Here is a 111,180-nt window from a genome sequence, read left to right as displayed (position 1 = left end):
CCCAGCTCCTCGGTCGCGCCCGATTCGAACGGCAGGTACGGCGCCCGCTTGAAGACCACCGCGATCTCGGTCACCCGGCGGCCCAGGCGCTTGCCCGTGCGCAGGTAGAACGGGACGCCCGCCCAGCGGCGGTTGTTGATCTCCAGGCGGATGGCGGCGTAGGTGTCGGTCTTGGAGTTCGGGTTGATCCCGTCCTCCTCCAGGTACCCCTTGACCTTCTCGCCGCCCTGCCAGGCCGCCGAGTACTGGCCGCGCACGGTGTGCTTGCCCAGGTCGTCGGGGATCTGGACGGCGCTGAGCACCTTCAGCTTCTCCGCCACCAGGGCCTTGGGGTGGAAGGAGCCGGGCTCCTCCATCGCCGTGAGCGCCAGCAGCTGGAGCAGGTGGTTCTGGATGACGTCACGGGCGGCGCCGATGCCGTCGTAGTAGCCGGCCCGGCCGCCGATGCCGATGTCCTCCGCCATGGTGATCTGCACGTGGTCGACGTACGACCGGTTCCAGATCGGCTCGAACATGGTGTTGGCGAAGCGGAGCGCCAGGATGTTCTGGACGGTCTCCTTGCCGAGGTAGTGGTCGATCCGGAAGACCTCGTCCCGGGGGAAGACCTCGTGGACGACCTGGTTGAGCTCTTCCGCGCTCTTCAGGTCGTGTCCGAAGGGCTTCTCGATGACGGCACGCCGCCAGGAGCCCTCCTTCTGGGCCAGCCCGTGGTTCTTGAGCTGCTGGACCACCTTGGGGAAGAACTTCGGCGGCACCGAGAGGTAGAAGGCGAAGTTGCCGCCCGTGCCCTGGGCCTTGTCGAGTTCGTCGATCGTCTGCTTGAGGGTCTCGAAGGCCGCGTCGTCGTCGAACTCGCCCTGGACGAACCGGCAGCCCTGCACGAGCTGCTGCCAGACCTCCTCACGGAAGGGGGTGCGCGAGTGCTGCTTGACGGCCTCGTACACCTCCTGGGCGAAGTCCTCGTCCTGCCACTCGCGGCGGGCGAAACCGATCAGCGAGAAACCCGGGGGCAGCAGGCCGCGGTTGGCGAGGTCGTAGACGGCGGGCATGAGCTTCTTGCGCGACAGGTCACCCGTAACGCCGAAAATCACCAGGCCGGACGGTCCCGCGATGCGCGGGAGCCGCCGGTCCTGTGCGTCACGAAGCGGGTTCGCTCCGTTCACCGACAAAATACTCAGTCCTCCGCGGGGGCGAGGCGCTTGAGCTCCGCCTCGGTCGACTTCAGCAGGTCGTTCCAGGACGCCTCGAACTTCTCGACGCCTTCGTCTTCGAGCAGCTGCACCACATCGTCGTACGAGATGCCCAGCTTCGCGACCGCGTCCAGCTCGGCGCGCGCCTGCTCGTAGGTGCCGCGGATGGTGTCGCCGGTGACCTCGCCGTGGTCGGCGGTGGCCTCCAGGGTCGCCTCGGGCATGGTGTTGACGGTGCCGGGGGCGACCAGGTCCACCACGTACAGGGTGTCCTTGTACGCGGGGTCCTTGACGCCGGTGGAGGCCCACAGCGGGCGCTGCTTGTTGGCGTGCGCCCTGTCCAGGGCCGCCCAGCGCTCGGAGGAGAAGACCTCCTCGTACGCCTCGTAGGCCAGACGGGCGTTGGCGAGGGCCGCCTTGCCCTTCAGGGCCTTGGCCTCGTCGGTGCCGATGCCGTCCAGGCGCTTGTCGATCTCGGTGTCCACGCGGGACACGAAGAAGGAGGCCACCGAGTGGATCTGGGACAGGTCCAGGCCCGCGGCCTTCGCCTTCTCCAGGCCCGCCAGGTAGGCGTCCATGACCTGGCGGTAACGCTCCAGCGAGAAGATCAGCGTGACGTTGACGCTGATGCCCCGGCCGATGACCTCGGTGATCGCGGGCAGGCCACCCATGGTCGCCGGGATCTTGATGAGCGTGTTCGGGCGGTCCACCAGCCAGGCCAGCTGCTTGGCCTCGGCGACGGTGGCCTTGGTGTTGTGGGCCAGGCGCGGGTCGACCTCGATCGAGACCCGGCCGTCCTGGCCGTCGGTGGCGTCGAAGACCGGCCGCAGGATGTCGGCGGCGTCGCGGACGTCCGCCGTGGTGATCATGCGGATGGCTTCCTCGACGGTCACCTTGCGGGCGGCGAGGTCCGACAGCTGCTTGTCGTAACCGTCGCCCTGGCTGATGGCCTTCTGGAAGATCGACGGGTTGGTGGTGACACCGACCACGTGCTGCTGGTCGATGAGCTCGGCCAGGTTGCCGGACGTGATGCGCTTGCGGGACAGGTCGTCCAGCCAGATCGCCACGCCCTCGTCGGAGAGGCGCTTGAGTGCGTCTGTCATCGGGATTGCATCTCCTACTGGTTCTCGTACCGGGTCAGCGCGCAGCGGCGGACAGAGAGTCCTTGGCGGCTGCGGTCACGGCTTCGGCGGTCAGGCCGAACTCGCGGAACAGCACGGCGCCGTCCGCCGATGCACCGAAGTGCTCCAGCGAGACGATCCGTCCCGCGTCCCCGACGTAACGGTGCCAGGTCAGGCCGATGCCCGCCTCGACCGCGACTCGGGCCTTGACGGACGGCGGCAGCACGCTGTCCTTGTACTCCTGGGACTGCTCCTCGAACCACTCGACGCACGGCATCGAGACGACCCGGGCGGGCACGCCCTCGGCCTGGAGCGCCTCGCGCGCGGCGACGGCGAGCTGGACCTCGGAGCCGGTGCCGATCAGGACGACCTCGGCGGGACCGCCCTCGGCCTCCAGCAGCACGTAGCCGCCCTTGACCGTGTCCTCGTTGCGCTCGTACGTCGGCACGCCCTGGCGGGTGAGGGCCAGGCCGTGCGGGGCGCCCTTGCCGAACACCTTGGTGTGGCGGCGCAGGATCTCGCGCCAGGCGATGGCCGTCTCGTTGGCGTCGGCCGGGCGGACCACGTTCAGGCCCGGGATGGCGCGCAGCGCGGCGACGTGCTCGACGGGCTGGTGGGTGGGGCCGTCCTCGCCCAGGCCGATGGAGTCGTGCGTCCACACGTACGTCACCGGCAGGTGCATCAGGGCGGACAGGCGGACGGCGTTGCGCATGTAGTCGGAGAACACCAGGAAGGTGCCGCCGTAGATGCGGGTGTGGCCGTGCAGCGCGATGCCGTTCATGGCCGCGGCCATCGCGTGCTCGCGGATGCCGAAGTGGATGGTGCGGCCGTACGGGTCGGCCTCCGGCAGCGGGTTGCCCACCGGCAGGAACGACGAGGTCTTGTCGATGGTGGTGTTGTTGGAGCCGGCCAGGTCGGCCGAGCCGCCCCACAGCTCCGGGATGACCGCGCCGAGCGCCTCCAGGACCTTGCCGGAGGCCGCGCGGGTGGCGACGCCCTTGCCGGGCTCGAAGACGGGGATCTCCTCCTCCCAGCCCTCGGGCAGCTCGTTGGCCTCGATGCGGTCGAAGGCGGCGGCGCGCTCGGGGTTGGCGGTGCGCCAGGCGGAGAAGTCCTTCTCCCAGGCGGTGCGGGCCTCGCGGCCCCGGTCCGCCAGACCGCGGGTGTGGGCCAGGACCTCGTCGGCGACCTCGAAAGTCTGCTCCGGGTCGAAGCCGAGCACGCGCTTGGTCGCGGCGACCTCGTCGTCGCCCAGGGCCGAGCCGTGGGCGGCCTCGGTGTTCTGGGCGTGCGGCGCGGGCCAGGCGATGATCGAGCGGGCCGCGATGAAGGACGGGCGCCCGGTCTCGGCCTTGGCGGCCTGGAGGGCGGCGTACAGGGCCTTCGGGTCGAGGTCGCCGTTGGGCTGCTGCTCGACGCGCTGGACGTGCCAGCCGTACGCCTCGTAGCGCTTCATGGTGTCCTCGGAGACGGCCGTCTCCGTGTCGCCCTCGATGGAGATGTGGTTGTCGTCCCACAGCAGCACCAGATTGCCGAGCTTCTGGTGGCCGGCCAGGGCCGACGCCTCGTGGGAGATGCCCTCCTGGAGGCAGCCGTCGCCCGCGATCGCGTAGATCATGTGGTCGAACGGGGAGGTGCCCGGGGCGGCCTCGGGGTCGAACAGGCCGCGCTCGTAGCGGGAGGCCATGGCCATGCCCACCGCGTTCGCGACGCCCTGGCCCAGCGGGCCGGTGGTGGTCTCCACGCCGGTGGTGTGACCGTACTCCGGGTGGCCGGGGGTCTTGGAGCCCCAGGTGCGGAACGCCTTGAGGTCGTCCAGCTCCAGGCCGAACCCCCCGAGGTAGAGCTGGGTGTAGAGGGTCAGGGACGAGTGCCCCGCGGAGAGCACGAAACGGTCACGGCCGACCCACTGTGGGTCCGAGGGGTCGTGGCGCATGACCTTCTGGAAAAGCGTGTACGCGGCGGGGGCCAGGCTCATCGCCGTACCGGGGTGTCCGTTCCCGACCTTCTGGACCGCGTCGGCGGCCAGGATGCGGGCGGTGTCGACGGCCCGCTGGTCCAGTTCGGTCCACTCGAGCTCTGGGGTGGTCGGCTTGGTGCTCACCGTTGGTCAGGGCTCCTCTCCACATGTTGTTTTCCCGGTGACGAACGGTGACACCGGGGCGATTCCGAGCCTACCCCCGCGAGGGCGTGCGGCTATTCGAGTGCTCGCAGTGCGTCGTCTTCCCGGTGTCCGCCGTTCACACGGCATCCGCCCTGGATGATCTTGCCGTCGGTCCGATCGGCCCAACACGAGGCGACCCCCGCGCAGGGCGGGGCAATGGCTACGTCTACAGTGGCGTGGTACGCGCAAGCCTTTACCGAGCCTTCATTTTCTGGAGGCATCGCTTCGGAAGCTTGCTGGATTCTCTCTCAGGGGTGTGCGTGACGGCCGTCGAATCCCGTCCAGCGGGGGTACTCGGGACGAGCCCCGGTCACCGGCCGTTCGGGGCCCGGGTCATGGCTTTCGTGGCTTTGACCAAGCCGCGGATCATCGAACTTCTGCTGATCACCACAGTGCCGGTGATGTTCCTCGCCGAGCAGGGCGTGCCGTCGCTGTGGCTGGTGCTCGCCACCTGCTTCGGCGGCTACCTGTCGGCGGGCGGCGCCAACGCGCTCAACATGTACATCGACCGGGACATCGACGCGCTGATGGACCGGACGGCGCAGCGGCCGCTGGTGACCGGCATGGTGAGCCCGCGCGAGTGCCTGGTCTTCGGCATCACGCTCGGGGTCGTCTCGACCCTGTTCTTCGGCCTGCTCGTCAACTGGCTGTCGGCCGCCCTCGCCCTGGGCGCGCTCCTCTTCTACGTGGTCGTCTACACGATGCTGCTGAAGCGGCGGACCGCGCAGAACATCGTCTGGGGCGGGATCGCCGGCTGCATGCCGGTGCTCATCGGCTGGTCGGCCGTGCGCGACGAGGTCTCCTGGGCCGCCGTCATCCTCTTCCTCGTCATCTTCTTCTGGACGCCCCCGCACTACTGGCCGCTGTCCATGAAGGTCAAGGACGACTACGCGCGGGTCGGCGTGCCGATGCTGCCGGTCGTGGCGGGCAACAAGGCCGTGGCCCGGCAGATCGTCCTGTACAGCTGGGTGATGGTCGCCGTCTCGCTGCTGCTCACCCCGCTGGGGTACACCGGCTGGTTCTACACCTCCGTCGCGCTGCTGGCGGGCGGCTGGTGGCTGTGGGAGGCGCACGCGCTGAACGCGCGGGCCAAGGCCGGGGTGACGGGCGCGAAGCTCAAGGAGATGCGCCTGTTCCACTGGTCGATCACCTACGTCTCGCTGCTCTTCGTGGCCGTGGCCGTGGATCCCTTCCTGCGGTGATACTTCCTCCCTTGATTACCCGCCGGTAGCATGCCGTCCATGGCAGAGACCGCAGACACCGCACAGACCGCAGAGGCCGCGGACAGGAAGCACAGCCGCACGGCGGCGAAGCTGGCCCGGCAGATCGGCGCGTTCGCCAAGCAGCACGGCGGCGCCGAGGGCCAGCTCGCCCATATCGGCCAGGCCGGCACCCGGATCGTCCTCGTCGGCACCGACGGCGGCTGGGGCGACCTGGTGGCCCCGACGTACGTCGTGGCGCAGCTGGCCGCGGAGAAGGCCGGCCTGACCCTCCACGAGGACTTCGACGGGGAGCTGGCCGCCCGCGTGCGGACCGGCCCGTACGAGTGGACCCGCATGGCCGGGATCCAGGTGGGCGGCCCGGCCAACCCGCCGGCCTGAACCGCCGGTCCGGACCGTCCGTTCAACGGCCGGGACCATCCGGTCAACGGCCGGGGCACTACTTCACACCCCGCTCATCCGTTAGGACGTGAGGAAGCCGCTTCCCCACGTCCGCAACGGGGTGACCGGATGATCGAAACGCCGCCCCTGGTGGACCAGTACTGCCAGGGAGTGCTCCGTACGGAGCTGGGGCTCGCCACCTTCGAGGCCCAGCTGGTCCACTCGGCCGGCCCGCCCGCCGCCGGGACCACCTTCTTCGACACCCAGACCGGTTTCGCCGTGCGCCGGTGGTGCCCGCCCCTGCTCGGCCTGGAGCCGCACTGCACGCCGGCCCGCTACCTGGCCCGGCGGCGCGAGCTCGGGGCCGCCGAGAGCACGCGGCGACTGCTGCGGGGCTCCGGAGTGGGCACCTACCTCGTCGACACGGGAGCCCCCGGGGACCTCACCGGGCCCAAGGAGCTGGCCCTCGCCGGGGACGCCCGGGCCTTCGAGGTGGTCCGGCTGGAGCCGCTCGCCACGCGGGCCGCCGACGCCTCGGACAGCGTCGCCGCCTTCCTCGCCGGCCTCGCCGGAGCCGTCCACGCCGCCGCCGCCGCGGCGGTCGCCTTCGCCTGCGGCCCCCACGCCGGGTACGCCGCCGCCCTCGCCGACGCCCCGCACCCGCCCGGCCCCGGCGAGGTCCGCGGGGCGGCCGGGCGGTGGCTGGCCGCGCGGGCGCGGGGAGGGGCGGCGGGGGACCCCGTCCTCCTGCGGCACCTGCTGTGGAGTGCGGTGGCCGCCGGGCTGCCGGTCCAGCTGCACACGGGCGGGGCGGGGCCCGGGGCGCTGGCCGGCTTCGTGCGGGCCACGGCCGGGCCCGGGGCGCGGCTCGTCCTGCTCGGGGGGTACCCGCACCACCGGGACGCCGCGCTGCTGGCGGCGGCGTACCCGCACGTCCACGCCGATCTCGGGCCGGCCCTGGGGCGGAGCGGGGCCCGGGCCGCGGCCCTCCTGGCCGAGCTGCTGGAGCTCGCGCCCTTCGGGAAGCTGCTGTTCTCCAGCGGCGGCCGGAACCTGCCCGAGCTGCACGCCGTCGGCGCCCTGGTGTTCCGCGAGGCGCTGGGCCGGGTGCTGGGCGGCTGGGCCGCCGACGGGGCCTGGTCCCGTCGGGACGCGGACCGGGTCGCGGGGATGCTCGCGGCGGGCAACGCCCGCCGCGTCTACCGGCTGGAGGAACGCGGCTGAGGACCGGGCGGTCAGACCGCCGAGAGCTGCGCTTCCTCGTGCGCCGGGCTCTGCTCCCCGGCGGAGCGCTCGCGCAGACTCAGGGCCAGGCGGAGCACGCAGATCCACACCAGGCAGGAGCCGAGCATGTGGGCGGCGACCAGGGCCCCGGGCAGCGAGGTGAAGTACTGCACGTAGCCGATGGCGCCCTGGGCGAGCAGGACGAGCAGCAGGTCACGGGCGCGCGCCCGGGTGTCGGCGGGGGCGTCGGCCACCCGCAGCACCAGCCACATCGCCACGGCGAGCGCGCACACCAGCCAGGCGGCGATCGCGTGCACATGGGCGGTGACCGCCCAGTCGAACGGCATCCGCTCGATCTCGCTCTTGTCGCCCGCGTGCGGACCCGAGCCGGTCACCACGGTGCCCGCGGCGATCAGCACCAGGGCGGCGGCGGTCAGCGCCCAGGACAGCTTGCGCACCGGACCGGGCACGCGCGGCCTGGGGGCGCCGTCGCCCTCGCGGGTGCGCTGCCAGGTGACCACGGTCACCGTGAGGAGGCTGGTGGCCAGCAGGAAGTGCCCGGCCACGCTGTACGGGTTCAGGCCGGTCAGCACGGTGATGCCGCCGAGGACGGCGTTGCCCATGACCAGGCCGAACTGGGTCCAGCCGAGCCGGGTCAGCGAGCGCCGCCAGGGCTTGGCGGCGCGGGCTGTGAGGATCACGCCGCCGACCGCCGCGCAGAGCACGTACGTGAGCATCCGGTTGCCGAACTCGACGGCGCCGTGGAAGCCCTGGGCCTGGGTCACGATCAGGCTGTCGCCCGTGCACTTGGGCCAGGTGTCGCAGCCGAGGCCGGAACCGGTCAGCCGCACCGCGCCGCCGGTGACGACGATGACCACGCTCATCAGGAGCGCCACTGACGCGGCGCGCCGGACGGTCCGGGGTGACGGGGTCCAGCGGCCGGCGAGGTATGCGAATGGGTTCAACACGGCCCCTATCGTAGGCGCCGCCTTGTGCAAACTTTCACGAGGGGGTGGCTGCGGGTGCGTCGGGCCCGACCACCAGCCGGAACCGCGCCCCGGCCGGGTCGCCCTCCTCGTGCCACCACACGCGCACCCGCCACAGGGCGGCGTCGCCCGGGTACTGCGGGGAGGCCATGAACCCCCGCACCACCTCCGCCCCCACCTCCTCGGCGGTCCGCCGGCGCACCTCGGCGGCGCCCTGCCACGGGGCGGGCTGCCGGGCCCACAGCCCGTCGGCGGCGCGCACCTCGACCCGCCACACCGCACGCCAGGCGGTGACCTCCAGCATGGTCGCGACCTGCTCGGGCTCCAGCCCCAGCCCGGCGGCGACCGCCTCCTCGGGCTCGCCCTGGATCCGCGCGGCCACCACGGCCTGCGGCAGCAGCCGCTCGGGCAGCAGCCCGTCCGCCCGCAGGCCGGCCAGGGAGGCGGGCGTGAGGTAGCGCAGCCGCAGCTCCAGCTGGCGGCCGATGTGGTCCAGGGCCTCCTCAGCCTCCAGGGCCTCCTCGGGCCCGGGGGAGGCCAGCAGCAGCCGGCGGAAGCCCTCCTCGGCGTCCACCGCCCAGGCGAAGGCGTCGGCGGCCGAGCCCAGCTCCGCGAGGCGGTCCCCGAGGAACACCTTGGCCTGGGCGAGCCCGCGCCGGTTGACGGGGTCGTCCTGGTCGAGCCCGGCCCACACCTCGACGGCGGCCCGGGTCAGGTCCCGGGCGCGCTCACCGGCCGCCCGCTCCATGGCGCTCGGGCCCTCCTCCGCGGCCTCGCCGAGCGGGTACCGGGGCAGCCGCGCCCCGTCGCTCAGCGGCCAGGCCAGCCAGACGCCCTGGTTGATCAGGCCCCGGGCGTACCAGCGGGCGTACTCGGGGGCGTGTGCGGCGGCCTGCTGCGCATGGCGCAGGCCCTCCTCGACGGCGGCCAGCGCGCCCGCCCGGTCCCCGGCGGCGAACCGGCGCGCGGCGAGGTCGCCCAGGCGCAGCCCCAGCCGGGCCGCGCACTCCGGGTCGGTGCGGGCGGGCTCGCGCAGCGCCCCGATCAGCTCGCCCAGCAGCCGCTCGGCCTCACCGGGGGCGGCCTGCGCCGCCCCCGACCGGATCCGCTCCCACTGCCCGTCCAGCCGCAGTACGGCCTCTCGCTGCCCCATGTCCGTCGCCCCCGGCGTCGCCGATCCGCTGTCGTGGAGGTGGTCGGCCTCCAGCCCGCCCAACGTGCGGGGGCGGTGATTCACTCCCGCGGTGCGCGCAGCCGCGTCACTCCCAGCGGAACCACTTCGCCGCCGCGCCCAGCCCCAGCGCCGCCCAGGCGGCCAGCACCGCCGCGTCCCCCCAGGGCAGGGCGGCCCCGTGCTGGAGCACTTCCCGCAGCCCGTCGGAGAGCGCCGAGACGGGCAGCAGCGCGAGGACGTCCCGCACCGCGCCGGGGAACTTCTCCAGCGGCACGATCACCCCGCCGCCGACCAGCAGCAGCAGGAACACCAGGTTGGCGGCGGCCAGCGTCACCTCGGCCTTCAGGGTGCCCGCCATCAGCAGGCCGAGCCCGGAGAAGGCGGCGGTGCCCAGCAGCACTAGCGCGGCGACCGAGAGCGGGTTCCCGTGCGGGGACCAGCCCAGCGCCAGCGCGATCCCCGTCAGCAGGGCGATCTGGAGCACCTCGGTGACCAGCACCGACAGGGTCTTGGAGGCCATCAGCGCCCAGCGCGGCAGCGGTGAGGCCCCGAGCCGCTTGAGCACCCCGTAGCGGCGGTCGAAGCCGGTGGCGATGGCCTGGCCGGTGAAGGCGGTGGACATCACGGCGAGCGCCAGGACGCCCGGGGCGAGGAAGTCCACGGAGTTCCCGGCGCCGGTGTCGATGATGTCCACGGAAGAGAACAGGGTCAGCAGCAGCGCCGGGATGATCACGGTCAGCAGCAGCTGCTCGCCGTTGCGCAGCAGCATCCGGGTCTCCAGCGCGGTCTGCGCCCGGATCATCCGGGAGACGGGCGCGGCGCCGGGCCGGGGGGTGAACGTACCGGCGCTCATGCGCGCAGCTCCTTACCGGTCAGTTCGAGGAAGACGTCTTCGAGGGTGTGCCGCTCCACCGTCAGGCTGCTGGGCATCACCCCGTTCTGGGCGCACCAGGAGGTGACGGTGGCCAGCATCTGGGGGTCCACGTCGCCGGTGACCCGGTAGGAGCCCGGGGTGAGCTCGGCGGCCTGGGTGCCGTCGGGCAGGGCCTTGAGCAGGGAGGCCAGGTCCAGGGAGGGGCGGCCGGAGAAGCGCAGGGTGTTCTCGGCGCCGCCGCGGCACAGCTGCTCGGGGCTGCCGTGGGCGATGACCCGGCCGGAGTCGATCACGGCCACCTCGTCGGCGAGCTGCTCGGCCTCGTCCATGTGGTGGGTGGTGAGGACGACGGCGACCCCGTCGGCGCGCAGTTCCCGTACGAGTTCCCAGGTCGCGCGGCGGGCCTGGGGGTCGAGGCCGGCGGTGGGCTCGTCCAGGAAGACCAGTTCGGGGCGGCCGACGACGGCCATGGCCAGGGAGAGGCGCTGCTGCTGGCCGCCGGAGAGCCGGCGGTAGGGGGTGCGGCCGCAGCCGCCGAGGCCGAGGCGTTCGACCAGGGTGTCCACGTCCAGCGGGTCCGCGTACAGCCGGGCCATGTGGCGCAGCATCTCGACGGCGCGGGCGCCGGAGTAGATGCCGCCGGACTGGAGCATCACGCCGATCCGGGGGCGCAGGGCGTCCGCGTCGGCGACCGGGTCCAGGCCCAGGACGCGGACGGTGCCGGCGTCGGGGCGGCGGTAGCCCTCGCAGGTCTCGATGGTGGTGGTCTTGCCCGCGCCGTTGGGGCCGAGGACGGCGGTGACGGCCGCCCCGGGGACGGTGAGGTCCAGGCCGTCGACGGCCGTCTTCGCTCCGTACCGTTTCACCAGTCCGCGGATCTCCACGGCGGGGTCGTTGCTCATGCGGGTGAGTCTACGGAGCGGCGGGGGCGCCCAGGGGCGGCGGGGGAAGGTTCCCCCGGGCGTGCATCGCCGCTGGCCAGGGCGGTCGGGCCGGGGCCCCGCCCTTACTCTCCGTGGAGAGATTAGGTAACCCTTAGTGATGGAGGACACCAGGAGTGGCGTCCGTCACGGCTTGTCGGGGCTCCGGTAATTACGCAACAATGGCGTTGTGAAATACGGCGAACGGATCAGTGAGACCCCCCAGGGGGAGCTCGCGACCGGTGAGCGGTCAACCCGCAACCGGGTCGCGAGGTCCATCCTGGACCACGGTCCCTCCACCGTCGCCGACCTCGCGCAGCGTCTCGGCCTCACCCAGGCCGCCGTCCGCCGCCACCTCGACACGCTCGTCGCCGACGACGTGGTCGCACCCCGTGAGCAGCGTGTGTACGGCGCACGCACCCGGGGCCGGCCCGCGAAGGTCTTCGCGCTCACCGACTGCGGACGCGACGCCTTCGACCAGTCCTACGACAAGCTCGCCGCGGACGCCCTGCGCTGGATCGCGCAGTCCGTGGGCGGCGGCGAGAAGGGCGAGGCGGCCGTCGCCGCCTTCGCCCGGGCGAGGATGGCGACGCAGGCGGAGACCTACCGGGAAGCCGTCGAGGCGGCCGCACCGGCGGACCGCACCGAGGCCCTCGCGAAGGCGTTGACCGCGGACGGGTACGCTGCTACGGCGAAGAGCGCTCCCGGTCCGCACAGCGGTGAACAGCTCTGTCAGCACCACTGCCCGGTCGCACACGTCGCCGAGCAGTTCCCGCAGCTGTGCGAGGCGGAGACCGAGGTCTTCTCCCGCCTGCTCGGGACGCATGTGCAGCGCCTCGCCACCATCGCCCACGGCGACGGGGTGTGCACCACGTTCATCCCGCGAAGCGCGGCACAGCACGACACACCAGCATCTGCAAGTACGGCCGGGAGGAACCCCGCATGACCACGGAGACTGCTCACCCTGAGCTCGATGGCCTGGGCACCTACGAATACGGCTGGGCCGACTCCGACGCGGCCGGCGCCGCTGCCAAGCGGGGTCTGTCCGAGGACGTCGTCCGCGACATCTCGGCGAAGAAGTCCGAGCCGGAGTGGATGCTGAACCTCCGTCTCAAGGGCCTCAAGCTGTTCGACAAGAAGCCCATGCCGAACTGGGGCTCCGACCTCTCGGGCATCGACTTCGACAACATCAAGTACTTCGTGCGCTCCACCGAGAAGCAGGCCGCTTCCTGGGAGGACCTGCCGGAGGACATCAAGAACACGTACGACAAGCTCGGCATCCCCGAGGCGGAGAAGCAGCGCCTCGTCGCCGGTGTCGCGGCCCAGTACGAGTCCGAGGTCGTCTACCACCAGATCCGCGAGGACCTGGAGGAGCAGGGCGTCATCTTCCTCGACACGGACACCGCGCTCAAGGAGCACCCGGAGCTCTTCCAGGAGTACTTCGGCACGGTCATCCCGGTCGGTGACAACAAGTTCGCCTCGCTGAACACCGCGGTGTGGTCGGGCGGCTCGTTCATCTACGTCCCCAAGGGTGTCCACGTGGACATCCCGCTCCAGGCTTACTTCCGTATCAACACGGAGAACATGGGCCAGTTCGAGCGGACGCTGATCATCGTCGACGAGGACGCCTACGTCCACTACGTCGAGGGCTGCACCGCCCCGATCTACTCCTCGGACTCGCTGCACAGCGCCGTGGTCGAGATCATCGTCAAGAAGGGCGGCCGCTGCCGCTACACGACCATCCAGAACTGGTCGAACAACGTCTACAACCTGGTCACCAAGCGCGCCGTGGCGTACGAGGGCGCGACCATGGAGTGGATCGACGGCAACATCGGCTCCAAGGTCACCATGAAGTACCCGGCCGTCTACCTGATGGGCGAGCACGCCAAGGGCGAGACCCTGTCCATCGCCTTCGCGGGCGAGGGCCAGCACCAGGACGCCGGCTCCAAGATGGTCCACATGGCGCCGAACACCTCCTCGAACATCGTCTCCAAGTCGGTGGCGCGTGGCGGCGGCCGCACCTCCTACCGCGGCCTGGTCGAGATCGGCGAGGGCGCCTCGGGCTCCAAGTCCAACGTGCTCTGCGACGCGCTCCTGGTCGACACCATCTCCCGCTCGGACACCTACCCCTACGTCGACGTCCGCGAGGACGACGTGACGATGGGCCATGAGGCCACCGTCTCCAAGGTCTCCGACGACCAGCTCTTCTACCTGATGCAGCGCGGCCTGACCGAGTTCGAGGCCATGGCCATGATCGTGCGCGGCTTCGTCGAGCCGATCGCCAAGGAGCTGCCGATGGAGTACGCGCTGGAGCTGAACCGGCTGATCGAGCTGCAGATGGAGGGCTCGGTCGGCTAGTACCGGCCTCCCCGCCCCCCGCAGCACATTCTTTGACGACGTAGGAAGAGAGCAGAACGACAGCCATGGCTGAGGCTCAGAACATTCCGGCGGGCTCCACCACCGCCGGCGCGATCGCGGTGGCCGCCGAGTCCACCGTCGCCACCCGGATGAGCGCGCCCCCGTCCTTCGACGTGGCCGACTTCCCGGTCCCGCACGGCCGCGAGGAGGAGTGGCGGTTCACCCCGCTCGCCCGCCTCAAGGGCCTGCACGACGGCACCGCGGTCGCCGACGGAAGCATGAAGGCCCAGATCGACGCCCCCGAGGGCGTGACGGTCGAGTCGGTCGAGCGTGACGACGAGCGGATCGGCAAGGCCGGCACCCCCGTCGACCGCGTCGCCGCCCAGGCTTTCTCCTCCTTCGCCAAGGCCACGGTCGTCACCGTGCCGAAGGAGACGGTGCTCGCCGAGCCCATCCGGGTCGCCCTGCACGGTGAGGGCGGTACGACCTTCGGGCACACCGTCTTCGACATCAAGCCGTTCGCCGAGGCGATCATCGTGATCGACCACACCGGCGACGGCGTGCGCGCCGCCAACGTGGACGTCCTCGTCGGCGACGGCGCCAAGGTGACCTTCGTCTCCGTCCAGGACTGGGACGACACCGCGGTGCACACCTCGCAGCACAACGCCCTCATCGGCCGCGACGCCAGCTTCAAGTCCGTCGTCGTGACCTTCGGCGGCGACCTGGTGCGCCTGCACCCGCGCGTCACCTACGCGGGTCCCGGCGGCGAGGCCGAGCTGATCGGCCTGTACCTCACGGACGCCGGCCAGCACCAGGAGCACCGCCTCCTCGTCACGCACGACGCCCCGCACTGCAAGTCCCACGTCGTCTACAAGGGCGCGCTCCAGGGCCAGGACGCCCACGCGGTCTGGATCGGTGACGTCCTCATCGAGAAGTCCGCCGAGGGCACCGACACCTACGAGATGAACCGCAACCTCGTCCTGACGGACGGCGCGCGCGTCGACTCGGTGCCGAACCTGGAGATCGAGACGGGCGAGATCGTCGGCGCCGGCCACGCTTCCGCCACCGGCCGCTTCGACGACGAGCAGCTGTTCTACCTCCAGGCCCGCGGCATCCCGGCCGACGAGGCCCGCCGCCTGGTCGTGCGCGGCTTCTTCGCGGAGCTCATCCAGCAGATCGGCGTCGAGGACATCGAGGAGCGCCTGATCGCGAAGATCGAGGCCGAGCTGGCGGCGGCCGTCTGATGACCTACGTCAAGGCATGCGCGCTGAGCGAGCTGGAGGAGAACACCCCGAAGCGGGTGGAACTCGACGGCACGCCGGTGTCCATCGTCTCCACCGAGGGGGAGGTGTTCGCGATCAACGACATCTGCTCGCACGCGAACGTCTCGCTCTCGGAGGGTGAGGTCGAGGACTGCATGATCGAGTGCTGGCTGCACGGGTCGGCCTTCGACCTGCGCACCGGCAAGCCCTCCGGTCTGCCCGCGACGCGCCCCGTCCCCGTTTACCCCGTAAAGATCGAAGGGGACGACGTGCTCGTCTCCCTCACCCAGGAGTCCTGAGGTACCCATGGCAACGCTTGAAATCCACGACCTGCACGTCTCCGTCGAGGCCGAGAACGGCGCCCGCGAGATCCTCAAGGGTGTCGACCTGACGGTCAAGCAGGGTGAGACGCACGCCATCATGGGCCCCAACGGCTCCGGCAAGTCCACCCTGGCGTACTCCCTCGCCGGTCACCCGAAGTACACCATCACCGGTGGCACCGTGACCCTCGACGGCGAGGACGTCCTGGAGATGTCCGTCGACGAGCGCGCCCGCGCCGGTGTCTTCCTCGCCATGCAGTACCCGGTCGAGGTCCCCGGCGTCTCGGTCTCCAACTTCCTGCGCACCTCCGCCACCGCCATCCGCGGCGAGGCCCCCAAGCTGCGTACCTGGGTGAAGGAGGTCAAGGCCGCCATGGAGCAGCTCCAGATGGACCCGGCCTTCGCCGAGCGCAACGTCAACGAGGGCTTCTCCGGCGGTGAGAAGAAGCGCCACGAGATCCTCCAGCTGGAGCTCCTCAAGCCGAAGATCGCGATCCTCGACGAGACGGACTCCGGTCTGGACGTCGACGCCCTGCGCATCGTCTCCGAGGGCGTCAACCGCGTCCGCGAGTCCGGTGAGGTCGGCACCCTGCTGATCACCCACTACACGCGCATCCTGCGCTACATCAAGCCCGACTTCGTGCACGTGTTCGCGAACGGCCGCATCGCCGAGTCCGGCGGCGCCGAGCTCGCCGACCAGCTGGAGAACGAGGGCTACGACAAGTACGTGAAGGGTGGCGCGACCGCGTGACACAGCTGCCTGGCCTCCTCGACACCGAGGCGATCCGCAAGGACTTCCCCCTGCTGGATCGTGTGGTCCACGACGGGAAGAAGATCGTTTATCTGGACAACGCGGCGACCTCGCAGAAGCCGCGCCAGGTGCTCGACGCGCTGAACGAGTACTACGAGCAGCACAACGCCAACGTCCACCGCGGCGTGCACGTGCTCGCCGAGGAGGCCACGGCGCTGTACGAGGGCGCCCGCGACAAGGTCGCCGCCTTCATCAACGCGCCGAGCCGCGACGAGGTGATCTTCACCAAGAACGCCTCGGAGTCGCTCAACCTGGTCGCGAACATGCTCGGCTGGGCCGATGAGCCCTACCGGGTGGACCGCGAGACCGAGATCGCCATCACGGAGATGGAGCACCACTCCAACATCGTCCCGTGGCAGCTGCTCGCGCAGCGCACGGGCGCGAAGCTGAAGTGGTTCGGCCTCACCGACGACGGCCGGCTCGACCTGTCCAACATCGAAGAGGTCATCACGGAGAAGACGAAGATCGTCTCCTTCACGCTGGTCTCCAACATCATGGGCACGGTCAACCCGGTCGAGGCGATCGTCCGGCGCGCCCAGGACGTCGGCGCCCTGGTGCTGATCGACGCCTCCCAGGCCGCCCCGCACATGCCGCTGGACGTGCAGGCGCTCGGCGCCGACTTCGTGGCCTTCACCGGCCACAAGATGTGCGGCCCGACCGGCATCGGCGTCCTGTGGGGCCGCCAGGAGCTCCTGGAGGACCTGCCCCCGTTCCTCGGCGGCGGCGAGATGATCGAGACCGTGTCGATGCACGCCTCGACCTACGCCCCGGCGCCGCACAAGTTCGAGGCGGGTACGCCCCCGATCGCCCAGGCCGTCGGCCTCGGCGCGGCCGTGGACTACCTGACCGCGATCGGCATGGACAAGATCGCGGCGCATGAGCACGCGATCACCGAGTACGCGGTCAAGCGCCTCCAGGAGGTGCCCGACCTGCGGATCATCGGCCCCACCACGGCCGAGGACCGCGGCGCGGCGATCTCCTTCGTGCTCGGCGACATCCACCCGCACGACGTGGGCCAGGTCCTGGACGAGCAGGGCATCGCGGTCCGCGTGGGACACCACTGCGCGCGCCCGGTCTGCCTGCGCTACGGAATTCCGGCGACCACGCGAGCGTCTTTCTACCTGTACTCCTCTCCCGCCGAGGTCGACGCGCTGGTCGCCGGGCTGGAGCACGTACGGAACTTCTTCGGCTGACCGAGGGCCACGAGGACGAGGACGCTGTGAAGCTGGATTCGATGTACCAGGAACTGATCCTGGACCACTACAAGCACCCGCACGGGCGTGGCCTGCGCGACGGTGACGCCGAGGTGCACCACGTCAACCCGACGTGCGGCGACGAGATCACGCTCCGCGTGAAGTACGACGGCGAGACGCTCACCGACGTCTCCTACGAGGGCCAGGGCTGCTCCATCAGCCAGGCCAGCGCGTCCGTGCTGAACGAGCTGCTGGTCGGCAAGGAACTGTCCGAGGCGCAGAAGATCCAGGGCGTGTTCCTGGAGCTGATGCAGTCCAAGGGCAAGATCGAGCCGGACGAGGAGATGGAGGAGGTGCTGGAGGACGCGGTCGCGTTCGCCGGTGTCTCCAAGTATCCCGCGCGCGTGAAGTGTGCTCTGCTGAGCTGGATGGCGTGGAAGGACGCGACCGCCCAGGCACTGGGTGACGCGGAGAGGAAGACGGCATGACCGAGAACGCGACGCCCGAGGCGTCGATCAAGCCGGCCACCGAGGAGGAGGTCCGCGAGGCCCTCTACGACGTGGTCGACCCCGAGCTGGGCATCGACGTCGTCAACCTGGGCCTGATCTACGGGATCCACATCGACGACGCGAACATCGCCACCCTCGACATGACCCTGACCTCGGCGGCCTGCCCGCTGACGGACGTCATCGAGGACCAGGCGAAGTCGGCGACGGAGGGCATCGTCAACGAACTGCGCATCAACTGGGTCTGGATGCCGCCGTGGGGCCCGGACAAGATCACGGACGACGGCCGTGAGCAGCTGCGCGCACTCGGCTTCAACGTCTGACCCACACGGTCGAGGCAGGGCCCCCGGCACGGTCGTGCCGGGGGCCCTCGCCGTTCTCCGCCCTCTGCGCGCACTGTTCTCCGTCCTCCCGGGTTCTTCCGGTGGACGGCCGGTGTGTACCGGAAGTTGGCCTCGGTGGCCGAATCTTTTCGACGGTCGTCACGGCGAGCGCCGTGAGGGAGAGGACGCCACCGTGAAGAAACAGCTCGGCATCGCGGGTACCGCCGCAGCCGCCGCACTGATCGTCGCCGCGACGGTCGTGCCCGCGCACGCGGTCACCTACGGGACCCCCACCATCGCGCTGTCCGCCGCCTACCTGTCCGGATCCGTCGGCGGCGTCGGGGACGCGAGCGTCGGCGTCACCGTCGCGCAGAGCGGTGCCGACGCCTCCGCCCTGACCGTCAGCGCCTCCGCCTCCACCAAGGCGTCCGTCGCCGGCACCGGCGATGTCACCGTGACCGGTACCGGGGCGGTGCGCCGGCTGGCCGTCACCGCGCACAGCCGGGGCTACACCAGCCTGACGATCAAGGTCACCGGGCTCGGCGGCAAGACCGCCACCAGGACCCTCTCCTACGCGGCCTCCGCCGCCGTGCAGAACCCGGCGGACGCCCGCTACTTCAGCGGCGCCTCGGACTCCTCGGCCGCCGTGGACGTCGGCGGCGGCTTCACCGTGGTCGCCGACGACGAGAACAACGTGCTGCGCCTGTACGACCGTTCCCGCTCGGACGCCCCCGTGCGCACCTGGGACTTCAGTTCCCAGCTCGGTGTCACCAAGGAGGTGGACATCGAGGGCGCGACGCGGATCGGCGACACCGTCTACTGGACCGGCTCGCTCGGCAACAACAAGGACGGCGAGTACAAGGCCCCGCGCAACACGGTGTTCACCACCACCGTCAGCGGCTCCGGTTCCGCCACGCAGCTCGCGTACGGGCGCTCGTACCAGCACCTGCGCGAGGACCTGGTGGCCTGGGACGCGGCGCACGGCGACCGGTACGGCTTCGCGGCGGGCACGGCGAGCGGCCAGGCGCCCAAGCAGATCGACGGGTTCAACGTGGAGGGCCTGGAGTTCGCCCCCGGCTCGGCCACCACCGCCTACGTGGGCTTCCGGGCGCCGCTGGCCCCGGCCGTCCCGGGCGGCAAGGCGCTGCTGGTGCCGGTCACCAACTTCGACAAGGTCCTCGCCAACGGGGCCTCGGCCGCCTTCGGTTCCCCGGTCGAGCTGGACCTGGGCGGGCTCTCGGTCCGCGACATCCGCAAGAACGCCCAGGACCAGTACCTGATCCTGGCCGGGTCCTGGGCCGCCGACGACAACTCCGACCCCTACGCCCTCTACCAGTGGGACGGCGTCGCCGGCCATGCCCCCGTCAAGCGGGCGGACCTGCCGACCAGCGACCCGGGCGGCTGGGAGGCCATCGTGGAGGTCCCCGACCTGTCGGCGCCGGGCGCGCGGGTGCAGCTGATCACCGACAGCGGCTCGGCCGACCTCTACGGGGACGGCGTCGCGGCCAAGGACCTCACGCACCCGGAGTTCAAGAAGTCCCGCGCGGCCTGGTTCACGCTCAACTGACCCCGGCTCAGGCCGGGCCGGCCGGCCGTGGATCCGTCGCGAGGGCCTCGGCCAGGTGCTCGTGGCGGATCCGCCGGTCCACGTAGAGCAGGCCGGCCGGCAGCTGGGGGAAGGCCGGCAGCAGGACCAGCGCCGCCAGGGCCCCCGGCAGCCCGAACCACTGCAGGAGCGCCCACCCGGCCGCCCCGGTGAACACCACCGCCGGGGCGGTCACGGCTAGGGTCCGCCACCAGGCGCCGCGCACGAGGCGGGCCGAGCGCCGCAGCGCCGTCACCGGCCCGAGCCCCTCGTACCCGGCGGCGGTCGGCGCCAGGGCGTAGCGCACCCCGAGCCACAGGGCGACGGGGAGCAGCGGGAGCACCGCCGGGGCGGGCGCTCCCAGCGCGAGCAGGGCGGCGGGCGGCCCGGCCCCGGTCAGGAGGGCCAGCAGCTGGACGCCGAGCACCGCCGGGGTGCGGGGGAGGGCGGCGCGCAGCAGCCCGGGCGCGGTCACCGGGCGGCCGAGCACCGCCGGGCGCAGCAGGACCGCGATCAGGGCGGTGGCCAGGGCGCAGGTGAACAGCAGGAACAGCGCCGCCGCCGGGAAGAGGGTCCACACGAAGACCCGGCTGCCCGAGGCGGGGCTGAGCGAGGCCAGGGTGGCCGCGCCGGCCGCCGCGGTGACCAGCAGCCCGGCCATCAGCTGCCCCAGCAGCAGCGCACCGCACAGCGGGCCGCCGTAGCGGGGCAGGGCGGCGAGGGCGCCGCCGAGGATGTCGGAGGTGCCGAGCGGGCGCAGGGGCACCACGCCGGGCCCGGGCCCCCGCCGCACTCCGTGCTGCATCGCCATGAGCGGCCCCCTGTCCTGAGTGGGGACACCGTAGCTCCGCCGCGCGCCGGTGTCCCGGGGTCTGCGGGTGTACATGTGTACGCATCGGCGGGTTCCGATGCGTACAGTTGTCCACATGCCGTACGTACTGCTTGCCATGGCCATAGCCGCCGAGGTCGCCGGGACCACCGCGATGAAGTACAGCGACGGCTTCACCCGGCTCTGGCCCTCGCTGGGCACCCTGCTCGGCTACGTCATCGCCTTCACGCTGCTCGCGCAGACCCTGAAGTCGATGTCCGTGGGCACGGCGTACGCGATCTGGGCCGGGGTCGGCACCGCCGCCATCGCCGCGATCGGCATGGTGTTCCTGGGCGAGGCCGCCACCGCCGCGAAGATCGCCGGGATCGTGCTGGTCATCGGCGGGGTCGTCCTGCTCAACCTGGGCGGAGCGACCCACTGATGGGCGCCCCCGTACGCCGCTACGACCCCGGGCGCCGGCAGCGGATCATCGACGCCGCGATCCGGGTGGTCGGGGCCAAGGGGATCGCGGGGCTGAGTCACCGCAGCGTGGCGGCGGAGGCGGACGTACCGCTCGGCTCGACGACGTACCACTTCAAAACTCTGGACGACCTGCTGGTGGCGGCCCTGCGGCAGGCGAACGAGGCGTACGCGCCCGCGCTGGTGCTGCGCGCGGGCGAGGACCTCGCGGGGGCGCTGGCCCGCCTGCTGGGGGACCTGCTGACCGCCGACCGGGCCCGGGCGGAGCTGGAGTACGAGCTCTACCTGGCGGCCCTGCGCCGCCCGGCGCTGCGCCCGGTCGCGGCCGAGTGGTGCGCGTCGGTGGTCACCGCCCTGTCCGCCCACACCGACCCGGTGACGGCCCGCGCCCTGGTGGCCGTGATGGACGGCCTCGCCCTCCAGGCCCTCCTGACGGACACGGCGTACGACGAGCGCTACGCCCGTGACCTCCTGAGCCGCGTCCTGAGGGCCTAGCCGGATCGGCCCCGGCCCCCGCCCGGCGTTCGAGGCCCCGGGCGGGGGCTCAGGCCCGCGCGGCGGAACGGACGGCCGTCAGCGCCGCAGCCACCGACGCCTCGATGTCCCGTACCGGGTAGAACACCTCCCGCACCACCCGCTCCCGGTCCACCACCAGAGTCAGCCGCTTGATCCGGCTCACCCCCGCCGCGCGGAAGGTCGGCAGCCGCAGCACCGTGACCAGGTCGAGGTCCGCGTCGGACAGCAGCGGGAACCGCAGCCGCTCCCGCTCCGCGAACTCCCGCTGCTCGTCCGGCCGCTGCGTGGACACCCCGTGCACGGTGGCTCCGGCGGCGCTGAACTCCGCGAGCTGGTCGCGGAAGGTGCAGGACTCCAGCGTGCAGCCCCGCGCACCGGGGATCCCGCCCCAGCCGGGCGGATAGGACTCGGAGCGGGCGTAGGCGGCGGGGAAGCAGTACAGGACCGTGAACGGGGTTTGCGCCACCGGGTCGCGCCGCTCGCCGAAACGGTCCGGCAGCAGCAGCTCCGGCAGCCGGGTGCCCCGCAGTCCGTGGACCCGTGCGGCCTCCTTCGAGGACTCCTCGGCCGTCGCTGTCATCTCTCCCTCTCCCAGGACCCAGGTGTCACCCCAGTCCTGGAGGGCCACCAGGACCGGCAGCAGCCCCCGTCCGCGCGGGGTCAGCCGGTACTCGTGCCGCACCGGACGCTCCTGGTACGGCTCGCGCGTCAGCACCCCGGCCTCGACCAGCAGCTTCAGCCGCTCGGCGAGCACCTTCCGGGACACCCCCAGCTCCCGCTGGAGCTCCTCGAAGCGGTGCAGCCCGCGCGCGGTGTCGCGCACGATCAGCAGCGTCCACCAGTCGCCCACGACGTCGAGGGCCTGGGCGATGGAGCAGTCCGCGTCACCGAGGTGCGTGCGCTGGGCCATGGGAACTCCTTAGTCCGTTGACCCCAGGCTGTCATGCTGACATAGTCCGTTCCCAAAGGGAACTGACTGCTGGCCGGGCGAGGGGGACGGGTGTGCTGAAGGGGTTCAAGGACGTACCGCGGGTGGTGTGGCTGCTGGCCGCGGGGGTGTTCGTCAACGCCGTCGTCAGCTTCACCTTCGTCTTCGTCTTCCTCTACCTGACCGGCCCGCGCGGCCTCGGCGCCGCGCAGGCCGGCGTGGTGACCGGCATCGGCGGCGTCGGCCTCGTCGCCGGCAACTTCACCGGCGGCTGGTACGGCGACCGCTTCGGCCACCGCCGGGTGCTGCTCGCCGCCTCCGCCCTGGGCGGCCTGGTCCTGCTGGCCGTCCCCGTGCTGGCGACCCCGCTGCTGTACGCGGCCCTGCCGGTGGCCCAGTACGCCTCGGGCGTGGTGCGGGCGGCCAATTCCGCCCTGGTGGCCGTCGTCGTCCCCGAGGGGGCGCGGCGGCAGGCGTTCGCGGTCGTGCGGTGCGTGTCCAACGGCGGTTTCACCCTGGGCCCGCCGCTGGGGGCGCTGGTCGCGGCGGAGCTCTCCTACGACTGGCTCTTCGCCGGCGACGCCGTCGGCACCCTGTTCTTCGCCCTCTGGACCGCCCGCGTCGTCCCGGCGCGCGTCGCCTCCCGCACCCCCTCCCCCGTAGCCCTTCGGGCACGGGAGGTGCCCCCAGCGGCCCCGGACGGGGGTCTGGGCGGCGGGGTGTGGGCCGCACTGCGGGCGCGGCCCGCGGTCCTGGTGCTGCTCGGCGCGATCCTCGTCGCGGACGTCGTCTACCGGCAGCAGTACTCCACCTTCCCGGTCTTCCTCGCCGACCACGGCCTCGACGTCCGTGCTTTCGGCCTGGTCATCGCCCTCAACGGGGCCGTCATCCTGCTGCTGGAGCTCCCCGCCGCCGTCGCGCTGCGCCGCAGGCCGCCGCTGGCGGTCACCGGCACCGGGCTGGTGCTGCTCGGCGCCGGGTACGCGGCGCTGCTGCTCGGCGCGGGGGCGGCCACCGCCGTCGCCATGATGGTGCTGCTCAGCCTGGGCGAGATCCTCTACAAGACCACCGCCACCGCCTATGTCGCCGACCAGGCCCCCGCGCACGCCGTCGGACGGTTCCAGAGCCTGTACGCCGGGGTCTCCGTCAGCGGCACCATCCTCTCCCCGGTGGCCGGCGGGGCCCTGTACGCGGCGGCCCCCTGGCTGCTGTGGCCGCTGTGCGCGGCGCTGGCCGCCGGGGCGGGGGCGGTCCTGATCCGGCTCTCCGCGCGGCAGGGGCGCGCGGCCCGGGGTTCCGCGGCCGGGGAGGAGCGGCGCGGCGCGCGCTCGGCACATGAGACCGGTTCGCGGCGGCGGCCCGTCGCCGGTTAGGTTTCGGGCATGACTGCTACGCGTACCACCGGCGCCGTCGCCGCCGGACTTGCCACCCTCGCCGCCGACGGCACCGTCCTCGACACCTGGTTCCCCGCCCCCGAGCTCTCCGCCGAGCCCGGCCCGGCCGGCACCGAGCGCCTCACCGCCGAGCAGGCCGTGGAGCTCCTCGGCGCCGCCGCGGCCAAGGCCGTCCGCTCGGACGCGGTGCGCGGGGTCGAGGTCGTAGCCGTCCGTACCGTGATCGCCTCCCTGGAGGACAAGCCGCTGGACGCGCACGACGCGTACCTGCGCCTGCACCTGCTCAGCCACCGCCTGGTCAAGCCGCACGGCCAGAACCTGGACGGTCTCTTCGGCCTCCTCGCCAACGTCGCCTGGACCTCCCTCGGCCCGGTCCCCGTCGACCAGGTCGAGACCGTCCGGCTGAACGCCCGCGCCGAGGGCCTGCACCTCCAGGTCACCTCGATCGACAAGTTCCCCCGGATGACGGACTACGTCGCCCCCAAGGGCGTGCGCATCGCCGACGCGGACCGCGTCCGCCTCGGCGCGCACCTCGCCGAGGGCACCACCGTGATGCACGAGGGCTTCGTCAACTTCAACGCCGGCACCCTGGGCACCTCGATGGTCGAAGGCCGCATCTCGGCGGGCGTCGTCGTCGGCGACGGCTCCGACATCGGCGGCGGCGCGTCCACGATGGGCACCCTCTCGGGGGGCGGCAAGCAGATCATCTCGATCGGCGAGCGCACCCTGGTCGGCGCCGAGGCGGGCATCGGCATCGCGCTGGGCGACGAGTGCGTCGTCGAGGCCGGCCTCTACGTCACCGCCGGCACCCGGGTGACCCTGCCGGACGGCCAGATCGTCAAGGCCCTGGAGCTCTCCGGCGCCGACAACATCCTCTTCCGCCGCAACTCGGTCACCGGCGCCGTGGAGGCCCGCCCGTACAAGGCGAACTGGGGCGGCCTCAACGAGGTCCTCCACAGCCACAACTGACCCGCGCGGGCCGGACGGCCGAAGCGCCCCCCACCCCGGCGAGGGGTGGGGGGCGCTTCGCCGTGTCCTGCGGGTGCCGCGTGCGGTCAGTGCAGGGGGAGGGTGCGGATGAGGCCCGCGAAGGCATCCTTCTCCGCCTGGGTCAGCTCCACCGACTCCATCGGGTGCGCCGACGCCGTGCGCTGGGACGGGATGACCGGCAGGCCCTCGCGGGCGTCCGGCTCCGGGGGGTGGAAGCGGCTGTCCCACAGCATGTGGCCCAGACCGAACACCCAGACGAGGGCGGCCACGAGCAGGACGGCGACGCCGATTTCCTGGACGAGGGAGATGGAGGGGAACACGCGGCCTCCAGAATGCGGGCGGTACAAGACGGACAAGATCGGACGTGGGGGACACTCAACACCACAACCGGTCCATGTGGGCACCGGTGTGTCCAGCGTCACGCCGGAGCGTGAAGGTCTTCCGCTGCCGCGCCAGGGGTCCGCTCAGGGCTCGAGCCGCAGCTTGAAACCCTCGTGGCTACGGACGTAGCCGAGCCGCTCGTAGAAGCGGTGCGCGGCCGAGCGCCGCTTGCCGCTGGTCAGCTGGACCAGCCCGCAGCCCCGCGCGCGGGCCCGCTCCGCGGCCAGCCGCATCAGCTCCGCGCCCAGCCCGCCGCCGCGCCGGTCGGCGCGGATCCGTACGGCCTCCACCAGCGCCCGCTCCCGCCCGCCCTGGCCCAGGCCCGGGATGTACGTCAGCTGGAGGCAGCCCAGGACCGCCTCCCCGTCCACGAGGACCAGCATCTCGTTGCGCGGGTCCGCCTCGATGGCGGCGAAGGCCCGTTCGTGCGCCTCGCCGACGAGGACCGACGCCGGGTCGACGACCCGCTCCTCGTCGGCCAGCAGGGCCAGGACGGCGGGCAGGTCCTGGCGGGTGGCGGTGCGGAAGATCATGGCCGGAGTGTGGCAGGGGACCCGGCCGTGGCGGCGGGCCGGGTCCCTGTCGCGGGGGTTACGGGCGGAAGCGCAGGACCTGCGGGTCGTGGTCGCTGTTCTGGACCGAGAACTCGGCGTTGATGTGCACGCTGTCGTAGGCGTAGTTCCTGATCGCCGGGCTGACCAGGATCTGGTCCAGCACCTGGGCGTTGCCCTGGTACACGTAGGAGTAACGTTCCGCCTTCGGCAGCGACTTGATGGCCGAGAACAGCGCCCCGCCGTCCTCCAGCGCCTTGGCCGTGTTCGAGAACTCGAAGTCGTTGATGTCGCCGAGGGCGAGCACGTCCGCGTTCTTGTCGGCCGCGAGGATGTCCTTGACGAAGGTGTTCACCGCCTGCGCCTGGAGCAGCCGCTTCTCCTCCGACTTGCGCACCGGGGGCTGGTGCTGCGAGGCCAGGCCCTCGTCGCCGCCCTTGGAGCTGAAGTGGTTGGCGATCACGAACACCGTGCGGCCGCGGAAGACGAACTCGCCGGCCAGCGGCTTGCGGCTGTCGGTCCACGCCGGGTTCGCCGGGTCGATCCGGCCGGGGGAGTGGGTCAGGGCGGCCTTGCCGTTCTCCCGGGCCACGCCGGTGGCGGTCAGCGCGTCGCCCGCCGCGCGGTCGGTGAAGGAGACACGGGCGGGGTTGAAGAGGAAGACCTGGCGGATGTTGCCGCCGGGCTCGCCGCCGTCCTTGCCGTTCTCGGGGCTGATGGAGCGCCACTCGTAGGCGGGGCCGCCCGCCGCGACGACGGCCGCGGTGAACTTCTTGATGGTCTCCTCCGCCGAGACGGTGCCGTCGTTCTTGGCGCCGTTGTCGTCCTGGATCTCCTCCAGGGCCACGATGTCGGGCGAGGCGAGGTTCTGGACGACCGCCTTGGCCAGGTTGTCGAACTTCTCCTGCGGGTCGGTGGGGTCGAGGTTCTCCACGTTGTACGTGGCCACCGCGAGCTCGCCGGGCGACTGGGCCTTGGTCTTCTCGGGGGCGAGGGTGCCCGCCTTGACCGTGCCGAGCGTGCGCGCCACCAGGGTGTAGCCGCCGAACTGGTTGAAGTCGAGGGGGCCCTCGGTGGTGCCGGTCAGCCGGTCCCCGACGTTGGCCACCGGGAACGGCTGCTGCGCGAGGGGCGCGAGCTGCTGGATCTGGAGGCGGCCGGTGTTCTGGGACTCGTACGAGCCGTAGAGCGTGCCGCCGCGCTTGACGGTGTTCTCCCAGCCCTTCACCGTCACCCACAGCTCCGCGTACGGGTCGGTGGCGCCGACCACGCGGGAGGTGCCGATGCGGATGTTCATGCCCTCCAGGGACTCGTAGTAGTCCAGCGCGTACCGCGAGGGGTCCAGGGTCAGGCCGTTGATGCTGCCGCCGGCGGCCGGGTCGCCCGCCGGGGCGTACTCCGCCGGGACGGAGTACTCGTTGACGACGGTGGCCTCGGGCAGCGCGTTGCCCGAGGAGAGCACCGTCACGGTGGGCTTGGCGATCTGGGTGACCGACTGGTTGCCGGAGGCGGCGCCGCCCGGGACGTACTCGCCGACCGTGCCGGAGACCTTGACGGCGTCACCGACGGCCACGGTCGGGGCGGAGCTGGTGAAGACGAAGATGCCCTCGCTGGTGGCGGGGTTGTCGTCGGCGTCGGGGTCCTGGATCCAGAAACCGCGCGAGCCGTAGGTGCGTACGCCCGTGACGATGCCCTGGACCCCGGTGACGGCCTTGCCGTTGAGCGGGGATATCCGGGTGGTGCCCTGGATGTCGTGGATGCGTACCGAATCGGCGGACACGGCGCCTTCGGCCGCGTCGGCGGTGCCCGCGAGCAGGCCGGAGGCCAGCGCGGTGGCGACGAGCGCGGCGACGGCGGCGGAACGGGGATGCGATGAGCGCATGGAGGGGACTCCGGTGTGTGGAGGAGGGGGGTGGGATTTGACGGTCCCTTAACGTCTACGCGCGTCAATGTCCTGTGCGACCAGCAAAGTTGTCAAGGTCTCCAGGCCATCCGACAGCTGACTGTGGGATGAACTGACGATTCCGCTCCGCCGGGGCGCTCCCGGATGCGTCTACGCTGGGTGGCCACACCAGGTCTGACGGTCCCTCCGCGACCGGACCCGACACTGTTCTGCTCGTCTCCGCACGTCCCGTTCCGTCCCGATTCACCGGCCCGCCCGCCTCCGCTCGTTCCGTCCGTCCCGATTCACCCGGCCGTCCCGCGCGTGCCCGTCCGAGGAGAACCACCCCATGTCCGCAGAGCCGCACTCCACGCTGCCGCCGGTACGGCTGCACTCCGATGCGGAGCTGGCCCGCGACGCCCTCGTCGCCCCGCTGTTCGCCCGCGCCGTACGCCTCGCCCGCTGGGCCGGACCCGGTACCCGTGTCGACGTCGGCGGGGAACTCGTCCCCGACCAGCTGGCGGAGGCCGCCGCGGTCCTGGGCCTCGACCCCGCCGACGAGGACGCGCCGGCGCACGCGAGCCAGGCGTGGCGGGTCGCCGTGGACACCGGCCTGGTCGATGTGACGGAGCCGGAGGAGGACGCCGGAGACGGCGCGGACGGCGGCGAGCCCGAGTACGGTACGGCCGCCCCCGGCGAGGACCTCCCGCTGCTGACCGGCGGCGCGCCCGCCGATGTGCTCGACCTGTGGCTGGCGGCCCTGGACACCGTCCTCGCGGATGCCGCCGTACCCGACCTGGACGACCTGGTCGACGCCCTGGACGCGGGCGGTGAGATCGATTTCGACCGGCTCGGCTGGAACCCGCAGCGCGAGGCGGACTTCCTCGACGGGGTGCTCGCCAGCCTCTACCTGCTCAGCGTCTCCGAGGGCGCCCCGGGCGACGGGCGGGTGCCGCTGCCCGTGCTCGCCGCGTCGATGATCATGCCGGACGACATGGGCGACCCGTCCGACGCGGTGCTGGAGCAGGTCTCGGACGCGATGATGCGGCTCGACGACCAGTTCCGGCAGCTGGAACCGATCGGCCTGGTCGACTACCACCCCCTCGACGAGGCCCTGATGGCGGAGGCCGAGGACCTCGCCGAGGCGGACGACCCGGCCGGCGGCCCCGGGCAGGCGGAGGACGAGGAGGACATCACCCGCTACGGGATGGTCCGGCTCACCCCGCTCGGCCTCTACGGCGTCCGCGCGCGCATGCTGGAGGCCGGGGTCGAGGCCCCCGCCGTCGGGGAGCTGGCCGGCAAGGGCGCCGACGCGCTGCTCGACGCCGTCGCCTCCTACCCCGAGGGCGCCGCGCAGGCCGAGATCGAGCAGTGGATGGCCGGGCGCGAGCTGCCCGTCGCCGTCGCCGAGCTGCTGGCCGCCGCCCGCGGGGACGACGAGGGCGCGCCGCTGCGCCGGCTGCGCTGCCAGCAGGCCCTCGCCCCCGCCGGACCGGAGGCCGAGCCGGCGGTACGGGCCGTACTGGACGACGGCCAGCTGGGCGGGCTGGCCCGGGTCTGGCTCGCGGAGCGCGGGGCGACGGACGTACCGGCGCCGGACCAGGAGATGGTGTTCTGGCTGACGGTGGACACCATCGCGGCGCAGCTCGCCGCGGACGGGGAGACCGAGGAGCTGCCGCTGCTCATGCGGAGCCTGACGGAGCACCACACCGGCTTCTTCGACCGCGTATGGCGGTCCGAACACCCGGCGACGGCCTCGGTACTGGAGGCCATGGGCCGCTTGCACCCGGACAAGAAGGCGGCGAAGGAGGCCCGCAAGGCCGCCTTCAAGGCCCGCTCCCGGAAGGCTTGACCGGGAGGGGGGCAACTGGCCGTTCTTCGGGCGGAGTCCGCCATTCCGGCCGGGGGCAAGGGGCCTGGCGCCATTCGGGGGTAGTTCAGCCGCCGTTCACGTACGGCCGGGAGCGTGTGCGCCGACGACCGTACGTTCAGGCGCGCACCACCTCCCAACCCCAGGAGCTCCGATGCCCCTCAGCCGCAGAGACTTCACCGCCCGCACCGCCCTCGCCGGTGCGGGCGTCGCCCTCACCGGAACGGTCGGCGCCCTCGCCACCGCCCCCGGCGCCCTGGCCGCCGACGACCCCGCACCCGGCGCCGCCGGCTCCGGCGAGGGCCACGGCCGCCCGTCCGCCCCCGGCTACGGGCCGCTCCTGCCCGACCCGGCCGGACTGCTCGCCCTGCCCGCCGGGTTCAGCTACCGGGTGATCACCCACAGCGGTGTCACCACCCTCGACTCCGGCGAGAGCACCCCCTCCAACCACGACGGCACGGCCGCCTTCGAGGGGCCCCGCGGCGTGACCCTCCTCGTCAACAACCACGAGCTGAAGGGGCCGCGGGCGAACTGGCCGCACCCCGTACCGCTGGCCGAGGGCCTGGTGTACGACCCCGCCGCGTCCGGCGGCTGCACGGTGGTCGAGGTCCGGCGCGGCGGCGAGGTCGCCGAATGGGTGGGCATCGCCGGCACCTCGACCAACTGCGCGGGCGGCGCCACCCCCTGGGGCACCTGGCTGACCTGCGAGGAGACCGAGGACCTGGCCGGCAAGAACGGCATGACCAAGGACCACGGGTACGTCTTCGAGGTCGACCCCCACGACCGCCGGGCCAACCGCGACCCCCAGCCCGTCAAGGCGTTCGGCCGCTACGCCCACGAGGCGGTCGTCATCGACCCGCACCAGGGCCACGCCTACCTCACCGAGGACGCCTCGGGCCCCAACGGGCTGCTCTACCGCTGGACCCCGCCGCAGGGCTTCCGGCACGGGCGCGGCCGTCTGCGCACCCTCGCCCCCGACGCCGGGGTGCTGGCGGCGGCCAAGTGCTTCGACAAGGCGGGGCAGTTCGTCGACGACCTCTCGCGCGCCACCAAGGCCGGGACCGTCTACGGCGTCGACTGGGTGGAGGTCGCCGACCGCGACGCGCGCACCCTGTCGGTGCGCAAGCAGTTCGCGGCGGGCGCCGTGACGCGGGCGCGCAAGCTGGAGGGCATGTGGTGGGCCGACGGCGGCGCCTACTTCGTCTCCTCGTACGCGCGTGAGGAGAGCCCGGGCGCGGCGCACGACGGGCAGGTGTGGTTCTACGACCCCAAGCGGCGCACGATCCGCCTCGTGGTCCTCATCGGGGTGAACGCCGACCCCGATGCCGAGGGCGGCTTCGACGGCCCCGACAACATCACCGTCTCCCCGTACGGGGGCCTGGTCATCGCCGAGGACGGCAACGGGCTCCAGCACCTGCTCGGAGCCACCGAGTCCGGCCGTGTCTACCCGCTGGCACGCAACGAACTGAACATCGGCACGGCCGAGAAGCCGGACTACTCCGAGTTCACCGGGGTCTGCTTCTCCCCGGACGGGCGCACCCTGTACGCCAACATCCAGGAGCCGGGCATCATGCTGGCGATCACCGGCCCGTGGCGGCGCTCCCCGCGCTGACGGGGGGCTCCCTGTAGAAGGCCGGCTTTACGCGGCCAGCTCCGAGCGGGAGGCCGAGGCCCACTCCTCCAGGAGGAACTCGTACGCCTCGGCCGGCCACTCCCCGTCAGCCCGGGTCTCGACGAGCAGCCGTATCGCCTCGTTCGCCTCGGCGGCGGACGGGCGCGCGGGACCCGCGGGCTGGAGTGAAGTCTGCATACCTCCAAGGCTACGGGCGAGCACTGACAGCCACCTCCGGATTACGCGTGGCTTCGGTCACCCGGGCTGCTCCGGCCCGGGTGACCGCCTGCCGCATATGCCCGCCGACCTGCTCAGAGTGCCTGACCGGCCGGCTGCACCATCCCGCGCACTGTGCGGGACTTCACAAAGTCGCCCATGGCCGTCATCTCCCACTCCCCGGAGAACTGCTTGATGAGCTTGGCCATCATCACGCCGGTCTGCGGCTCGGCACCGGTCAGGTCGAAGCGGACCAGTTCCTCGTCGGTCGCCGCGTCGAGGAGCCGGCAGTACGCCTTGGCGACCTCGGTGAACTTCTGGCCGGAGAAGGAGTTGACGGTGAAGACCAGGCCGGTGACCTCGGCGGGCAGCCGGCCGAGGTCCACCACGATCACCTCGTCGTCGCCCGCGCCCTCTCCGGTCAGGTTGTCACCGGAGTGCTTGACCGAGCCGCCCAGGATGGACAGCTTGCCGAAGTAGCAGGCGTCGACGAAGTTGCGCTGCGGGCCGTAGGCGATGACGGACGCGTCGAGGTCGATGTCACGGCCGCCGAACGCGGGCTCCCAGCCGAGGCCCATCTTGACCTGGGACAGCAGCGGGCGGCCGCCCTTGACGAGGGAGACCGTCTGGTTCTTGCGCAGGCTGACCCGGCCCTTGTCCAGGTTGATCTTCCCGGAGGAGGCGGCGGCCGGGGCGGAGGCGGGGGCCGGGGGAGCGGAGGGGACGGCCGGGGGCGCCGGGGGCATGGGCGGGGCGGTGACCGGCGCCGGCACCGGCGGTGCGACCGGCGCGGGGGCGGCCGGAGCGGCCGGTTCCTCGTCGACGGAGACACCGAAGTCGGTGGCGATGCCCGCGAGCCCGTTCGCGTACCCCTGGCCGACCGCGCGCACCTTCCACACGCCGCCGCGCTGGTAGACCTCGACCACCACCAGGGCCGTCTCCGCCCCGAGCCGGGGCGGGGTGAAGGTGGCGATCACCGCGCCGCCGGCCGCGTCCCGCACGGTGGCGGTGGGCTCGATGCCCTGGAAGGTCTGCCCCGCGGCATCGGGGCTGGCGGTGACCACGATCCGCTCGATGCCGGGCGGCAGCGCGCCGGTGTCCACGGTGATCGAGTCCGGCGCCGCTCCGCCACCGGACCGGTAGCTGACACCGGGCCCGGAGGGCTGGTTGTAGAAGATGAAGTCGGCGTCGGAGCGCACCTTGCCGTCCGCCCCGAGCAGCAGGCCCGACACGTCGAGCCGGACCGGGGCAGCCACGTCCACCGTCACGCGGGTGGTCGGGAGCGGCAGGTTGGAACCAGGGGTCATAGCGGTCATGCCGGGAGAACGACCGGCACCGCTTTGCCGTTCCCTTACCCTCGGCGGATTTTCGGCGCCGGCCGGATGTGCCGCCCTGCCCCCGGGCGGGTTCCGTTCAGGCGCCCGTGACGCGACGCGGGAGCCCCAGCGGGTTGGCCTCGCGCAGCTCCGGCGGGAGCAGGGCGTCCGGCACCGACTGGTAGGCCACCGGGCGCAGCCACCGCTCGATCGCCGTGCCGCCGACGGAGGTGGAGTGCGAGGTCGCCGCCGGGTAGGGGCCGCCGTGGTGCTGGGCCGGGGCCACCGCGACCCCGGTCGGCCAGCCGTTCACCACGATCCTCCCCGCCAGCCCCGTGACCTGCGCGATCAGGGCGGAGGCGGGCCCGGGAGCGCCCTCGGTCTCGGCCCGCGACAGCTGGAGGGTGGCGCTCAGGTTCCCGCCGAGCCGGGCCAGTACCGCGGCGGCCTCGTCCGCACCCCCGTAGCGGACGACGACCGTCACCGGGCCGAAGCACTCCTCCAGGAGCAGCTCGTACGGGCCGCCCTCCAGCAGGCGCGCCGCCGCGACGGCCAGATACCCGGCCCGGACGCCGTGCTCGCCGTCCGGGCCGGGGGTGACGGGAGCGCCGACCCAGGGCAGGGCGGCCCGTTCGCGCACCCCGGCGGTGAAGGCGTCCCGCATCCGGTGGTCGAGCAGCACCCCCGGGCCGGTCTGGCCGAGCTGCTTGGCGAGCGCGGCGGTGAGCAGGTCCCCGTCCGCCCCTTCCGGTACCAGCACCAGGCCGGGCTTCACGCAGAACTGGCCCACGCCCAGGGTGACGGAGGCGGCCAGTCCGGAGCCGATCTCCTCGGCGCGCTCGGCGGCGGCCGCCGGGGTGACCACGACGGGGTTGAGGGAGCCGAGCTCGCCGTGGAAGGGGATCGGCACGGGACGGGCGGCGGCCGCGTCGAACAGGGCCCGGCCGCCCCGGATGGAACCGGTGAACCCGGCGGCGGAGACGAGCGGGTGGCGGATCAGCTCCAGGCCGGCATCGAAGCCGTGGACCACCGTCACCACGTCCGCCGGCAGCCCGCTCTCGACGGCCGCCCGGCGCAGCAGCGCACCGCACAGCTCGGAGGTGGCCGGATGGTCCGGGTGGGCCTTGACCACCACCGGGCAGCCGGCGGCGAGGGCGCTCGCGGTGTCCCCTCCGGGCACGGAGAAGGCCAGCGGGAAGTTGGAGGCGGCGTACACGGCGACCACGCCCAGCGGCACCTTGTAGCGGCGCAGTTCGGGGCGCGGCGGGGTGAGGGAGGGGTCGGCCCGGTCGACGCGGATGTCGAGGTACGCGCCCTCCTCGATCACCTCGGCGAAGGCCCGCAGCTGGCCGGTGGTACGGGCGAGCTCGCCGGTGAGGCGGGCGCCGCCCAGCGCCGTCTCGGCGTCGGCGCTCTCCACGACCTGTGCGGCGGCCCCGTCCAGCAGGCCGGCGGCGGCGCGCAGGAAGGCGGCGCGGGCGGCCCGGTCGGCCAGGGCGCCGCGCGCGGCGTGGGCCGCCCGGACGGCCGCGTCCACGTCAGCGGCTGTGGCTTCCACCGCAACCCGCTCGCGCTGCTTCCCGGTGCGGGGGTCCACACTCCAGACTGGATTCGCCGTCATGGCCCGCTCCTCCTCGGATCGTTCAGTATTCTGAACGCCGTTCCGGTGACTGAATGATCACTTCTCTGCGGACTCTAGGTCCGCGTCCACCGGGTGACAAGGGGCGACAGACCCGACCAGAGGGGAAGCAGGCGCATGACGACAGCCGAGCCGGCCGGAACCACCGGCCCTCCCGCACCGGGAATCCCCGCACCGGGACCTGCGGTGACGTCCGGACCCGGACTCCCCGCGACAGCCCCTCCGGTGAAGTCGGCCGTGCGGACGGTGCTGCTGCTGGAGCACTTCGCCGCCCATCCGGGACTGCACAGCCTCGCCGACATCCAGAACGACCTCTCCCTGCCCAAGTCCAGCCTCTACATGCTGCTGCGCACCCTGGTGAACCTGGGCTGGGTGGAGACGGACGCCACCGGCACCCGCTACGGCATCGGCGTACGGGCCCTGCTGGTCGGCAGCTCGTACATCGACGGGGACGAGGTGGTCGCGGCGGCCCGGCCCAGCCTGGACCGGCTCTCCGACGACACCACCGAGACCATCCACCTGGCCCGGCTGGACGGGGCCAGCGTCGTCTACCTCGCCACCCGGCCGTCCCGGCACTACCTGCGCCCCTTCACCCGGGTCGGCCGGCGGCTGCCCGTCCACTCCACCGCCCTGGGCAAGGCGCTGCTGGCCACGCATACCGACGACGAGGTGCGCAGGATGCTGCCGAAGCGGCTTGAGGCCGTCACCGAGCACACCATCACGGACCGGGAGCGGCTGGTGGAGGAGCTGGCACGGGTACGGGAACAGGGGTACGCGGTCGACCGGGAGGAGAACACGCTCGGGCTGCGCTGCTTCGGCGTGGCCGTCCCGTACCGCACGCCCGCCCGGGACGCGGTGAGCTGCTCGGTTCCGGTGGCGCGGTTGACGGAGGACCACGAGAGGACGATCAAAGCCGCGCTGTTCGAGGCGCGGGACCGGCTGACGGTGGTGACGCGGCGCATGTGAGCTGCCGGGCGCGGGAGTTCCTCCCCCGCACGGGGGAGGCGGTTCCCCCTCGCGGGGGAGGTGGTGGAGCGCCGCGCACGGGACCGTGGGGGCATGAGCACACGAACCGTCCACGGGACGCACCCGCTGAGCACGACGCGGCCGCCGGCTCCCCGCCTGGGGGGCCGGCGGCGGATCCTGCGGGCCGTCGCCATGTCCGCCACGCTGCCGTACCTGGCCCTCAAGGTCACCTGGCTGGCCGGGAGCCGGGTGGGCATACCGGAGAACAGCATCCTGCTGAAGGGCGGGACGGTTCTGGCGGTGGCCAACGCGCTCACGCTCACCATGGACGCCTGCGTGGTCCTGCTGGCACTGCTGCTCACCCGTCCGTGGGGGCGGCGGGTTCCCGGGTGGCTGCTGACGCCGCCGGTCTTCGTCGCCACCGGGCTGCTCACCCCGATCGTCCTGGCCTTCCCGGCCCAGCTCCTGGTCAGGGCCGTGGGTCTGGGCGCCGGTGAGGCGGTTCGGGCCGCCCGGGAGCCCTTCCTCGACCCCTGGGTGTACTCCGTCGTCTACGGCGGCTTCATCCTCCAGGCGCTCGCCCTGGCCGGACTGTTCGTGCCCTACGCCCGGGAGCGCTGGGGCGGGCGCTGGCAGGAGGCGCTCGGGCGGAAACTCCCGCCTCCCACGGGGGTGGTGGCGGGAGTGGCCGCGCTGACGGGTGCCGCGGTGGGCGTGGTCCAGGCGTACTGGGCCTTCGGCGGATCCGCCGGGCTGTCCGCCGGGCGTGCGGCGGTGTACTCGGCGGAGAGCGGCGTGGTATCGGCGGCGCACCTGACATGCGCCCTCGCCGCCGCGGCCGGGGCGGTGACGCTGGCCCGGGGCGGGTCCCGCCCGGCGAGGGGGCCGCTGGTCCTCACGTGGATCGGCTCGTCGGCGACGCTGTGCTGGGGGGCGTGGATCCTGGCGGCCGGCCTGGGGGTGAACCTGGGTGAGGAGGAGGACTCCGGCGCCTTGTTCCTCCTCACCTACGCCGGCCAGGTGATCACCGGGCTGCTGGCCGGGGCCGTGCTCACGCACTACCTCCGGGCCCGGGGGCGGAGCCGGTCGGGGGCCGACGCGGGAAACTGAGCGGGGCCGGGGATGCCGGCGGGGGAGAAGAACGGACGGAGGGGGCGGCAGTGAGCGGGGGTGGCTTCGGTGCGGGGCGGCGGGCCGGGGGTCCCGGGGTGGTGCGGCGGTGGGCCGGGGGGCTGTGGGGGGCGCGGGCCCGGCTGCGGTGGGTGCATCTGGTACTCGGCGGTGCCCTCCTCATGCCGTACTTCCTGCTCACCGAGGTCGTGGTGGGTGTGGCGGCCGGCGGGGTCAACGCCCTGGCTTCCCCTCCGCTGACCCTGGTCTCCTACGTGGCGTGCCTGCCGCTGATCGCGGTGACGGGGCTGTTCGGGCTGGTCCGGCCGCTGTCGGCGACGGCGGTCCGGGTGATGACGGGGGTGCCCGGGGAGCGGCTGGCGGACGGCCCGGCCCGGTCCTGGGGGGCCCGCTGGCGGGCCGCCGCCTGGTGGACCCTGCACCTGGGGACCGGGGCGGTGGTCAGCGGGCTGAGCCTGGCGGTGCCCCCGCTGGGGGTGGCGCTGATCGTCATGCCGTTCTCCGGGGCGGTGCGGGCCGCGATGGGCGAGGCGGCCTGGCTCAGCGCGGAGGCGCCAGGGTACGTCTCCCCGTTCGTCGGGGCCGGAGTGCTGGCGGCGCTCGCCGCCCTCTGCGCCGCCGCGGGGGCGCTGCTGGCCCGGCTCGCGCCCGTACTCCTCGGGCCGACCGCGGCGGACCGGCTGGCCGCCGCCGAGGAACGCGCCGCCGACCTCGCCGTGCGCAACCGGCTGGCCCGGGAGCTGCACGACGCCGTGGGACACGCGCTGAGCGCCGTCACCCTCCAGGCGGGCGCGGCCCGGCGGGTCCTCGACCGCGACCCGGAGTTCGTGCGCGAGGCGCTCGCCGCGATCGAGGAGACCACCCGGCGCACCGTGGGCGAGCTCGACGCGGTCCTCGGCCTGCTGCGCGACGGGGACCCGGCCCGCGCCGACGCCATGCCCGCCCCCACCCTGGCCGGCGACCTCGACGGGCTGCTGGCCCGCACCCGGGCCGGCGGCACCGCCCTCACCGCCGAGGAGGACCCCGGCCCCGCCGGGGACTGGTCGCAGCTCCCGGCGATCACCTCCCGAGAGGCGTACCGGATCGTCCAGGAGGGCCTGAGCAACGCCCTGCGCCATGGCACCGGCCCCGTCGCCCTGCTGATCCGCGCCCACCCGTCCGACGGACACCGCGAACTGGAGATCACCATGACCAACCCGTCCGCCGCCCCGGGGCCGCCCGCCTGGGAGGACGGCCCCCGGCGCACCACCGGCGGCCGCGGGCTGCGCGGCGCCGCCGAGCGGGCCGCCCTCCTCGGCGGCCGCGTCGAAGCCGGACCGCACGGGGACGGCTGGCGGCTGCGGGCGGTCCTGCCGCTCGGCGGAGCCCTCGCGGGGCCGCCCGCCGACGCCGGGAACCCGTCGCCCGTGCCCCCGCCCGGCCGGCCCCCGGCACCCCTGCCTTCGCCGGCACGCCGCGGCCTTCCGGGAGCCGGGCGGTGAGCCGGCCGCCGCTGCGCGTGGTCATCGCCGATGACGAGCGGATGGTCCGTACCGCCCTGCGGGTCATCCTCGACGCCGAGGACGACCTGGAGGTGGTCGGTGAGGCGGCCACCGGAGCCGAGGCCGTCTCCCTGGTCCGCTCCCTCACCCCCGACATCGTCCTCATGGACGTGCGCATGCCCGAGATCGACGGCATCCGCGCCACCGAGCAGATCCTCGCCACCCTGGCCGACCCGCCCAGGATCGTGGTCGTCACCACCTTCGAGAACGACGCCTACGTCTACGACGCGCTGCGCGCGGGCGCGGCCGGGTTCCTCCTCAAGCGCGCCGAGCCGGACGAGCTGATCGGCGCGGTCCGGCTCGTCGCCCGCGGGGACTCCCTGCTCTTCCCGGCGGCCGTCCGCACCCTGGCCGCCGCCCACACCTCGGCCGCCCCGCCCGCGCCCCCCGCCTGGGCGGCCCGGCTCACGGACCGGGAGGCCGACGTCCTGCGCCTGATGGCCGCCGGACTGTCCAACCAGGAGATCAGCGGGCACCTCGGCGTCGGCACGCAGACCGTCAAGACGCATGTGGCCGCCGTCCTCGCCAAGACCGGCTCCCGCGACCGCACCCAGGCGGTCATCGCCGCCTACGAAGGGGGCTTCCTCATGAAGAAAACCTGAGAACCCCGCCACAATCGGGGCAGAGCGGAACGCGCGGGGGCCGCGGGACGTCCTTCTGGGGGATGAACAAGACGATCAGGCGTGCGTCGGTCTTCTGTCTGCTTCTGGTGCTGGCCCTCTTGGTGCGGGTCACCTGGGTGCAGGCGTACCAAGGCCAGGCCCTCGCAGACAACAAGAACAACCGCCGCAACCTCATCGGGCAGTACGAGAACCCGCTGGGCAACATCATCGTGGGCGGGACGGCGATCACCGGATCCGAGAAGACGGGAGGCAAGGACTTCGGCTACAAGCGGACCTACACCGACGGCCCCCTCTACGCCCCGATCACCGGCTACAGCTCCCAGGCGTTCGGCACCAGCATGCTGGAAGGGGTCTACAAGAACATCCTCAACGGCTCGGACAGCCGGCTGAAGACGGTGATGGACGTCCTCACCAACAAGCGGGCCGCCCCCGGCAACGTCCTGACCACCATCGACAAGGACGTGCAGAAGGCCGCCTACGACGCCCTCGACGGCAAGCAGGGCGCCGCCGTGGCCATCGACCCGGCGACCGGGGAGATCCTCGCCGTGGTCAACAACCCCTCCTACGACCCGGGCCGGATCTCGGGGGCCGGTGACCAGGCCGCCTGGGACGAGCTCTCCGCCGACAAGGGCAAGGCCATGGAGAACGTGGCCCTGCGCAAGCCCCAGGCCCCCGGCTCCACCTTCAAGCTGGTCACCCTGGCCGCGGCGATCGAGAACGGGCTGGTCTCCAGCATCGACCAGCCGACCGGGATCCCCGGCGCCTACACGATCCCCGGCACCCGCACCAAGCTGCCCAGCGAGGCGGGCGACCAGGCGTGCGACAACGTCTCCACCCGCACCGCCCTCAAGCTGTCCTGCAACAACGTCTTCGCGGAGCTGGCCTCCAGGCTCGGCCAGGACAAGATGCGGGCCATGGCCGAGAAGCTCGGCTTCAACACGCAGATCGACACCCCGGTCCGCACCAACCCGCCGAGCAAGTACCCGACGGGGAAGCTGTCCGTCGACCAGGTCGCGCAGACCGGTATCGGCCAGTTCGACGTCCAGGCCACCCCGCTCCAGATGGCCATGGTGACCGCCGCCATCGAGAACGGCGGCAAGCTCGTCGCCCCGCACATGGTCTCGGAGGTGACCGACTCCGGCGGCACCGTGCTGGAGAGCTTCAAGGAGCCGAAGGTCCAGCAGGTCCTGAGCTCCCGGACCGCCTCGATGCTCCAGGACGCCATGCGCACCGTCGCCACCGAGGGCGGCGGCAAGCCCGCGCAGGTGGCGGGCGCCGAGGTCGGCGGCAAGACCGGTACCGCCCAGCGCGGCGTCAACAACAACATCCCGCCCCTCGCCTGGTTCACCTCGTACGGCAAGGCCGGGGACAAGCAGATCGCGGTGGCCGTGATGATCGAGAACTCGGACACCGACCGCTCCGAGATCGGCGGCGGCAGGCTGGCCGCGCCCATCGCCCAGAAGATGATGGCGGCCTGGCTGAAGAAGTAGCCGCCGCCTGGAGGACCATGGCGCGCCGGGAACCTGCCGGGTTCCCGGCGCGTTCCCCTTCCCATGATCAGGACCGCACTCCTCGAAGACCTGGACGCCATCGCCGCCCTGCACACCCGGGCGCGCGTCACCTACTACCGGGGCCGCATCCCCGAGCAGGCATACGCGGGCGAGGCGGAGCTGGCCCGCTCCCGCGAGGGCTGGTCCCGTGCCGTGAGACGGCCGGAGGCCGAGGGCCGGGTCTTCTGCGCCGAGCGGGACGGGCAGATCACCGGGGTGGCCGCCTTCCTCACCGCCGACGGCACGACCACCCTCACCCAGCTCCATGTGGACCCCGACCACTGGCGCCGGGGTACCGGCGCCGCCCTGCACGCCGCCTGCCTCGCCGCCTGGCGCCGGGCCGGGGTGGAACGCGTCCGGCTGGAGGTCTACGGGCACAACCTCCGCGCCCAGGCGTTCTACGCCTCCCACGGCTGGCGGCCCGACCCCGCGGCCGTCCCCTCCGGCTCCCACCGCACCCTGTGGCTGGAGGTGCGGGAGGCGTCCGGGGAATGAGACGGGACGGCGATTGGTTGAACCTCAAACCGTTTCGCCCCCGCGAAGCCCCCGCCCGACCCCCACCGGAATCCGGAGAGTAGAAGGATCATGCGCGTCGAGATCTGGAGCGATATCGCTTGTCCCTGGTGCTACATCGGGAAGGCCCGGTTCACCAAGGGACTGGCCGAGTTCGCGCACCGCGACGAGGTGGAGGTGGTCTACCGCTCCTTCGAGCTCGACCCCCACAGCGCCAAGGGCGTCACCGCTCCCGTCCTGGAGATGCTCGCCCGCAAGTACGGCCGCACCCTGGACGAGGCGCGCGGCATGGAGGAGCACGTCGCCGCCAGCGCCCGCGCCGAGGGGCTGGAGTACCTGACCGACGGCCGCGACCACGGCAACACCTTCGACATCCACCGCCTCCTGCACCTGGCCGCCGCCCGCGGCCGTCAGGTGGAGCTCCTCGACCTCGCCTTCCGGGCCCACTTCGCCGAGGAGCGGTCGGTCTTCGACGCGGAGGTGCTGCTCGCCCTCGCCGTGGAGGCCGGTCTGGACGAGGCGGAGGCCCGCGCCGTCCTCGCCGACGACTCCGCGTACGCCGCCGAGGTCCGGGCCGACGAGCGCGAGGCCGCCGAACTGGGCGCCAACGCCGTCCCGTTCTTCGTCCTCGACCGCCGCTACGGCATCTCCGGAGGCCAGCCCGCCGAGGTGTTCACCCGGGCCCTGGAGCAGGCATGGGCCGGCCGCGAACTGCCCGAGCCCGCCGCCGGCGCGGAAGCCTGCGAGCCGGACGGCTCCTGCGCCGCCCCGCAGAGCTGACCCCGGGAACCCGGGACTTGCCCCACCCCGCCGGGGCGCGCCGCACGCTTCCGCGGCGGCCGCCCCGCCGGGCGGACCGGACGGCCGGCCGCTACCAGGCCGCCGCGGCCGCCTCCAGCGCGGCCCGAGGATCCGCCGACAGGGCCGCGGCCAGGGCGCGCAGCGAGGCCGCGACCGCCTCCCGCGAGGCCGCCGGGCCGTAGTGGTTGACCCGTACCATCTCCCGCGCGAGCGCCCCGCCGCCCGCCGCCAGCGGGGCCGACGCGTCCGCCGCCAGGGCCCCGGCCACCACCCGCGCGGCGTCCGGCACCCGCAGCGTGGTCGCCACCGGGGCCGCCTGCGCCGGGTCGCCCACCCACGGGGCCAGGCCCAGCGCCGCCGCGCCCGCCCTGGTGGCGCGGGCCGCCGACGCGTGCCGGCCGAGCACACCCTCCAGCCCCTCCCGCCCGATCCGCTCCAGGCACGCCTCCAGCGCCAGCATCTCCAACTGCGCCGGCGCGTGCGGCAGGGTCGTCCGGCCGCCGTCGATCCAGCGTTCCTTCCAGTCCAGCAGGGACAGGTACGAGCGCCGGGGCGCGGCCGGGTTGGCCGCGAACCGCTCCCACGCCCGCTCGCTCACCGACACCGCCGAGACCCCCGCCGGGCCGCCCATGGCCTTCTGTCCGCCGATCACGCACAGGTCCACGCCCCACGCGTCCGGCAGCAGCGGCTCGGCGCCCACCGAGGCGACCGCGTCCAGCATGAACAGCGCCCCGTGGGCCCGTACGGCCTCACCGATCTCCGCGACCGGGTTGGTGTTGCCGGTGGCCGCCTCGGCGTGCACCAGCGAGACGAAGTCGATCTCCGGGTGCTCCGCCAGCGCGCGGGCCACCTGCTCCCCGCTGACCGCCGTGTCGAAGGGCACCGCCAGGTCCACGACCTTCGCCCCGGCGTCGCGCAGCCAGTTGCCGAACGTGGTCCCGTACGGGCCGGTGACCACGTTCAGCGCGGTCGAGCCCGGCCGCGCCCCGGAGCGGATGCAGCCCTCCAGCGGCAGCAGCGCCTCGCCCTGGGTGATCACCACGTCGTGCCGGGTGTCCAGCAGCCGCGCGACGCCCCGCTCGATGGCGGCGAAACGCTCGGCGGTCAGCGGCGGAAGGTCCAGGAGGGGGTGGGTCACGGCGGTGGTCACGGTGCTGCTCTCTTCGTCCGGGGTCACCCGCCGAGCCTATCCAGCGCGCACGTACAGTGCGGACATGAGTGATCACAACGGTGTGCTCCATGTGAAGGGACGCGTGCTCGCCGGGCCCGACGAGGTCCACGACGAGCTCTGGGTGGTGGGCGGACGGATCACCTACGAGCGGCCGGCCGCCGCCCGCGAGGTCACCACCGTCACCGGCTGGGCGCTGCCCGGCCTGGTCGACGCGCACTGCCACGTCGGTCTCGACGCCCACGGCCCGGTGGACGCGGCGACCGCCGAGGCGCAGGCCCTCACCGACCGGGACGCCGGCACCCTCCTCATCCGCGACGCGGGCTCCCCCTCCGACACCCGCTGGATCGACGGCCGCGAGGACCTCCCGAAGATCATCCGGGCCGGCCGGCACATCGCCCGCACCCGCCGCTACATCCGCAACTATGCGCACGAGATCGAGCCGCCGCAGCTGGTCGAGTACGTCGGCCGGGAGGCCCGGCGCGGTGACGGCTGGGTCAAGCTGGTGGGGGACTGGATCGACCGCGAGGCCGGCGACCTGACGGCCTGCTGGCCACGGGCCGAGGTCGAGGCGGCCATCGCCGAGGCGCACCGGCTCGGCGCCCGGGTCACCGCGCACTGCTTCGCCGAGGACTCGCTGCGGGACCTCGTCGAGGCGGGCATCGACTGTATCGAGCACGCCACAGGGCTGACCGAGGAGACCATCCCGCTGTTCGCGGAGCGCGGCGTCGCGATCGTGCCCACGCTCGTCAACATCGCGACGTTCCCCAAGCTGGCGGCGGGCGGCGAGGCCAAGTTCCCCCGCTGGTCGGCCCATATGCGCCGGCTCCACGAGCGCCGCTACGACACCGTCCGCGCGGCCTGGGACGCGGGCATCGGGGTGTACGTCGGTACGGACGCGGGCGGTTCCCTGCCGCACGGGCTGGTCGCCGCCGAGGTGCAGGAGCTGGTGAAGGCCGGGATCCCGCCGCTCGACGCCCTCTCGGCGACGGCCTGGGCGGCCCGTGCCTGGCTCGGCCGGCCCGGGCTGACCGAGGGCGCACCCGCCGACCTGGTGGTCTACGGCTCCGATCCGCGCGAGGACGTACGGGTGCTGGCGCAGCCGGAACGGGTGGTCGTGAACGGGGCGGTCCGCGCCTGAGCCGGAACGGCGGCCGACGGGTGCGGGGTTGACGGGGCGTGACGCGTCGGCCCCGCCCGTCGTTAAGTGTGGCCGAAAAGTGGTGATGCCGGCGGCAGGCAGGGGATAACAGGGAACTCGTGTGCCGTGTGGGGCGCGACAAATCGAATACGCGCATGGAAACCACCCGTTGGAGTGAACTCACGCCAGGTGGCTGTCCATTCACCCACAGTGCGTAAAGATTTCGAGCGTCGAAGCCGTCGGCGCGCGCGATGTCCCCCATGGGCGCCGCGACGGCACCCAACTCCCGGGGAGTCCCGCTACCTTGAACAGCAACACCTTCCGCCTGCCCGCGGCCGTCCTGCTCGCCACGGGGGCGGTCGCCCTGCTCGCCGCACCCCCCGCCCTCGCCGCCGACGGCAGCGGCGGTGGCAACGCCCAGGGCACCTCCGGAGCCGTCGTCCTGCGGACCGGACTGGACGTGAGCCTGCTCAACAACGCCGTGCACGTACCGCTGGAGGCCACCCTCAACCAGGTCAGCGCCCCCGCCACCGCAGAGAAGACGGCCCTCACCGTGACCCTCGACGGAGTCGAGCGGGGGCAGCCGGTGAGCGTCCTCAAGGCGGACGTCGCCACCGCCAAGGCGACCGCCGACGCGGACGGCGCCCGGGCCGAGGCGAACCTCGCCCACGCCCGGGTACACGTGCCCGGCCTGCCGGCGCTGTCCCTCATCGAGGTGGAGAAGGTCACCTCCAAGGCCGACTGCCGGACGGGGAAGAAGCCGGCCGCCGCCTCCAACGTCCTCGGTACGGTCACCGCCCTCGGCAAGAAGGTCACCCTGACGGCCGGCGGCCCCACCCAGGTGGAGGTCCCGGGTGTCGGCCGGCTCTCCCTGGAGCTGTCCGGTACGCAGACCACCTCCACCACCGCGGCGGCGGCCGCGCTCCGCCTCAAGGTGACGGTGAACCCGCTCAACCTCAACGTCGCGAAGGTGGAGGGCGAGGTGGTCCTGGCGGAGGCGCACTGCGAGTCCCCGAAGCCGGATGCGAAGCCCGCGCCCGAGCCCGTGGCGGCCAAGCCGGACGTCAAGCCGCAGACCGTGCCGGCCGGCTCCACCCAGGGCAACCTCGCCGAGACGGGGGCCGGTCCGGCCACCCCGTGGGTCGCGGGCGGCGCGCTGCTCCTGCTCGGCGCCGGCGCGGGCGCGCTCGTCCTGACCCGGCGCCGTCGCAGCTCGTAGCCACGGGAGCGGGCTGCCGTCAGCGGGTCGCGCGCGTCAGGCCCTGGGCGGTCGCGCCGCGTGAGGTCACGGCCGAGGTGACCTCCTTGTCCACCCGGGCGTACTCGTCCGTGCAGGAGGCGCAGACGACGCGGAACGGCGGGCCCATGTCCGAGTACTGGGTGAGGTACTCGGCCTTGACCACCTCCCAGCGGCCGGGATGCGCGGCCGCCGGGGCGAAGGTGAAACGGGGGATCGAGGACATGTTGCCGCGGGCCTTCTCGGCCTCGTAGAAGCTGGCGATCTGGTCGCCCATGCCGTAGACGACCCAGGTGCCGTTGATCTTCTCGTAGGGCTGCGGGACGTGGTTGTGCGTGCCGATGATCAGGTCGATGTCGGGCAGACCGTCCGCCCCGCGCGAGGCGGTGAGGGCCTGGGCCAGGTCCTTCTGCTGCTGGTCGGGGGCGGTCTGCCACTCGGTGCCCCAGTGGACGCTGAGCACGACCACGTGCGCGCCGGCCGCCCGGGCCGCGCGGGCGTCGGCGATGATGCGGCTCTGGTCGATGAGGTTGACCGACCAGGGCTTGCCGGCCGGGAGCGGTATCCCGTTCGTCCCGTACGTGTAGTCCAGCTGGGCGACCCGCGCACCGCCGGCGGAGAGCAGCGCCGGAGCCCTGGCCTCCTCGGCGCCGCGGGCCGAGCCGACGTGCTTGAGTCCGACGCGGTCGAGGTGGTCGAGGGTGCGGGAGAGGCCGTCGAAACCGTCGTCGAGGGTGTGGTTCGAGGCGGTGGAGCAACTGTCGTACCCGGCGTCCTTGAGGGCGTCGGCCAGCTGGTGGGGGGCCTTGAAGGCGGGGTAGCCGGTGTAGGGGCCGCCGGGCTTCGCGTACGGTATCTCGTGGTGGCATATCGCCAGGTCGGCGGCGGAGACGATGGGCTTGACGCCGGCGAGTATCTTGCGGAAGTCGTAGGCGGTGCCGGTGCCTGCGGCGTCGTCCGCGGCCCGCTGGATGATGGACGGGTACGGGATGATGTCGCCGGTCGCGACGAGGGTGAACGGTCTGCCGTCCGGGGCGGTGGCCTTGCCGGAGCCGTTCGGCTTGGCCTGGAGGCGTTGCTCGGCGGTGGCCGCCGTTCCGTTTTCCAGGAGGCGGGGTATCGCGTACACCCCGCCGCCGGCCACCCCCACGGCCACCAGCCCTATGGCTATGCGCCTCGCCACCCTCATGTTCCGCCCCCCGTCGCTGGTTTGCTCCGGCCCATGCTAGGCGGGCTCCTGCCCACACGCCTGCCGTCCCCGGCCCCCGGGAGGCGGGTGGGCCCCCGTCGCCGGCGCGCCTCCCCACACGTCGCTACCGCGCCCGTGCCTCAAGCGCCGGCGAGGCTGGAGGTGTCCCGTCGGCGGCGGAGAGGGGCACCCAGCGGTAGCTGCGGGCCCGGTGAGGCAGCGGCAGCTGCGCGAGGGCGCGGGGCAGCGCCCGGATGCCCCCTCAGCGCGCAACCAGCGCAAGGGCGTGGTCCAGGGACTGGAGGAGGCGGCCCGTGGTGGTGCGGTCGCGGACTGCCAGGCGGAGCCAGGTGGGGTCCAGGCCCGGGAAGGTGTCGCCCCGGCGGACCGCGAAGCCCAGGGCGCGCAGGCGGGTGCGGACCTCCGCCGCGCCGGGGATCCGGATCAGGACGAACGGGCCCTCGGCCACCCCCGCGACCGTGATCTCCTCGAACTCCGCCAGCCCCGCCAGCAGGTGTGCCCGGTCCACCGCGATCCGCCGGGCCGCCGCCTCCGCCTCCGCGAGCGCCTCCGGCGTCACACACGCCTCCGCCGCCACCAGCGCCGGGGTGGACACCGGCCACAGCGGCTGCGCCGCCGCCAGCTTCGCGATGACCTCCGGCTCGGCCAGCACGTAGCCGATCCGCAGCCCCGCGAGCCCCCACGTCTTCGTCAGGCTCCGCAGCACCACCAGCCCCGGCACGTCCATCCGCCCCGCCAGGGCCTCCCGCTCGCCCGGGACGGCGTCCATGAACGCCTCGTCCACCACCAGGATCCGCCCCGGCCGGGCCAGCGCGGCCAGCGTCGCCGCCGGGTGCAGGACCGACGTCGGGTTGGTGGGGTTGCCCACCACCACCAGGTCCGCCTCCTCCGGCACCGCCGCCGGGTCCAGCCGGAAGCCGTCCTCGGGCTTCAGCAGCAGCCGCTCCACCCGGTGCCCGGCGTCCCTCAGGGCCGCTTCCGGCTCGGTGAACTGCGGGTGCACCACCACCGGCCGCTCGGCCTCCAGCGCCCGGGCGATCAGCACGAACGCCTCCGCCGCCCCCGCCGTCAGCAGCACCCGCTCGGCCGGCAGCCCGTGCCGCGCGGCCACGGCCGCCCGCGCCGCCCGGCCGTCCGGGTACGCCGCGAGGTCCCCCAGGCTGGCCGCGATCCGCTGCTTGAGCCACTCCGGCGGGGTGTCCGACCGTACGTTCACCGCGAGGTCCACGAGCGCGCCGCCCGCGTCGGCCACCTCCGCGTCCCCGTGGTGGCGCAGGTCGTGCTCCTCGACGGTGGCCACCGCACAGGTCGCCGCCACCGAACGGCGCTTGGGCACGAGGAGTTCCCCGCCTCCCGCCAGCGCCGCCGCCTCCGCCACCGAGGCGGTCCCGGCGGCCTCGTGCACGGCCGGAGAGGGATGCGGTACCGGTATCCGCGCCAGCTCTTCGGCGGGATAGCCCACCAACGGCACGCCGAAACGTTTCGCCGCACCCGCGATCCCCGGCTCGCGGGTCTTGGACTCCACCGTGGCCAGCGCCGTCACCGCAGCGGCCGTCAGCCCGGCCCCGCGCAGGGTCTCCTCGACCAGCGCGCAGACCTCCGCCACGGAAACCCCCGCGCGTCCGCCGACCCCGACCACCAGCCGCGTCACGTACTCACCCACCGGGGCCCTCCCTCCGTACTGGTGTCCGTCGTCTGTCGTCTGTCGTCAACACGGTGACGCCCGCCACCCGCGCGGCGGAAGTGCGCGCGGCGCCGCCAGTAGGTATCCAGGGGCACATGGCGCTGATCGTGGCTCTGGGCGCGTTCCTGATGACGCTGGCGGGCGGCTGGACGGCGCAGCGCGTCACCGACCGCCGCCACCTCGTACTGGGTCTGGCCGGCGGGCTGATGCTCGGCGTCGTGGGCCTGGACCTGCTCCCGGAGGCCCTGCGCGCCGCCGGCCGGGAGGTCTTCGGGGTCCCGCTCGCCCTGCTGCTCTTCGTGGCGGGCTTTCTCGTCGCCCACCTCGGCGAGCGCCTGCTCGCCGTACGGCAGGCCGCGCACGGCGGCACCAACGGGGACGGCAACGGGCACGGACACGGGCATGAGCACGGCGGCCGTGTCCCCCAGATGGGGCTCGCCGCCGCCGCGGCCATGGTCGGCCACAGCCTCGCCGACGGGGTCGCCCTCGGCGTCGCCTTCCAGGTCGGCGGCGGGATGGGCGTGGCCGTCGCGCTGGCCGTCGTCACCCACGACTTCGCCGACGGGTTCAACACCTACACCCTGACCCGGCTGTACGGGAACGCCCACCGCAAGGCCCGGATGATGCTCTTCGCGGACGCCGTGGCCCCCGTCGTGGGCGCCGCGTCCACCGCGCTGTTCACCCTTCCGGAGGAACCCCTCGGCGCGTATCTCGGATTCTTCGGCGGAGCCCTGCTCTACCTGGCGGCCGCCGAGATCCTGCCCGAGGCGCACCACCGCCACCCCGCCCTGTCCACGCTGCTGTGCACGGTGGGCGGGGTGGCCGGGATCTGGCTCGTGGTCGGTCTCGCCGACTGAACGCACCGAGTCGGCCGAGCAGACGTCGCCGGCCGAGCGCACCGAGCCGGCCGAGCAGACGTCGCCGGCTGAGCGCACCGAGCCGGCCGAGCGCACGCGGCCGGATGGGCCCACACGGCCCTCCGGGGTCACGGGCGGGCCGCTGGAGCCGCCGCGAAGTCCGCCGCGGCCGCCGCGAACCGGGCGGCCACGGACGGCTGCGCCGCCCAGTGCGTGTGCAGGTAGCTGGCGTGCACGCTGCCCCGGACGAAGCCCTCGACGCGGCGTTCGGGGTGCGTGAACCCCCACGCAGGCGCCGCCCCGGCGCCCGGCTCGACCACCGTCCGGTGGAACTCGTGTCCCCGCAGCCGGGTGCCGGCCGCCGCGAGCGGGCTGTCCGAGATCGCCACCGCCTCCCGGTAGCCGAGCGTGAGCCGCTCCGACATCCGGGCGTCGGCGTCGAGCACCCCGCACATGGGCTTTCCGTCCAGGGAACGCGCCAGGTAGAGCAGGCCCGCGCACTCCGCCGCGACCGGGCCGCCGGCTTCGGCGAAGGCGGCCACCGCCGTGCGCAGCGGCTCGTTCGCCGAGAGCTCCGGGGCGTACACCTCGGGGAAGCCGCCGCCGATCACGAGCCCGCTCGTGCCCTCGGGGAGCGCCGCGTCGTGGAGGGGGTCGAAGGTGACCACCTCCGCCCCGGCGGCACGCAGCAGCTCGGCGTGCTCGGCGTAGGAGAACGTGAACGCGGGGCCGCCCGCGACGGCGATGAGCGGCGCCGTCCCACCGGCCCGCCCCCGGCCCGGCTCCGCGGCGGTCGCCGCGGTCGCCACCGCCCCCGCGGCGGACGCGAGCGCCGCCTCCGGGGACCAGGGCAGGGCCTCCAGCGGCGGAGCCGTACGGGCCAGCGCCAGCAGGGCGTCCAGGTCGCAGCCCGAGCGGACCTGGTCCGCCAGCGCGGCCACCGCCGCCAGCGCGTCGGAACGCCGTTCCGCCACCGGGACCAGGCCCAGGTGCCGGGACGGGGTCGCCACCTGAGGGGCCCGCCGGAGCACGCCGAGGACGGGGGTCCCCGCCTCCTCCAGGGCCTCCCGCAGCATGGCCTCGTGCCGGTCGGAACCGACCTTGTTCAGGATCACCCCGCCGAGCCGCACCTGGGGGTCGAAGGAGGCGAAGCCGTGCACCAGCGCCGCCACCGACCGGGACTGCGAGGAGGCGTCGACCACCAGCACCACCGGCGCCCGCAGCACCTTCGCCACCTGCGCCGTCGAGGCCAGCTCGCCCCGCCCCGCGGCCCCGTCGTAGAGCCCCATCACGCCCTCGACCACCGCCAGGTCGCAGCCGGCGGCCCCGTGCGCGAACAGCGGGGCCACCAGCTCCGGCCCGCACATGAAGGCGTCGAGGTTGCGCCCCGGCCGGCCGGTGGCCAGCGCGTGGTAGCCGGGGTCGATGTAGTCGGGCCCGGCCTTGTGCGGGGACACGGCCAGGCCGCGCTCCGCGAAGGCCGCCATCAGGCCCGTCGCCACGGTGGTCTTGCCGCTGCCGGAGGACGGCGCGGCGATGACCAGCCGCGGCACTCGGGACGAGGTCACCACTCGATGCCCTTCTGGCCCTTCTGGCCGGCGTCCATCGGGTGCTTCACCTTGGTCATCTCGGTGACCAGGTCCGCGAACTCCAGCAGCTTCTCCGGGGCGTTGCGGCCGGTGATCACCACGTGCTGGGTGCCGGGACGGTCCCGCAGCACCTCGATCACCTCGTCCACGTCGATCCACCCCCAGTGCATCGGGTAGGCGAACTCGTCGAGCACGTACAGCTTGTGCGTCTCGGCGGCCAGGTCGCGCTTGACCTGCTCCCAGCCCTCCTTCGCCGCCTGCTCGTTGTCGAGCTGCGCGTCGCGCTGCACCCAGGACCAGCCCTCGCCCATCTTGTGCCAGACGACGGACCCGCCCTCGCCGGAGGCGCCCAGCACCTTCAGCGCGTTCTCCTCGCCGACCTTCCACTTGGCCGACTTGACGAACTGGAACACCCCGATCGGCCAGCCCTGGTTCCAGGCACGCAGCGCCAGCCCGAAGGCGGCCGTCGACTTGCCCTTGCCCGGCCCGGTGTGGACGAAGACGAGCGGGCGGTTGCGGCGCTGGCGCGTCGTGAGCCCGTCGTCGGGAACGACGGTCGGCTGTCCCTGCGGCATTACGCGGCCCTCCTGGAGACGCTGTTGGATGACGCAGTGTGGGTCACTGCGGTACGTACGTTCTTGACGAGCCCGGCCAGCGAGTCGGCCCGCAGCCCGTCCAGGGTCACGGCGGGCGCTGCCAGATCGGCGGCCAGCGCGGCGGCGAGCCCCAGCCGCACCGGCCCGGACTCGCAGTCCACGACCACCGAGGTGACGCCCTCGGCGGCCAGCAGCCGGGCGCTGCGCCCCGACAGCTCGCGCGGGTCGCCGCCGGCGGACCCGGCCGAGGTGGCCCGCCCGTCGGTGACGACCACGAGCAGCGGTCGGCGGGAGGGGTCCCGCAGCCGCTCGACGCGCAGCACCTCGCGGGCCTTGAGCAGCCCCGCCCCGAGGGGGGTCCGGCCGCCGGTCGGCAGCTTCTCCAGCCGGGCGGCGGCCGCCTCCACCGAGGAGGTGGGCGGCAGCGCCAGTTCGGCGTCCGCGCCGCGGAAGGTGATCAGGCCGACCTTGTCGCGGCGCTGGTAGGCGTCGAGCAGCAGGGAGAGCACCGCGCCCTTGACGGCGCTCATCCGCCGGCGGGCGGCCATCGAGCCGGAGGCGTCGACGCAGAACAGCACGAGGTTGCCCTCGCGGCCCTCGCGGGTCGCCTGCCGCAGGTCGTCCTTGCGGACGAGGAGCCCGCGCCCGGAGCGGCCGCGCGCCTTCTGGTGCGGGGCGGCGGCGTGCACGGTGGCCGCCAGGTGCAGCTTCGTCAGCTGTCCCCGGGGGCGCTGCGCGCCGGTGGTGCGGCCGTGCGCGGTACGGGCCCGCGAGCGCCGGCCGGCCGCGCCCTCGCCCAGCCCGGGCACGCTCAGCATCCGGGTGCGGAACGGCTCGGTGGCGGCCACGGCCGCCTGCTCGGCCGCGCCGGCCCCGCCCCGGGGGGCGGAGGGCTGCGCCTCGGGGGCCTCCTGCGGGGTGTCGGGGGCGTGCCCGGTCTCGGGGCCGCCGCCCTGCGGGGGCACCCCGCCGCCGTCCCCGCCGCCGTTGCCGCCGTCCCCGCCGCCGTTGCCGTCGGGGCCGCTCCCGCCGTCGTCCGGGCCGTGCGGCTCCGGGTCCGGCTCGGGCTCCGGGTCCTCGTCGGGGAAGCCGTCGAGGATCTCGTCGAGCTTGTCCTCGTCCAGTCCGGGCGCGTCGAAGGGGTTGCGCCGGCGGCGGTGGGGGAGGGCCAGCAGGGCGGCCTGCCGGACGTCCTCCTTCAGGACCGAGGTCCGCCCGGCCCAGGCCGCCAGGGCCGTGGCCGTGCGGGCCATGACGATGTCGGCGCGCATCCCGTCCACCTCGAACCCGGCGCAGGTCGCGGCGATCTGGAGCAGCGCGGTGTCCCCGAGGGCCACCTGCGGCAGCAGCGCCCGCGCGGCCACGATCCGGGCGCGGACCTCCCGCTCGTCGGCGGCCCAGCGGCCGGCGAAGCCCGCGGGATCGTCCTCGTACGCCAGCCGGCGGCGCACCACCTCCACGCGCTGCGCCGGCTCCCGCGAGGCGGCGACCTCCACGGTCAGCCCGAACCGGTCGAGCAGCTGCGGCCGCAGCTCGCCCTCCTCGGGGTTCATCGTGCCCACGAGCAGGAAGCGGGCCGCGTGGCGCACCGACACGCCCTCGCGCTCCACGTACGAGGCGCCCATCGCGGCCGCGTCGAGGAGGACGTCCACCAAGTGGTCGTGCAGCAGGTTCACTTCGTCGACGTACAGGATCCCGCGGTGCGCGTCGGCCAGCAGGCCGGGCTCGAACGCCTTCACGCCCTCCGCGAGGGCCCGTTCGATGTCGAGGGCGCCCACGAGGCGGTCCTCGGAGGCGCCGACGGGCAGCTCCACCATCCGGGCGGGGCGCTCCGCGGCCGGACCGGCCTCGTGCGGCCCGTCGGGGCAGGCCGGGTCCGGCGCGGCCGGCGCGCAGGAGAACCGGCAGCCGGGGACGACGTCCACGTGCGGGAGCAGGGCGGTGAGCGCGCGCACGGCGGTGGACTTGGCGGTCCCCTTCTCACCGCGCACGAGCACACCGCCGACCGCCGGGCTCACGGCGTTGAGCAGAAGCGCCAGCCGCAGGTCGGCCTGGCCGACCACTGCGGTGAACGGGTAGGGGGTGCTCATGCGGGGCTCACTCCTTCTGTACGGGGATGCGTGCGGGCGGAGGCGGGGGCGGGAACGGCCGCCCGCGCGGCCGGTGCGGCCCTCACGGGGCGCCCGGGGGGAGGAACGGGAGCCCCGACGGGGCGCCGTCCTCGATCAGGCGCAGCAGCGCGGCGGTGTCGGCGTGTTCCTCGATCAGGTCCCCGAGGAGGTCCAGCTGTTCCTCCCGCAGCGCGGCGAACGAGGTGTCCGGGGCCGGGACGAATCGGCGCCCGGCGGCCGCGGCGACCTCCCGCAGGAACGCCCGGCGGAAGCCGTCGGACTCCAGCGAGCCGTGCCAGTGGGTACCCCACACCGACCCGACCCGGCACCCGTCCAGGAAGGGCTCGCCGCCCAGGACTTCGGCCACCCCGTGGTGGATCTCGTACCCCGAGACCTCCTCGCCCAGCGCCGTGCCGGCCGGCCGCTCCAGGGTCTTCTCGGCGGCGAAGCGCACGCGCACCGGCAGCAGCCCCAGGCCCGCCACCGAGCCCGCCTTCGACTCGACCTCGTCCTCGATGTGCTCGCCCAGCGCCTGGAAGCCGCCGCAGACCCCCAGCACCGGACGCCCCTCGGCGGCCCGCCGGGCCAGCGCCTCGGCCAGCCCGCGCTCGCGCAGCCACTCCAGCGCCTTCACCGTGCCCCGCGTCCCCGGGACGACGACCAGGTCCGCGTCGGCCAGCTCCTCGGCCCGGTCCACGAACCGCACCACCACGCCCGGTTCGGCCGCGAGCGCGTCCACGTCGGTGAAGTTCGACATCAGCGGCACCGCGCACACCGCGACCCGCAGCACGTCCTCACCGACCGGCGGGGCCACCACGGACTCGCGGACCGCGCCCCGCAGCGACACCCTCAGGCCGTCCTCCTCGTCGATGCCCAGCCCGTGCCGGAAGGGCAGCACCCCGTACGTGGCCCGGCCCGTCAGACCGCGCAGCATCTCCATCCCGGGTTCCAGCAGGGACACGTCACCGCGGAACTTGTTGACCAGGTACCCGGCGATCAGCGACTGGTCCTCGGGCGACAGCAGGGCCGTCGTCCCGAAGAAGGAGGCGAAGACCCCGCCCCGGTCGATGTCGCCGACCACCACCACCGGCAGCCGCGCGGCCCGCGCGATGCCCATGTTCACGATGTCGGTCCGGCGCAGGTTGATCTCGGCCGGACTGCCCGCCCCCTCGCAGATCACGGCGTCATACGTGCCCCGCAGCTGCTCCAGGCAGTCCGTGACGATGCCGAGCAACTGCTCCTGGCGGCCCCCGTGGTAGCCGCGGGCGCTCATCTCGCCCACCGGCTTGCCCAGCAGCACCACCTGGCTGCTGCGGTCGCTGCCGGGCTTGAGCAGGACCGGGTTCATCAGCGCGGTCGGCTCCACCCGGGCGGCCTGGGCCTGCATCGCCTGTGCCCGGCCGATCTCCGCCCCCTCACGGGTCACGAAGGAGTTCAGCGACATGTTCTGCGCCTTGAACGGGGCCACCTTCACCCCCTGGCGGACCAGCCAGCGGCAGATGCCCGCCGTGACCACGCTCTTGCCCGCGTCGGACGTCGTCCCCGCGACCAGCAGACCCCCGCCGCGCCTCGTACCGCCGCTCATGCCCGTCCCCTCTTCGTCCTCGCCGCAGCCACGGCGCAGCGGACGGCCACGCAGGCGCCCAGCGCCAGCCAGGTCACCCGGCGCGACAGCCGCACCGCCCGGTCGATGTCCGCGACCTCGACCGGCCGCCCCCGCTCGCCGTTCAGCACGGCCCGGTGCTCGGCCCGTCCCGCGTAGGAGAGGGTCCCGCCCAGCCGGACGCCGAGCGCCCCGGCGAAGGACGCCTCGACCGGGCCGGCGTTGGGGCTGGGGTGGGCCGCGGCGTCGGCGCGCCAGGCCCGTACGGCCCCCCGTCGGTCGGGACCTGCGGCCACGGCGGCGAGCGCCGTCAGCCGGGCCCCGGGCCAGCCGGCGAGGTCGTCCAGCCGGGCGGAGGCCCAGCCGTAGCGCAGGTAGCGGGGCGACTTGTGGCCCACCATCGCGTCCAGGGTGTTCACGGCGCGGAAGGCGAGCAGCCCGGGCACCCCGGCGACGGCGCCCCACACCAGGGCGCCGACGACCGCGTCCGAGGTGTTCTCCGCGACCGACTCCACGACGGCCCGGGCCATCTGCTGCCCGTCCAGGGCCTGCGGGTCGCGCCCGCACAGGTGGGGGAGGCGCTCGCGGGCCACCTCGGTGTCCCCGGCGGCGAGCGCCCCGCCGATGGCGCGGGCCTCACGGCCGAGGGAGGTACCGCCGACGACGGCCCAGGTGGCCGCGGCGGTCAGGGCGATGCGGGCGGCGGCGGGCCGGGAGCGCACGGCGCGCGCGCCCAGCGCTCCGACGGCGGCCGCGCCTCCGGCGCATACGAGGGTGTGCAGGACGCCCCGGGCGCGGTCGTCGCGCCACAGGGCGCGCTCCACGGCGGCGGCGGCTCGTCCGAAGGCGGCCACGGGGTGCCCACGGCGCGGATCCCCGAGGATCCGGTCGCCGATCAGGCCCGCCGTGACGCCGTACGCGAAGACGCGGTCGGCACGCATGGTGGCAGGTATGTCCTCACTCAGGGTCCGCGCCCTGGTTCGACGTGTCCGGCGGCGAGAGTTCCTGGCTCCCGGGGCGCACGCGCCGCGTGCGCTGCCCGGTGACAGTGGCGGGACCGCGCCGGATTCGCACCGGACTTCCTCTCCATGCCGCCGTGATGGCTCGGGCAGTCCACCACGCCCCGCGAACGCCCGTCAACTTACCGTTGACCTGCGGTGGGACGGGGGGCGACCGGCGGGATGCCGGGGACCGCCGGTACGCGAAAGCTCCCCCCGGATTCCCGGGGGGAGCTTCGTACGCGGTGCCGCCGCGCCGGGACCGGTGGTCTCAGGCGACGATCAGGTAGATCCCGTAGGCCACGGCCGCCGCGCAGAGCGCGAAGCAGGCGTAGGCGCCGCTGCGGGCGAGGGCTGCGGCGCCGCCCTGCTCGGTGGCGGCCTCGTGCTTGGACAGGCCCACCAGGCCCAGGCTGAAGAGGGCCACGAGGGCGACGGTCGCGGTGAGGCTGACCCCGAAGACGGAGCCCAGTGCTGCCCAGTCGATCTTCATACTGCCGATTCCCCTGTCGTTCTCGGGATCAGACCGCGGCGGCCGGAGCCGCCGGGGTCGCCGCGGTCGCCGTGGCGGCCGGGATGGTGGCCTTGAGGTCCTCGTCGGTCACCGCGGCGGTGGTGCCGGCGGCCGGGGGGACGGTCACGGCGGCGATGGCGGTGGTGACCACGCCCGGCTCGTCGGCGCCGGCCTCGGTGACGTTGGTGTGGTCGACGACCTGGCGGCGCGAGATCAGCCAGATGGCCACGCAGGAGGCGACCAGGAAGAGCGCGACGGCGACGACGCCGATGTCACCCGTACGCATGACCAGCTCGGCTCCCGCGGAGACCAGGGCGGCGGCCGGCAGGGTCAGGCCCCACGCGACGAACATGCGGGTGGCGGTGGACCAGCGGACCACACCGCCCTTGCGGCCCAGGCCCGCACCCATCACCGCGCCGGAGCAGGCGTGGGTGGTGGAGAGGGAGAAGCCGAGGTGGGAGGAGGCCAGGATGACGCTCGCGGCCGAGGTCTGGGCGGCGAAGCCCTGCTGCGGGTGCAGGTCCGTCAGACCGCTGCCCAGGGTGCGGATGATGCGCCAGCCGCCCAGGTAGGTGCCCAGCGCGATCGCCGTGCCGGCGGAGACGATGACCCAGACCGGGGGGTTCGAGCCCGGGGCGAGGGCGCCGCCGGCGACCAGGGCCAGGGTGATGATGCCCATCGTCTTCTGCGCGTCGTTGGTGCCGTGCGCCAGGGAGACCAGACCGGCGGAAGCGATCTGGCCCGCCTTGTAGCCCTTGGCGGAGGTCTTCGCGCCCACCTTGCCGTTCAGCCGGTACGTCAGCTTGGCGGCCAGCATCGCGGCCACACCGGCCACGATCGGCGCGGCGACGGCCGGGATGAGCACCTTGGTGACGACCACGCTGCCGTTGACCGCGCCGAGGCCGGCCGAGGCGACCGCGGCACCGATCAGGCCGCCCATCAGGGCGTGGGAGGAGCTGGAGGGCAGCCCGACCAGCCAGGTGACCAGGTTCCAGAGGATCGCGCCGACCAGCGCGGCGAAGATCACTTCGGGCTGGATGCCCTCTTCGTTGATCAGGCCCTTGGAGATCGTCTTGGCGACCTCCACGGACATGAACGCGCCGACGAGGTTGAGCACGGCGGACATGGCCACCGCGGTCTTGGGCTTGAGAGCGCCGGTCGAGATGGTGGTCGCCATCGCGTTGGCTGTGTCGTGGAAACCGTTCGTGAAGTCGAACACGAGAGCGGTGATGATCACGATCCCGAGGAGAAGCGTTATGTGCTCCATTTACCCAGGCTTCTGTTTGGCGTCAGTGGTTCGGCGACCGTAGGCAACCTGGGTGAACGGAAGATGAACTGGCCGGGGCGGGCCGGTGTCCCCGGAGCGCCTCCCATCAGGCCCTTCGTCCCGATTCTTTCGTAGTTATCGCCATTCATGCACGTCAGCACCGGGCAAACGGAACCTTCCGAGCACGGTCGCGGGCTCGTTGCGGCCCCCCTCGGCGACGGTAAAGAGAGGTAGATCACTGCACGGCCGGGAGCGCCCTCCGGTGGCCGCCCCGGCCTCACGCACCGACACTGGAGCGGTGCGTACCGCCACTGCGACGGCCGCGGCCGTCACGACGACCCTGATCGGTGCCGGAGCGGCCGCCGTCCTGGCGGGCCGGTACGCCGCCGACGCCGCCCTCAGGCCCGAGCCCGGCCACCCCCTGCCCGGCAGCCCCCGCCTCAGCGTCCACTCCGCCGAGGGCGACCAGGTGGTGCTCACCCGCTCGCTGGGCTCCCTGCGCCCCGGCGTCCACGGGCTGATCGCGCCCGGGGTGCACGCCGCCGTCGGACCGGTCCTCGACGGCGTCCCGCACGACCCCGCCACCGTCGTGCGCCGCCTCCTGCGCGTCACCCACGGCGCCCTCGAACCCGGCACCCGCGTCACCCTCACCCCGCAGGTCCACTGCGGCAACCCGCGCACCGCCCTCGGCCTGGAGCACGCCGACGTGGACGTCCCCGGCGAGCTCGGCCCCCTCCCCGCCTGGTTCGTGCCGGGGGCCCGGGAGACCTGGGTGATCACCGTCCACGGGCTCGGCGCCGGCCGGGAGCACCCGATGGTGGTCATGCCCTTCCTGCACGCCCTCCGCATCCCGGTGCTCTCCCTCGCCTACCGCGGCGACCTCGGCGCCCCCGCCTCCCCGGACGGCCTGGGCCACCTCGGCGAATCGGAATGGCGGGACCTTGACGCCGCCATCCGCTACGCCGTGCGCTACGGGGCCCGGCGCGTGGTCCTGCACGGCTGGTCCACCGGCGCCGCCATGGCCGTACGCGCCGCCGAGCGCTCCGCCCTGGCCGGCCGGATCGCCGGGATGGTGCTCGACTCACCCGTCCTGGACTGGCACACCACCCTCCGCAACCTCCTCGCCGCCCGCCACACCCCGGCCCCGCTGGTGCCGTTCGCCGTCCGGGCCGCCGAGAGCCGCGCCGGGCTGCGCGCCGACCACCGGGCGCCCTTCGCGGACCCCGGCGCGCTGCGCGTCCCCGTCCTGCTCTTCCACGGGCCCGACGACACCCTCGCCCCCTGGGAGCCCTCCCGCCGGATCGCCGCCGCCCGCCCCGACCTCGCCACCCTGCACACCGTCCGCGACGCCGCCCACGGGGCGATGTGGAACGCCGACCCGGGCCGCTACGAGGAGGCGCTGCGGCGGTTCCTGACCCCGCTCATGTGACCCTCCAGCGGGAAATGACCCGTTCCGTTTGGGCTTTCGGCCAATGACGGGCGAGACTGCTTCCGTGACGTCCCGAAAGCCTGATGAGCAGTTGGCTCGCGACTCCAGACTCCGACTCGTCTCCCCGCGCTCCGTGGCCACGGCGCGCAAGGCGGTGACCGACCGGCGAACCCGGCCGGCCACCCGGCCGCCGGCGGGCACCCCCGCCACGGCAGACCTGGCGAACCGGGCCCGCGCCTCCCTGACCGACGCGGTACGGCTGGCCCGCTGGGCCGAGGTCAACCTCGGCACGGGGGAGGGCGGACGCCCCGCCCCCGCCGGCGCCCTCCCCGCCGCCGACGTCGAACGGGCGGCGGCGGAGCTGTGCCTGACGCACGGCCAGATCCGCGTCGGCTGGGACCGCGCCCGGCTCTCCGGACTGGTCGAGGTGCACGGCGGCCACGCCCGGCCCGGCTGGCGGCTGCGGGCCTGGGACCGGGACGACACCGCCGTACTGCGCGGCTGGGTCGCCCTCTTCGACGCCTGGTCCCTCGTCCATCCGGCCCCCGCCGACATCACCCCCTCGGCCGTCGCCGAGGTGGTCGAGGCGATGCCCCAGCTGCTCTCCCTGCTCCAGCTGTCCGCCGGCCCGGTGACCGTCCCGGACCTGTTGGACCTCCTCGGGCAGCGGGTCACCGAACTGCGCGACGAGCGCTGCGAGGTCCCCTACGACGCCGAACCCGCCGCGGACACCGCCGAGCCGCGCCCCCTCCCGCTCGCCCGCCTGCTGCGCTGGGCGCTGGGCGGGCTCGCCGCCGTGGACGCCGTCACCCTCGGCCCCGCCCAGGCCGCCCTCACCCCGCTCGGCAGCTGGGCCGTCTGGGTCAAGCTGGAACAGATCTGCGTCGCCGCCCAGAGCCCGGCCGGGAACATCGAGCAGTCCGCCGCCGCCATGCTGCACGGCTGTGCCCGGCTCACCCCCGGCCCGGCCCGCGCCGAGTACCGGGCCTGGCTCGCCGCCCGGCCCGTCGGCCACGCCGTCAGCGAGCTGCTCCAGGCCGCCCGCGGTGAGGACGCGCTGCTGCGGGGCCTCGCCTTCGAGGCCCTGCGCGTGGTCGGCGCCCCCGCCGAGCCCGAGGTGCGCGCGGCCGTACGGGAGCCGGCCCTGCGCCCCTACGCCCTGCTCTGGCTCGCCGAGCACGACGGGGTGGACCCGGAGGACGCCCAGGAGGTCCTCACGCCCGAGGAATCCACCTGGCTCTGGGTGGACACGGCCGCCGCCATCGCCGACCACGGCGAGGCCGAGCTGCTCGCCCGCCACCTCGACTCCGCCGTCCGCACCACCGTTCCCCGCCTGCTGGACGAGGTCCGCGCCGTCGGCCACCCGCGCACCGTGCAGGTCCTGGTCGCGCTGGCCGCCGCCCACCCCGACCCGGCCCTGGCCAAGGCCGTCCGGCGGGCCGCGTTCCAGGTCCACACCGGCGGCGCCTGAGCCCCGGCCCCGCCGCGCGCCCGCCCCTGCGCCGGGGGCGCGGGCGCGCGGCGCCGGGTCAGAGCTGGGGGGCGTACGTGCCGAAGCTCCAGACGTTGCCCTCGCCGTCCCGGGCCATGTAGTCCCGGGAGCCGTAGTCCTGGTCCGTGGGCGGCGCCAGGATCTCCACCCCGTGCTCGACGGCCCGCAGGTGGTGGGCGTCCACATCGTCGACCACCACGTAGACACCGGCGGGCCCGGCGTTCTCCATGATCTTGTCGAAGCTGCCGCCCCGGCCCTTGCTGCCGAGCATCACCACACCGTCGCCGTACGCCAGCTCGGCATGCATCACCGAGCCGTCCTCACCCTCGTAGACCGCGACCTGGCTGAACCCGAACGCCTCGGTCAGCAGCTTGATGGCCCCCTTCGCGTCGCGGTAGAGCAGCGTGGGACAGATGGACGGAACGCCTGCCATGACGATCACTCCCTCTCGTGACGATGACCCAAGTGATCCACGTCACAGCATGGCAGGCGCCGCCGACACTCAGCGGAAGGTGTCGCACTGGGCCATGTCGCCCGTGCGGTAGCCCTGGTAGAACCACTGCTGCCGCTGCTGCGCCGAGCCGTGGGTCCAGGACTCCGGGGCGACCCGCCCCTGGAACCTCTCCTGGATCCGGTCGTCGCCCACCGCGGCGGCCGCGTCCAGCCCGTCCCGGATGTCGTCGTCGGTGAGGCGGGTGATCAGCGGCCGCCCCGTGGACTCGTCGGGGGTCCGCGTCGCGTTGTGCGCCCACACCCCGGCGTAGCAGTCGGCCTGGAGCTCGACCTTCACCGCGTTGCTGTTGGCGCCCGTCTGGCCGTTCTGGGAGCGCGCCAGCGTCCCCGTCAGGTTCTGGATGTGGTGCCCGTACTCGTGGGCGATCACGTACGCCTGGGCGAAGGGGCCGCCCGTCGCCCCGAACTTGCTCCGGAGGTCCTCGAAGAAGCCCAGGTCCAGGTAGACCTGCCGGTCGGCGGGGCAGTAGAAGGGGCCGACCGCTTTGGTGGCCGCCCCGCAGGCGGTGTTCACCTGGCCGGAGAAGAAGACCGTCGACGCCGGGACGTACTTCCCGCCGCGCCGCTGGAACTCCTGCCGCCAGTAGTCCTGTGTGCTGTTCACCACGGCGACGAGCCGGCAGTCCTCGCGGGTGTTGGCGTCACGGCCCTTCCTGCAGCTCTGCTGTACCTGCGCGGCCGAGGAACTCGTCGCGACCGGCTGCGGACTGCCGTCGGACAGCCCCAGCTCGTCCGGCCCCACCCCGAAGAGCAGCCCCAGGACCAGCGCGATCAGCCCGACCACCCCACCGCCGATCGTGGCCCGCCCGCCCGGGACGCGGCTGCCGCGCTCGTCCCTGACCTCGGACGTGTCCAGATCGGCGTCGTCGTCGAACTGCATGTCCCACCGCCCTCCACGCGTGGCCAACCCCTTCATCCTGATACGTGCCCCGCCCGCCCGGAGCGACCCCTGGGCCGAACGGATGAGGGCCGGGGCTCGAAAAGTGGTTGCGCACCCCCGTTAGAATGGCTTCATGGCAAATCTCCTCGCGGATTAGCGGCGTCGAAGAACGCGCGTCCCGCCAGCCTCTTCCGCCGTCCATACCGCCCTGGAGTATTTCCGTGATCACCGCCACCGGCATCGAGCTGCGCGCCGGCGCCCGCGTCCTCATCGAGTCCGCTTCCTTCCGCATCGCCAAGGGCGACCGCATCGGCCTCGTCGGCCGCAACGGAGCGGGCAAGACCACCCTCACCAAGTGCCTCGCCGGCGAGGGCCAGCCCGCCGGCGGCACCATCACCCGCTCGGGTGAGGTCGGCTACCTCCCGCAGGACCCGCGCACGGGCGACCTCGACGTCCTGGCCCGCGACCGGATCCTCTCCGCCCGCGGCCTCGACGTCCTGCTCAAGAAGATGCGGATGAACGAGGAGCGCATCGCCACCGGCTCCGGCGCCACCCGCGAGAAGGCCATGCGCCAGTACGAGCGCCAGGAGACGGAGTTCCTCACCAAGGGCGGGTACGCGGCCGAGTCCGAGGCCGCGACCATCTCGGCCGCCCTGAGCCTGCCCGACCGGGTCCTCGGCCAGCCGCTGCACACCCTCTCCGGCGGTCAGCGCCGCCGCGTCGAGCTCGCCCGGATCCTCTTCTCGGACGCCGACACCCTGCTCCTCGACGAGCCCACGAACCACCTCGACGCCGACTCGATCGTCTGGCTGCGCGACTACCTGAAGAACTACCGCGGCGGCTTCGTCGTGATCTCCCACGACGTCGACCTCGTCGAGACCGTGGTCAACAAGGTCTTCTACCTCGACGCCAACCGCTCGGTCATCGACATCTACAACATGGGCTGGAAGCTCTACCAGCAGCAGCGCGAGGCCGACGAGAAGCGCCGCAAGCGCGAGCGCCAGAACGCCGAGAAGAAGGCCGCGGCCCTGAACTCGCAGGCCGACAAGATGCGCGCCAAGGCGACCAAGACCGTCGCCGCCCAGAACATGGCCAAGCGCGCCGAGCGCCTGCTCTCCGGCCTGGAGGCCGTCCGCGCCTCCGACAAGGTCGCCAAGCTGCGCTTCCCGGACCCGGCGCCCTGCGGCAAGACCCCGCTGACCGCCGAGGGCCTGTCGAAGTCGTACGGCTCCCTGGAGATCTTCACCGACGTCGACCTGGCCATCGACAAGGGCTCCCGCGTGGTCATCCTCGGCCTCAACGGCGCCGGCAAGACCACCCTGCTGCGCCTGCTGGCGGGCGCCGAGCAGCCCGACACCGGCCAGGTCACCCCCGGCCACGGCCTCAAGCTCGGCTACTACGCCCAGGAGCACGAGACGCTCGACCCGGAGCGCACGGTCCTGGAGAACATGCGCTCCTCCGCCCCCGATCTGGACCTGGTCGAGGTGCGCAAGACGCTCGGCTCCTTCCTGTTCTCCGGCGACGACGTGGACAAGCCCGCGGGCGTCCTCTCCGGCGGCGAGAAGACCCGTCTGGCCCTGGCCACCCTGGTCGTCTCCTCCGCGAACGTGCTGCTCCTCGACGAGCCCACCAACAACCTCGACCCGGCCAGCCGCGAGGAGATCCTCGGCGCGCTGCGCACCTACAAGGGCGCCGTCATCCTCGTCACCCACGACGAGGGCGCCGTGGAGGCCCTGGAACCGGAGCGGATCATCCTGCTCCCGGACGGGGTCGAGGACCTGTGGGGCCCGGACTACCGGGACCTCGTCGCCCTCGCCTGAGCCCCCGCGCCGGGCCGGTCCCGTCCCGTATGGATCATTCGGCGCAGACGTGATCCATCATCTGAGTGAGACGGTCTCGTACCGTCGCGCTCTGTACAGCGACCCCGGCCGCCTCCTTCCGGAGCCGCGTCCGGGGTCGGCTGTTTCCCGCTTCCCGCCCCTGACCTGGTGATTCCCCTCCGTGACGGAGGTATGTGACGCAGGTCATTCAGCGGAAGATGAGATTCCGTTCTGCTCGGGTGTCCACGGGCTGAGAAATGCCGTGGGACCGACCTTGCTGAATGGGTGGCCAGGAAGCCGGGGAGGGGTGATCATGAGAAGTCCAGAGCGCACTTCCCATGAGGAGGCACGGGTGGCCGAGACTCTGAAGAAGGGCAGCCGGGTGACCGGCGCCGCGCGCGACAAGCTCGCGGCAGACCTGAAGAAGAAGTACGACTCCGGTGCGAGTATCCGGGCGCTGGCCGAAGAGACCGGCCGGTCCTACGGGTTCGTCCACCGAATGCTCAGTGAGTCCGGAGTCACGCTGCGTGGTCGCGGTGGCGCGACGCGCGGCAAGAAGGCGGCCGCGGCCTGACCCTGGCCGACCAGGCCGGGGCCGTGCCGGAGCCGTCCGACAGCTCCGTTCCGTTCTGTACCACGTTGTCATGGTTTCTTCGGTGACCCCCGGTCGACCCCGTGGTCGGCTGGGTGGTTACTGTGCAGTCACTTGGGCCGGGAGTCCGGCCACGACTGCACACCGGAGGCACCTGATGGCTCTGCTCGACAAGGATGGCGTACGGCTCACCATCGACGACACGGTCGCCACGGTGACACTGACCAATCCGGCCAAGCGAAACGCTCAGTCCCCCGCGCTCTGGCGGGCGTTGGCGGAGGCCGGACGGTCGCTGCCCGGCACGGTCCGGGTGGTCGTGCTGCGCGGTGAGGGCAAGTCCTTCTCCGCAGGGCTCGACCGGCAGGCGTTCACCCCCGAGGGTTTCGAGGGCGAGCCGTCCTTCCTCGATCTGGCGCGCGGTTCCGACGAACTGCTCGACTCCACGATCGCCGAGTACCAGGAGGCGTTCACCTGGTGGCGGCGCAATGACATCGTCTCCATCGCCGCCGTGCAGGGGCACGCCATCGGCGCCGGCTTCCAGCTCGCGCTCGCGTGCGATCTGCGGGTCGTCGCGGAGGACGTGCAGTTCGCCATGCGCGAGACCAGCCTCGGACTGGTCCCCGACCTGGCGGGCACCCAGCCGCTGACCGCCCTGGTCGGCTACGCCCGCGCCCTGGAGATCTGCGCGACGGGCCGCTTCGTGCACGCCGAGGAGGCCGAGCGGGTGGGCCTGGCCAACCTGGTGGTCCCGGCCGATGAGCTCGACGCCGCCGTCCAGGACCTCGCCACCGCCCTGCTGGCGCCGCCGCGGGACGCCGTCATCGAGACGAAGGCCCTGCTGCGGAGTGCGGGCTCCCGCTCCTACGACGACCAGCGCACCGCCGAACGCGCCGCCCAGGCCCGCCGCCTGCGCGACCTCGCGGGCCTTTCCGACTGACCCGCACGCCCCGGACGGGGCCGTCGGCGGGGCTGGGACAGCCCCGCCGACAGCTCAGAAGCCGTTGCGGGTGCCGCCGTCGACCGGGAGCATGACGCCCGTGAGGTAGGAGGCCGCCGGGGAGAGGAAGAACGCCGCCGTGCGGCCGAACTCCTCCGGGCGGCCGTAGCGTCGCAGCGGGATCCGGGACTCGTTCCGCGCCCGCGCGGCCTCGGCGTCGCCGGACAGGGCGTCCAGCTCCCGCACCCGGTCGGTGTCGATCCGCGCCGGCAGCAGCCCGATCACGCGGATGCCGCGCGGCCCCAGCTCCACCGACAGGGACTTCGCGAAGCCCGCCAGCCCCGGCCGCAGGCCGTTGGAGATGGTCAGGCCGGGGATCGGCTCGTGCACCGAGCCCGACAGGACGAAGCCGATGACCCCGCCCTCGCCCAGTTCGGCGGCCGCCGCCCGGGCCAGCCGCACCGCGCCCAGGAAGACCGACTCGAACGCCGCCGTCCACTGCTCGTCGGTGTTGTCCGCCGCCCCGCCCGGCGGCGGGCCGCCGACGCTGATGAGGATGCCGTCCAGGCGCCCGAACCGCTCCTTGGCCCGGGCCACCAGCCGCCCCGCCGCCTGCGGGTCGGCGTTGTCCGCCGCGAGGCCCAGCGCGTCCGGGCCCAGGGCGGCGGCCGCGGCCACCGCCCGCTCCTCGTCCCGCCCGGTCAGTACGACCTTCGCGCCGTCGGCGGCCAGTTCCCGCGCGGCGGCGAAGCCCAGGCCCCGGGTCGCGCCGGTGACCACGTACACACGGTCCTTCAGTCCAAGATCCATACGGGCCAACCTACGCCGAAGCGGGCTCCGGGGACACGGCCTGCGCCGCCGCGGCCGCCTCCCGGTCGCGCCGCTCCCGGCGCACCAGGACGAGCCAGCCCACCGGCACGGCCGCCGCGAACAGCCACCACTGCACGGCGTACGCCATGTGCGGGCCGATCGAGTCGTGGTCGGGCTCCGCCACCGCCTCCGGGGCGCCGCTCGGCGGCAGGGGGGAGGTCAGCTCCAGGTAGCCGCCGAGGACCGGCCGGCCCAGGTAGGCCGCCTGCTGTTCGCTGTTGACCAGCATCACCTGGCGGTCGGGCAGCCCCTTGCGGTCCTTGATGCCGCTGGCGCCGCTGGTCTCGTCCGCCTTGAGCCGTCCGGTGACCGTCACCTCGCCCGACGGGGCGGCCGGCACCGGCGGATAGGCGGTCGGGTCGTCCGCGCCGGGCACCCAGCCCCGATTGACCAGCACCACCCGTCCGTCTCCCAGCACCAGCGGGGTCAGGACCTGGAAGCCGACCTTGTCGTCGTTCGAGGTGCGCATCCGCACGACGACCTCGTGCGCGGAGTCGTACGTACCGGTGGCCGTGACGGCACGCCAGTAGTCGGACCGCGGAACGGTGTGGCCGGGCGAGGTGACCTCCGTCACCGGAACGGGCTTCGCGGAGAGGTTCCTGGCGATCAGTTCGTTCTGGGCGACCCGGTGCTCATGGCGGTGGAACTGCCAGAACCCCAGCTTGATCATCACGGGGATGAGGACGAGGGCGATGAGGGTGAGGCACACCCACTGCCGGGTCAGCACGAAGCGGTACACGCCCATGACGGTACCCGCAAGGGAAGAGACCCCGGCGGCCGGGTGGCCTTCCGGGGTCACGGCGGGAGGAAAGGGATGGGTCAGACGCGGTCGACGATGCCCACCTTCCCCTCCGCGCGGGCGCAGTGCCCGCCGCAGAACCACTGCCCGTCGACCTCCACGCCCTGCCCGATGATCTGGACCCGGCAGTGCTCGCAGATCGGCGCCATCCGGTGGATGGCGCAGGAGAAGCAGTCGAAGACGTGCACCGCGCCCTGCGCGTGCACCTCGAAGGACATGCCGTAATCGTTTCCGCAGACCTCACAACGTGCCATGCGCCGCATGGTTCGCGGACCGGGGGGCCCGAACAAGATCCACCGGGGTGAGTCGCCGTGCCTGCACCCGCCCGGAGCAACGCCCGCCGCTACTGCTCCCCGGCGGGTGCCACGTCCCGCAGCAGCTGCGTGAAGGCCGCCTCGTCCACCACGGGGGTGCCGAAGGACCGGGCCTTGACCGTCTTGGACGTCGCGGAGTCAGGGTCGTTGGTGACGAGGAGACTGGTGAGCCGCGACACGCTCGTCGCCACATGCAGCCCGGCCTCCACGGCCCGGTCCTCCAGCAGCTCCCGGTCCACCGAGGTGTCCCCGGAGAAGGCGACCCGCATCCCCTGCTTCAGCGGCTTGCCGTCCTCGAACCGGCCCGGGTTGGGGTACGGGGAGGGCGCCAGCTTCCGCGAGGCGCGCCAGCTGCCCCCGGCCCCGTACGCCGCCTGGTAGCCGATCCGGGGCCGGGAGGGGGAGTCCGACCACTCCGTCAGCGGACGGCACTCCAGCAGGGGCAGCCGTACGCCGTCCCGCGCGGCGGCGTGCAGCGAGGGGCGGAACGCCTCCGCCAGCACCCGGGCGTCGTCCAGCGCGTGGTGGGCGCGCTGCTGGACCACGCCGAAGTGCGCCGCGAGGGACTCCAGCTTGTGGTTGGGCAGCGGCAGGTCCAGCTCCTTGGACAGGGCGATGGTGCACAGCCGCTGGCGCACCGGCGCGGCGGACGAGGCCCGCGCGTACTCCCGGGCGATCATCTGCCAGTCGAAGATGGCGTTGTGCGCGACGAGGACCCGGTCCGCGAGCCGTTCGGCGAACTCCCCGGCGATGTCCTCGAAGAGGGGCGCGTCCGAGAGCATCTCGCTGGTGAGACCGTGGATCCAGACCGGGCCCGGGTCCCGGCGCGGGTTGACCAGGCTGTACCAGTGGTCCTCGACGTTGCCCCGGGCGTCGAGCCGGTAGACGGCCGCGGAGACTATCCGGTCGTCGCGCGCGAGCCCGGTCGTCTCCACGTCGACGACCGCGTACCCCTGGGGATACGCGGCCGGCCACGTCGTGTCTGCGGTCGTACGGTCGTCGAGCATGGTCATAGAGAATACGGGCCCTCACCGACAGTCCCGGTCACCCCTGCGCCAGCAGGGCTTCCGCCAGGGCCCGTACCGACAGGGTGAACAGCCGCTCCGGGTCCGCCGGGCGGGCCAGGGCGCGGGCCAGGGCCGGATCGCCGGGTGCGGTGGCCGGCGCGTCCGCGGCGGAACCCGGGGGAGGGTCCCACAGTTCGCCCTCGCCGGGGGACTGGACGGGGGAGCGCTCGCGGTTGCGTTCCACCAGGACGAAGCCCACCACCTGGAACTGCACGGCGCGCACGGCGTCGGCCGCGCGGGCGCCGCGCAGCCCCGCCGCCCGTACCTCGGCGACCAGCGCCCGCTGGGCCGGCAGGAACATCCGCTCGGTCAGGCCGCGTTCGTGGACCATCCCGATCAGGTGCGGGTGCTCGCGCAGCTCCCGGCGCATGCCGGCGGCCACGGAGACGACGCGCTCCACCGGGGTGCGGCCGGCCGCCCGGATGGCGCCCATGTCCTGGACGGTCCGCTCCACGAGGGCGTCGAGGAGCTGCTCGCGGTTGCCCACGTGCCAGTAGATCGAGGTGACCGCGGTCCCCAGCTCCCCGGCCAGCCTGCGCATGGTGAGGGCGCCGGGGCCGTGCTCCCTGACCAGCGCGGCGGCGGCCTCCAGTACCGCCTCGCGGGTGAGCGGGCTCCTCGTCATCGGCGTCCTCCCCGGGGCCGGTGATCCTACGCGTCGTCAGTTTCCGTCCGTGCGGCCCTCTTTACCCTTCATCGGCGGCGGTGTAACTGTGTTACAGAAAGCCCGACCGAAGGGTGGTGCGGAACATGGCACGCGTACGGTACGGAGCGCGCACCGAGGCGGAGATCGCCGCGTCGCGCGAGAAGAGCTCGAACCTCCCCGACATCTGGTCCACCGGCGTCGTGGCCGTCTGGGAGACCGACCCCGATGTGGTGGCGGCCGTCCTGCCTCCGCCACTGAAGCCCGGTGAACGGCCCCTGGTCCGGGCCAACATCAGCAAGGTCGACCTGCCCGGCTACCCGCTCGGAGCCGGCTCCGTGGCCGTCGCCGCCCGGCACGGCGGGGTCGAGGGCTGGTACCCGCTGGTCATGCCGATGACCCACGAGCGCGCCCTGACCGGCGGCCGCGAGGTCTTCGGCGAGCCGAAGAAGCTGGGCGAGGTCACCGTCGAACGCGAGGGGCTGGTCGTCCGCGCCGCCCTCGCCCGGCACGGCATCGCCTTCGTGGAGGTGCGCGGGGCGGTGGACGGCGTACTGCCGCTGCCCGCGCCGGCCCGGAAGACCGACTTCTACTTCAAGTTCCTCCCCGCCGTCGACGGCTCCGGCTTCGAGGACGACCCGGTCCTCGTGCACTGCACCCGCGACGAGAAGGTCCGCAAGCTGGAGCACCTCACCGGTGACGTGGTCCTGCGCGAGTCCATGTTCGACCCCGTGGCCGACCTCCCCGTACGCCGCCTCGTCGAGCTCACCATCGGCGAGAAGACCACCGACCAGCGGGGCCGGGCCGTCGAACGGGTCAGCGCCCGGGCCCTGCTGCCCTACCTCCACCAGCGCTACGACGACCCGCAGCAGGCGTTCGACGGCCCGCCCGAGGGGGGTGCGTGACATGAGGCTCGACACCGGACAGGTGGCCGTCGTCACCGGCGCGGCCGGCGGGATCGGCCTGGCCATGGCCCGCCGCTTCGCCGCCGAGGGGCTCAGGGTGGTCCTCGCCGACATCGAGGAGGGCGCCCTGCGCAAGGCCGCCGACGCACTGCGGGCGGAGGGTGCCGAGGTCCTCGCCCGCACCGTCGACGTCAGCGACCGCGACTCCGTCGTCTCCCTCGCCGACGCCGCCTACGAAGCCTTCGGCGCGGTCCACGTCCTGTGCAACAACGCGGGCGTCGGCTCCGGCGCCGAGGGCCGCATGTGGGAGCACGAGCCCAACGACTGGAAGTGGGCCTTCTCCGTCAACGTCTGGGGCGTCTTCCACGGCATCCAGGCGTTCGTCCCCCGCATGCTCGCCGGCGGCGCCCCCGGCCACGTCGTCAACACCTCCTCCGGGGACGGCGGCATCGCCCCGCTGCCCACCGCCTCCGTGTACGCCGTCACCAAGGCGGCCGTGGTCACCATGACCGAGTCCCTCTACGCCCACCTCAGGGCGGAGGGCGCCCCCGTCGGCGCCTCCGTCCTCTTCCCCGGACCGCACATGCTGCGCACCGGGCTGTGGGAGTCGCACCGCAACCGCCCCGCGCGCTACGCCAAGCAGCGGCCGCGCACCTCCCCGTACCGCACCCTCGACCAGTACGAGTCCGCGATGCGCGCGGCCGGGCACGAGGTGCGCTTCACCCCGGTCGAGGAGGTCGCCGAGCACGTCGTCGACGGCATCCGCGCCGACCGCTTCTGGATGCTCCCGGCCAGCGAGCACAGCGACCGGCAGATCCGCGCCCGGGCGCAGTCGATGCTCGACCGGGCCAACCCCGCCTACCTCGAAAACTTCATCCTCGACTGAGGAGAAACGAGGAGAACCACCGTGAGCGCGTACGAAGACCCGTACCTGATCATCTCCTCCGACTGCCACGCCGGGCTGCCCACCGAGCAGTACCGCCCCTACCTCGACTCCCGGTTCCACCGCGCCTTCGACGAGTTCCTCGGCCAGCGCGACGCCCGCCGCGAGGAGGCCACCCGCCTCGGGGTCCGCAACGAAGCCTTCGCCCAGAAGTGGTTCCACGACCACGAGGAGGGGCTCAAGGGCGGCTGGGACAGCGCCCAGCGCCTGAAGGAACTCGACGGCGACGGGGTCGCGGCGGAGGTCGTCTTCCCCGACGCCGACGCCGTGGACAGCCAGACCGCCGCCCCCTTCGGCGTGGGCCTGGGCCTGTCCGGCGACCAGGACCCCGAGCTCGGCATGGCCGGGGCCCAGGCGCACAACCGCTGGCTCGCCGAGTTCGTCTCGCGCAGCCCCGAACGGCACTGCGGGGTGGCGCTGCTGCCTGTCACCGCCGAGCCGGCCAAGGTGGTCGCCGAGATCCACCGGGCCAAGGAGTCCGGGCTCGGCGCCCTGATGATCCCCTCCATGTGGGTGGACAAGGCCCCCTACCACGACCGCCGCTACGACCCCGTCTGGGCGGCCGCCGCCGAGACCGGTATGCCCGTCCTCACCCACTCCGGCGCCGCCCCGCGCCACGAGTACGGCGACCACCTCGGCATCTACGTCTCCGAGGTCACCTGGTGGCCCGCCCGGCCGCTGTGGTTCCTGCTGTGGTCCGGGGCCTTCGAACGCCACCCCGGGCTGAAGTTCGGCGTCGCCGAGTCGGGCTGCTGGTGGCTGCCGAACCAGCTGTGGTTCATGGACCGGCTCTACCTCGGCGCGCACGGGGGCAAGAAGCTCTCGCCCTTCGCCGAGCTGAAGCGCCCGCCCAGCGAGTACCTCGACCGGCAGGTCTTCGTCTGCGCGACCAACACCAAACGCCGCGAACTGGCGCAGCGCTACGAGATCGGCGTGGACAACATCCTGTGGGGCTCGGACTTCCCGCACCCCGAGGGCACCTGGCCCGACACCCGCACCTGGCTGGCGAAGACCTTCCACGACATCCCCGTCACCGAGACCCGGCGCATGCTGGGCCTGGCGGCGGCCGAGGTCTTCGGCTTCGACACGGCCGCCCTCGCACCGCTCGCCCGCCGGATCGGCCCCACCCCGGCCGAGCTGGGCCAGAGCCCGGACCAGGCGGCGGTGGAGGCGTCCTGGGCCCGCTCCCGCGAGACGGGACGGCACTGGCTCACCGGCGAGGACTTCCCGGTGCTGGGGGTGGGGCGGTGACGGGCGGCGACCGCTACACGGTCATCTCGGCGGACTGCCACGCGGGCGCCGACCTGCTGGACTACAAGCCGTACCTGGCCAAGCGCCACCACGACGCCTTCGACGCCTGGGCCGCCGCGTTCGTCAACCCGTACGAGGACCTCCTCGCGGACACGGCCGACCGCAACTGGAACTCCCGGCGGCGGCTGGCCGAGCTGGAGGCGGACGGGATCGTCGCGGAGGTGGTGTTCCCCAACACCATCCCGCCGTTCTTCCCCAACGCCTCCCTGATGGCCCAGCCGCCCTCGGCCGCCGAGTACGAGCTGCGCTGGGCCGGGCTCCAGGCCCACAACCGCTGGCTGGCCGACTTCTGCGCGGACGCCCCGGGCCGGCGGGCCGGGGTGGCGCAGATCCTGCTGAACGACGTGGACGCGGCGGTGCGGGAGATCCGCCGCAGCCGGGAGGACGGGCTGACGGGCGGCATCCTGCTGCCCGGCGTCCCGCCGGGCTCGACCGTGCCCGAGCTGTACGCGGAGGCGTACGACCCGATCTGGGCGGTCTGCGAGGAGCTGGACGTCCCGGTCAACCACCACGGCGGGTCGGCGTCCCCGCCCCTGGGCGAGGAACCCGCCGCCCGGGCCGTCTTCATGGTGGAGACCACCTGGTTCTCACACCGGGCCCTGTGGCACCTCATCTTCGGCGGCGCCTTCCGCCGCCACCCGGGCCTGAAGCTGGTCCTGACGGAACAGGGCTCGGGCTGGATCCCGGGCGTGCTCCAGATGCTGGACTACTACCACGGCCGCCTGGTGGCGGCTTCGGCGACGGCGGAGTCCAAGTTCGGGGCGGGTCTGGCCGCGTCCATGGGCAAGGGCCCGAGCGAGGTGTGGCGGGACAACTGCTTCGTGGGAGCGAGCTTCATGCGCCCCCACGAGGTGCCGCTCCGGGAGCGGATCGGCCTCGACAAGATCATGTGGGGCAGCGACTACCCCCACGACGAGGGCACCACCCCGTACTCCCGCGAGGGCCTGCGCATCGCGTACGCGGGCCTGCCGAGGGAGGAGGTCGCCGCGATGGTCGGCGGCAACGCCGCCCGGGTGTACGGCTTCGACCTCGCCCGCCTGGACGCGCTGGCGGCGCGGCACGGCCCGCTGGTCTCGGAGGTGGCCGAGCCGCTGACGCAGGTCCCCCCGGACGCCACCAGCCCGGCCTTCGCCCGAGGGGGCTCGGTCCGGGTCTGGTGACGGGGGCTCCCGCCGGGCGGATCACCAGGGGCTCAGCCGCTTGATCCGCTCGGGCGGGATCCGGTCGAGGCCGTCGGCGTGGACGCTCCAGCCGAGGGTGATCGTCAGCCGGTCGAGGCCGGGGCGGTCCGTGAGGCGGGCGCCGGGGGCCTGCCCCAGCCGGGACCTCCACAGCCACCCCGCCGCGGTGCTCGCCGCCCGGAGTACGGCGGTTTCCACCCCTGCCATGAGCCCTCCCCCTTGTACCCCGGGTAACCCCGTCGGATACTGATCGGTAACAACCCCTAGCGGCACCCCGGAACCGGCCCTAAGGTGCGCCCATGCCCAATCTGCCCGATGTCGTGCTGTGGTCCATACCCGCCTTCGTCCTGCTCACCGTCATCGAGGTGGTCAGCTACCGGCTCCATCCCGACGAGGACGCCGCCGGCTACGACGCCAAGGACGCGGTGACCAGCGTCACCATGGGGCTCGGCAGTATCGGTTTCGACCTGCTGTGGAAGATCCCGGTGGTCGCGGTCTTCACCGCCGTCTACGAACTGACCCCGCTGCGGGTGCCGTTCCTGTGGTGGACCGCCCTGCTGATGCTCCTCGTCCAGGACTTCCTCTACTACTGGCAGCACCGGCTCCACCACGTCATCCGCATCCTGTGGGCCTGTCACGTCGTCCACCACAGCAGCCGCCGGTTCAACCTCACCACCGCCCTGCGCCAGCCGTGGACCAGCGCGACGACCTGGTGGTTCTACCTGCCGATGGTCGCCCTCGGCGTCCACCCGGCCGCGATCCCGTTCTGCTACGGCATCAACCTGCTCTACCAGTTCTGGGTGCACACCGAGCGCATCGGGAAGCTGCCGCGCCCGTACGAGTACGTCTTCAACACCCCCTCCCACCACCGCGTCCACCACGCCTCCCAGGGCGGCTACCTGGACCGCAACTTCGGCGGGATCCTGATCGTCTGGGACCGGATGTTCGGTTCCTGGGTGGGCGAGACCGAGCGGCCCGTCTACGGCCTCACCAAGAACATCGGCACCTTCAACCCGCTGCGCGTGGCCACCCACGAGTACGCCGCCATCGCCCGCGACGTCCGCGCCGCCCGCACCTGGCGCGAGCGCGCCGGGCGTGTCTTCCGCGGCCCGGGCTGGCAGCCGGCCCCGGCCGCCACCGCGCGGCCCGCCGCCCCGTCCGCGAAGGCCACGGAGCCCGCCGCGTGAGCGCCGTCCAGGCCCGTACGCGCTCCGTTGCCGCCGGCACCGGGCGGGCCGGCCGGATCCTGCTCGGCGCCTTCGCCGCGGCCTCGGCCGTCGACCTCGTCTCGCTCCTGGCCGGCTGGCACCCGGGCCACCTGGTCGCCAAGCCGCTGCTGATGCCGCTGCTGGTGGCGTACGTGCTCACCTACCCCCGCAGCCCTTCGGGCACGGCTGGCGCCCCCGGCGCCCCCCGGCTGCTGGTCGCCGCCCTGCTGTTCGGCTGGGGCGGGGACCTCGCCCTGCTCTTCGACGCCGAGCCCGCCTTCCTCGCCGGCATGGGCTCCTTCGCCGCCGGGCACGTCTGCTATCTGCTCCTCTTCGGCCGCGCCCGGACGAGCCCCGCCCTCGGGGGCGCGTACGCCGTGGCGCTCGTGGGGACGGTCGCGCTGCTGTGGGGGGACCTGCCGGCCGGGCTGCGGATCCCCGTCGCCGGCTACAGCCTGCTGCTGGCCTCCATGGCGTACCGCTCCAGCGCCCTCGGCCGGGTCGCGGGGGCGGGCGGGGCGCTGTTCCTGCTCTCCGACACCCTCATCGCGACGGGGGTGGCGCAGTGGCCGCAGCTGCCGCGCCCCGACTTCTGGATCATGGCCACCTATCTGGCGGCCCAGTACCTGCTGGCCCGCGGAGCACTCCACCGGTACCAGGCGTACGGTAGGGAAGTCATACAAGACTGAACCAACCCTTCCGGAGGGCTGCACCACCATGCGTGCCACCGTCATCCACGCCCCGCACGACATCCGCGTGGAGGAGGTGCCCGACGCTGCGATCCAGCGCCCCGAGGACGCCGTCGTCCGCGTCCTGCGTGCCTGCATCTGCGGCAGCGACCTGTGGGCCTACCGCGGCGAGGCCCAGCGCCAGCCCGGCCAGCGCATCGGCCACGAGTTCCTCGGCGTCGTCGAGGAGACCGGCTCCGCCGTCTCCGGCCTGAAGGCCGGCGACCTGGTCGTGGCCCCCTTCATGTGGTCGGACGGCACCTGCGCCTACTGCTCCGAGGGCCTGTACACCTCCTGCCCGCACGGCGGCTTCTGGGGCTCGGTCGGCTTCGACGGCGGCCAGGGCGAGGCCGTACGCGTCCCGCACGCCGACGGCACCCTGGTGAAGCTGCCCGCCGCGGCCGCCTCGGACGACCACCTGCTGACCGGCCTGCTCGCCCTCTCCGACGTCATGGGCACCGGCCACCACGCCGCCCTGGGCGCGGGCGTCCGCGCCGGCTCCACCGTCGCCGTCGTCGGTGACGGCGCCGTCGGCCTGTGCGGAGTCCTGGCGGCCAAGCGGCTCGGCGCCGAGCGGATCATCGCGCTCGGCCGCCACAGCGCCCGCACCGACATCGCGAAGCTCTTCGGCGCCACCGATGTGGTGGCCGAGCGCGGTGAGGCGGCCGAGGCGGCCGTCCGCGAGCTGACCGGCGGCCAGGGCGCGCACGCCGTCATCGAGGCCGTCGGCACCGAGCAGTCCATGCGCACGGCCGTGAACATCACCCGCGACGGCGGCGCCATCGGCTACGTCGGCGTCCCGCACGGCAGTGGCACCGGCCTGGACCTCGGGGTGATGTTCGACCGCAACATCAGCCTGCGCGGCGGTGTGGCACCGGTCCGCGCGTACATCCCGGAGCTGCTGGAGGACGTGCTCAGCGGCGCCATCGACCCGGCGCCCGTCTTCGACCGGGCGGTGTCCCTGGAGCAGGTCCCGGACGGCTACCGCGCGATGGACGACCGCAGCGCCCTCAAGGTCATGATCACGCTCTGACCGGACGGCGGCGGCCCGTCCGCCGGGCCGCCGCCGGCTCCGCTACCGCTTCACGGCCTTGAGGGCGTCGACCACGCCCGAGCCGTAGAAGCCCGTCTGGCCCCACTTGGCCTGGCAGGTGGTGGCGTCGATCAGGTTCCCGGTGCCGTCGTAAATCTTGTCCGGGCAGGCCGTCTTCGTCGCCTGGGCCTTGAGCATCGTCTGGAGCTGCGACGGGGTGGCCCCCGGGTGCGCGCTCTTGAGCAGGGCCGCGACGCCGGCCACGTGCGGGGTGGCCATCGAGGTGCCCTGCTTGTAGCCGTAGCCGCCGCCCGGGAGGGTGGACAGGATGCGGCCGTTGGCGTCCGGGGTGGCCGGGACCTGCCACTTGTCGCCGCCGGGGGCGGCCACGTCCACGACACCGAGGCCGTAGCTGGAGTAGTACGAGCGGAAGCCCTTGTCGCCGGTCGCGCTGACCGTGACCACGCCCGGCAGCTGGGCGGGCAGGTCCAGGCAGACCTTCGGGTCTATGGTGCGCGGCACGGGGGTGGCGTCGTCCGGGCTGGTGTCGTCGGTGATCGAGTCGGCGGCCAGGTCCCAGTTCTCGTTGCCGGCCGCGGCCACGTTCAGCACGCCCTTGCGCTCGGCGTACTTGCCGGCCCGGGTGAGGGCCTCCACGAGCGCCTTCTGGTCGTCGTCGGTCTTGCAGTTGAAGTACCAGGGATCGACGTAGTAGCTGTTGTTGGTCACCGCGATCCCCTTCTCCGCGGCGAACATGAACCCGCAGACCACCGCCTCGGTGTAGAAGAGGCTGGTCCCGGGCTCGCTCACCTTGATCGCGGCCACCTTGACGCCCGGCGCCACACCGCTGACCCCTGTGCCGTTGCGCGCGGCGGCGATGGTGCCCGCCACGTGCGTGCCGTGGTCGCTGCCGTCGGGGTACGGGCGCCACGCGCCGTCGGTGGTGTCCGCGACCCCGCCGACGCAGTTGGCGGACTGGCCCTTGGAGAAGTTCGGGGCGAGGTCGGGGTGGGTGTCGTCCACGCCCGTGTCGATGACGCCGACGGTGACGTCCGGGCTGCCCGCGTTGATCGTCTGGGCCTGGTCGGCCCTGATCGCCCGCAGGTCCCACTGGTTGGCCTCCAGGGGTTCCTGCCCCGGCCCGGCCTGCGCGGCGGCCCGTGCCGCGTCCGCGTCGCTGAGCCGCTGGGTGGTGCCCTCCTCGGTGGTCTGCACCGTCTTGAGAGGGGCCGTACGGGTGGCTCCCACGGACACGAACAGGTTCCGCTGGCCCCGCAGCTGCTTGGCGAAGTCCGGGTTCTGGGAATGTGCGACGACGACGCCGATCTGGTCATAGGACGTCACCACCGTCCCGCCGGCCTGCTCGATGGCCTTCTTGGCCTGCCCGGCCGTTCCGTACGCGGTCAGGTTCGCCACGTAGGAGAGCGCGGGGCCGGTGGCGGTGGCCGTCCCGGCCCCCGCGGCCGTCGCCGAGCCCGCCGTGCTGCCCAGCGGCGTGGCCGAGGCAGCCACCGAGGGCAGGAAGGCGAGTGAGGCCGTGAGCGCCAGGCCGACCGGTACGGCGAGGGCGCGCCGGCGGCCGGATCCCAGATGAGCCATGGGTTCTCCACATCATCCGTGAATGAGCAGTCCGCACGCGGTCGCGCCGGACGCGTTCATGACACGCGAACCTAGCGCTGACGCTCCCCTTTGCGCCATCAGTTCGAGGAATCGGCCGTTCAGAACGCGGAGCGGCCCAGGAAACGGCGGGTGTTGAACCGTCCCGGCGCGCCGGCCGTGCCGTTCACCGGGGGGCTCAGCACCACCGCCCCCCACACGGAGGTTGTTTTGCACGTCCCCACCGCACCCGCGTCACAAGGAGAACCCCCCGTGACCACGCAAGCAGCGCCGCCGCCGGGCGGCGCGGGACCGGCCCCGGCACAGGTCCCGGCCGAAGAGTTCACGCGCGTCCAGCAGAGCCCCGAGTTCAGCGAACTGCGCAGCGCCCACCGCTCCTTCGCCTTCCCGCTCACCGTGGCGTTCATCGCCTGGTACCTGCTCTACGTCCTGCTGTCCAACTACGCGGGCGCCTTCATGGGGACCAGGCTCTTCGGCAACGTCAACGTCGCCCTCGTGCTCGGGCTCGCCCAGTTCGCGACGACCTTCCTGATCGCCTGGCTGTACTCGCGCCACGCCGCCGCGAAGCTCGACCCCCGGGCACGGGCCATCAAGAACCGTCTGGAGGCCGGGGAATGAGCGCCCTGACGCACCTGACGGTGGCCGCGGGCGCCACCGAGCACCGCCCGCTGATCATCACCCTCTTCGGACTGTTCGTCGTCGCCACCCTCGTCGTCACCGTCTGGGCCGGCCGCCAGACCAAGGACGCCGCCGACTTCTACGCCGGCGGACGCCAGTTCACCGGCTTCCAGAACGGCCTGGCCATCTCCGGCGACTACATGTCCGCCGCCTCCTTCCTCGGCATCGCCGGAGCCATCGCCCTCTTCGGGTATGACGGCTTCCTCTACTCCATCGGCTTCCTCGTCGCCTGGCTGGTGGCCCTGCTGCTGGTGGCCGAACCGCTGCGCAACTCCGGCCGCTACACGATGGGTGACGTGCTCGCGTACCGGATGCGCCAGCGGCCCGTCCGCACCGCCGCCGGTACCTCCACCATCGTGGTCTCGATCTTCTACCTGCTCGCGCAGATGGCCGGCGCCGGCGTGCTCGTCTCCCTGCTCCTGGGCATCACCGCCGACGGCGGCAAGATCGCCGTGGTGGCCCTGGTCGGCGTGCTGATGATCGTCTACGTGACCATCGGCGGCATGAAGGGCACCACCTGGGTGCAGATGATCAAGGCGGTGCTGCTGATCGCGGGCACCCTGCTGATCACCTTCCTGGTGCTGCTGAAGTTCCACTTCAACATCTCCGCCCTGCTCGGCCAGGCCGCCGAGCACAGCGGCCAGGGGCCGAAGTTCCTGGAGCCGGGCCTGAAGTACGGCAAGGACGCGCTGACCAAGCTGGACTTCCTCTCCCTCGGCCTCGCCCTGGTCCTGGGCACCGCCGGCCTGCCGCACATCCTGATCCGCTTCTACACGGTGCCCACCGCCAAGGCCGCCCGTAAGTCGGTGAACTGGGCCATCGGCATCATCGGCGCCTTCTACCTGATGACGATCGCCCTCGGCTTCGGCGCCGCGGCCCTGCTCGACCGCGACGACATCATCAAGTCCAACAAGGCGGGCAACACCGCGGCCCCGCTGCTCGCCCAGGCCGTCGGCGGCGGCCCCGACTCCACCGGCGGCGCGGTCCTCCTCGCGGTGATCTCCGCGGTGGCCTTCGCCACCATCCTCGCCGTGGTCGCGGGCCTCACCCTGGCCTCCTCCTCGTCCTTCGCGCACGACATCTACGTCAACGTCATTCGCAAGGGGAAGGCCACCGAGAAGGAGGAGGTGCGCGCCGCCCGCTGGTCCACCGTGGTCATCGGCGCCGTCGCGATCTTCCTCGGGGCCCTGGCCCGTGACATGAACGTCGCCGGCCTGGTCGCCCTCGCCTTCGCGGTCGCCGCCTCCGCCAACCTCCCGACGATCCTCTACAGCCTCTTCTGGAAGCGCTTCACCACCCAGGGCGCCCTGTGGTCCATCTACGGCGGCCTGATCTCGGCCGTCGGCCTGGTGCTCTTCTCGCCGGTGGTCTCCGGGAAGCCCACCTCCATGTTCAAGGACGCCGACTTCTACTGGTTCCCGCTGGAGAACCCGGGCATCATCTCGATCCCGCTCGGCTTCCTCCTCGGCTGGCTGGGAACGGTCCTGTCCAAGGAGGAGGCCGACCCGCAGAAGTTCGCCGAGCTGGAGGTACGCTCCCTCACCGGCACCGGGGCCCACTGACCGGCGGCTGCCCGAAACCGCACGAACACCCTGCGTGGCCGCGTCGTACGTCCCTACGACGCGGCCGCGTCACCTCTCGTTCGTTCCGGCATCCCTGCGGGACACAAGGGTCGCGTAGGCTCGATCCATAGAACCTCTAGATCCGGACAGGGGAGGGGGGCCCACAGTGCTTCTCGACACGTACGGCCGCGTGGCCACTGACCTGCGCGTCTCGCTCACCGACCGGTGCAACCTGCGCTGTACCTACTGCATGCCCGAAGAGGGCCTGCAATGGCTGGGGAAGTCCGATCTGCTCAGCGACGACGAGATCGTGCGGCTGATCCGCATCGCCGTCACCCAACTGGGCATCACCGAGGTCCGCTTCACCGGCGGCGAGCCGCTGCTGCGGCCGGGCCTCGTCGGGATCGTCGAACGGTGCGCCGCCCTGGAGCCCCGCCCGCAGATGTCGCTGACCACCAACGGCATCGGCCTCAAGCGCACCGCCCAGGCCCTCAAGGCCGCCGGACTGGACCGAGTGAACGTTTCGCTCGACACCCTGCGCCCCGAGGTCTTCAAGGCCCTCACCCGCCGCGACCGCCACCACGACGTGATCGACGGAATGGCCGCCGCCCGCGCCGCCGGACTCACCCCCGTCAAGGTCAACGCCGTCCTGATGCCCGGGCTCAACGACGACGAGGCCCCCGACCTGCTCGCCTGGGCCGTCGAGAACGAGTACGAGCTCCGCTTCATCGAGCAGATGCCCCTCGACGCCCAGCACGGCTGGAAGCGCGAGGGCATGATCACCGCCGGGGACATCCTCCAGTCCCTGCGTACCCGCTTCACCCTCACCGAAGAGGGCTCCGAGGAGCGCGGCTCCGCCCCCGCCGAGCGCTGGGTGGTCGACGGCGGCCCCGCCACCGTCGGGGTCATCGCCTCCGTCACCCGCCCCTTCTGCGGCGCCTGCGACCGCACCCGGCTCACCGCCGACGGCCAGGTCCGCACCTGCCTGTTCGCCACCGAGGAGTCCGACCTGCGCTCCGCGCTGCGCTCGGGCGCCCCGGACGAGGAGATCGCCCGCCTGTGGAAGGTGGCGATGTGGGGCAAGAAGGCCGGCTCCGGCCTCGACGACCCCTCCTTCCTCCAGCCCGACCGCCCCATGTCGGCGATCGGCGGCTGAGGAAGAGGCTGAGGAAGCGGCTGAGCACAGCCCCCCGCAGCAGCACCGCACGGCCCTCCCGGAAAAGCACCGGGAGGGCCGACGCGCGTCTCAGCGCTCCGAGCCCTCCGGCTGCACCCACTCGTCGAGCTTCACGACGTCCTTGAGGAAACCCCGGACCCCCAGGAACTGGGAGAGGTGCTCGCGGTGCTCCTCGCACGCCAGCCAGGTCTTGCGCCGCTGCGGCGTGTGCAGCTTCGGGTTGTTCCACGCCAGGACCCAGACGGCCGCGTCGCGGCAGCCCTTGGCGGAGCAGGTGGGGGTATCGGAAGAGGTCACGGCCCCACCCTACAAACGAAAGGAAACGAAAAGGGCGACGCCGGGCAGCCACGGGGGGAGCTGCCCGGCGTCGGTCCGTCGCTCCGACGGGGGATGCGGAGCGCGTAGGCAGTATGTCACGCAGGACCCGGTGCGGTGCACCGGAACTTCATGATTGATCTGAGGTTTTCCTGAGGTTCCCCGGCTCCAGCGCGGGGCGCACCGGGGCCGGTACGAAGTTCGACGGCAGCGAGGGCGCCGACTCGCGCCCGGCGTTGGCGATGACCACCGCGATGTACGGCAGGAGCAGGCCGGCGGCGAGCGTCACCAGGGCCACATGGCGTTCCACGTTCCACAGGACCACCGTGGCGATCACCGACAGGGTCCTGATGCCCATCGAGATCACGTACCGGCGCTGGCGCCCCCGTACGTCTTCCGCGAGTCCCATCCGGGCGCCGGTGATCCGGAAGACCTCGGCCCCGTTCCGTTTCGTCCGCTGCATACCACCACGGTACGCCGCCTCCCGGGCGGCGGGGACAAGGGGGTACCGCCTGAACGGAGCCGCCCGGCATGCGTGAACCGCCCCCCGGCCCGAGACTGGGCCCACATGCGCACACCGCGCCACGAGGAGGCTCGACATGTCCTGGTTGTGGGCGATCATCGTCGGTTTCGTGCTGGGTCTCATAGCCCGGGCCATCCTGCCCGGCAAGCAGCACCAGCCACTCTGGCTGACCACCGTCTTCGGCATCATCGGCGGGGTCCTCGGCAACGCCGTGGCCACCTGGATCGGCGTCCACGACACCCGTGGCATCGACTGGATCCGCCACCTGCTCCAGCTCGCCGGAGCCGTCCTCATCGTCGGGGTCGGCGACATGGCCTACCTGGCCTTCCGGGGCGACAGGCGCCGCACGGCATAGCCCCCGCCGGCACCGCCGGGCACGACGAAGGGGCCGGCGCCGACTCCCGTCCGCACCGGCCCCCCGCTGCGCCGCCGTCTCAGGCGCCGGTCACCTCGACCGCCGCCAGGTTCTTCTTGCCGCGCCGCAGCACCAGCCACCGCCCGTGCAGCAGCTCCTCCCGCGCCGGGACCGCGTCCTCGGCGGTGACCTTCACGTTGTTCACGTAGGCACCGCCCTCCTTGACGGTCCGGCGCCCGGCGGACTTGCTGGCGACCAGGCCGGTCTCCGCGAACAGGTCCACCACCGGGGCCAGCTCCGGCACCCGCGCGTGCGGCAGCTCGGACAGGGCCGCGGCCAGCGTGGACTCGTCCAGGTCCGCCAGCTCACCCTGCCCGAACAGCGCCTTCGACGCCGCGATGACGGCCGCGCACTGCTCCGCGCCGTGCACCAGCGTGGTGAGCTCCTCGGCCAGCGCCCGCTGCGCGGCCCGCGCCTGCGGACGCTCGGCGGTCTGCGCCTCCAGCTCCTCCAGCTCCTCGCGGGACTTGAAGGACAGGATCCGCATGTAGGTGGAGATGTCCCGGTCGTCCACGTTCAGCCAGAACTGGTAGAACGCGTACGGGGTGGTCATCTCCGGGTCGAGCCAGACGGCCCCGCTCTCGGACTTGCCGAACTTGGTGCCGTCCGCCTTGACCATCAGCGGGGTCGCCAGCGCGTGCACCTGGGCCTGCGGCTCCAGGCGGTGGATCAGGTCCAGGCCGGCCGTCAGGTTGCCCCACTGGTCCGAGCCGCCCTGCTGGAGGGTGCAGCCGTAGCGACGGTACAGCTCCAGGAAGTCCATGCCCTGGAGCAGCTGGTAGCTGAACTCCGTGTAGCTGATGCCCTGGTCGGACTCCAGCCGCTTGGCGACCGAGTCCTTCGTCAGCATCTTGTTGACGCGGAAGTGCTTGCCGATGTCCCGCAGGAACTCGATCGCGGACATGCCCGCGGTCCAGTCCAGGTTGTTGACCATGACGGCGGCGTTCTCGCCCTCGAAGGACAGGAACGGCTCGATCTGCGTGCGCAGGCGCGTCACCCAGTTCGCGACGGTCTCCGGGTCGTTCAGCGTCCGCTCGGCCGTCGGCCGCGGGTCGCCGATCTGCCCGGTCGCCCCGCCGACCAGCGCCAGCGGGCGGTGACCCGCCTGCTGGAGCCGGCGCACGGTCAGCACCTGCACCAGGTGTCCCACGTGCAGCGAGGCGGCCGTCGGATCGAAGCCGCAATAGAACGTGACGGGGCCGTCCGCGAACGCCTTGCGCAGCGCTTCTTCATCGGTGGACTGGGCGAACAGTCCGCGCCACTTCAGTTCGTCGACGATGTCCGTCACGGTCTCTCGACTCCTTACGAAATGTGGAAATGCCGTGCTCAGTCTAGGTGCGTCAGACGCCCTTGCTGACCGAACTCATGTTGAAGTCCGGGATGCGGACGGCGGGCATCGCGGCCCGTGTGAACCAGTCGCCCCACTCGCGCGGCAGGGTCCGCTCGGTGCGCCCCGCCTCGGTGGCGCGGGAGAGCAGATCCACCGGGGACTCGTTGAAGCGGAAGTTGTTCACCTCGCCCGTGACCTGCCCGTTCTCCACCAGGTAGACCCCGTCCCGGGTCAGGCCCGTCAGCAGCAGCGTCGCCGGATCGACCTCGCGGATGTACCAGAGACAGGTCAGCAGCAGACCCCGCTCGGTGTCCGCCACCATCTCCTCCAGCGACTTCTCCCCGCCGCCCTCCAGGATCAGGTTCCCGAAGGCCGGCGCGAGCGGCAGACCGGTCAGCCCGGCGCTGTGCCGGGTCGTGGTCAGCCGGGCCAGCTCGCCCCCGCTGATCCACTCGGTCGCCGGCACGGGCAGGCCGTTGTCGAACACCGAGGCGTCGTCGCCCGAGCTGTGCGCGATCACGAACGGCGCCGACTCCAGGCCGGGCGCGTTCGGGTCGCTGCGCAGGGTCAGCGGCAGCTGCGAGAGCCGCTCGCCGATCCGCGTGCCGCCGCCCGGCTTGGAGAAGACCGTCCGGCCCTCCGCCGCGTCCCGGGCCGCCGCCGACCACATCTGGTAGATCAGCAGGTCGGCCACGGCCGTGGGCGGCAGCAGGGTCTCGTACCGGCCCGCCGGCAGCTCGACCTTCCGCTCGGCCCAGCCGAGGCGGACGGCGAGCTCGGCGTCGAGGACGGTGGGGTCCACGTCCTTGAAGTCCCGGGTGGCGCGGCCGGCCCAGGCCGAGCGGAGCCGGTCCGGGGACTTGGCGTTGAGCTCCAGGGTGCCGTTCGGCTGGTCGTGGCGCAGCCGCAGCCCCGTCGAGGTGCCCACGTAGGTGGAGACGAGCTCGTGGTGGGCGAAGCCGTACAGCTCCCGGCCGCCCGCGCGGGCCCGGGCGAACGCCTCGCCGAGGGCCGGGGCGAAGTCCGCGAACACCGCCGAGGAGGTCTCGTCCGGAGCGTCCGCGAAGTCCGGCGAGGCCGGGGTCCCGGTCACCAGCGGCTGGGCGTCCTCGGCCGGTCCGGCGGCGCGCGCGGCCGCCTCGGCGGCCCGTACCAGCGGCTCCAGGTCGGCCGCGGTCACCGCGGAGCGGGAGACGACCCCCGAGGCCGTGCCCTGCCCGCCGTCCACGGTGGCGATGACGGTGAGGGTCCGGCCGCGGGTGACGCCGTTGGTGGTCAGCGCGTTCCCGGCCCAGCGCAGGTTGGCGCTGGACTCCTCGTCGGCGATGACCACGCAGCCGTCGGCGGTGGACAGCTCCAGGGCCCGCTCGACGATCTCATGGGGCTTGGTACGGCTCATCGGCCGGCCTCCTGGGTGGTGTTCAGGATGTTCACGTCGCGGAAGAGGGCCGACGGGCAGCCGTGCGAGACCGCCGCGACCTGGCCCGGCTGGGCCTTGCCGCAGTTGAAGGCGCCGCCCAGGACGTAGGTCTGCGGTCCGCCGACCTTCTCCATGGAGCCCCAGAACTCGGTGGTCGTGGCCTGGTAGGCGACGTCGCGCAGCTGCCCGGCCAGCCGGCCGTTCTCGATCCGGAAGAAGCGCTGCCCGGTGAACTGGAAGTTGTAGCGCTGCATGTCGATCGACCAGGAGCGGTCGCCGACCACGTAGATCCCGCGCTCCACCCCGCCGATCAGGTCCTCGGTGGACAGCCCGCCCGGGTCCGGCTGGAGCGAGACGTTCGCCATCCGCTGCACCGGCACGTGCCCGGGGGAGTCGGCGTAGGCGCAGCCGTTGGAACGGCCGAGGCCGGTGAGCTTCGCGATCCGCCGGTCCAGCTGGTAGCCGGCCAGGACCCCGTCCTTGACCAGGTCCCAGCTCTGCGCCTCGACGCCCTCGTCGTCGTAGCCGACGGTGGCCAGGCCGTGCTCGGCGGTCCGGTCGCCGGTCACGTTCATGATCGAGGAGCCGTACTTGAGCGTGCCCAGCTGGTCGAAGGTGGCGAACGAGGTCCCCGCGTACGCCGCCTCGTAGCCCAGGGCGCGGTCGAGCTCGGTGGCGTGGCCGATGGACTCGTGGATGGTGAGCCACAGGTTGGACGGGTCCACGACCAGGTCGTAGCGGCCCGCCCGCACGCTCGGGGCCCGCATCTTCTCGGCCAGCAGGCCCGGGATCTGCTCCAGCTCGGCGTTCCAGTCCCAGCCGGTGCCGGTCAGGTACTCCCAGCCGCGCCCGGCGGGCGGGGCGATGGTGCGCATGGAGTCGAACTCGCCGGTGGTGGCGTCGACGGCGACGGCGGTCAGCTGAGGGTGGACGCGGACCCGCTGCTGGGTGGTCGTGGTGCCCGCGGTGTCGGCGTAGAACTTGTTCTCGTGGACGGCGAGCAGGGAGGCGTCCACGTGCGCGACGCCCTCGGCGGCCAGCAGCCGGGAGCTCCAGTCGGCGAGCAGCGCCGACTTCTCGGCGTCCGGCACCGCGAAGGGGTCCACGTCGTAGGCGGAGATCCAGGTCTTGTCGGCGTGCACCGGCTCGTCGGCCAGCTCCACCCGCTCGTCGGAGCCCGCCGCCTTGATGACCTGCGCCGACAGCTTCGCCATGGCCACCGCCTGCGAGGCCACCTTGGCCGCGCCGTCCATGGTCAGGTCCACGCCGGACGCGAACCCCCAGCTGCCGCCGTGGACGACCCGGACCGCGTAGCCGAGGTCGGTGGTGTCGGAGCCGCCGGCGGGCTTGGCGTCGCGCAGCCGCCAGGAGGCGCTGCGGATCCGCTCCAGACGGAAGTCGGCATGGTCGGCGCCCAGCGCGCGCGCCCGCGCGAGCGCCGCGTCGGCGAGCGCCCGCAGGGGCAGCGCGGTGAAGGCCGCGTCGATGGAATGGGCCACGGGGGTCCTCCCGGGGTCGGGGACGGTCGGCTCGATCATGTCGCGATCAGGGCTCAGGTGACCACAGGTTTCTGTAGGTATTCGACAGAGCGGGTCCCAAGGCCCTGTCGGAGCCCGATTCTCCGGATCTCGGGCGTGACCTATAGGTTTTTGCTACTCAGACAGCTAAGCGAAAGGGTGATCCGTTGAGCCGCTCGGTTCTCGTCACCGGAGGAAACCGGGGCATCGGCCTCGCCATCGCCCGTGCCTTCGCCCAGGCCGGCGACAAGGTCGCGATCACGTACCGCTCGGGTGAGCCCCCGCAGGAGCTCGCCGAGCTCGGCGTGCTGGCCGTGCGCTGCGACATCACCGACTCCGATCAGGTGGAGCAGGCATACAAGGAGATCGAGGCCAAGCACGGCAACGTCGAGGTGCTGGTGGCGAACGCCGGTATCACCAAGGACACGCTGCTGATGCGGATGTCGGAGGAGGACTTCGCCTCCGTCGTCGACACCAACCTCACGGGCACCTTCCGTGTCGTCAAGCGCGCCAACCGTGGCATGCTGCGGGCGAAGAAGGGCCGTGTGGTCCTGATCTCCTCGGTCGTCGGCCTGCTGGGCGGCGCCGGCCAGGCCAACTACGCCGCCTCGAAGGCGGCGCTGGTGGGCTTCGCCCGCTCGCTCGCCCGCGAGCTCGGCTCCCGCAACATCACCTTCAACGTCGTCGCCCCCGGTTTCGTGGACACCGACATGACGAAGGTGCTCAGCGACGAGCAGCGCGCGGGCATCCTTACGCAGGTGCCGCTGGCGCGCTACGCGCAGCCCGAGGAGATCGCGGCCGCCGTGAGCTTCCTGGCGTCCGACGACGCCGCGTACATCACCGGAGCCGTCATTCCCGTTGACGGCGGATTGGGCATGGGTCACTGATCACCATGAGCGGAATTCTCGAGGGCAAGCGCATCCTCATCACCGGCGTGCTGATGGAGTCCTCCATCGCTTTCCACGCCGCCAAGCTGGCCCAGGAGCAGGGCGCCGAGGTCATCCTGACGGCCTTCCCGCGGCCGACGCTGACCGAGCGCATCGCCAAGAAGCTCCCCAAGCCCGCCAAGGTGATCGAGCTCGACGTCACCAACGAGGAGCACCTCGGCCGGCTGGAGCAGCTGGTCCGCGACGAGCTCGGCGGCCTCGACGGCGTCGTGCACTCCATCGGCTTCGCGCCGCAGGACGCGCTCGGCGGCAACTTCCTCAACACCCCGTTCGAGTCGGTCTCCACGGCCATGCACGTGTCGGCGTTCTCGCTGAAGTCGCTGACCATGGCCTGCAAGCCGCTGTTCCCGCACGAGGGCGCGGCCGTCGTCGGCATGACCTTCGACGCGCAGTTCGCCTGGCCGCAGTACGACTGGATGGGCCCGGCCAAGGCCGCGCTGGAGGCCACCAGCCGCTACCTCGCCCGTGACCTGGGCAAGGAGAACATCCGCGTCAACCTGGTCTCGGCCGGTCCGATCAGCTCCATGGCCGCCAAGTCCATCCCCGGCTTCGGCGAGCTCGCGGACGTCTGGAACTCCCGCTCCATGCTGGAGTGGGACAAGACCGACCCGGAGCCGGCGGGCAAGGCCATCGTGGCCCTGCTGTCCGACTGGTTCCCGAAGACCACGGCGGAGATCGTCCACGTGGACGGCGGCCTGCACGCGATGGGCGCCTGACGCTCCCGCGATCCACTGATGGCGGTGGCCGCGCATCCCTCCGGGGAGGCGCGGCCACCGCCTTCTGTACGGCTGCTCGATCGGACGTTCGCCCTCCGACCGGATCTTTCCGAGTCGAAAACCGGGGCACATGCCTGCAAACTGACCTGGCCGGGATCTTCCCGGTGGGTTCGGGGAGGAGGTACGGGCGTGCGTGCGAGACCGAGCCGAGCGGTATCGCTGCTGGTCACCTCGGTGGCCCTGACCGGACTCCTGATCCCGGGGGCCCTCGCGCAGCCCGGCGGGCCGGGGCCCGTTCCCGGGCCCGAGGCGGCGCCCCAGGCGGCGGTGAACCTCGCCGAGATCCCCGCCGAACCACCCGTCCGGCCCGAGGACCCCGCCGCCCGTGAGCTGTACGGCTCCGACTGCGACACCGAGATCGACGGTTCGCAGGTGATCGCGTACTGCCACAACGGCTTCCCGGAGACCGACCTGCTCCGCCTCCATGTGGAGTGCGAACGCTGGTGGGACCTGGACGGCGACAGCGCCCTCGTCCCCCTGGACCCGGCCGGCCGCACCCGCCTGACGGGCCGCTGCTGGAAGGAGGTCCGCACCGCCTGGGTCAGCCACCAGCGCCCGTCGCCTCCGCCCAAGAGGGGCTAGCGCCGAGCCTTGCCCAGGCAGACGAACGGGTAGCCCGCCGCCTCCGAGGCGGCCGTGTCCCCCTCCCCGCGCCGGATCGCCCCGATCAGGCGGGCGTGGTCCAGGTGGTCCTCCGGGTGGAGCTCGGTGCCGACGTCCGCCCGCAGCCACTGGGCCACCAGGTCGCCCAGGTCCGCGTACAGCTCGATCAGCACCTCGTTGTGCGAGGCCGTCACCACCGCCATGTGCAGGGCGACGTCCGCGCTCACGAAGAGCTCCGCGTCCCCGCTCGCCCACGCCTCCTCGCGCCGGGCCAGTAGCGCGTCCAGCTGGAGCAGGTCCCGCTCGGTGCGCCGCTCGGCGGCCAGCCGGGCCGCCGAGGACTCCAGCGTCGAGCGCAGCTCCGCGATGTGCCGGGGGTCGGCCCCGGCGAAGCGCCGGTGCATCACCCCGGCCAGCTCGCTGGTGGCCAGCACGTACGTGCCGGAACCCTGGCGGATGTCCAGGAGGCCGTTGTGCGCGAGGGCGCGGACGGCCTCGCGCACGGTGTTGCGGGCGACGCCCATCAGCTCCACCAGCTCGGGCTCGGTGGGGATCCGGCTGCCGACCGGCCACTCGCCGGAGGTGATCTGGTTCCTGAGCTGGGCGATCACCTGGTCGACGAGCGCGGAACGCCGGGGCGAGGTCAACGGCATGGGGGCGGGGCCTCTCGGGAACGGGCTGCAGGGCGGGTCAAGTGTGACAGGGAGAAACTGGACAACCAATCATCCCATGATTCTATGATGGCGGGATGCGCGACGAAGAGATCCAGACCCTGAACCGCCCGGCGGCCCCGCGCGGTTCCGCCGGACGCCCGGGCGCCGCCCCGGCCCCCACCCCCGCCGACCCCCAGTGGCTCGGACCCGTACTCGTCGCCGGCATCGTGCTGGCCGCCCTCAACCTGCGGCCCGCCATCACCAGCCTCGGCGCCCTTTTCGAAGAGGCCCGCGAGGGCCTCCACATGAGCGGCACCGTCGCCGGGCTGATCACCTCCGTCCCCGCGCTCTGCTTCGCCGTCTTCGGCGTCACCGCCCCCCGGCTCTCGCGCCGCTTCGGCCCCGCCGCCGTGGTCTGCGCCGGCATGGCCGCCGTCGCCGCCGGCCTGCTGATCCGGCCCTTCGCGCACAGCGCCGCCGCCTTCCTCGCCGCCAGCGCCCTGTCCCTGGCCGGCATAGCCCTGACCAACGTGCTGCTGCCCGTCATCGTCAAGCGCTGGTTCCCCGACCGCGTCGGCACCATGACCGGCCTGTACTCCATGGCCCTGGCCGCCGGCACCTCCCTCGCCGCCGCCACGACCGTCCCGCTGACCTCCGCCCTCGGCGGCGACTGGCGCACCGGTCTGCTCGTCTGGGCCGCGCTCGCCGTGGTGGCCGTCCTGCCCTGGCTGCCCGTCGCCGCCGCCGGCCGCCGGGAGAAGGCCGCCGCGCCCGTCACCGCCGTACGGGAGGACGCCGGTCCCTCCGTCATGCGCAGCCGCACCGCCTGGGCCCTCGCCTGCTACTTCGGCCTCCAGGCCACCGGCGCCTACGTCACCATGGGCTGGCTCCCGCAGATCTTCCGCGACGCCGGGGTCTCCGCCTCCACCGCGGGCGTGCTCCTCGCCGTCACCATGGTCATGGGCGTCCCGCTCGCCTTCGTCATCCCGGGCCTCGCCGGACGGATGCGCCACCAGGGCCCCATCGCCGCCGCCCTCGGCGTCTTCGGCCTCGTCGGCTACCTCGGGCTCTACCTCGCCCCCGCCGCCGGAGCCTGGGCCTGGGCCCTGCTGCTCGGCGTCTCCAACTGCGCCTTCCCCCTCGTCATCACGATGATCGGACTGCGCGCCAAGTCGCCCGCCGGGGTCGTCAAGCTCTCCGCCTTCGCCCAGAGCACCGGCTACCTGATCTCCATCCCCGGCCCGCTGGTCATCGGCACCCTCTACCAGCACAGCGGCGGCTGGGACCTGCCGCTCGCCCTCATGGCCGGCCTCCTCGTCCCGCAGGTCGTCCTCGGAGTCCTCGCGGGCCGGGACCGCACGATCGAGGACGAATGCGGCATGCGAGACTGAGCGGCATGTCGCCCGTACTCGAACCCGACCCGCAGAACGGCCACCGCAAGCTCGGCCTCGTGCTGGGAGCGATGCTCCTCGTGACCGTGGTCGTGGCCGTCATCGCCACCCTCGCCTCCCCCTGACACCCCGCCCGGCCGGTCTGGGTGGGGATAACCCCACCCTCCCCTAGGGGGCCAGGATCAGGGTCGGGTGGGGTGTGCCCCGGATGGGAACCGCGGCACCGGATCCATAGATTCGAAGCAGCGAGCCAGTCCCCACCCGAAGAACCCGGAGGCGGCCATGCCGGCCACCACGCACACCCCGTACCGCCCCGCCGCTCCCCGCCCCCGCGCGTACGCCCACACCGGCGCCCGGCTGCACTGGTGGGCCCTGGCCCTGCCCGCCCTCGCCTTCGGCCTCCTCCTGCTGCTGCTCGCCGGCTCCGGCCAGGCCCAGGCCGCCCCCGCCGAGCCCTCCGGACTCCTCCAGGTCACCCACCAACTGCTCCGCGCCGTCGGCTGACCCGGACACCGGAACACGCCCTCCCCGTGCGGGGGACGGCGCCCCCAACGCCCTGAGCCCGACGGCCCGTTTCATGCGAAGCTGGGCCCATGAGCGCCGACACACCCCGCAGGATCGCCCTCCTCCGGCACGCCAAGGCCGACTGGCCCCAGACGGCCGACCACGACCGCCCGCTGGCGGACCGCGGCCGCAGGGAGGCACCGGCCGCCGGCCTGAAGCTGGCCGAGACCGGCATCACCTTCGACTTGGCCCTCTGCTCCACCGCCGTCCGCACCCGCGAGACCTGGAAGCTCGCCGTCCACGAACTTCCGCACCGGCCGCGGACCGCCTACGAGGAGCGGATCTACGACGCCTCCCCGGGCGAGCTCATCGCCCTGCTCAACGAGACGCCGGACGAGGTCGCCGACCTCCTCGTCATCGGCCACAACCCCGGCATGCACGCCCTGGCCGACATCCTCTGCGGGCGCGCGGAGGGCGACACCCGGGCCCGCATGGACCGCACCGGCTTCCCGACCGCCGCCCTGGCCGTCGTCTCCTTCACCGGCTCCTGGAAGACCCTGGAGCCCGGCGTGGGAACCCTGCTGGACTACTGGACCCCCGAAGAGCACTGACCGGCCCCGCGGACCCGGGGGCGGGGCACGCCCCCGGGCCCGCGTGCGCCCTCAGCCGGCCGGGCAGCCGGACGTGAGCGGTGCCGAGCCCGGGTCCCGGGCCTCCCACAGCTCCGGGTAGAACCGCCGGTACACCGACGCCCGCAGCTGCGCCACCCCGCTGCTGCCGCCCGTCCCCGGCAGGCCACCGATCTGCCGCTCCACCAGCAGCGCGTGGCAGGCCCGCCACTCCGTCCACACCTCGTCGTGGTCGACCAGCGCCTCCGCCAGCTCGGCCAGCTCCGCGAGCTGCGCGGGATCGCCGTCCAGCGGGCCCGCCGCCAGCCGCGCGTACGCCTTCCCGCGCTCCTCCCGCGTCCCGACCGCGAACCCCGCCTTGGCCAGCAGCCCCAGGAACCCCTCCCACAGCGTGGGCTCCGCCAGCCGGCCGCGCAGCCGCTCCCGCTCCTCGGCGGCCAGCCCGGCGACAGCCCGCCGCCCGTGCTCCCCGCGCACCCAGTCCGCCCCGCACAGTCCGGCGATCTCCACGTACTGCGCCGACTGCTGGCCGCTGCTGCTGCCCAGGGCGCCGCGGAAGGCGTGGAACTCGCGCGGCGGCATCGACCGCAGCGGGTGGATCGCGGCGATCAGCGCCCGCGTGAGCGAGACCGCGCGCACCAGCCGGGCCCGCGCTGCCCGCGGATCTCCCTCCAGCATCCGGTCCCGGGCGTCCGCCAGGTCCCGCAGGAGCTGCCCGAACCACAGCTCCTGCACCTGGTGGACGGTGATGAACAGCAGTTCGTCGGCCACCCCGCCGGCCAGCGGCGCCTGGAGCGCCAGCAGCTCCGGCAGCTTCAGGTAGGCGGAATAGGTGACGCTCCCGGTCTCAGACATCGGAGTCCTCCGGGGCGCGCAGTCCGTAGGCGGCGAACGCGTCCGTGACGCCCGGCAGGTCGAAGGCGCCGGCCTGGGCACACAGCCGCAGGGTGGAACGGGAGATCGTCTGGATGCGGTCCACGCCCGCGCTGCCGCCGTAGCTGTCCGCGAGGACGGCCTCGATCCGCTCCTCGTCCAGACCGGCCAGCCGCAAGGACACCCGTACCGGCTCCAGGTCCCAGTCCAGCGCGGCGCGGATCATCGCGGGCAGGGCGCGGGCCGCCAGGACCCGGCGCCGCCCGTCGAGCCGGGCCCACAGCTCCAGGAAGAACGCGGAGAAGAACCGGTGGTGGCGGCCCTCGTCCTTGGCGTGGTCGCGCATCAGCTCCCGGACCGTGCTCACCACGGTCGGGTCCTGCGGCACCTCGTTGAGGACGGCCGTGATCAGCGTCTCGAACACCACCGCCTGCAACTGCCCGGCCAGCACCGGGTCCTCGGGCAGTAGGCGCCGCCCGGTGTCCTGCAGCGCCGTCACGAAGCCGCCGTAGTCCACGTCCGGGACGGCGATCCCGGTGACGGCGGCCACCTGGTCGGCCAGGTCCAGGCTGTAGAGGGCGTGGTAGCCCTCGTCGCAGTACACCTTGAAGGCGTCCATCCGCAGCGCGGTGGGGAAGTGCAGCCCCGAGTTGCCGTTGGCGACCGGCTCGGCCGCCCCGTTGACCACCCGGGTCTCCAGATGGGTCGTCGCGTGCAGGAACTGGTACAGGTGCCGGACCGAGACCTCCCTGATCCGCTCGGGGGCCAGCGCCTTCACCTCCGGGTGCGCCAGGTGCGGTACCAGGGCGTCGGGGAAGAAGACCCGCCCCTGTTCCGCCTCGGCGTGGAACATCCGGCGGACTCCGCCGCGCACACCGGCGGTCTCGTACCAGCGGTCCAGGGGGCCGGGGGCCGTGCTCATGGGCGACTTCCGTTCCGTGCGGAGGGGGAGGGGGAGGGGGAGGAGGGCGGACCCGCCGGTGCGGTCAGGCCCAGGTGGACGGCGATCCGCCGGACCGCCTCGGCCACCAGCGGGGCGTCCACGGTGTGGCACAGCCGGAACCAGCCCGGCTCGGGCGAGCGGAAGGCCCCGCCGGGCAGGATGCTGACCTTCGCCTTCTCGAACAGCTCCCGCCACAGCAGCTCCTCGCCCCCGAAGCCGGCGGCGGGCAGCCACCGCCCGAGGTCCAGCCAGACCGAGAAGCCCGCGCCGGCGGGGGCGTACGGGATCCCGTACGCCTCCAGCAGCCCGGTCAGGCGACCGTACGAGGACCCCAGCCGGCGCCGCCCCGCCGCGAGGAAGCCGTCGACCCACCGCGGATCCGCCAGCAGCTCCGCCAGGGTGTGCTGGGTGGCGGTGGAGACGGGCGCGAAGTACGCCAGCGCCCGCGCGGCCGCCCGCACCTGCGGATCCCGGGTGTGCAGGACCCCGGTCTTCAGGCCGGGCAGCCCGAAGTCCTTCGCGAACCCCCACACCACATGGGTGCGCCCGGCCCAGTCCGGGTTGACGGCCGGGTCGGCGGCGCTGGTGAAGCCCTGCGGGCCGAAGACGGCGTGGGCGTAGATCTCGTCCGACACCAGGTCCACGTCGTGCTCGCGCACCACCCGCAGCAGTCCGGCCAGGACCTGTGGCGGGTGCACCTCGCCGATCGGGTTCGACGGGGACGACAGCGCCACGGCGCGTACGGTGATCCCCTGCGCCCGGGCCTCCCGCAGCGCCCGGTCCACGGCTTCCGCCGTCAGCCGGAACCCGTCGGCCGGGTCGAGCGGCGCGGGCAGGATCCGGGCGCCGGAGCGGCCGCCGAGGTCGGTGTCGAAGGCCCCGTAGTAGGGCGCGGGCACCACGATCGCCTCGCCCGGGTCGCACAGGACGGAGGCGATCGCGTCCAGCGCCCCGGTGGCACCGCTGATCACCACCAGGTCCTCGGCGTCCAGCGGCGTACCGAGGGCCGCCGACAGCAGCCCGGCGACGCGCCCGCGCAGCACGTCGGTGCCGTGCAGCGGGGCGTAGCGGGCCGTGGCCTCGGTCATCGGGGGGAGCCGCGCCAGCCGGTCCTCGAGGAGGTCCCACAGCAGCCGGTTCTCGGCGGTGCCCAGGTTCAGGTAGCCGTCGGGGCGGGTGACGGGGTCGTACGGCTCGGCCTCGGCGCGGAAGTGGGCCTCGGCGATGGCCGGGGTGTCGGCGAGCAGCCGGGCGGCCTGACGGGAGACGGGGCGCGGGCCCATCAGGACCTCCCGCCGTCTACGCCGGCGCCGGTCAGCAGGCCCGGGTGCACACCCAGCCCCATCGAGGCGTCGACGACGGCACCGTGCAGCACCGCGGAGTGCTCACCCGCCAGCCACCGCACCAGCTCCGCGATCTCCTCGGAGGTGATCATGCGGCCCTTGGGCAGCCGCGCGGAGAGGGCCGCCCGCTCCTCGGGCGAGAGCCGGTCCAAGGTGCTGGCCTGGAACATCGTGGTGTCCACGGCGCCCGGGCAGAGCGCGAACACGTCCACCGGGGAGTGCACCAGGTCGGCGGCGAGATGGCGGGTCAGATAGGTCAGGGCCGCCTTGCTCATCCCGTCGGCCGGGTGGAAGCCGGGGAACTGGAAGATCCCCCCGCCCACACTGGAGATGTTGATGATCTTCCCGAAGCCACGCTCCAGCATCCCGGGCAGCAGCTGCTCGGTCAGCCACAGCGGCCCCACCGCGTTGATCTGGAAGAAGGCCGACGCCCTGGCGTGCCCGGGCCCCTCGGCGTAGTGCTCGACCGTCTTGGACCCCACGGCGGCGTTGTTCACCAGCACGTCCACCGGGCCGGGCAGCCGGCCGAGCAGCAGCTCGTGGTCCTCCCAGTCACCCTGGGTGAAGGGGAACGCCTCCACCTTGGAACGTCCGGTGAGGGCCAGCTCCCGCACCAGTTCCTCGGCCCGCGCCCGCCCGTTGCGGTAGGTGAACCAGATCGTCCAGTCCTCCTCGCGCGCGAACCGCTCCACGCAGGCCCGGCCGATTCCGCCCGAGCCTCCGGTGACGAGCACACTTCGAGTCATCGACGTCCCTTCGCACGAAGAGACCGATCGGGCCACCGCTGTCGGGGGCCGCCGGAAACGATCGGCTCATCGGCCCCAAGTGCAGTGCAGAGCAGGCCAGTCCCGTTCAAGAAGCCCTGGACCCCGGCTCGCGCGACCTCCCTTTCCGGCCGGTGGGCCCCGTACACGGAGAACGCCCGGCCGGAAGGATCCGGCCGGGCGCGGGGGGACGGAGGACGGGCTCAGGCCAGGTCGGCCGCTTCCACTTCCTCCCGGGTGACGCCGAGCAGATAGAGCACGGTGTCCAGGAAGGGCACGTTCACGGCGGTGTGCGCGGCCTCGCGGACCACCGGCTTGGCGTTGAAGGCCACGCCCAGACCGGCCGCGTTCAGCATGTCCAGGTCGTTCGCGCCGTCACCGATCGCGACCGTCTGGGAGAGCGGCACACCGGCCTCCTCGGCGAAGCGGCGCAGCAGCCGCGCCTTGCCCGCCCGGTCCACGATCTCACCGGTGACCTTGCCGGTCAGCTTGCCGTCGACGATCTCCAGGGTGTTGGCCTGCGCGAAGTCCAGCCCCAGCTGCTCGCGCAGGTCGTCCGTGACCTGGGTGAACCCGCCCGAGACCACACCCACCTGGTAGCCGAGCGTCTTCAGCGTCCGCACCAGGGTCCGCGCGCCCGGGGTCAGCCGCACCTCCGCGCGCACCTTGTCCACCACCGACGCGTCCAGCCCCTCCAGCAGCGCGACCCGCGCGTGCAGGGACTGCTCGAAGTCCAGCTCCCCGCGCATGGCCCGCTCGGTCACCTCGGCGACCTCGGCCTCGCAGCCGGCGTGCGCGGCGAACAGCTCGATGACCTCGTCCTGGATCAAGGTCGAGTCCACGTCCATGACCACCAGCCGCTGCGCACGGCGGTGCAGCCCCGCCGAGACCACGGCCACGTCGACGCCGATCTGGGCGGCGGTGGTGGCCAGCGCGGTGCGCAGCGGCTCCGTCGCGACACCCGAGACGGCGAATTCCACCGCCGTCACCGGATACTTCGCCAGCCGGAAGATACGGTCGATGTTGCCGCCGGTCGCGGTGATGCGGGCGGCGATGGTGGCCGTGGACTCCGCGGTGAGCGGGTGCCCGAGCACGGTGACGTGGGAGCGGCCGGTACCGCGGGGGCGGTTGTCGCCGGTACCGGAGATGATCTCGGCCGACAGCTTCAGCGACTCGGCCCAGCTGTGGACGGTGGCCCGCAGCTCGCCGTCGGTGCCGACGGTGGGCCGGGTGACGAGGACGCACAGGACGATACGGCCGCGGGTGACGACCTGCTCGATGTCGACGACGTCGACGGAGTAGGCGGCGAGGGTGTCCATTAGCCCGGCGGTGATCCCGGGACGGTCCTTGCCGAAGATCTTGACGAGGAGGGTGGGGACGTCGGAGGTCTGCGAAGCGCTCATGGTCCTCTCACCGTATCTTCCCCGCCCCCGCCCCCGGCCCCCCGTCCCACGTGGTGAACGCCCCGCGCGTCCTTCCCTCCGGCCCCGGGCGTGTCCGGCGGCCGGACGGGCATCCGGGGTGAGACGTCCCGAATCTCACCCTCCGGGCCGCTTTCTCCCCCGTCCGGGGGGCGGCCGGGGGCGCCCGCGGAAGGCCCCGATTCCACATGTGGCCGCGGGCCTGAAATAGTTCCCCCGGAAGTTCGCCATACCTAGACTCCCTGACGTCGTTCTCCCTGGACGCCAGGGGGATTCTCGGGGGACCTAAGTGGGGCTGGAGTGCCGGAACTCGTACTGGAATTGAACGGAAGGACCTGGACGCTCGATCCGTCCAGGTCGTACTCGCTGGGGCGCGATCCCCAGGGAGACATGGTGATCGATGATGCCCGTGTGTCCTGGCGGCACGCCACCATCAGCTGGAACGGCCGGGGTTGGGCCCTTGAGGACCACGGCAGCACCAACGGCACGTACGTGCACGGCGCGCGGGTCCAGCAGACGGAGCTCGTGCCGGGTACGCCGGTGCACCTGGGCAACGCGACGGACGGCCCGCGGCTGAATCCGAGCGCCGGCTCGTCGGCCGCGCAGCAGCAGCCGGCCTACCAGGCCCCGGCCGCCGCGCAGGGCCAGACCCCCGCGTTCCAGCCACCGGTCCAGGCGCAGCCGCAGCAGCCCGCCTGGGACCAGCAGCACCAGATGCACCAGCAGCCGCAGCAGCATCAAGCTCCGCAGCAGCACCAGGCTCCGCCGCAGCAGCAGCACCCTCAGCACCCGCCGCAGCACCAGCCGTTCGTGCCGCAGCAGCAGGGCGGGGTTCCGCAGCAGCAGTCGGCCCCCGGCTACAGCAGCGACCACCGCAGCCCGACGACGTTCCACCAGATCGCCGTCGGCCGCGTGATGCGCATCGGCCGTGCCCTGGAGAACGAGCTCGTCGTCTCCGACCTCCAGGTCTCGCGCCACCACGCGGAGTTCCGCTCCGCGGGCGGCCGCTTCGAGATCCACGACCTCGGCAGCCACAACGGCACCTACGTCAACGGCCAGCCCCTGCCGAAGTCCGGCAGCGCGCTGCTCGGCCCCTCCGACATCGTCGGCGTCGGCCACTCGACCTTCCGCATCGTCGGCGACCGCCTCGAGGAGTTCGTCGACACCGGTGACGTCTCCTTCTCGGCGCGCCACCTGACGGTCACCGTCGACGGCGGCAAGCAGATCCTCAAGGACGTCACCTTCGGCGTCCCGGAGAAGTCGCTGATCGGCGTCATCGGCCCCTCCGGCTCCGGCAAGTCCACCCTCCTGAAGGCGCTGACCGGCTACCGGCCCGCCGACCAGGGTGACGTCCTCTACGACAACCGCAACCTGTACAAGCAGTTCGCGGAGCTCCGCCAGCGCATCGGCCTGGTCCCGCAGGACGACATCCTGCACAAGGAGCTGAAGGTCTCCACCGCGCTGAAGTACGCGGCCAAGCTCCGCTTCCCCGGCGACACCGCCGAGGCCGAGCGCGCCGCCCGCATCGACGAGGTGCTGCGCGAGCTCAAGCTCGACGTCCACAAGGACAAGAAGATCACCTCGCTCTCGGGCGGCCAGCGCAAGCGCGTGTCCGTGGCCCTGGAGCTGCTGACCAAGCCGTCGCTGATCTTCCTGGACGAGCCGACCTCCGGCCTCGACCCGGGCATGGACCGCGACGTCATGCAGCTGCTGCGCAGGCTGGCCGACGGCGGCCGCACGGTCCTCGTCGTCACCCACTCCGTCGCCGAGCTGGCCCTCTGCGACAAGCTGCTGGTGATGGCCCCGGGCGGGTCCGTCGCCTACTTCGGCCCGCCGGACGAGGCGCTGAACTTCTTCGGCTACACCACCTGGGCCGATGTGTTCTCCGCCTTCGAGAACTACCGCGAGTACGACTGGGCCGGCCGCTGGAAGGGCTCGCAGCACTACCAGCTGTACGCCGCCGACCTCGACGCCGTGGCCCCGCAGCAGGTCGCGATGCCGCAGCAGATGATCCCGCAGAAGCCGCAGGCATGGGGCTCGCAGCTGTGGACGCTGATCCGCCGCTACGTCTCGGTGATCGCCTCCGACAAGGGCTTCCTCGCCCTGATGGTGCTGCTGCCGGCGGTCCTGGGCATCGTGTCCACGGTGATCCCCGCGAAGTTCGGCCTGGCCCCGCCGACCCCGCCGTCCCGTTTCAACGGCGACGCCGGCACGATCACCCTGATCCTCGCGGTCGGCATGTGCTTCTCGGGCGCGGCCAACTCGGTCCGTGAGCTGATCAAGGAACGCGTCATCTACGAGCGGGAGCGCGCGACCGGCCTGTCCCGGTCGGCGTACCTCATGTCGAAGGTGATCGTCCTCAGTGTGATCACGGTCATCCAGGGCGCGATCATCTGCGCCATCGCCTTCACCCCGCGCAAGCTGCCGGCCGAGGGCCTGTTCATGAACCCGGCCGTCGAGCTCTGCGTCTCGGTCACCGCGCTCGGCATCACCGCGATGATGTTCGGCCTGGTGATCTCCTCGCTGGTGAAGACCGCCGAGAAGACCATGCCGCTGCTCGTGATGTTCGCGATCGTCCAGGTCGTCTTCACCGGCATCCTGTTCCAGCTGTACGACAAGGTCGGCCTGGAGCAGTTCGCCTACCTGATGCCCTCCCGCTGGGCCGTCGGCGCCGCCGGCACCACCCTGGACCTGGGCAAGCTCATGGCGCCGTGGGACCCGCAGAACCCCACCAACACCGACCCGCTGTGGGACCACACCACCGGCCAGTGGTTCGTGGACGTCATCGTCCTGCTGCTGCAGGGCGTGATCTGCGGCTTCGCGGTGGCCCGCCTGCTGCGCCGCCACGAGCCCGAGGTCATGCGCAAGTAGGACCGGCCCACGGCCAGGCACGCGGAACGCCTCAGGGCGGCACCCGGAACTCCGGGGGCCGCCCTGAGGCGCATGGGGGTGCTGTACGGGCGCGCAGCGGCCTAGTAGGCGCTGTTGACGTTGTCCATCGAGCCGTAGCGGTCGGCGGCGTAGTTGCACGCGGCGACGATGTTCGCGACCGGGTCGTACAGGTCGAACTTGGTGCCCTTGACGTGGTACGTGTTGAAGGTCGGCTGGATGACCTGGAGCAGACCCTTCGAGGGGATGCCGTTCTTGGCGTTGATGTCCCACAGGTTGATCGCGCGGGGGTTGCCGCTCGACTCGCGCATGATGTTGCGGTGGATGCCGGAGTAGGTGCCCGGGATGCCCTCGCGCTTCATGATGAAGAGCGCTTCCTTGATCCAGCCGTCCAGGTTGTTCGCGAAGACCGGGGTGCGGACCGCGGAGCGGCTGGCCGCCGCCTTGGCCTCGCGGTCCTTCTTCGTCTTCGCCTCGGCCTGCGCCTTCGCGGCGGCGTCCTTGGCCTTCTGGTCCGCCACGGCGTGCTGGGCCCCGAGGTGCTGCTGGATCGACTGGGTCCACGCCACGGGGGCCACGGCCACGGTCTGGGCCTCCTGCGTACCGGTACCCGACGCCGGGACGGCGGAGAAGGCGAGCGCGGCGGCACCGAGGGTGGCGACACCGGCGATCGACAGCTTGTACGCCTTCGTCAGACGACTGTGACCGGGAGTGCTGGAAGCAGACATGGGCAACCTCTTCGAATAGCGGGGGCCGCAGGAAGGCGCCGGACGGATCCGGGATCCGTGGGCGCCTGGCGACGGGAGCCATTCTTAGCGGCGGCAAAATCCTGTGGCAAAGGTGTGACATACGATCCCGCTTAGTGGATCAGGGGCGCCCACCCCCTCGGGACTTTGGTCCCGAAGACGGGCCCCAGCAGCTCCCAGCACGCCTTTACGCATCCACTACCCGGCTTCGTAAGTGACGTGCGTCCTATGCCCGGGCTCACATCGGCCGTGTAACAGTCTCACCAGGAGTTGCAACAGCAATGCGCAGGGTGACCTCCTCCCGCAGACCTACGCCCAGCGCCCGATCCCCGGTCGCCCTACCCGCCGGTACGGTGATCTCCATGGACAACGGACCCTGCACCGGGCTGGCGGCCGTCAGCACCGCCCTCCTCGCCATGAGCCGCCCGCTGGAGGTCCAGGACGTCCTGCGGACGATCGTCGTCTCGGCCCGCTCGCTCCTCGACGCCGAGTACGCGGCCCTGGGCGTCCCCGACGACCACGGGGGCTTCGCCCAGTTCGTGGTCGACGGCGTCAGCGAGGAGCAGTGGCGGAAGATCGGCCCCCTGCCCCGCCAGCACGGCATCCTCGCCGCGATGCTCCACCAGGACACCCCCCAGCGGCTGGCCGACGTACGCGAGGACCCCCGCTTCGAGGGCTGGCCCGACGCCCACCCCGAGATGTCCGACTTCCTCGGCCTGCCCGTCCGCGACGGCGAGGAGACCCTCGGCGCCCTCTTCCTCGCCAACAAGAGGACGGCCCCGGGCCGGCCCAGGGGCTTCACCGACCAGGACGAGGAGCTCCTCTCCCTCCTCGCCCAGCACGCCGCCATCGCCCTCACCAACGCCCGCCTCTACGAGCGCAGCCGCGAGCTGACCATCGCCGAGGAGCGCTCCCGCCTCGCCCACGAGCTGCACGACGCCGTCAGCCAGAAGCTCTTCTCCCTGCGCCTGACCGCCCAGGCCGCCGCCGCCCTCGTGGACCGCGACCCGGCCCGCGCCAAGGGCGAGCTCCAGCAGGTCGCCGCCCTCGCCGCCGAGGCCGCCGACGAGCTGCGCGCCGCCGTCACCGAACTGCGCCCGGCCGCCCTGGACGAGGACGGCCTCGTCGCGACCCTGCGCGACCACGTCCGCGTCCTGGACCGCGCCCACACCGCCCGCGTCACCTTCACCTGTGACGGCGTACGGGCCCTGCCCGCCGCCCAGGAGGAGGCGTTGCTGCGCGTCGCCCAGGAGGCCCTCCACAACGCCCTGCGCCACTCCGGCGCCGACCGCGTCGAGGTCACCCTCGCCCGGGCCGCCGCCGGCGGGGCGCTCCTGCGGGTACGGGACTGGGGCCGGGGCTTCTCCCCTCCCACCGTCCGCAAGGCCGGCCGCCACCTGGGACTGGTCTCCATGCGGGACCGCGCCGCGGGCGCCGGCGGACGGCTGGACGTCCGCTCCGCACCCGGAGCGGGCACCACGATCGAGATGGAGGTCCCCGGTGTCTGACACCCCCGACACCCCCGACACCCCCGACACCCCGGGCGCCTCCGGCCGGATCCGCGTCCTGCTGGTCGACGACCACCAGGTGGTCCGGCGCGGGCTGCGCACCTTCCTGGAGGTGCAGGAGGACATAGAGGTGGTCGGCGAGGCCGCCGACGGGGCCGAGGGCACCGCCCGCGCCGAGGAGCTGCGGCCCGACGTCATCCTGATGGACGTCACCATGCCCGGCACCGACGGCATCGAGGCCCTGCGCCGGCTGCGGGACCTCGGCAACCCCGCGCGCGTCCTCGTCGTCACCAGCTTCACGGAACAGCGCACGGTGGTCCCCGCCCTGCGCGCCGGAGCCGCCGGATACCTCTACAAGGACATCGACCCCGACGCGCTGGCCGGCGCCATCCGCTCCGTCCACGCCGGGCACGTCCTGCTCCAGCCGGAGGTCGCCGAGGCGCTGCTCGCCGCCCAGGACGACCAGGGCGCCCCGGCCGGGCGCCCGGGCTCCCTGACCGAGCGCGAACGCGAGGTCCTCGGGCTGATCGCCGACGGGCGCTCCAACCGGGAGATCGCCCGGGCGCTCGTCCTGTCGGAGAAGACCGTCAAGACGCACGTCTCCAACATCCTGATGAAGCTGGACCTCTCCGACCGCACGCAGGCCGCGCTGTGGGCGGTCCGGCACGGGATCACCCGCTGAGCTGAGATTCATACTGTCGGGTGTATGTCGCCCACATGGCGTAACCCGGCGGGCGGGGGAGCGTTCTCCAGGGCGTGCTGCGGCGGACCGGCCGCGGCAGACGTACTGGAGGACGAGAAGTGAAGAACTACAAGAAGGCCGCAGCCGTCACCATGATCGCGGGCGGGCTCATCGCCGCCGGCGCCGGTGTCTCCTCGGCGCACGGCGGTGCGTCCGCGGAGGGCGGGGCCCTGAACTCGCCCGGCGTGGCCTCCGGGAACCTGCTCCAGGTGCCCGTGAACGTCCCCGTGAACGTGGTCGGCAACTCGGTCAACGTCATCGGCCTGCTCAACCCCGCCTTCGGCAACACGGGCCTCAACCACTGACCCACCCCGGACCCGCGGCCCCGCCTCCCCCTTCTCCCCGGGAGCCGGGGCCGCGCCGTACCCTTCCCGCCAGCCCCGGCGCCCCGGGGGCAGCCCGCCGCCGGACGCCCCCCGCGAGGCCGCCGGAGGCTACCGGTCCTCCACCGCCGCGTTGTACGCCGCCACCAGCGCCCGCCGGGCCACCCGCTCCACCGGGCGCAGCGCCTCCGCCCGGGCCGCCATCTCCGAGGCCGCCACGGCGCCCCCGGGCCCCCGCTCGTACGCCAGCGACACCATCAGGTCCACCCGCTGCGCCAGCGCCAGCACCCGCACCGCCCGCGCCGGATATCCCGGCGCCAGCACCTCACGGCCCGCCTCCGCCCGCGCCCGGTACGCCGACAGCGCCGCCTCCGCCACGGGCCCCGACCCCGCCACGTCCAGCCGGGTCAGCACGACCGTCGCCTCCCGCAGCGCCTCCGCCAGCTCCCGCTCGGCCTCGCCCAGCGAGGGCACGTCCGCCGGCGGAGCCTCCCGCACCGGCAGGCACCGCCACACCACCGAGACGTGCGCGTCACCCGCCGGCCCCGCCTCCGACACCTCCGGCACCAGCCCCAGCGCGGCCCCCGCGCACACCACCGCCTCCTCCGCCTCCAGCGCCGCCGCGTTGAACTCCGCCGGCCCGCTCAGCCCCAGCGGATGCCCCGGCGCCGGCAGGGCCACCCGCAACCCGGTCACCCCCAGCTGCCGCAGCCGCCCCAGCGCCAGCGTGAGCCCCACCGGACCCACCTCACCGGGCAGCCCCGCCACCCGGTGCGAGGCGTCCTCGCCCACGATCGACGACGCCGCCTCGTCGGGCGAGACATGACCGGCCAGCAACGCGTTCCCCCAGGCGGCCAGCCGCCCTGAACGTGGTTCGAAAAGCATCCCCCCACTCTACGGATCGGGCCCCGTACCGGGCCTGGCGCCCGGACCCCTCGCCGAGTGGCGTAGGTTTTCCCCGGGGGTTTTCCCCTGGGGCTGCGCCTGCCGGCGCACAGCGAACCGTGACTGCAAGGGGTGACAACACGCTCATGAGCGATGTTCTGGAGCTGGTGGACGTATCCGTGGTCCGCGAGGGCCGGGCTCTGGTGGACCAGGTCTCCTGGTCGGTGAAGGAGGGGGAGCGCTGGGTGATCCTCGGCCCCAACGGCGCCGGCAAGACCACGCTGCTGAACCTCGCCTCCAGCTACCTCTTCCCCACCAAGGGCTCCGCCACCATCCTCGGCAGCACCCTGGGCAAGCCCGGCAGTGACGTCTTCGAGCTGCGCCCGCGCATCGGCGTCGCCGGCATCGCGCTCGCCGACAAGCTCCCCAAGCGGCAGACCGTCCTGCAGACCGTGCTCACCGCCGCCTACGGCATGACCGCGACCTGGCAGGAGGAGTACGAGGAGGTGGACGAGCAGCGCGCCCTCGCCTTCCTGGACCGCCTCGGCATGTCCGACTACCTCGACCGCAAGTTCGGCACCCTCTCCGAGGGCGAGCGCAAGCGCACCCTGATCGCGCGCGCCCTGATGACCGACCCCGAGCTGCTCCTGCTGGACGAGCCCGCCGCCGGCCTCGACCTCGGCGGCCGCGAGGACCTCGTCCGCCGCCTCGGCCGCCTGGCCCGCGACCCCCTGGCCCCCTCCATGGTCATGGTCACGCACCACGTCGAGGAGATCGCCCCCGGCTTCACCCACGTCCTGATGATCCGCCAGGGCAAGGTCGTCACCGCCGGCCCCATCGAGCTGGAGCTGACCTCGCGCAACCTCTCCCGCTGCTTCGGGCTCCCGCTGGTCGTGGACCGCAACGACCACGACCGCTGGACCGCCCAGGGCCTGCCCCTGCGTTGACGGCGGCCCCTGCGCCCGCAGGACGGCCGTCGCGCCCTGTCCAGGCCGCGCCCACCCGCCCTACCATGACCATGTGGACATCGACGCATGGGTGTGGTGGCTCATCGGCGCGGTCGGACTGGGCATCCCCCTCGTCCTCACCGCCATGCCGGAGTTCGGCATGTTCGCGGTCGGCGCCCTCGCCGCCTCCGTCACGGCGGCCCTCGGCGCGGGAGCGGTCGCCCAGGTGCTGGTCTTCATCATCGTCTCGGCCGGGCTGGTCGCCGTCGTCCGGCCCCTCGCCAACCGGCACCGCGACCAGCGGCCCCACCACCGCAGCGGCATCGAGGCGCTGAAGGGCAGAACCGCCGTCGTACTGGAACGGGTGGACGGCAGCGGCGGCCGCATCAAGCTCGCCGGCGAGGTCTGGTCCGCCCGGACCCTCGACACCCACACGAGTTTCGAACCCGGCCAGTCCGTCGACGTCGTGGACATCGACGGTGCCACCGCCGTCGTCATGTGACAAGCAGCCCACCCGCGGCCCCGGGGTCTGCGAGACTCCGCTGAACGGGGCAGCACAGACAGCCGGAAGGGCACGGGGAGAACCGCATGCAACCGATCATCATCGTCCTGATCATCCTGGTGGTACTTGTCTTCATCGCCCTGGTCAAGACGATCCAGGTGATCCCGCAGGCCAGCGCCGCGATCGTGGAGCGGTTCGGCCGCTACACCCGCACCCTCAACGCGGGCCTGAACATCGTCGTCCCGTTCATCGACTCGATCCGCAACCGGATCGACCTCCGCGAGCAGGTCGTCCCCTTCCCGCCGCAGCCGGTCATCACCCAGGACAACCTGGTCGTCAACATCGACACCGTCATCTACTACCAGGTGACCGACGCCCGCGCCGCGACGTACGAAGTGGCCAGCTACATCCAGGCCATCGAGCAGCTCACCGTCACCACCCTGCGCAACATCATCGGCGGCATGGACCTGGAACGGACCCTCACCTCCCGCGAGGAGATCAACGCGGCCCTGCGCGGCGTCCTCGACGAGGCCACCGGCAAGTGGGGCATCCGCGTCAACCGCGTCGAGCTCAAGGCCATCGAGCCGCCGACCTCCATCCAGGACTCGATGGAGAAGCAGATGCGCGCCGACCGCGACAAGCGCGCCGCGATCCTCCAGGCCGAGGGCGTCCGGCAGTCGGAGATCCTGCGCGCCGAGGGCGAGAAGCAGTCCTCCATCCTGCGCGCCGAGGGCGAGGCCAAGGCCGCCGCCCTCAAGGCCGAGGGCGAGGCCCAGGCCATCCGCACGGTCTTCGAGTCCATCCACGCCGGCGACGCCGACCAGAAGCTCCTCGCCTACCAGTACCTCCAGATGCTCCCGAAGATCGCCGAGGGCGACGCCAACAAACTCTGGATCGTGCCCAGCGAGATCGGTGACGCGCTCAAGGGCCTCTCGGGCGCCATGGGCAACTTCGGCCCCATGGGCGGCGGTTCGCCGGGCTTCAACCCGCAGAACACCGGCAAGGGAGCCCCCGCCGCCGACGGCGGGCCCGAACGCCCCGAGCGCCGCGAGCAGCCCCCCATCGACTGACGCGGCCCTCCCCTCGTGCATGATCGGTGAGGCCCCTCGACCTTCATGGCGGGGAGGCGACTCACTCACGCAAAGGGGATGGCTCCGTCCATGTCCATGTCCATCTGGGAATCACTCGCGGTCCTCGCCGCCGGAATCGGCGCCGGCACCATCAACACCATCGTCGGTTCCGGCACCCTCATCACCTTCCCGGTGCTGCTCGCCACCGGCCTGCCCCCGGTGACCGCCAACGTCTCCAACACCCTCGGCCTCGTCCCCGGTTCGCTCAGCGGGGCGTTCGGCTACCGCAAGGAGCTGCGGGGACAGCGCGGCCGCGTCCTGCGGCTCGGCGCCGTCTCCCTCGTCGGCGGGCTCGCGGGCGCGGTCCTGCTGCTGACCCTGCCGTCGGACTCCTTCGACACGATCGTGCCCGTCCTCATCGGCCTGGCCCTGGTCCTCGTCATCCTCCAGCCCAGGCTCGCCGCGGCCCTGCGCCGGCGCCAGGAAGCCGCCGGCGGCGAGCCCGGCCACCCCGACGGCGGCCCCGCCCTGCTGACCGGAATGCTCCTGGCCAGCGCCTACGGGGGCTACTTCGGCGCCGCCCAGGGCGTCCTCTACCTCGGCCTGATGGGGCTGCTGCTCCACGACGACCTGCAACGGATCAACGCCGTCAAGAACGTGGTCGCGGCCCTCGTCAACGGCATCGCCGCCGTCTTCTTCCTCTTCGTCGCCGAGTTCGACTGGACGGCCGTCCTCCTCATCGCCGTCGGCTCCACCCTCGGCGGCCAGATCGGCGCCAAGGTCGGCCGCCGGCTCCCCCCGGCCGTCCTGCGCGGCATCATCGTCACGGTCGGCGTCCTCGCCATCGTCCAACTGCTGCTCCGTTGACCGGCGTAGCGGAAATACGTATGCCCCGTCCGCCGCACTCAGCGACGGACGGGGCATACGGGGCTCACGGGACGCACCCGCGACCGGAGGGAAATCAGGCGGAGCGCGACAGCCACGCGGGCAGCTCCTCCTGCCCGCCCACCCCCAGCGCGAGCAGCATCGCGTCCGCCGGGGACGGCACGAAGGGCTTGCGCAGCAGCGGCATCCCCGCCTCCTCCGGCGTCCGCGCCGCCTTGCGGTGGTTGTCCTCGGCGCAGGACGCCACCGTGTTCAGCCAGGTGTCCCCGCCCCCCTGGGCCCTCGGCAGCACATGGTCCACCGTCGTCGCACGCTTCCCGCAGTACGCGCACCGGTGCTGGTCCCGCACCAGCACCCCCCGCCGCGACCAGGGAGCATGTCTTCGGAAGGGCACCCGGACGTACCTGCACAACCGGATCACCCGGGGCATCGGAAGATCCACCGCGGCCGCGCGCACCCGCAGTTCGGGATGGGACTGTTCCACCACGGCCTTGTCCTGGAGCACCAGAACGACAGCCCGGTTCAGCGACACCGTCGACAGCGGCTCGAAGCTCGCGTTCAGCACCAGCGTGTCCCGCATCTCGCCCACCTCCCGTGTGCAGGCCCGCGACCACCCCGGCGGCAAGGCCCGCAACCACTCTGGCCGCGCGCGCCACGCGGGACAACGCAATAAAAATGCCCGGCCCCGGCCTCCTTTAGACCAGGACCGGGCAAACGCCCGGGAAACGATCAGCCCGCCGGCGCCTCGTACTCACCGATCAGCTGCGCCCGGCCGATCGCGTGGAACCGCAGATGGAACCCGACCGCCGCGCACGAGGCGTCCGCGTCCGGACCGAGCTTCTCCCGGTCCACCGCGTACACCGTGAACACGTACCGGTGCCGCTCCCCGGCCGGAGGCGCCGCCCCGCCGAAGTCCTTCGTCCCGTAGTCGTTGCGCACCTGCACCGCACCGGCCGGCAGCCCCTCGAACTTCCCGCTGCCCGCACCGGCCGGCAACTCGGTGACGGAGGCCGGGATGTCGAAGAGCACCCAGTGCCAGAACCCGCTGCCCGTCGGCGCGTCCGGGTCGAAGCAGGTCACCGCGAAGCTCTTCGTCCCCTCCGGGAACCCCTCCCAGCGCAGCTGAGGAGAGAGGTTCCCGCCCGAGAGGACCTGCGCGTCCGACAGGACGGCACCGGGTTCGAGGTCGGCACTGGTCACCGTGAAGGAGGGCACCTCGGGGTGGAAGGCGTGGGGGAGAGGGGCCCTGTTCCGCTCGGTCACTGCTGTACTCCTTGATCGAAGAAGCCGTACGGCCCCGAGCCTAGAACCAGTTGCGCTGCGAACCCACGGAGGCGATCCACTGGTTCAGGTACGCCGCCCAGTCGGTCCCCTCGTACGCGTGCAGACCCACCTGGAAACAGCGGTAGGTGTCACTGCCCTCGCTGAACAGCCCCGGCTTCTTGTCCATCTCCAGCACGACGTCCATCTCGTGCCCGTCCGAGACGAAGGTCAGCTCGACCTGGTTCAGACCCCGGTACTGCGACGGCGGCAGGAACTCGATCTCCTGGTAGAAGGGCAGCGTCTGCCGCGTCCCGCGGATGTGCCCCCGCTCCATGTCCGCACTGCGGAAACTGAAGCCCAGCTGCCGGAACGCGTCCAGGATCGCCTGCTGCGCCGGCACCGGGTGCACGTTGATCGGGTCCAGGTCCCCCGCGTCCACCGCACGCGCGATCTCCAGCTCCGTGCTCACCCCGATGTTCATCCCGTGCAGCGGGTGGCCGTCGAAGTGGGTGATCGGCGTCTCCGCCGGGATCTCCAGCGCGAAGGGCACCACGTGCAGGGCGTTCGGCTGCACCTTGAAGGCACCGCCGAGGCGCTGCTTGGTGAAGACGATGTCCTGCTTGTACTCCTGGTCACCGCCCTCCACCTCCACCCGCGCCTGGAGGCCCACCGACAGCCCCTCGATCTGCTGCTCCACGGACCCGCCCTGGATCCGCACCTCACCCTGGACGATGCCGCCCGGCACCACGTTCGGCTCGGTGATGACCGTGTCCACCGAAGCACCACCGGCACCCAGGCTCGCGAGCAGCTTCCTGAACCCCATGTCCATCTCCCCTATACGCATCTCTACGGCTCTGTACCGCTTACCACTGCGGAACCTTAGGGCCCGGTTGCACCGGCGCGCGTTCCAGTACGCTCGGCCGGATGAGCGCGCGCCCCGACCGTACGCCCCTGGCCCGGTCCTTCTTCGACCGCCCGGTCCTCACCGTGGCCCCCGACCTGCTCGGCCGCATCCTCGTCCGCCGGACCCCGGACGGGCCGATGGAACTGCGCATCACGGAGGTGGAGGCGTACGAGGGCCAGGCCGACCCGGGCTCCCACGCCTACCGCGGCCGCACCGCCCGCAACGCGTCGATGTTCGGGCCGCCCGGACACGCGTACGTCTACTTCATCTACGGCATGTGGTTCAGCCTCAACCTGGTCTGCGGCCCGCCGGGGCACGCGAGCGGGGTGCTGGTGCGCGCCGGGGAGGTGACCGTGGGCGCCGACCTCGCCGCCAAACGTCGGGTTACGGCCAGAAACCCGCGAGAACTGGCCAAGGGTCCGGCCCGCCTGGCCACCGCCCTGGACGTGGACCGCTCCCTGGACGGCACCGACCTCTGCGCCGGCCCCGACTCCCCCCTGTCGGTCCTCACCGGCACCCCCACCCCGCCCGACCAGGTGAGCAACGGTCCGCGCACGGGAGTGGGCGGCGCCGGAGCGGCCCACCCGTACCGCTACTGGATCACCGGCGACCCCACCGTCAGCCCGTACCGCGCCCATGCGCCGCGCCGACGGGCAACTTGACTCGATCTTGCGGGACGCCTAACGTAGCCCGAGCCGCTGGAACGGAACACTGCCATCGCAGACCCGTGGGGCGGCCAAACCACTACCTACGATCTTCCCCTGGCGGGGTCGATTTCGGCGCGCCCGAATTCGAATCCGACGGCTCGATTATGAGTTGCAGGGAGAAAGCGCTAACGTGGTGGAACGCCGAAAGGCAAAGGCCCCCAACGGCCGCCGAATTCAAATCCGGACCGGAAACGGAGCGGAAATGATCTGGTAGAGTTGGAAACGAAGGAAGAGCCCGGAGGGCCTGGAAACAGGAACGAAGGAAGCGTCCGTACCTTGAGAACTCAACAGCGTGCCAAAAATCAACGCCAGAAGTTGATACCCCGTCCACTCCGGTGGATGAGGTTCCTTTGAAAAGTCCTGTTCCTTCGGGGGCAGGCAACAACACAGCGAGGACGTTGTGGTCAGTCGGTCTTATTCCGACCGTGACTGACCCGCTCTTTCGTGT

At 72.8% G+C, this 111,180-nt stretch carries 110 protein-coding genes and 1 riboswitch (1 of these 111 only partly in view); of the genes, 60 read left to right on the top strand and 50 right to left on the bottom strand.

All coding sequences use genetic code 11. From position 1 onward, the window contains the following. The 3 genes in view from zwf to tkt are tightly spaced (at most 34 nt apart) and all read right to left on the bottom strand, a layout consistent with a single transcriptional unit that may run on beyond the window. Positions 1 to 1,172: the 5' portion of a glucose-6-phosphate dehydrogenase gene (gene zwf, locus ABZ716_RS08425; RefSeq protein ID WP_351883616.1), read on the bottom strand. 358 nt of this gene lie to the left of the window's left edge; only the first 1,172 of its 1,530 coding nucleotides appear in the window; its start codon is at positions 1,170 to 1,172; the stop codon falls past the left edge of the window. A gap of 2 nt (positions 1,173 to 1,174) precedes the next feature. Continuing rightward, entirely contained in the window at positions 1,175 to 2,293 is a 1,119-nt protein-coding gene (gene tal / locus ABZ716_RS08420) for a transaldolase (RefSeq protein WP_358813830.1), read from the bottom strand. 34 nt (positions 2,294 to 2,327) lie between these two features. Next, a complete protein-coding gene (gene tkt, locus ABZ716_RS08415; protein WP_358813831.1) occupies positions 2,328 to 4,415 on the bottom strand; it encodes a transketolase in 2,088 nt (695 codons plus the stop codon). A gap of 320 nt (positions 4,416 to 4,735) precedes the next feature. Here tkt and ABZ716_RS08410 point away from each other — a divergent pair, with 320 nt between their 5' ends. The 3 genes from ABZ716_RS08410 (at position 4,736) to ABZ716_RS08400 (ending at position 7,300) form a co-directional block, all read left to right on the top strand. Next, positions 4,736 to 5,677, top strand: coding sequence for a heme o synthase (locus tag ABZ716_RS08410; RefSeq protein WP_358813832.1), 942 nt, complete (start codon positions 4,736 to 4,738; stop codon positions 5,675 to 5,677). A 39-nt stretch (positions 5,678 to 5,716) separates the two neighbouring features. Beyond that, complete coding sequence (locus ABZ716_RS08405) at positions 5,717 to 6,076, top strand: hypothetical protein (RefSeq protein ID WP_358957575.1); 360 nt, start codon at positions 5,717 to 5,719, stop codon at positions 6,074 to 6,076. A gap of 129 nt (positions 6,077 to 6,205) precedes the next feature. Further along, entirely contained in the window at positions 6,206 to 7,300 is a 1,095-nt protein-coding gene (locus ABZ716_RS08400) for an amidohydrolase (RefSeq protein ID WP_358957572.1), read from the top strand. An 11-nt stretch (positions 7,301 to 7,311) separates the two neighbouring features. Here ABZ716_RS08400 and ABZ716_RS08395 read toward each other — a convergent pair whose 3' ends face one another. The 4 genes from ABZ716_RS08395 to ABZ716_RS08380 all read right to left on the bottom strand — a co-directional run bounded on the left by ABZ716_RS08395 (position 7,312) and on the right by ABZ716_RS08380 (position 11,236). After that, entirely contained in the window at positions 7,312 to 8,298 is a 987-nt protein-coding gene (locus tag ABZ716_RS08395) for a COX15/CtaA family protein (protein WP_358957569.1), read from the bottom strand. A 4-nt stretch (positions 8,299 to 8,302) separates the two neighbouring features. Next, positions 8,303 to 9,439, bottom strand: a complete 1,137-nt coding sequence (locus ABZ716_RS08390) for a hypothetical protein (RefSeq protein WP_358813836.1) — start codon at positions 9,437 to 9,439, stop codon at positions 8,303 to 8,305. 106 nt (positions 9,440 to 9,545) lie between these two features. Then, positions 9,546 to 10,313 carry an ABC transporter permease gene (locus ABZ716_RS08385; protein ID WP_358957566.1) on the bottom strand — a complete coding sequence of 256 codons (768 nt, stop codon included), beginning with the start codon at positions 10,311 to 10,313 and terminating at the stop codon, positions 9,546 to 9,548. Continuing rightward, positions 10,310 to 11,236 (bottom strand): ABC transporter ATP-binding protein, encoded by a 927-nt coding sequence (locus tag ABZ716_RS08380; RefSeq protein ID WP_358957563.1) that lies wholly within the window; start codon positions 11,234 to 11,236, stop codon positions 10,310 to 10,312. Before ABZ716_RS08380 ends, ABZ716_RS08385 begins: the two co-directional genes overlap by 4 nt. Positions 11,237 to 11,444: 208 nt before the next feature. On the opposite strand from ABZ716_RS08380, the gene ABZ716_RS08375 reads away from it, so the two are divergent. From ABZ716_RS08375 to ABZ716_RS08335, 9 genes are all read left to right on the top strand, one after another. After that, positions 11,445 to 12,200 (top strand): ArsR family transcriptional regulator, encoded by a 756-nt coding sequence (locus ABZ716_RS08375; RefSeq protein WP_351883529.1) that lies wholly within the window; start codon positions 11,445 to 11,447, stop codon positions 12,198 to 12,200. Continuing rightward, positions 12,197 to 13,612 carry a Fe-S cluster assembly protein SufB gene (sufB, locus tag ABZ716_RS08370; protein ID WP_358813839.1) on the top strand — a complete coding sequence of 472 codons (1,416 nt, stop codon included), beginning with the start codon at positions 12,197 to 12,199 and terminating at the stop codon, positions 13,610 to 13,612. The genes ABZ716_RS08375 and sufB overlap by 4 nt, the downstream gene beginning before the upstream one ends. 65 nt (positions 13,613 to 13,677) lie before the next feature. Next, the gene (gene sufD / locus ABZ716_RS08365; protein ID WP_358957561.1) at positions 13,678 to 14,856 is read left to right on the top strand and encodes a Fe-S cluster assembly protein SufD; all 1,179 of its coding nucleotides are present in this window, start codon (positions 13,678 to 13,680) and stop codon (positions 14,854 to 14,856) included. Further along, positions 14,856 to 15,173, top strand: a complete 318-nt coding sequence (locus tag ABZ716_RS08360) for a bifunctional 3-phenylpropionate/cinnamic acid dioxygenase ferredoxin subunit (RefSeq protein ID WP_042820167.1) — start codon at positions 14,856 to 14,858, stop codon at positions 15,171 to 15,173. Before sufD ends, ABZ716_RS08360 begins: the two co-directional genes overlap by 1 nt. 7 nt (positions 15,174 to 15,180) lie before the next feature. Next, a complete protein-coding gene (gene sufC, locus ABZ716_RS08355; RefSeq protein WP_351883536.1) occupies positions 15,181 to 15,945 on the top strand; it encodes a Fe-S cluster assembly ATPase SufC in 765 nt (254 codons plus the stop codon). Next, on the top strand, positions 15,942 to 17,198 hold the full coding sequence (locus ABZ716_RS08350) for a cysteine desulfurase (RefSeq protein WP_351883538.1): 1,257 nt from the start codon (positions 15,942 to 15,944) through the stop codon (positions 17,196 to 17,198). Before sufC ends, ABZ716_RS08350 begins: the two co-directional genes overlap by 4 nt. Before the next feature lie 26 nt (positions 17,199 to 17,224). Beyond that, entirely contained in the window at positions 17,225 to 17,686 is a 462-nt protein-coding gene (gene sufU, locus ABZ716_RS08345; protein WP_351883540.1) for a Fe-S cluster assembly sulfur transfer protein SufU, read from the top strand. Further along, positions 17,683 to 18,027 carry a metal-sulfur cluster assembly factor gene (locus ABZ716_RS08340; RefSeq protein ID WP_007263433.1) on the top strand — a complete coding sequence of 115 codons (345 nt, stop codon included), beginning with the start codon at positions 17,683 to 17,685 and terminating at the stop codon, positions 18,025 to 18,027. The genes sufU and ABZ716_RS08340 overlap by 4 nt, the downstream gene beginning before the upstream one ends. A 238-nt stretch (positions 18,028 to 18,265) precedes the next feature. Further along, complete coding sequence (locus ABZ716_RS08335) at positions 18,266 to 19,594, top strand: DUF3616 domain-containing protein (RefSeq protein WP_358957791.1); 1,329 nt, start codon at positions 18,266 to 18,268, stop codon at positions 19,592 to 19,594. A 7-nt stretch (positions 19,595 to 19,601) separates the two neighbouring features. On the opposite strand, the gene ABZ716_RS08330 is transcribed toward ABZ716_RS08335, so the two are convergent. Then, positions 19,602 to 20,423: a hypothetical protein gene (locus ABZ716_RS08330; RefSeq protein ID WP_358957559.1), complete on the bottom strand. Its 822-nt coding sequence runs from the start codon at positions 20,421 to 20,423 to the stop codon at positions 19,602 to 19,604. Between the two features lie 115 nt (positions 20,424 to 20,538). Between ABZ716_RS08330 and ABZ716_RS08325 the strand changes: the two genes are divergently transcribed. Both ABZ716_RS08325 and ABZ716_RS08320 read left to right on the top strand, forming a co-directional pair. Continuing rightward, positions 20,539 to 20,862, top strand: coding sequence for a multidrug efflux SMR transporter (locus tag ABZ716_RS08325; protein WP_351883544.1), 324 nt, complete (start codon positions 20,539 to 20,541; stop codon positions 20,860 to 20,862). Further along, positions 20,862 to 21,395 carry a TetR family transcriptional regulator gene (locus ABZ716_RS08320; protein ID WP_351883546.1) on the top strand — a complete coding sequence of 178 codons (534 nt, stop codon included), beginning with the start codon at positions 20,862 to 20,864 and terminating at the stop codon, positions 21,393 to 21,395. Before ABZ716_RS08325 ends, ABZ716_RS08320 begins: the two co-directional genes overlap by 1 nt. 49 nt (positions 21,396 to 21,444) lie before the next feature. Here the strand turns inward: ABZ716_RS08320 and ABZ716_RS08315 are convergent, their stop codons facing one another. Continuing rightward, the gene (locus ABZ716_RS08315) at positions 21,445 to 22,326 is read right to left on the bottom strand and encodes a winged helix-turn-helix transcriptional regulator (RefSeq protein WP_358957557.1); all 882 of its coding nucleotides are present in this window, start codon (positions 22,324 to 22,326) and stop codon (positions 21,445 to 21,447) included. A gap of 95 nt (positions 22,327 to 22,421) precedes the next feature. On the opposite strand from ABZ716_RS08315, the gene ABZ716_RS08310 reads away from it, so the two are divergent. Both ABZ716_RS08310 and dapD read left to right on the top strand, forming a co-directional pair. Then, positions 22,422 to 23,717 (top strand): MFS transporter, encoded by a 1,296-nt coding sequence (locus ABZ716_RS08310; RefSeq protein WP_358957788.1) that lies wholly within the window; start codon positions 22,422 to 22,424, stop codon positions 23,715 to 23,717. Positions 23,718 to 23,726: 9 nt separating this feature from the next. Further along, on the top strand, positions 23,727 to 24,707 hold the full coding sequence (gene dapD, locus ABZ716_RS08305; protein ID WP_351883550.1) for a 2,3,4,5-tetrahydropyridine-2,6-dicarboxylate N-succinyltransferase: 981 nt from the start codon (positions 23,727 to 23,729) through the stop codon (positions 24,705 to 24,707). An 86-nt stretch (positions 24,708 to 24,793) separates the two neighbouring features. Here the strand turns inward: dapD and ABZ716_RS08300 are convergent, their stop codons facing one another. From ABZ716_RS08300 to ABZ716_RS08290, 3 genes are all read right to left on the bottom strand, one after another. Next, positions 24,794 to 25,048: a hypothetical protein gene (locus tag ABZ716_RS08300; protein ID WP_351883552.1), complete on the bottom strand. Its 255-nt coding sequence runs from the start codon at positions 25,046 to 25,048 to the stop codon at positions 24,794 to 24,796. A gap of 144 nt (positions 25,049 to 25,192) precedes the next feature. After that, positions 25,193 to 25,642 (bottom strand): GNAT family N-acetyltransferase, encoded by a 450-nt coding sequence (locus ABZ716_RS08295; protein WP_358813845.1) that lies wholly within the window; start codon positions 25,640 to 25,642, stop codon positions 25,193 to 25,195. 58 nt (positions 25,643 to 25,700) lie between these two features. Then, positions 25,701 to 27,542: an endonuclease/exonuclease/phosphatase family protein gene (locus tag ABZ716_RS08290; protein WP_358957554.1), complete on the bottom strand. Its 1,842-nt coding sequence runs from the start codon at positions 27,540 to 27,542 to the stop codon at positions 25,701 to 25,703. A gap of 349 nt (positions 27,543 to 27,891) precedes the next feature. Here ABZ716_RS08290 and ABZ716_RS08285 point away from each other — a divergent pair, with 349 nt between their 5' ends. Continuing rightward, entirely contained in the window at positions 27,892 to 29,394 is a 1,503-nt protein-coding gene (locus ABZ716_RS08285; protein WP_358957552.1) for a hypothetical protein, read from the top strand. A 172-nt stretch (positions 29,395 to 29,566) separates the two neighbouring features. Continuing rightward, the gene (locus ABZ716_RS08280) at positions 29,567 to 31,024 is read left to right on the top strand and encodes an alkaline phosphatase PhoX (RefSeq protein WP_358813848.1); all 1,458 of its coding nucleotides are present in this window, start codon (positions 29,567 to 29,569) and stop codon (positions 31,022 to 31,024) included. 27 nt (positions 31,025 to 31,051) lie between these two features. Here the strand turns inward: ABZ716_RS08280 and ABZ716_RS08275 are convergent, their stop codons facing one another. From ABZ716_RS08275 to ABZ716_RS08265, 3 genes are all read right to left on the bottom strand, one after another. Beyond that, on the bottom strand, positions 31,052 to 31,222 hold the full coding sequence (locus ABZ716_RS08275) for a hypothetical protein (RefSeq protein WP_358957550.1): 171 nt from the start codon (positions 31,220 to 31,222) through the stop codon (positions 31,052 to 31,054). A 113-nt stretch (positions 31,223 to 31,335) separates the two neighbouring features. Continuing rightward, positions 31,336 to 32,556, bottom strand: a complete 1,221-nt coding sequence (locus ABZ716_RS08270) for a TerD family protein (RefSeq protein ID WP_358813850.1) — start codon at positions 32,554 to 32,556, stop codon at positions 31,336 to 31,338. A gap of 97 nt (positions 32,557 to 32,653) precedes the next feature. Beyond that, positions 32,654 to 34,177 (bottom strand): aldehyde dehydrogenase (NADP(+)), encoded by a 1,524-nt coding sequence (locus ABZ716_RS08265; RefSeq protein ID WP_358957547.1) that lies wholly within the window; start codon positions 34,175 to 34,177, stop codon positions 32,654 to 32,656. A 135-nt stretch (positions 34,178 to 34,312) separates the two neighbouring features. On the opposite strand from ABZ716_RS08265, the gene ABZ716_RS08260 reads away from it, so the two are divergent. The 7 genes from ABZ716_RS08260 (at position 34,313) to ABZ716_RS08230 (ending at position 41,299) form a co-directional block, all read left to right on the top strand. Further along, positions 34,313 to 35,161 (top strand): IclR family transcriptional regulator, encoded by an 849-nt coding sequence (locus ABZ716_RS08260; protein WP_358813852.1) that lies wholly within the window; start codon positions 34,313 to 34,315, stop codon positions 35,159 to 35,161. 93 nt (positions 35,162 to 35,254) lie between these two features. Further along, the gene (locus tag ABZ716_RS08255) at positions 35,255 to 36,271 is read left to right on the top strand and encodes a hypothetical protein (RefSeq protein WP_358957544.1); all 1,017 of its coding nucleotides are present in this window, start codon (positions 35,255 to 35,257) and stop codon (positions 36,269 to 36,271) included. A 182-nt stretch (positions 36,272 to 36,453) separates the two neighbouring features. Then, a complete protein-coding gene (locus tag ABZ716_RS08250; RefSeq protein WP_358957785.1) occupies positions 36,454 to 37,773 on the top strand; it encodes a histidine kinase in 1,320 nt (439 codons plus the stop codon). Further along, positions 37,770 to 38,435, top strand: coding sequence for a response regulator transcription factor (locus tag ABZ716_RS08245; protein ID WP_358957541.1), 666 nt, complete (start codon positions 37,770 to 37,772; stop codon positions 38,433 to 38,435). The genes ABZ716_RS08250 and ABZ716_RS08245 overlap by 4 nt, the downstream gene beginning before the upstream one ends. 62 nt (positions 38,436 to 38,497) lie before the next feature. Next, positions 38,498 to 39,946, top strand: coding sequence for a penicillin-binding transpeptidase domain-containing protein (locus tag ABZ716_RS08240; protein ID WP_358813855.1), 1,449 nt, complete (start codon positions 38,498 to 38,500; stop codon positions 39,944 to 39,946). A 63-nt stretch (positions 39,947 to 40,009) separates the two neighbouring features. Beyond that, positions 40,010 to 40,501, top strand: a complete 492-nt coding sequence (locus ABZ716_RS08235; protein ID WP_358957539.1) for a GNAT family N-acetyltransferase — start codon at positions 40,010 to 40,012, stop codon at positions 40,499 to 40,501. Between the two features lie 90 nt (positions 40,502 to 40,591). Further along, positions 40,592 to 41,299 carry a DsbA family oxidoreductase gene (locus tag ABZ716_RS08230; protein ID WP_358957537.1) on the top strand — a complete coding sequence of 236 codons (708 nt, stop codon included), beginning with the start codon at positions 40,592 to 40,594 and terminating at the stop codon, positions 41,297 to 41,299. 91 nt (positions 41,300 to 41,390) lie between these two features. Here ABZ716_RS08230 and ABZ716_RS08225 read toward each other — a convergent pair whose 3' ends face one another. Further along, entirely contained in the window at positions 41,391 to 42,458 is a 1,068-nt protein-coding gene (locus ABZ716_RS08225; RefSeq protein WP_358813913.1) for an aminotransferase class V-fold PLP-dependent enzyme, read from the bottom strand. Positions 42,459 to 42,534: 76 nt separating this feature from the next. Here ABZ716_RS08225 and ABZ716_RS08220 point away from each other — a divergent pair, with 76 nt between their 5' ends. Both ABZ716_RS08220 and ABZ716_RS08215 read left to right on the top strand, forming a co-directional pair. Further along, entirely contained in the window at positions 42,535 to 43,629 is a 1,095-nt protein-coding gene (locus ABZ716_RS08220; protein WP_358813858.1) for an amidohydrolase family protein, read from the top strand. 304 nt (positions 43,630 to 43,933) lie between these two features. Continuing rightward, positions 43,934 to 44,848 carry an SCO1860 family LAETG-anchored protein gene (locus ABZ716_RS08215; RefSeq protein ID WP_358957535.1) on the top strand — a complete coding sequence of 305 codons (915 nt, stop codon included), beginning with the start codon at positions 43,934 to 43,936 and terminating at the stop codon, positions 44,846 to 44,848. A gap of 19 nt (positions 44,849 to 44,867) precedes the next feature. Here ABZ716_RS08215 and ABZ716_RS08210 read toward each other — a convergent pair whose 3' ends face one another. Both ABZ716_RS08210 and cobC read right to left on the bottom strand, forming a co-directional pair. After that, positions 44,868 to 46,055, bottom strand: a complete 1,188-nt coding sequence (locus ABZ716_RS08210) for a CapA family protein (protein ID WP_358957532.1) — start codon at positions 46,053 to 46,055, stop codon at positions 44,868 to 44,870. A gap of 262 nt (positions 46,056 to 46,317) precedes the next feature. Next, the gene (gene cobC / locus ABZ716_RS08205; RefSeq protein ID WP_358813914.1) at positions 46,318 to 47,727 is read right to left on the bottom strand and encodes an Rv2231c family pyridoxal phosphate-dependent protein CobC; all 1,410 of its coding nucleotides are present in this window, start codon (positions 47,725 to 47,727) and stop codon (positions 46,318 to 46,320) included. 128 nt (positions 47,728 to 47,855) lie between these two features. Here cobC and ABZ716_RS08200 point away from each other — a divergent pair, with 128 nt between their 5' ends. Then, a complete protein-coding gene (locus ABZ716_RS08200; RefSeq protein ID WP_358813861.1) occupies positions 47,856 to 48,617 on the top strand; it encodes a ZIP family metal transporter in 762 nt (253 codons plus the stop codon). Between the two features lie 128 nt (positions 48,618 to 48,745). Here the strand turns inward: ABZ716_RS08200 and ABZ716_RS08195 are convergent, their stop codons facing one another. The 7 genes from ABZ716_RS08195 to ABZ716_RS08165 all read right to left on the bottom strand — a co-directional run bounded on the left by ABZ716_RS08195 (position 48,746) and on the right by ABZ716_RS08165 (position 57,295). After that, a complete protein-coding gene (locus ABZ716_RS08195; RefSeq protein WP_358957529.1) occupies positions 48,746 to 50,188 on the bottom strand; it encodes a cobyrinate a,c-diamide synthase in 1,443 nt (480 codons plus the stop codon). Beyond that, entirely contained in the window at positions 50,182 to 50,781 is a 600-nt protein-coding gene (gene cobO, locus ABZ716_RS08190; protein ID WP_007263394.1) for a cob(I)yrinic acid a,c-diamide adenosyltransferase, read from the bottom strand. Before cobO ends, ABZ716_RS08195 begins: the two co-directional genes overlap by 7 nt. After that, a complete protein-coding gene (locus ABZ716_RS08185; RefSeq protein ID WP_358957526.1) occupies positions 50,781 to 52,892 on the bottom strand; it encodes a putative cobaltochelatase in 2,112 nt (703 codons plus the stop codon). Before ABZ716_RS08185 ends, cobO begins: the two co-directional genes overlap by 1 nt. A gap of 82 nt (positions 52,893 to 52,974) precedes the next feature. Then, positions 52,975 to 54,498 (bottom strand): cobyric acid synthase, encoded by a 1,524-nt coding sequence (locus ABZ716_RS08180; RefSeq protein ID WP_358957523.1) that lies wholly within the window; start codon positions 54,496 to 54,498, stop codon positions 52,975 to 52,977. Next, positions 54,495 to 55,457: a cobalamin biosynthesis protein gene (locus ABZ716_RS08175; protein ID WP_358957521.1), complete on the bottom strand. Its 963-nt coding sequence runs from the start codon at positions 55,455 to 55,457 to the stop codon at positions 54,495 to 54,497. Before ABZ716_RS08175 ends, ABZ716_RS08180 begins: the two co-directional genes overlap by 4 nt. 58 nt (positions 55,458 to 55,515) lie before the next feature. Then, positions 55,516 to 55,602, bottom strand: a riboswitch (cobalamin riboswitch). A gap of 183 nt (positions 55,603 to 55,785) precedes the next feature. After that, positions 55,786 to 56,007 carry a hypothetical protein gene (locus ABZ716_RS08170; protein ID WP_358813867.1) on the bottom strand — a complete coding sequence of 74 codons (222 nt, stop codon included), beginning with the start codon at positions 56,005 to 56,007 and terminating at the stop codon, positions 55,786 to 55,788. 28 nt (positions 56,008 to 56,035) lie between these two features. Beyond that, entirely contained in the window at positions 56,036 to 57,295 is a 1,260-nt protein-coding gene (locus ABZ716_RS08165; protein WP_358813868.1) for an inorganic phosphate transporter, read from the bottom strand. A gap of 298 nt (positions 57,296 to 57,593) precedes the next feature. Between ABZ716_RS08165 and ABZ716_RS08160 the strand changes: the two genes are divergently transcribed. Beyond that, positions 57,594 to 58,724, top strand: coding sequence for a hypothetical protein (locus ABZ716_RS08160; RefSeq protein ID WP_358957519.1), 1,131 nt, complete (start codon positions 57,594 to 57,596; stop codon positions 58,722 to 58,724). A 154-nt stretch (positions 58,725 to 58,878) separates the two neighbouring features. Continuing rightward, on the top strand, positions 58,879 to 60,195 hold the full coding sequence (locus ABZ716_RS08155) for a hypothetical protein (RefSeq protein ID WP_351883628.1): 1,317 nt from the start codon (positions 58,879 to 58,881) through the stop codon (positions 60,193 to 60,195). Between the two features lie 58 nt (positions 60,196 to 60,253). On the opposite strand, the gene ABZ716_RS08150 is transcribed toward ABZ716_RS08155, so the two are convergent. Next, positions 60,254 to 60,649 carry a VOC family protein gene (locus ABZ716_RS08150; protein ID WP_351890880.1) on the bottom strand — a complete coding sequence of 132 codons (396 nt, stop codon included), beginning with the start codon at positions 60,647 to 60,649 and terminating at the stop codon, positions 60,254 to 60,256. A 69-nt stretch (positions 60,650 to 60,718) separates the two neighbouring features. Continuing rightward, positions 60,719 to 61,609: a neutral zinc metallopeptidase gene (locus ABZ716_RS08145; RefSeq protein WP_358957516.1), complete on the bottom strand. Its 891-nt coding sequence runs from the start codon at positions 61,607 to 61,609 to the stop codon at positions 60,719 to 60,721. A 221-nt stretch (positions 61,610 to 61,830) separates the two neighbouring features. On the opposite strand from ABZ716_RS08145, the gene ABZ716_RS08140 reads away from it, so the two are divergent. From ABZ716_RS08140 to ABZ716_RS08130, 3 genes are all read left to right on the top strand, one after another. After that, on the top strand, positions 61,831 to 63,429 hold the full coding sequence (locus ABZ716_RS08140; RefSeq protein ID WP_351890884.1) for an ABC-F family ATP-binding cassette domain-containing protein: 1,599 nt from the start codon (positions 61,831 to 61,833) through the stop codon (positions 63,427 to 63,429). A 352-nt stretch (positions 63,430 to 63,781) separates the two neighbouring features. Then, entirely contained in the window at positions 63,782 to 64,003 is a 222-nt protein-coding gene (locus tag ABZ716_RS08135) for a helix-turn-helix domain-containing protein (RefSeq protein WP_007263382.1), read from the top strand. 175 nt (positions 64,004 to 64,178) lie between these two features. Beyond that, entirely contained in the window at positions 64,179 to 64,958 is a 780-nt protein-coding gene (locus tag ABZ716_RS08130) for an enoyl-CoA hydratase/isomerase family protein (RefSeq protein WP_358813871.1), read from the top strand. 54 nt (positions 64,959 to 65,012) lie between these two features. On the opposite strand, the gene ABZ716_RS08125 is transcribed toward ABZ716_RS08130, so the two are convergent. From ABZ716_RS08125 to ABZ716_RS08105, 5 genes are all read right to left on the bottom strand, one after another. Then, positions 65,013 to 65,768, bottom strand: coding sequence for an SDR family oxidoreductase (locus ABZ716_RS08125; RefSeq protein ID WP_358813872.1), 756 nt, complete (start codon positions 65,766 to 65,768; stop codon positions 65,013 to 65,015). A gap of 10 nt (positions 65,769 to 65,778) precedes the next feature. Then, the gene (locus tag ABZ716_RS08120; RefSeq protein ID WP_358957514.1) at positions 65,779 to 66,567 is read right to left on the bottom strand and encodes an SURF1 family protein; all 789 of its coding nucleotides are present in this window, start codon (positions 66,565 to 66,567) and stop codon (positions 65,779 to 65,781) included. A gap of 80 nt (positions 66,568 to 66,647) precedes the next feature. After that, positions 66,648 to 66,881: a hypothetical protein gene (locus ABZ716_RS08115; protein WP_351890894.1), complete on the bottom strand. Its 234-nt coding sequence runs from the start codon at positions 66,879 to 66,881 to the stop codon at positions 66,648 to 66,650. Positions 66,882 to 66,970: 89 nt separating this feature from the next. Further along, positions 66,971 to 67,954 (bottom strand): DEDDh family exonuclease, encoded by a 984-nt coding sequence (locus tag ABZ716_RS08110; RefSeq protein ID WP_351890896.1) that lies wholly within the window; start codon positions 67,952 to 67,954, stop codon positions 66,971 to 66,973. Positions 67,955 to 67,985: 31 nt separating this feature from the next. Next, complete coding sequence (locus ABZ716_RS08105; RefSeq protein ID WP_358813874.1) at positions 67,986 to 68,633, bottom strand: helix-turn-helix domain-containing protein; 648 nt, start codon at positions 68,631 to 68,633, stop codon at positions 67,986 to 67,988. Between the two features lie 125 nt (positions 68,634 to 68,758). Between ABZ716_RS08105 and ABZ716_RS08100 the strand changes: the two genes are divergently transcribed. From ABZ716_RS08100 to ABZ716_RS08085, 4 genes are read left to right on the top strand one after another with little or no spacing between them, the layout of a single operon-like run. Next, a complete protein-coding gene (locus ABZ716_RS08100; protein WP_358813875.1) occupies positions 68,759 to 69,556 on the top strand; it encodes an acetoacetate decarboxylase family protein in 798 nt (265 codons plus the stop codon). Position 69,557: 1 nt separating this feature from the next. Then, positions 69,558 to 70,442 carry an SDR family NAD(P)-dependent oxidoreductase gene (locus ABZ716_RS08095; RefSeq protein WP_358813876.1) on the top strand — a complete coding sequence of 295 codons (885 nt, stop codon included), beginning with the start codon at positions 69,558 to 69,560 and terminating at the stop codon, positions 70,440 to 70,442. 21 nt (positions 70,443 to 70,463) lie between these two features. Next, a complete protein-coding gene (locus ABZ716_RS08090) occupies positions 70,464 to 71,750 on the top strand; it encodes an amidohydrolase family protein (protein WP_358813877.1) in 1,287 nt (428 codons plus the stop codon). Then, the gene (locus ABZ716_RS08085; RefSeq protein WP_358957511.1) at positions 71,747 to 72,970 is read left to right on the top strand and encodes an amidohydrolase family protein; all 1,224 of its coding nucleotides are present in this window, start codon (positions 71,747 to 71,749) and stop codon (positions 72,968 to 72,970) included. The genes ABZ716_RS08090 and ABZ716_RS08085 overlap by 4 nt, the downstream gene beginning before the upstream one ends. A 21-nt stretch (positions 72,971 to 72,991) precedes the next feature. Here ABZ716_RS08085 and ABZ716_RS08080 read toward each other — a convergent pair whose 3' ends face one another. After that, the gene (locus ABZ716_RS08080) at positions 72,992 to 73,198 is read right to left on the bottom strand and encodes a hypothetical protein (protein WP_358957508.1); all 207 of its coding nucleotides are present in this window, start codon (positions 73,196 to 73,198) and stop codon (positions 72,992 to 72,994) included. 92 nt (positions 73,199 to 73,290) lie between these two features. On the opposite strand from ABZ716_RS08080, the gene ABZ716_RS08075 reads away from it, so the two are divergent. From ABZ716_RS08075 to ABZ716_RS08065, 3 genes are read left to right on the top strand one after another with little or no spacing between them, the layout of a single operon-like run. Continuing rightward, positions 73,291 to 74,178, top strand: a complete 888-nt coding sequence (locus ABZ716_RS08075) for a sterol desaturase family protein (protein WP_358957506.1) — start codon at positions 73,291 to 73,293, stop codon at positions 74,176 to 74,178. Next, complete coding sequence (locus ABZ716_RS08070) at positions 74,175 to 74,888, top strand: lysoplasmalogenase (RefSeq protein WP_358813880.1); 714 nt, start codon at positions 74,175 to 74,177, stop codon at positions 74,886 to 74,888. Before ABZ716_RS08075 ends, ABZ716_RS08070 begins: the two co-directional genes overlap by 4 nt. Positions 74,889 to 74,916: 28 nt before the next feature. Further along, positions 74,917 to 75,960, top strand: coding sequence for a zinc-dependent alcohol dehydrogenase family protein (locus ABZ716_RS08065; RefSeq protein WP_358957504.1), 1,044 nt, complete (start codon positions 74,917 to 74,919; stop codon positions 75,958 to 75,960). Between the two features lie 42 nt (positions 75,961 to 76,002). Here the strand turns inward: ABZ716_RS08065 and ABZ716_RS08060 are convergent, their stop codons facing one another. Continuing rightward, a complete protein-coding gene (locus ABZ716_RS08060; RefSeq protein WP_358957502.1) occupies positions 76,003 to 77,559 on the bottom strand; it encodes a S8 family serine peptidase in 1,557 nt (518 codons plus the stop codon). A 270-nt stretch (positions 77,560 to 77,829) separates the two neighbouring features. Here ABZ716_RS08060 and ABZ716_RS08055 point away from each other — a divergent pair, with 270 nt between their 5' ends. The 3 genes from ABZ716_RS08055 (at position 77,830) to moaA (ending at position 80,973) form a co-directional block, all read left to right on the top strand. Further along, positions 77,830 to 78,195, top strand: coding sequence for a DUF485 domain-containing protein (locus ABZ716_RS08055; RefSeq protein WP_358813883.1), 366 nt, complete (start codon positions 77,830 to 77,832; stop codon positions 78,193 to 78,195). After that, the gene (locus tag ABZ716_RS08050; RefSeq protein ID WP_358957500.1) at positions 78,192 to 79,817 is read left to right on the top strand and encodes a cation acetate symporter; all 1,626 of its coding nucleotides are present in this window, start codon (positions 78,192 to 78,194) and stop codon (positions 79,815 to 79,817) included. Before ABZ716_RS08055 ends, ABZ716_RS08050 begins: the two co-directional genes overlap by 4 nt. 166 nt (positions 79,818 to 79,983) lie before the next feature. Next, positions 79,984 to 80,973, top strand: a complete 990-nt coding sequence (gene moaA / locus ABZ716_RS08045) for a GTP 3',8-cyclase MoaA (RefSeq protein WP_355965507.1) — start codon at positions 79,984 to 79,986, stop codon at positions 80,971 to 80,973. A gap of 90 nt (positions 80,974 to 81,063) precedes the next feature. Here moaA and ABZ716_RS08040 read toward each other — a convergent pair whose 3' ends face one another. Continuing rightward, on the bottom strand, positions 81,064 to 81,291 hold the full coding sequence (locus ABZ716_RS08040; protein ID WP_358957498.1) for a hypothetical protein: 228 nt from the start codon (positions 81,289 to 81,291) through the stop codon (positions 81,064 to 81,066). 148 nt (positions 81,292 to 81,439) lie between these two features. Further along, the gene (locus tag ABZ716_RS08035; protein WP_351890930.1) at positions 81,440 to 81,772 is read right to left on the bottom strand and encodes a DUF3099 domain-containing protein; all 333 of its coding nucleotides are present in this window, start codon (positions 81,770 to 81,772) and stop codon (positions 81,440 to 81,442) included. A gap of 136 nt (positions 81,773 to 81,908) precedes the next feature. Between ABZ716_RS08035 and ABZ716_RS08030 the strand changes: the two genes are divergently transcribed. Then, positions 81,909 to 82,187, top strand: a complete 279-nt coding sequence (locus tag ABZ716_RS08030; RefSeq protein WP_358813886.1) for a GlsB/YeaQ/YmgE family stress response membrane protein — start codon at positions 81,909 to 81,911, stop codon at positions 82,185 to 82,187. A 79-nt stretch (positions 82,188 to 82,266) separates the two neighbouring features. Here ABZ716_RS08030 and tyrS read toward each other — a convergent pair whose 3' ends face one another. Genes tyrS through ABZ716_RS08015 form a run of 3 tightly spaced genes read right to left on the bottom strand, consistent with a single transcriptional unit; the run spans position 82,267 to position 86,496 of the window. Beyond that, positions 82,267 to 83,535 (bottom strand): tyrosine--tRNA ligase, encoded by a 1,269-nt coding sequence (gene tyrS, locus ABZ716_RS08025; protein ID WP_358957496.1) that lies wholly within the window; start codon positions 83,533 to 83,535, stop codon positions 82,267 to 82,269. Between the two features lie 52 nt (positions 83,536 to 83,587). Then, positions 83,588 to 84,976, bottom strand: coding sequence for a metallopeptidase TldD-related protein (locus ABZ716_RS08020; RefSeq protein WP_351890937.1), 1,389 nt, complete (start codon positions 84,974 to 84,976; stop codon positions 83,588 to 83,590). Further along, positions 84,973 to 86,496 (bottom strand): TldD/PmbA family protein, encoded by a 1,524-nt coding sequence (locus ABZ716_RS08015; protein ID WP_358957783.1) that lies wholly within the window; start codon positions 86,494 to 86,496, stop codon positions 84,973 to 84,975. The genes ABZ716_RS08020 and ABZ716_RS08015 overlap by 4 nt, the downstream gene beginning before the upstream one ends. Before the next feature lie 185 nt (positions 86,497 to 86,681). On the opposite strand from ABZ716_RS08015, the gene fabG reads away from it, so the two are divergent. The 3 genes from fabG to ABZ716_RS08000 all read left to right on the top strand — a co-directional run bounded on the left by fabG (position 86,682) and on the right by ABZ716_RS08000 (position 88,819). Continuing rightward, positions 86,682 to 87,401 carry a 3-oxoacyl-[acyl-carrier-protein] reductase gene (gene fabG / locus ABZ716_RS08010; RefSeq protein ID WP_358813888.1) on the top strand — a complete coding sequence of 240 codons (720 nt, stop codon included), beginning with the start codon at positions 86,682 to 86,684 and terminating at the stop codon, positions 87,399 to 87,401. Positions 87,402 to 87,406: 5 nt separating this feature from the next. Continuing rightward, a complete protein-coding gene (gene fabI / locus ABZ716_RS08005; protein ID WP_351890942.1) occupies positions 87,407 to 88,177 on the top strand; it encodes an enoyl-ACP reductase FabI in 771 nt (256 codons plus the stop codon). 189 nt (positions 88,178 to 88,366) lie between these two features. Beyond that, positions 88,367 to 88,819, top strand: a complete 453-nt coding sequence (locus ABZ716_RS08000; RefSeq protein ID WP_358957493.1) for a hypothetical protein — start codon at positions 88,367 to 88,369, stop codon at positions 88,817 to 88,819. Here ABZ716_RS08000 and ABZ716_RS07995 read toward each other — a convergent pair. Next, on the bottom strand, positions 88,816 to 89,493 hold the full coding sequence (locus ABZ716_RS07995) for a FadR/GntR family transcriptional regulator (RefSeq protein ID WP_358957491.1): 678 nt from the start codon (positions 89,491 to 89,493) through the stop codon (positions 88,816 to 88,818). The genes ABZ716_RS08000 and ABZ716_RS07995 overlap by 4 nt on opposite strands. 95 nt (positions 89,494 to 89,588) lie before the next feature. Between ABZ716_RS07995 and ABZ716_RS07990 the strand changes: the two genes are divergently transcribed. The 4 genes from ABZ716_RS07990 to ABZ716_RS07975 all read left to right on the top strand — a co-directional run bounded on the left by ABZ716_RS07990 (position 89,589) and on the right by ABZ716_RS07975 (position 91,999). Further along, entirely contained in the window at positions 89,589 to 90,884 is a 1,296-nt protein-coding gene (locus ABZ716_RS07990) for an MFS transporter (protein WP_358957489.1), read from the top strand. Positions 90,885 to 90,889: 5 nt separating this feature from the next. Then, complete coding sequence (locus ABZ716_RS07985) at positions 90,890 to 91,009, top strand: SGM_5486 family transporter-associated protein (RefSeq protein WP_358813892.1); 120 nt, start codon at positions 90,890 to 90,892, stop codon at positions 91,007 to 91,009. A 157-nt stretch (positions 91,010 to 91,166) separates the two neighbouring features. Then, complete coding sequence (locus ABZ716_RS07980; protein WP_351890953.1) at positions 91,167 to 91,388, top strand: hypothetical protein; 222 nt, start codon at positions 91,167 to 91,169, stop codon at positions 91,386 to 91,388. Positions 91,389 to 91,477: 89 nt separating this feature from the next. Next, positions 91,478 to 91,999: a histidine phosphatase family protein gene (locus ABZ716_RS07975; protein ID WP_358813893.1), complete on the top strand. Its 522-nt coding sequence runs from the start codon at positions 91,478 to 91,480 to the stop codon at positions 91,997 to 91,999. Between the two features lie 51 nt (positions 92,000 to 92,050). Here ABZ716_RS07975 and ABZ716_RS07970 read toward each other — a convergent pair whose 3' ends face one another. The 5 genes from ABZ716_RS07970 to serB all read right to left on the bottom strand — a co-directional run bounded on the left by ABZ716_RS07970 (position 92,051) and on the right by serB (position 97,343). Beyond that, a complete protein-coding gene (locus tag ABZ716_RS07970) occupies positions 92,051 to 92,872 on the bottom strand; it encodes a tryptophan 2,3-dioxygenase family protein (RefSeq protein WP_358957487.1) in 822 nt (273 codons plus the stop codon). Beyond that, on the bottom strand, positions 92,865 to 93,812 hold the full coding sequence (locus tag ABZ716_RS07965; RefSeq protein WP_358813895.1) for a diiron oxygenase: 948 nt from the start codon (positions 93,810 to 93,812) through the stop codon (positions 92,865 to 92,867). Before ABZ716_RS07965 ends, ABZ716_RS07970 begins: the two co-directional genes overlap by 8 nt. Beyond that, positions 93,809 to 95,116, bottom strand: a complete 1,308-nt coding sequence (locus ABZ716_RS07960; RefSeq protein ID WP_358957485.1) for an aminotransferase class I/II-fold pyridoxal phosphate-dependent enzyme — start codon at positions 95,114 to 95,116, stop codon at positions 93,809 to 93,811. The genes ABZ716_RS07965 and ABZ716_RS07960 overlap by 4 nt, the downstream gene beginning before the upstream one ends. After that, positions 95,116 to 95,922 carry an SDR family oxidoreductase gene (locus ABZ716_RS07955; RefSeq protein WP_358957483.1) on the bottom strand — a complete coding sequence of 269 codons (807 nt, stop codon included), beginning with the start codon at positions 95,920 to 95,922 and terminating at the stop codon, positions 95,116 to 95,118. Before ABZ716_RS07955 ends, ABZ716_RS07960 begins: the two co-directional genes overlap by 1 nt. Positions 95,923 to 96,143: 221 nt before the next feature. After that, on the bottom strand, positions 96,144 to 97,343 hold the full coding sequence (gene serB / locus ABZ716_RS07950) for a phosphoserine phosphatase SerB (protein WP_358813898.1): 1,200 nt from the start codon (positions 97,341 to 97,343) through the stop codon (positions 96,144 to 96,146). A 318-nt stretch (positions 97,344 to 97,661) separates the two neighbouring features. Here serB and ABZ716_RS07945 point away from each other — a divergent pair, with 318 nt between their 5' ends. After that, positions 97,662 to 100,232: an FHA domain-containing protein gene (locus ABZ716_RS07945; RefSeq protein WP_358813899.1), complete on the top strand. Its 2,571-nt coding sequence runs from the start codon at positions 97,662 to 97,664 to the stop codon at positions 100,230 to 100,232. A 101-nt stretch (positions 100,233 to 100,333) separates the two neighbouring features. Here the strand turns inward: ABZ716_RS07945 and ABZ716_RS07940 are convergent, their stop codons facing one another. Then, positions 100,334 to 100,978: a transglycosylase SLT domain-containing protein gene (locus tag ABZ716_RS07940; protein WP_358957481.1), complete on the bottom strand. Its 645-nt coding sequence runs from the start codon at positions 100,976 to 100,978 to the stop codon at positions 100,334 to 100,336. Between the two features lie 380 nt (positions 100,979 to 101,358). Between ABZ716_RS07940 and ABZ716_RS07935 the strand changes: the two genes are divergently transcribed. From ABZ716_RS07935 to ABZ716_RS07925, 3 genes are all read left to right on the top strand, one after another. Then, entirely contained in the window at positions 101,359 to 102,504 is a 1,146-nt protein-coding gene (locus tag ABZ716_RS07935; RefSeq protein WP_358957479.1) for a GAF domain-containing sensor histidine kinase, read from the top strand. Further along, positions 102,497 to 103,186 (top strand): response regulator transcription factor, encoded by a 690-nt coding sequence (locus ABZ716_RS07930; protein ID WP_358957477.1) that lies wholly within the window; start codon positions 102,497 to 102,499, stop codon positions 103,184 to 103,186. The genes ABZ716_RS07935 and ABZ716_RS07930 overlap by 8 nt, the downstream gene beginning before the upstream one ends. 119 nt (positions 103,187 to 103,305) lie before the next feature. Next, positions 103,306 to 103,551: a chaplin gene (locus tag ABZ716_RS07925; RefSeq protein WP_358813903.1), complete on the top strand. Its 246-nt coding sequence runs from the start codon at positions 103,306 to 103,308 to the stop codon at positions 103,549 to 103,551. A 129-nt stretch (positions 103,552 to 103,680) separates the two neighbouring features. Here the strand turns inward: ABZ716_RS07925 and ABZ716_RS07920 are convergent, their stop codons facing one another. Continuing rightward, positions 103,681 to 104,454, bottom strand: coding sequence for a hypothetical protein (locus ABZ716_RS07920; protein WP_358813904.1), 774 nt, complete (start codon positions 104,452 to 104,454; stop codon positions 103,681 to 103,683). Between the two features lie 146 nt (positions 104,455 to 104,600). Between ABZ716_RS07920 and ABZ716_RS07915 the strand changes: the two genes are divergently transcribed. The 4 genes from ABZ716_RS07915 (at position 104,601) to ABZ716_RS07900 (ending at position 107,840) form a co-directional block, all read left to right on the top strand. Continuing rightward, positions 104,601 to 105,401, top strand: a complete 801-nt coding sequence (locus tag ABZ716_RS07915; RefSeq protein WP_351890980.1) for an ABC transporter ATP-binding protein — start codon at positions 104,601 to 104,603, stop codon at positions 105,399 to 105,401. Positions 105,402 to 105,474: 73 nt separating this feature from the next. Continuing rightward, positions 105,475 to 105,903, top strand: coding sequence for an NfeD family protein (locus tag ABZ716_RS07910; protein ID WP_358813905.1), 429 nt, complete (start codon positions 105,475 to 105,477; stop codon positions 105,901 to 105,903). Between the two features lie 86 nt (positions 105,904 to 105,989). Then, on the top strand, positions 105,990 to 106,973 hold the full coding sequence (locus tag ABZ716_RS07905) for an SPFH domain-containing protein (RefSeq protein ID WP_358813906.1): 984 nt from the start codon (positions 105,990 to 105,992) through the stop codon (positions 106,971 to 106,973). Between the two features lie 96 nt (positions 106,974 to 107,069). Further along, positions 107,070 to 107,840, top strand: coding sequence for a sulfite exporter TauE/SafE family protein (locus ABZ716_RS07900; protein WP_358957781.1), 771 nt, complete (start codon positions 107,070 to 107,072; stop codon positions 107,838 to 107,840). A 94-nt stretch (positions 107,841 to 107,934) separates the two neighbouring features. Here the strand turns inward: ABZ716_RS07900 and ABZ716_RS07895 are convergent, their stop codons facing one another. The 3 genes from ABZ716_RS07895 to ABZ716_RS07885 form a co-directional block, all read right to left on the bottom strand. Beyond that, positions 107,935 to 108,438, bottom strand: coding sequence for an HNH endonuclease (locus tag ABZ716_RS07895; protein ID WP_351890987.1), 504 nt, complete (start codon positions 108,436 to 108,438; stop codon positions 107,935 to 107,937). 149 nt (positions 108,439 to 108,587) lie between these two features. Next, positions 108,588 to 109,121: a YbhB/YbcL family Raf kinase inhibitor-like protein gene (locus tag ABZ716_RS07890; protein WP_358957475.1), complete on the bottom strand. Its 534-nt coding sequence runs from the start codon at positions 109,119 to 109,121 to the stop codon at positions 108,588 to 108,590. 40 nt (positions 109,122 to 109,161) lie between these two features. Continuing rightward, a complete protein-coding gene (locus ABZ716_RS07885) occupies positions 109,162 to 109,944 on the bottom strand; it encodes a sporulation protein (protein WP_358813908.1) in 783 nt (260 codons plus the stop codon). 101 nt (positions 109,945 to 110,045) lie between these two features. Between ABZ716_RS07885 and ABZ716_RS07880 the strand changes: the two genes are divergently transcribed. Beyond that, positions 110,046 to 110,687 (top strand): DNA-3-methyladenine glycosylase, encoded by a 642-nt coding sequence (locus ABZ716_RS07880; RefSeq protein ID WP_358957471.1) that lies wholly within the window; start codon positions 110,046 to 110,048, stop codon positions 110,685 to 110,687. Positions 110,688 to 111,180 lie beyond the last annotated feature (493 nt).

The sequence above is a fragment of the Streptomyces sp. NPDC006687 genome, from assembly GCF_040636215.1.
Classification (GTDB): domain Bacteria; phylum Actinomycetota; class Actinomycetes; order Streptomycetales; family Streptomycetaceae; genus Streptomyces.
Note: the sequence above shows the minus strand (reverse complement) of the source record. Positions and strands in the feature narration are given on the sequence as shown.

Coding starts and splice junctions, on each gene's coding strand:
- tal (WP_358813830.1), bottom strand. CDS start 2,293: ATGACAGACGCACTCAAGCGCCTCTCCGACGAGGGCGTGGCGATCTGG.
- ABZ716_RS08405 (WP_358957575.1), top strand. CDS start 5,717: ATGGCAGAGACCGCAGACACCGCACAGACCGCAGAGGCCGCGGACAGG.
- ABZ716_RS08400 (WP_358957572.1), top strand. CDS start 6,206: ATGATCGAAACGCCGCCCCTGGTGGACCAGTACTGCCAGGGAGTGCTC.
- ABZ716_RS08390 (WP_358813836.1), bottom strand. CDS start 9,439: ATGGGGCAGCGAGAGGCCGTACTGCGGCTGGACGGGCAGTGGGAGCGG.
- ABZ716_RS08385 (WP_358957566.1), bottom strand. CDS start 10,313: ATGAGCGCCGGTACGTTCACCCCCCGGCCCGGCGCCGCGCCCGTCTCC.
- ABZ716_RS08380 (WP_358957563.1), bottom strand. CDS start 11,236: ATGAGCAACGACCCCGCCGTGGAGATCCGCGGACTGGTGAAACGGTAC.
- sufB (WP_358813839.1), top strand. CDS start 12,197: ATGACCACGGAGACTGCTCACCCTGAGCTCGATGGCCTGGGCACCTAC.
- sufD (WP_358957561.1), top strand. CDS start 13,678: ATGGCTGAGGCTCAGAACATTCCGGCGGGCTCCACCACCGCCGGCGCG.
- ABZ716_RS08360 (WP_042820167.1), top strand. CDS start 14,856: ATGACCTACGTCAAGGCATGCGCGCTGAGCGAGCTGGAGGAGAACACC.
- sufC (WP_351883536.1), top strand. CDS start 15,181: ATGGCAACGCTTGAAATCCACGACCTGCACGTCTCCGTCGAGGCCGAG.
- ABZ716_RS08340 (WP_007263433.1), top strand. CDS start 17,683: ATGACCGAGAACGCGACGCCCGAGGCGTCGATCAAGCCGGCCACCGAG.
- ABZ716_RS08330 (WP_358957559.1), bottom strand. CDS start 20,423: ATGGCGATGCAGCACGGAGTGCGGCGGGGGCCCGGGCCCGGCGTGGTG.
- ABZ716_RS08325 (WP_351883544.1), top strand. CDS start 20,539: ATGCCGTACGTACTGCTTGCCATGGCCATAGCCGCCGAGGTCGCCGGG.
- ABZ716_RS08320 (WP_351883546.1), top strand. CDS start 20,862: ATGGGCGCCCCCGTACGCCGCTACGACCCCGGGCGCCGGCAGCGGATC.
- ABZ716_RS08315 (WP_358957557.1), bottom strand. CDS start 22,326: ATGGCCCAGCGCACGCACCTCGGTGACGCGGACTGCTCCATCGCCCAG.
- dapD (WP_351883550.1), top strand. CDS start 23,727: ATGACTGCTACGCGTACCACCGGCGCCGTCGCCGCCGGACTTGCCACC.
- ABZ716_RS08295 (WP_358813845.1), bottom strand. CDS start 25,642: ATGATCTTCCGCACCGCCACCCGCCAGGACCTGCCCGCCGTCCTGGCC.
- ABZ716_RS08290 (WP_358957554.1), bottom strand. CDS start 27,542: ATGCGCTCATCGCATCCCCGTTCCGCCGCCGTCGCCGCGCTCGTCGCC.
- ABZ716_RS08285 (WP_358957552.1), top strand. CDS start 27,892: ATGTCCGCAGAGCCGCACTCCACGCTGCCGCCGGTACGGCTGCACTCC.
- ABZ716_RS08280 (WP_358813848.1), top strand. CDS start 29,567: ATGCCCCTCAGCCGCAGAGACTTCACCGCCCGCACCGCCCTCGCCGGT.
- ABZ716_RS08275 (WP_358957550.1), bottom strand. CDS start 31,222: ATGCAGACTTCACTCCAGCCCGCGGGTCCCGCGCGCCCGTCCGCCGCC.
- ABZ716_RS08270 (WP_358813850.1), bottom strand. CDS start 32,556: ATGACCGCTATGACCCCTGGTTCCAACCTGCCGCTCCCGACCACCCGC.
- ABZ716_RS08265 (WP_358957547.1), bottom strand. CDS start 34,177: ATGACGGCGAATCCAGTCTGGAGTGTGGACCCCCGCACCGGGAAGCAG.
- ABZ716_RS08260 (WP_358813852.1), top strand. CDS start 34,313: ATGACGACAGCCGAGCCGGCCGGAACCACCGGCCCTCCCGCACCGGGA.
- ABZ716_RS08255 (WP_358957544.1), top strand. CDS start 35,255: ATGAGCACACGAACCGTCCACGGGACGCACCCGCTGAGCACGACGCGG.
- ABZ716_RS08250 (WP_358957785.1), top strand. CDS start 36,454: ATGCCGTACTTCCTGCTCACCGAGGTCGTGGTGGGTGTGGCGGCCGGC.
- ABZ716_RS08240 (WP_358813855.1), top strand. CDS start 38,498: ATGAACAAGACGATCAGGCGTGCGTCGGTCTTCTGTCTGCTTCTGGTG.
- ABZ716_RS08235 (WP_358957539.1), top strand. CDS start 40,010: ATGATCAGGACCGCACTCCTCGAAGACCTGGACGCCATCGCCGCCCTG.
- ABZ716_RS08230 (WP_358957537.1), top strand. CDS start 40,592: ATGCGCGTCGAGATCTGGAGCGATATCGCTTGTCCCTGGTGCTACATC.
- ABZ716_RS08220 (WP_358813858.1), top strand. CDS start 42,535: ATGAGTGATCACAACGGTGTGCTCCATGTGAAGGGACGCGTGCTCGCC.
- ABZ716_RS08210 (WP_358957532.1), bottom strand. CDS start 46,055: ATGAGGGTGGCGAGGCGCATAGCCATAGGGCTGGTGGCCGTGGGGGTG.
- ABZ716_RS08200 (WP_358813861.1), top strand. CDS start 47,856: ATGGCGCTGATCGTGGCTCTGGGCGCGTTCCTGATGACGCTGGCGGGC.
- cobO (WP_007263394.1), bottom strand. CDS start 50,781: ATGCCGCAGGGACAGCCGACCGTCGTTCCCGACGACGGGCTCACGACG.
- ABZ716_RS08185 (WP_358957526.1), bottom strand. CDS start 52,892: ATGAGCACCCCCTACCCGTTCACCGCAGTGGTCGGCCAGGCCGACCTG.
- ABZ716_RS08180 (WP_358957523.1), bottom strand. CDS start 54,498: ATGAGCGGCGGTACGAGGCGCGGCGGGGGTCTGCTGGTCGCGGGGACG.
- ABZ716_RS08175 (WP_358957521.1), bottom strand. CDS start 55,457: ATGCGTGCCGACCGCGTCTTCGCGTACGGCGTCACGGCGGGCCTGATC.
- ABZ716_RS08170 (WP_358813867.1), bottom strand. CDS start 56,007: ATGAAGATCGACTGGGCAGCACTGGGCTCCGTCTTCGGGGTCAGCCTC.
- ABZ716_RS08165 (WP_358813868.1), bottom strand. CDS start 57,295: ATGGAGCACATAACGCTTCTCCTCGGGATCGTGATCATCACCGCTCTC.
- ABZ716_RS08150 (WP_351890880.1), bottom strand. CDS start 60,649: ATGGCAGGCGTTCCGTCCATCTGTCCCACGCTGCTCTACCGCGACGCG.
- ABZ716_RS08145 (WP_358957516.1), bottom strand. CDS start 61,609: ATGCAGTTCGACGACGACGCCGATCTGGACACGTCCGAGGTCAGGGAC.
- ABZ716_RS08130 (WP_358813871.1), top strand. CDS start 64,179: ATGGCTCTGCTCGACAAGGATGGCGTACGGCTCACCATCGACGACACG.
- ABZ716_RS08125 (WP_358813872.1), bottom strand. CDS start 65,768: ATGGATCTTGGACTGAAGGACCGTGTGTACGTGGTCACCGGCGCGACC.
- ABZ716_RS08115 (WP_351890894.1), bottom strand. CDS start 66,881: ATGGCACGTTGTGAGGTCTGCGGAAACGATTACGGCATGTCCTTCGAG.
- ABZ716_RS08110 (WP_351890896.1), bottom strand. CDS start 67,954: ATGACCATGCTCGACGACCGTACGACCGCAGACACGACGTGGCCGGCC.
- ABZ716_RS08105 (WP_358813874.1), bottom strand. CDS start 68,633: ATGACGAGGAGCCCGCTCACCCGCGAGGCGGTACTGGAGGCCGCCGCC.
- ABZ716_RS08100 (WP_358813875.1), top strand. CDS start 68,759: ATGGCACGCGTACGGTACGGAGCGCGCACCGAGGCGGAGATCGCCGCG.
- ABZ716_RS08095 (WP_358813876.1), top strand. CDS start 69,558: ATGAGGCTCGACACCGGACAGGTGGCCGTCGTCACCGGCGCGGCCGGC.
- ABZ716_RS08080 (WP_358957508.1), bottom strand. CDS start 73,198: ATGGCAGGGGTGGAAACCGCCGTACTCCGGGCGGCGAGCACCGCGGCG.
- ABZ716_RS08075 (WP_358957506.1), top strand. CDS start 73,291: ATGCCCAATCTGCCCGATGTCGTGCTGTGGTCCATACCCGCCTTCGTC.
- ABZ716_RS08065 (WP_358957504.1), top strand. CDS start 74,917: ATGCGTGCCACCGTCATCCACGCCCCGCACGACATCCGCGTGGAGGAG.
- ABZ716_RS08060 (WP_358957502.1), bottom strand. CDS start 77,559: ATGGCTCATCTGGGATCCGGCCGCCGGCGCGCCCTCGCCGTACCGGTC.
- ABZ716_RS08050 (WP_358957500.1), top strand. CDS start 78,192: ATGAGCGCCCTGACGCACCTGACGGTGGCCGCGGGCGCCACCGAGCAC.
- ABZ716_RS08035 (WP_351890930.1), bottom strand. CDS start 81,772: ATGCAGCGGACGAAACGGAACGGGGCCGAGGTCTTCCGGATCACCGGC.
- ABZ716_RS08030 (WP_358813886.1), top strand. CDS start 81,909: ATGTCCTGGTTGTGGGCGATCATCGTCGGTTTCGTGCTGGGTCTCATA.
- ABZ716_RS08020 (WP_351890937.1), bottom strand. CDS start 84,976: ATGAGCCGTACCAAGCCCCATGAGATCGTCGAGCGGGCCCTGGAGCTG.
- fabI (WP_351890942.1), top strand. CDS start 87,407: ATGAGCGGAATTCTCGAGGGCAAGCGCATCCTCATCACCGGCGTGCTG.
- ABZ716_RS07995 (WP_358957491.1), bottom strand. CDS start 89,493: ATGCCGTTGACCTCGCCCCGGCGTTCCGCGCTCGTCGACCAGGTGATC.
- ABZ716_RS07990 (WP_358957489.1), top strand. CDS start 89,589: ATGCGCGACGAAGAGATCCAGACCCTGAACCGCCCGGCGGCCCCGCGC.
- ABZ716_RS07985 (WP_358813892.1), top strand. CDS start 90,890: ATGTCGCCCGTACTCGAACCCGACCCGCAGAACGGCCACCGCAAGCTC.
- ABZ716_RS07980 (WP_351890953.1), top strand. CDS start 91,167: ATGCCGGCCACCACGCACACCCCGTACCGCCCCGCCGCTCCCCGCCCC.
- ABZ716_RS07975 (WP_358813893.1), top strand. CDS start 91,478: ATGAGCGCCGACACACCCCGCAGGATCGCCCTCCTCCGGCACGCCAAG.
- ABZ716_RS07970 (WP_358957487.1), bottom strand. CDS start 92,872: ATGTCTGAGACCGGGAGCGTCACCTATTCCGCCTACCTGAAGCTGCCG.
- ABZ716_RS07965 (WP_358813895.1), bottom strand. CDS start 93,812: ATGAGCACGGCCCCCGGCCCCCTGGACCGCTGGTACGAGACCGCCGGT.
- ABZ716_RS07960 (WP_358957485.1), bottom strand. CDS start 95,116: ATGGGCCCGCGCCCCGTCTCCCGTCAGGCCGCCCGGCTGCTCGCCGAC.
- ABZ716_RS07955 (WP_358957483.1), bottom strand. CDS start 95,922: ATGACTCGAAGTGTGCTCGTCACCGGAGGCTCGGGCGGAATCGGCCGG.
- serB (WP_358813898.1), bottom strand. CDS start 97,343: ATGAGCGCTTCGCAGACCTCCGACGTCCCCACCCTCCTCGTCAAGATC.
- ABZ716_RS07940 (WP_358957481.1), bottom strand. CDS start 100,978: ATGTCTGCTTCCAGCACTCCCGGTCACAGTCGTCTGACGAAGGCGTAC.
- ABZ716_RS07935 (WP_358957479.1), top strand. CDS start 101,359: ATGGACAACGGACCCTGCACCGGGCTGGCGGCCGTCAGCACCGCCCTC.
- ABZ716_RS07920 (WP_358813904.1), bottom strand. CDS start 104,454: ATGCTTTTCGAACCACGTTCAGGGCGGCTGGCCGCCTGGGGGAACGCG.
- ABZ716_RS07915 (WP_351890980.1), top strand. CDS start 104,601: ATGAGCGATGTTCTGGAGCTGGTGGACGTATCCGTGGTCCGCGAGGGC.
- ABZ716_RS07905 (WP_358813906.1), top strand. CDS start 105,990: ATGCAACCGATCATCATCGTCCTGATCATCCTGGTGGTACTTGTCTTC.
- ABZ716_RS07900 (WP_358957781.1), top strand. CDS start 107,070: ATGTCCATCTGGGAATCACTCGCGGTCCTCGCCGCCGGAATCGGCGCC.
- ABZ716_RS07895 (WP_351890987.1), bottom strand. CDS start 108,438: ATGCGGGACACGCTGGTGCTGAACGCGAGCTTCGAGCCGCTGTCGACG.
- ABZ716_RS07885 (WP_358813908.1), bottom strand. CDS start 109,944: ATGGGGTTCAGGAAGCTGCTCGCGAGCCTGGGTGCCGGTGGTGCTTCG.
- ABZ716_RS07880 (WP_358957471.1), top strand. CDS start 110,046: ATGAGCGCGCGCCCCGACCGTACGCCCCTGGCCCGGTCCTTCTTCGAC.